Origin of the sequence: Labilibaculum sp. (assembly GCF_041595635.1) — a bacterium.
Classification (GTDB): Bacteria; Bacteroidota; Bacteroidia; order Bacteroidales; family Marinifilaceae; genus Labilibaculum.
In genome coordinates, this window is the sequence record NZ_JBFHJW010000005.1 from 1 (window position 1) to 115343 (window position 115343).

General features: G+C 36.3%; 96 protein-coding genes (1 of these 96 running past the window's edge). 35 read left to right on the forward strand and 61 right to left on the reverse strand.

The window, feature by feature from the left end; all coding sequences use genetic code 11:
- The 5 genes from ABYT26_RS02515 to ABYT26_RS02535 all read right to left on the reverse strand — a co-directional run.
- Positions 1-252: hypothetical protein (locus ABYT26_RS02515; protein WP_372751314.1), on the reverse strand; the 252-nt coding region annotated here is incomplete at its 3' end.
- A gap of 111 nt (positions 253-363) precedes the next feature.
- Positions 364-1188, reverse strand: a complete 825-nt coding sequence (gene lgt / locus ABYT26_RS02520) for a prolipoprotein diacylglyceryl transferase (RefSeq protein WP_372751315.1) — start codon at positions 1186-1188, stop codon at positions 364-366.
- A 98-nt stretch (positions 1189-1286) separates the two neighbouring features.
- The gene (gene secA / locus ABYT26_RS02525) at positions 1287-4583 is read right to left on the reverse strand and encodes a preprotein translocase subunit SecA (RefSeq protein WP_372751316.1); all 3297 of its coding nucleotides are present in this window, start codon (positions 4581-4583) and stop codon (positions 1287-1289) included.
- A gap of 103 nt (positions 4584-4686) precedes the next feature.
- The gene (locus ABYT26_RS02530) at positions 4687-5085 is read right to left on the reverse strand and encodes a hypothetical protein (RefSeq protein ID WP_372751317.1); all 399 of its coding nucleotides are present in this window, start codon (positions 5083-5085) and stop codon (positions 4687-4689) included.
- 89 nt (positions 5086-5174) lie between these two features.
- Positions 5175-5687, reverse strand: coding sequence for a ferritin (locus ABYT26_RS02535; RefSeq protein ID WP_372751318.1), 513 nt, complete (start codon positions 5685-5687; stop codon positions 5175-5177).
- Between the two features lie 429 nt (positions 5688-6116).
- Here ABYT26_RS02535 and ABYT26_RS02540 point away from each other — a divergent pair, with 429 nt between their 5' ends.
- Complete coding sequence (locus ABYT26_RS02540) at positions 6117-7712, forward strand: cation:proton antiporter (protein ID WP_372751319.1); 1596 nt, start codon at positions 6117-6119, stop codon at positions 7710-7712.
- 99 nt (positions 7713-7811) lie between these two features.
- Here ABYT26_RS02540 and ABYT26_RS02545 read toward each other — a convergent pair whose 3' ends face one another.
- From ABYT26_RS02545 to ABYT26_RS02555, 3 genes are all read right to left on the reverse strand, one after another.
- On the reverse strand, positions 7812-10037 hold the full coding sequence (locus ABYT26_RS02545) for an NADP-dependent isocitrate dehydrogenase (RefSeq protein ID WP_372751320.1): 2226 nt from the start codon (positions 10035-10037) through the stop codon (positions 7812-7814).
- Between the two features lie 234 nt (positions 10038-10271).
- The gene (locus ABYT26_RS02550) at positions 10272-12044 is read right to left on the reverse strand and encodes a DNA polymerase III subunit gamma/tau (RefSeq protein ID WP_372751321.1); all 1773 of its coding nucleotides are present in this window, start codon (positions 12042-12044) and stop codon (positions 10272-10274) included.
- A gap of 222 nt (positions 12045-12266) precedes the next feature.
- On the reverse strand, positions 12267-14456 hold the full coding sequence (locus ABYT26_RS02555; RefSeq protein WP_372751322.1) for a bifunctional (p)ppGpp synthetase/guanosine-3',5'-bis(diphosphate) 3'-pyrophosphohydrolase: 2190 nt from the start codon (positions 14454-14456) through the stop codon (positions 12267-12269).
- A gap of 310 nt (positions 14457-14766) precedes the next feature.
- Here ABYT26_RS02555 and ABYT26_RS02560 point away from each other — a divergent pair, with 310 nt between their 5' ends.
- From ABYT26_RS02560 to ABYT26_RS02575, 4 genes are all read left to right on the forward strand, one after another.
- Positions 14767-15471 carry a uroporphyrinogen-III synthase gene (locus tag ABYT26_RS02560; protein ID WP_372751323.1) on the forward strand — a complete coding sequence of 235 codons (705 nt, stop codon included), beginning with the start codon at positions 14767-14769 and terminating at the stop codon, positions 15469-15471.
- 12 nt (positions 15472-15483) lie between these two features.
- Positions 15484-16776: a glutamate-1-semialdehyde 2,1-aminomutase gene (gene hemL, locus ABYT26_RS02565; RefSeq protein WP_372751324.1), complete on the forward strand. Its 1293-nt coding sequence runs from the start codon at positions 15484-15486 to the stop codon at positions 16774-16776.
- Between the two features lie 87 nt (positions 16777-16863).
- Positions 16864-17373 (forward strand): hypothetical protein, encoded by a 510-nt coding sequence (locus ABYT26_RS02570; RefSeq protein WP_372751325.1) that lies wholly within the window; start codon positions 16864-16866, stop codon positions 17371-17373.
- A gap of 102 nt (positions 17374-17475) precedes the next feature.
- Complete coding sequence (locus ABYT26_RS02575) at positions 17476-18600, forward strand: hypothetical protein (protein WP_372751326.1); 1125 nt, start codon at positions 17476-17478, stop codon at positions 18598-18600.
- A 257-nt stretch (positions 18601-18857) separates the two neighbouring features.
- Here the strand turns inward: ABYT26_RS02575 and dapA are convergent, their stop codons facing one another.
- Positions 18858-19745 (reverse strand): 4-hydroxy-tetrahydrodipicolinate synthase, encoded by an 888-nt coding sequence (gene dapA / locus ABYT26_RS02580; RefSeq protein WP_372751327.1) that lies wholly within the window; start codon positions 19743-19745, stop codon positions 18858-18860.
- Positions 19746-19918: 173 nt separating this feature from the next.
- Here dapA and ABYT26_RS02585 point away from each other — a divergent pair, with 173 nt between their 5' ends.
- Positions 19919-20578: a hypothetical protein gene (locus ABYT26_RS02585; RefSeq protein WP_372751328.1), complete on the forward strand. Its 660-nt coding sequence runs from the start codon at positions 19919-19921 to the stop codon at positions 20576-20578.
- 34 nt (positions 20579-20612) lie between these two features.
- On the opposite strand, the gene ABYT26_RS02590 is transcribed toward ABYT26_RS02585, so the two are convergent.
- Genes ABYT26_RS02590 through ABYT26_RS02600 form a run of 3 tightly spaced genes read right to left on the reverse strand, consistent with a single transcriptional unit; the run spans position 20613 to position 23097 of the window.
- Positions 20613-21095 (reverse strand): YchJ family protein, encoded by a 483-nt coding sequence (locus tag ABYT26_RS02590; protein ID WP_372751329.1) that lies wholly within the window; start codon positions 21093-21095, stop codon positions 20613-20615.
- 6 nt (positions 21096-21101) lie between these two features.
- Entirely contained in the window at positions 21102-21953 is an 852-nt protein-coding gene (locus ABYT26_RS02595) for a hypothetical protein (RefSeq protein WP_372751330.1), read from the reverse strand.
- Complete coding sequence (locus tag ABYT26_RS02600) at positions 21943-23097, reverse strand: MFS transporter (RefSeq protein ID WP_372751331.1); 1155 nt, start codon at positions 23095-23097, stop codon at positions 21943-21945. Before ABYT26_RS02600 ends, ABYT26_RS02595 begins: the two co-directional genes overlap by 11 nt.
- 161 nt (positions 23098-23258) lie before the next feature.
- Here ABYT26_RS02600 and ABYT26_RS02605 point away from each other — a divergent pair, with 161 nt between their 5' ends.
- Together ABYT26_RS02605 and ABYT26_RS02610 are read left to right on the forward strand one after the other, a co-directional pair.
- The gene (locus tag ABYT26_RS02605; protein WP_372751332.1) at positions 23259-23774 is read left to right on the forward strand and encodes a nitroreductase family protein; all 516 of its coding nucleotides are present in this window, start codon (positions 23259-23261) and stop codon (positions 23772-23774) included.
- A gap of 13 nt (positions 23775-23787) precedes the next feature.
- Positions 23788-24753 carry a GTP-binding protein gene (locus ABYT26_RS02610; protein ID WP_372751333.1) on the forward strand — a complete coding sequence of 322 codons (966 nt, stop codon included), beginning with the start codon at positions 23788-23790 and terminating at the stop codon, positions 24751-24753.
- Positions 24754-24790: 37 nt separating this feature from the next.
- On the opposite strand, the gene ABYT26_RS02615 is transcribed toward ABYT26_RS02610, so the two are convergent.
- Entirely contained in the window at positions 24791-25495 is a 705-nt protein-coding gene (locus ABYT26_RS02615) for a Crp/Fnr family transcriptional regulator (RefSeq protein WP_372751334.1), read from the reverse strand.
- Between the two features lie 326 nt (positions 25496-25821).
- Here ABYT26_RS02615 and ABYT26_RS02620 point away from each other — a divergent pair, with 326 nt between their 5' ends.
- The 5 genes from ABYT26_RS02620 to ABYT26_RS02640 all read left to right on the forward strand — a co-directional run bounded on the left by ABYT26_RS02620 (position 25822) and on the right by ABYT26_RS02640 (position 29329).
- The gene (locus ABYT26_RS02620) at positions 25822-26193 is read left to right on the forward strand and encodes a hypothetical protein (RefSeq protein WP_372751335.1); all 372 of its coding nucleotides are present in this window, start codon (positions 25822-25824) and stop codon (positions 26191-26193) included.
- A gap of 11 nt (positions 26194-26204) precedes the next feature.
- On the forward strand, positions 26205-27119 hold the full coding sequence (locus tag ABYT26_RS02625) for a DUF5777 family beta-barrel protein (RefSeq protein WP_372751336.1): 915 nt from the start codon (positions 26205-26207) through the stop codon (positions 27117-27119).
- Positions 27120-27145: 26 nt separating this feature from the next.
- The gene (locus ABYT26_RS02630) at positions 27146-27550 is read left to right on the forward strand and encodes a cytochrome c (protein ID WP_372751337.1); all 405 of its coding nucleotides are present in this window, start codon (positions 27146-27148) and stop codon (positions 27548-27550) included.
- 200 nt (positions 27551-27750) lie between these two features.
- Positions 27751-28713, forward strand: a complete 963-nt coding sequence (locus ABYT26_RS02635) for a cytochrome c3 family protein (protein WP_372751338.1) — start codon at positions 27751-27753, stop codon at positions 28711-28713.
- 1 nt (position 28714) lies between these two features.
- Positions 28715-29329: a cytochrome b/b6 domain-containing protein gene (locus tag ABYT26_RS02640; RefSeq protein ID WP_372751339.1), complete on the forward strand. Its 615-nt coding sequence runs from the start codon at positions 28715-28717 to the stop codon at positions 29327-29329.
- A gap of 59 nt (positions 29330-29388) precedes the next feature.
- Here the strand turns inward: ABYT26_RS02640 and ABYT26_RS02645 are convergent, their stop codons facing one another.
- Positions 29389-29796 (reverse strand): DUF4332 domain-containing protein, encoded by a 408-nt coding sequence (locus ABYT26_RS02645; protein ID WP_372751340.1) that lies wholly within the window; start codon positions 29794-29796, stop codon positions 29389-29391.
- An 11-nt stretch (positions 29797-29807) separates the two neighbouring features.
- A complete protein-coding gene (locus ABYT26_RS02650) occupies positions 29808-30245 on the reverse strand; it encodes a hypothetical protein (protein ID WP_372751341.1) in 438 nt (145 codons plus the stop codon).
- A 516-nt stretch (positions 30246-30761) separates the two neighbouring features.
- Here ABYT26_RS02650 and ABYT26_RS02655 point away from each other — a divergent pair.
- The 4 genes from ABYT26_RS02655 to ABYT26_RS02670 all read left to right on the forward strand — a co-directional run bounded on the left by ABYT26_RS02655 (position 30762) and on the right by ABYT26_RS02670 (position 35641).
- Entirely contained in the window at positions 30762-32261 is a 1500-nt protein-coding gene (locus ABYT26_RS02655) for a helicase HerA-like domain-containing protein (RefSeq protein ID WP_372751342.1), read from the forward strand.
- Between the two features lie 207 nt (positions 32262-32468).
- Entirely contained in the window at positions 32469-32918 is a 450-nt protein-coding gene (locus ABYT26_RS02660; protein ID WP_372751343.1) for a hypothetical protein, read from the forward strand.
- A 128-nt stretch (positions 32919-33046) separates the two neighbouring features.
- Positions 33047-35263, forward strand: a complete 2217-nt coding sequence (locus ABYT26_RS02665; RefSeq protein ID WP_372751344.1) for a TonB-dependent receptor domain-containing protein — start codon at positions 33047-33049, stop codon at positions 35261-35263.
- 63 nt (positions 35264-35326) lie between these two features.
- A complete protein-coding gene (locus ABYT26_RS02670) occupies positions 35327-35641 on the forward strand; it encodes a cation transporter (RefSeq protein WP_372751345.1) in 315 nt (104 codons plus the stop codon).
- Positions 35642-35714: 73 nt separating this feature from the next.
- Here the strand turns inward: ABYT26_RS02670 and ABYT26_RS02675 are convergent, their stop codons facing one another.
- From ABYT26_RS02675 to ABYT26_RS02760, 18 genes are all read right to left on the reverse strand, one after another.
- Positions 35715-36773 carry a hypothetical protein gene (locus ABYT26_RS02675; protein WP_372751346.1) on the reverse strand — a complete coding sequence of 353 codons (1059 nt, stop codon included), beginning with the start codon at positions 36771-36773 and terminating at the stop codon, positions 35715-35717.
- 396 nt (positions 36774-37169) lie between these two features.
- On the reverse strand, positions 37170-37571 hold the full coding sequence (locus ABYT26_RS02680) for an ACT domain-containing protein (protein ID WP_372751347.1): 402 nt from the start codon (positions 37569-37571) through the stop codon (positions 37170-37172).
- Between the two features lie 19 nt (positions 37572-37590).
- Positions 37591-38667: a butyrate kinase gene (gene buk / locus ABYT26_RS02685; RefSeq protein ID WP_372751348.1), complete on the reverse strand. Its 1077-nt coding sequence runs from the start codon at positions 38665-38667 to the stop codon at positions 37591-37593.
- A 97-nt stretch (positions 38668-38764) separates the two neighbouring features.
- The gene (locus ABYT26_RS02690; RefSeq protein WP_372751349.1) at positions 38765-39910 is read right to left on the reverse strand and encodes an acyl-CoA dehydrogenase family protein; all 1146 of its coding nucleotides are present in this window, start codon (positions 39908-39910) and stop codon (positions 38765-38767) included.
- Between the two features lie 37 nt (positions 39911-39947).
- Positions 39948-41765 (reverse strand): acyclic terpene utilization AtuA family protein, encoded by a 1818-nt coding sequence (locus ABYT26_RS02695; protein ID WP_372751350.1) that lies wholly within the window; start codon positions 41763-41765, stop codon positions 39948-39950.
- Positions 41766-41949: 184 nt separating this feature from the next.
- On the reverse strand, positions 41950-43956 hold the full coding sequence (locus ABYT26_RS02700; RefSeq protein WP_372751351.1) for a biotin carboxylase N-terminal domain-containing protein: 2007 nt from the start codon (positions 43954-43956) through the stop codon (positions 41950-41952).
- 44 nt (positions 43957-44000) lie between these two features.
- Positions 44001-44795, reverse strand: coding sequence for an enoyl-CoA hydratase-related protein (locus ABYT26_RS02705; RefSeq protein ID WP_372751352.1), 795 nt, complete (start codon positions 44793-44795; stop codon positions 44001-44003).
- Between the two features lie 64 nt (positions 44796-44859).
- On the reverse strand, positions 44860-46467 hold the full coding sequence (locus ABYT26_RS02710) for a carboxyl transferase domain-containing protein (protein ID WP_372751353.1): 1608 nt from the start codon (positions 46465-46467) through the stop codon (positions 44860-44862).
- A 104-nt stretch (positions 46468-46571) separates the two neighbouring features.
- Positions 46572-49922, reverse strand: a complete 3351-nt coding sequence (locus tag ABYT26_RS02715; RefSeq protein WP_372751354.1) for a methylmalonyl-CoA mutase family protein — start codon at positions 49920-49922, stop codon at positions 46572-46574.
- A gap of 16 nt (positions 49923-49938) precedes the next feature.
- Complete coding sequence (locus ABYT26_RS02720; RefSeq protein WP_372751355.1) at positions 49939-50736, reverse strand: (Fe-S)-binding protein; 798 nt, start codon at positions 50734-50736, stop codon at positions 49939-49941.
- A 76-nt stretch (positions 50737-50812) separates the two neighbouring features.
- The gene (locus ABYT26_RS02725) at positions 50813-52072 is read right to left on the reverse strand and encodes a 4Fe-4S dicluster domain-containing protein (protein WP_372751356.1); all 1260 of its coding nucleotides are present in this window, start codon (positions 52070-52072) and stop codon (positions 50813-50815) included.
- Between the two features lie 58 nt (positions 52073-52130).
- Positions 52131-53099, reverse strand: a complete 969-nt coding sequence (locus ABYT26_RS02730; protein ID WP_372751357.1) for an electron transfer flavoprotein subunit alpha/FixB family protein — start codon at positions 53097-53099, stop codon at positions 52131-52133.
- Between the two features lie 87 nt (positions 53100-53186).
- Positions 53187-53936, reverse strand: a complete 750-nt coding sequence (locus tag ABYT26_RS02735) for an electron transfer flavoprotein beta subunit/FixA family protein (RefSeq protein WP_372751358.1) — start codon at positions 53934-53936, stop codon at positions 53187-53189.
- A gap of 48 nt (positions 53937-53984) precedes the next feature.
- Positions 53985-55124: an acyl-CoA dehydrogenase family protein gene (locus ABYT26_RS02740; protein ID WP_372751359.1), complete on the reverse strand. Its 1140-nt coding sequence runs from the start codon at positions 55122-55124 to the stop codon at positions 53985-53987.
- Between the two features lie 94 nt (positions 55125-55218).
- Positions 55219-56463: a beta-ketoacyl synthase N-terminal-like domain-containing protein gene (locus ABYT26_RS02745; protein ID WP_372751360.1), complete on the reverse strand. Its 1245-nt coding sequence runs from the start codon at positions 56461-56463 to the stop codon at positions 55219-55221.
- A gap of 119 nt (positions 56464-56582) precedes the next feature.
- A complete protein-coding gene (locus ABYT26_RS02750) occupies positions 56583-57911 on the reverse strand; it encodes a 3-hydroxyacyl-CoA dehydrogenase family protein (protein WP_372751361.1) in 1329 nt (442 codons plus the stop codon).
- A 72-nt stretch (positions 57912-57983) separates the two neighbouring features.
- Positions 57984-58757: an enoyl-CoA hydratase/isomerase family protein gene (locus ABYT26_RS02755; protein ID WP_372751362.1), complete on the reverse strand. Its 774-nt coding sequence runs from the start codon at positions 58755-58757 to the stop codon at positions 57984-57986.
- A 264-nt stretch (positions 58758-59021) separates the two neighbouring features.
- Entirely contained in the window at positions 59022-59729 is a 708-nt protein-coding gene (locus ABYT26_RS02760; RefSeq protein WP_372751363.1) for a YebC/PmpR family DNA-binding transcriptional regulator, read from the reverse strand.
- 269 nt (positions 59730-59998) lie between these two features.
- Here ABYT26_RS02760 and ABYT26_RS02765 point away from each other — a divergent pair, with 269 nt between their 5' ends.
- The 6 genes from ABYT26_RS02765 to ABYT26_RS02790 all read left to right on the forward strand — a co-directional run bounded on the left by ABYT26_RS02765 (position 59999) and on the right by ABYT26_RS02790 (position 68262).
- Positions 59999-62044, forward strand: a complete 2046-nt coding sequence (locus tag ABYT26_RS02765; RefSeq protein ID WP_372751364.1) for a hypothetical protein — start codon at positions 59999-60001, stop codon at positions 62042-62044.
- A gap of 223 nt (positions 62045-62267) precedes the next feature.
- The gene (locus ABYT26_RS02770) at positions 62268-63413 is read left to right on the forward strand and encodes an ATP-binding protein (protein ID WP_372751365.1); all 1146 of its coding nucleotides are present in this window, start codon (positions 62268-62270) and stop codon (positions 63411-63413) included.
- 243 nt (positions 63414-63656) lie between these two features.
- The gene (locus ABYT26_RS02775) at positions 63657-65453 is read left to right on the forward strand and encodes an ABC transporter ATP-binding protein (protein WP_372751366.1); all 1797 of its coding nucleotides are present in this window, start codon (positions 63657-63659) and stop codon (positions 65451-65453) included.
- Positions 65454-65514: 61 nt separating this feature from the next.
- Positions 65515-65760, forward strand: coding sequence for a DUF2007-related protein (locus ABYT26_RS02780; protein ID WP_372751367.1), 246 nt, complete (start codon positions 65515-65517; stop codon positions 65758-65760).
- Positions 65761-65962: 202 nt separating this feature from the next.
- Entirely contained in the window at positions 65963-67177 is a 1215-nt protein-coding gene (locus tag ABYT26_RS02785; RefSeq protein ID WP_372751368.1) for a DUF1566 domain-containing protein, read from the forward strand.
- A gap of 224 nt (positions 67178-67401) precedes the next feature.
- Positions 67402-68262, forward strand: a complete 861-nt coding sequence (locus tag ABYT26_RS02790; RefSeq protein ID WP_372751369.1) for a YkgJ family cysteine cluster protein — start codon at positions 67402-67404, stop codon at positions 68260-68262.
- A 227-nt stretch (positions 68263-68489) separates the two neighbouring features.
- Here the strand turns inward: ABYT26_RS02790 and ABYT26_RS02795 are convergent, their stop codons facing one another.
- Positions 68490-69335: a DUF2971 domain-containing protein gene (locus ABYT26_RS02795; protein WP_372751370.1), complete on the reverse strand. Its 846-nt coding sequence runs from the start codon at positions 69333-69335 to the stop codon at positions 68490-68492.
- A 157-nt stretch (positions 69336-69492) separates the two neighbouring features.
- A complete protein-coding gene (locus tag ABYT26_RS02800; protein ID WP_372751371.1) occupies positions 69493-70794 on the reverse strand; it encodes a M18 family aminopeptidase in 1302 nt (433 codons plus the stop codon).
- A gap of 349 nt (positions 70795-71143) precedes the next feature.
- On the opposite strand from ABYT26_RS02800, the gene ABYT26_RS02805 reads away from it, so the two are divergent.
- Complete coding sequence (locus tag ABYT26_RS02805) at positions 71144-72439, forward strand: exonuclease domain-containing protein (protein WP_372751372.1); 1296 nt, start codon at positions 71144-71146, stop codon at positions 72437-72439.
- 52 nt (positions 72440-72491) lie between these two features.
- Here the strand turns inward: ABYT26_RS02805 and ABYT26_RS02810 are convergent, their stop codons facing one another.
- The 9 genes from ABYT26_RS02810 to ABYT26_RS02850 form a co-directional block, all read right to left on the reverse strand.
- Positions 72492-74291, reverse strand: coding sequence for a prenyltransferase/squalene oxidase repeat-containing protein (locus tag ABYT26_RS02810; protein WP_372751373.1), 1800 nt, complete (start codon positions 74289-74291; stop codon positions 72492-72494).
- A gap of 22 nt (positions 74292-74313) precedes the next feature.
- Positions 74314-75219: a prenyltransferase/squalene oxidase repeat-containing protein gene (locus ABYT26_RS02815; protein ID WP_372751374.1), complete on the reverse strand. Its 906-nt coding sequence runs from the start codon at positions 75217-75219 to the stop codon at positions 74314-74316.
- A gap of 139 nt (positions 75220-75358) precedes the next feature.
- Positions 75359-76969 carry a polyprenyl synthetase family protein gene (locus ABYT26_RS02820; RefSeq protein ID WP_372751375.1) on the reverse strand — a complete coding sequence of 537 codons (1611 nt, stop codon included), beginning with the start codon at positions 76967-76969 and terminating at the stop codon, positions 75359-75361.
- Between the two features lie 65 nt (positions 76970-77034).
- Complete coding sequence (locus ABYT26_RS02825; protein WP_372751376.1) at positions 77035-78228, reverse strand: radical SAM/SPASM domain-containing protein; 1194 nt, start codon at positions 78226-78228, stop codon at positions 77035-77037.
- A gap of 251 nt (positions 78229-78479) precedes the next feature.
- Positions 78480-78890 carry a GNAT family N-acetyltransferase gene (locus ABYT26_RS02830; RefSeq protein WP_372751377.1) on the reverse strand — a complete coding sequence of 137 codons (411 nt, stop codon included), beginning with the start codon at positions 78888-78890 and terminating at the stop codon, positions 78480-78482.
- Between the two features lie 144 nt (positions 78891-79034).
- The gene (locus tag ABYT26_RS02835; protein WP_372751378.1) at positions 79035-79859 is read right to left on the reverse strand and encodes an ATP-binding protein; all 825 of its coding nucleotides are present in this window, start codon (positions 79857-79859) and stop codon (positions 79035-79037) included.
- A 388-nt stretch (positions 79860-80247) separates the two neighbouring features.
- Positions 80248-83538 (reverse strand): FtsX-like permease family protein, encoded by a 3291-nt coding sequence (locus tag ABYT26_RS02840; RefSeq protein ID WP_372751379.1) that lies wholly within the window; start codon positions 83536-83538, stop codon positions 80248-80250.
- Between the two features lie 10 nt (positions 83539-83548).
- Positions 83549-84241 (reverse strand): ABC transporter ATP-binding protein, encoded by a 693-nt coding sequence (locus ABYT26_RS02845; protein WP_372751380.1) that lies wholly within the window; start codon positions 84239-84241, stop codon positions 83549-83551.
- 118 nt (positions 84242-84359) lie between these two features.
- A complete protein-coding gene (locus tag ABYT26_RS02850) occupies positions 84360-85283 on the reverse strand; it encodes a PQQ-binding-like beta-propeller repeat protein (RefSeq protein WP_372751411.1) in 924 nt (307 codons plus the stop codon).
- Between ABYT26_RS02850 and ABYT26_RS02855 the strand changes: the two genes are divergently transcribed.
- A complete protein-coding gene (locus ABYT26_RS02855; protein ID WP_372751381.1) occupies positions 85273-85455 on the forward strand; it encodes a 4Fe-4S binding protein in 183 nt (60 codons plus the stop codon). The two genes, ABYT26_RS02850 and ABYT26_RS02855, sit on opposite strands and share 11 nt — an antisense overlap.
- Before the next feature lie 57 nt (positions 85456-85512).
- Positions 85513-87075, forward strand: coding sequence for a 2Fe-2S iron-sulfur cluster-binding protein (locus ABYT26_RS02860; RefSeq protein ID WP_372751382.1), 1563 nt, complete (start codon positions 85513-85515; stop codon positions 87073-87075).
- 82 nt (positions 87076-87157) lie between these two features.
- Here the strand turns inward: ABYT26_RS02860 and ABYT26_RS02865 are convergent, their stop codons facing one another.
- From ABYT26_RS02865 to ABYT26_RS02905, 9 genes are all read right to left on the reverse strand, one after another.
- A complete protein-coding gene (locus ABYT26_RS02865; RefSeq protein ID WP_372751383.1) occupies positions 87158-89458 on the reverse strand; it encodes an NAD(P)H-dependent oxidoreductase subunit E in 2301 nt (766 codons plus the stop codon).
- A gap of 2 nt (positions 89459-89460) precedes the next feature.
- Positions 89461-91347, reverse strand: coding sequence for a PQQ-binding-like beta-propeller repeat protein (locus ABYT26_RS02870; RefSeq protein ID WP_372751384.1), 1887 nt, complete (start codon positions 91345-91347; stop codon positions 89461-89463).
- A 196-nt stretch (positions 91348-91543) separates the two neighbouring features.
- Complete coding sequence (locus ABYT26_RS02875; RefSeq protein WP_372751385.1) at positions 91544-92806, reverse strand: 4Fe-4S binding protein; 1263 nt, start codon at positions 92804-92806, stop codon at positions 91544-91546.
- Between the two features lie 15 nt (positions 92807-92821).
- The gene (locus ABYT26_RS02880) at positions 92822-93388 is read right to left on the reverse strand and encodes a 4Fe-4S dicluster domain-containing protein (protein WP_372751386.1); all 567 of its coding nucleotides are present in this window, start codon (positions 93386-93388) and stop codon (positions 92822-92824) included.
- A gap of 9 nt (positions 93389-93397) precedes the next feature.
- Positions 93398-93595: a hypothetical protein gene (locus ABYT26_RS02885; RefSeq protein WP_372751387.1), complete on the reverse strand. Its 198-nt coding sequence runs from the start codon at positions 93593-93595 to the stop codon at positions 93398-93400.
- Position 93596: 1 nt separating this feature from the next.
- Positions 93597-94559, reverse strand: a complete 963-nt coding sequence (locus ABYT26_RS02890; RefSeq protein ID WP_372751388.1) for a hypothetical protein — start codon at positions 94557-94559, stop codon at positions 93597-93599.
- 12 nt (positions 94560-94571) lie between these two features.
- Complete coding sequence (locus ABYT26_RS02895; RefSeq protein WP_372751389.1) at positions 94572-95996, reverse strand: PQQ-binding-like beta-propeller repeat protein; 1425 nt, start codon at positions 95994-95996, stop codon at positions 94572-94574.
- Positions 95997-96047: 51 nt separating this feature from the next.
- A complete protein-coding gene (locus ABYT26_RS02900; RefSeq protein ID WP_372751390.1) occupies positions 96048-97295 on the reverse strand; it encodes a PQQ-binding-like beta-propeller repeat protein in 1248 nt (415 codons plus the stop codon).
- Positions 97296-97325: 30 nt separating this feature from the next.
- Entirely contained in the window at positions 97326-98534 is a 1209-nt protein-coding gene (locus tag ABYT26_RS02905) for a PQQ-binding-like beta-propeller repeat protein (RefSeq protein ID WP_372751391.1), read from the reverse strand.
- Positions 98535-98890: 356 nt separating this feature from the next.
- On the opposite strand from ABYT26_RS02905, the gene ABYT26_RS02910 reads away from it, so the two are divergent.
- Both ABYT26_RS02910 and ABYT26_RS02915 read left to right on the forward strand, forming a co-directional pair.
- Positions 98891-99583 (forward strand): hypothetical protein, encoded by a 693-nt coding sequence (locus ABYT26_RS02910; RefSeq protein ID WP_372751392.1) that lies wholly within the window; start codon positions 98891-98893, stop codon positions 99581-99583.
- 294 nt (positions 99584-99877) lie between these two features.
- On the forward strand, positions 99878-102097 hold the full coding sequence (locus ABYT26_RS02915) for a hypothetical protein (protein WP_372751393.1): 2220 nt from the start codon (positions 99878-99880) through the stop codon (positions 102095-102097).
- A 48-nt stretch (positions 102098-102145) separates the two neighbouring features.
- Here the strand turns inward: ABYT26_RS02915 and ovoA are convergent, their stop codons facing one another.
- The gene (gene ovoA, locus ABYT26_RS02920; RefSeq protein ID WP_372751394.1) at positions 102146-104281 is read right to left on the reverse strand and encodes a 5-histidylcysteine sulfoxide synthase; all 2136 of its coding nucleotides are present in this window, start codon (positions 104279-104281) and stop codon (positions 102146-102148) included.
- Between the two features lie 154 nt (positions 104282-104435).
- Between ovoA and ABYT26_RS02925 the strand changes: the two genes are divergently transcribed.
- Positions 104436-104687, forward strand: a complete 252-nt coding sequence (locus ABYT26_RS02925) for a GlsB/YeaQ/YmgE family stress response membrane protein (protein ID WP_372751395.1) — start codon at positions 104436-104438, stop codon at positions 104685-104687.
- Between the two features lie 44 nt (positions 104688-104731).
- Here the strand turns inward: ABYT26_RS02925 and ABYT26_RS02930 are convergent, their stop codons facing one another.
- A complete protein-coding gene (locus tag ABYT26_RS02930; RefSeq protein WP_372751396.1) occupies positions 104732-105049 on the reverse strand; it encodes an antibiotic biosynthesis monooxygenase in 318 nt (105 codons plus the stop codon).
- Positions 105046-105993, reverse strand: coding sequence for a LysR substrate-binding domain-containing protein (locus ABYT26_RS02935; RefSeq protein WP_372751397.1), 948 nt, complete (start codon positions 105991-105993; stop codon positions 105046-105048). The genes ABYT26_RS02930 and ABYT26_RS02935 overlap by 4 nt, the downstream gene beginning before the upstream one ends.
- Before the next feature lie 253 nt (positions 105994-106246).
- Between ABYT26_RS02935 and mtnN the strand changes: the two genes are divergently transcribed.
- From mtnN to ABYT26_RS02955, 4 genes are all read left to right on the forward strand, one after another.
- The gene (gene mtnN / locus ABYT26_RS02940; protein WP_372751398.1) at positions 106247-106951 is read left to right on the forward strand and encodes a 5'-methylthioadenosine/S-adenosylhomocysteine nucleosidase; all 705 of its coding nucleotides are present in this window, start codon (positions 106247-106249) and stop codon (positions 106949-106951) included.
- Positions 106952-106961: 10 nt separating this feature from the next.
- A complete protein-coding gene (locus ABYT26_RS02945) occupies positions 106962-107441 on the forward strand; it encodes an S-ribosylhomocysteine lyase (protein WP_372751399.1) in 480 nt (159 codons plus the stop codon).
- Positions 107442-107548: 107 nt separating this feature from the next.
- Positions 107549-107998 (forward strand): DUF3592 domain-containing protein, encoded by a 450-nt coding sequence (locus ABYT26_RS02950; RefSeq protein ID WP_372751400.1) that lies wholly within the window; start codon positions 107549-107551, stop codon positions 107996-107998.
- A 211-nt stretch (positions 107999-108209) separates the two neighbouring features.
- On the forward strand, positions 108210-110330 hold the full coding sequence (locus ABYT26_RS02955) for a M3 family metallopeptidase (RefSeq protein WP_372751401.1): 2121 nt from the start codon (positions 108210-108212) through the stop codon (positions 110328-110330).
- A gap of 124 nt (positions 110331-110454) precedes the next feature.
- Here the strand turns inward: ABYT26_RS02955 and ABYT26_RS02960 are convergent, their stop codons facing one another.
- The 4 genes from ABYT26_RS02960 to sfsA form a co-directional block, all read right to left on the reverse strand.
- Positions 110455-111042, reverse strand: coding sequence for a TetR/AcrR family transcriptional regulator (locus tag ABYT26_RS02960; protein ID WP_372751402.1), 588 nt, complete (start codon positions 111040-111042; stop codon positions 110455-110457).
- Between the two features lie 232 nt (positions 111043-111274).
- Positions 111275-111649 carry a hypothetical protein gene (locus tag ABYT26_RS02965; protein WP_372751403.1) on the reverse strand — a complete coding sequence of 125 codons (375 nt, stop codon included), beginning with the start codon at positions 111647-111649 and terminating at the stop codon, positions 111275-111277.
- Positions 111650-111775: 126 nt separating this feature from the next.
- On the reverse strand, positions 111776-112309 hold the full coding sequence (locus tag ABYT26_RS02970) for a YkgJ family cysteine cluster protein (protein WP_372751404.1): 534 nt from the start codon (positions 112307-112309) through the stop codon (positions 111776-111778).
- Positions 112310-112351: 42 nt separating this feature from the next.
- Positions 112352-113050: a DNA/RNA nuclease SfsA gene (gene sfsA / locus ABYT26_RS02975; protein WP_372751405.1), complete on the reverse strand. Its 699-nt coding sequence runs from the start codon at positions 113048-113050 to the stop codon at positions 112352-112354.
- Positions 113051-113124: 74 nt separating this feature from the next.
- Here sfsA and ABYT26_RS02980 point away from each other — a divergent pair, with 74 nt between their 5' ends.
- Positions 113125-114363, forward strand: a complete 1239-nt coding sequence (locus tag ABYT26_RS02980; protein ID WP_372751406.1) for a hypothetical protein — start codon at positions 113125-113127, stop codon at positions 114361-114363.
- A gap of 65 nt (positions 114364-114428) precedes the next feature.
- Here ABYT26_RS02980 and ABYT26_RS02985 read toward each other — a convergent pair whose 3' ends face one another.
- A complete protein-coding gene (locus ABYT26_RS02985) occupies positions 114429-114917 on the reverse strand; it encodes a superoxide dismutase [Ni] (protein ID WP_372751407.1) in 489 nt (162 codons plus the stop codon).
- A gap of 419 nt (positions 114918-115336) precedes the next feature.
- Between ABYT26_RS02985 and ABYT26_RS02990 the strand changes: the two genes are divergently transcribed.
- Positions 115337-115343, forward strand: partial view of a hypothetical protein gene (locus ABYT26_RS02990; RefSeq protein ID WP_372751408.1) — the beginning only. Its footprint extends 434 nt past the window's final position; 7 of the gene's 441 nt are visible here — the first part of the coding sequence; its start codon is at positions 115337-115339; its stop codon lies off the right edge, out of view.

Below are 115343 nucleotides of genomic sequence, written 5' to 3' on the forward strand. Positions count from 1 at the left end.
CACTTCTTTCAATGGATAGTCTCTTATTCCAAATACAATTGCAATATAGGTTTGTGCTATTAGATAAGAAACTATGAAAGGCAATATTTTTTGGCTATTCTTTACCTCCATAGATAATAAATACCAACCAGCAAACAGATAGATCAGAGCAAAAAGAAGAAGTAAAAAAACGAGAAAGGGTAATTTTGATACCAAAGTGATAAAAACAATCCCAAAAGAGATTAAAAATGATATTTTTTCTATTTTAACCATATCTATTTTTATTATTGACCATTAATTATTCGTTCAACAATAAATTTATAAAAAATTACAATAAAAAAGCCGAATCAATTAAGATTCGGCTTTTCTATTTTTTATCAATAACTATTTCTGAGGACTAATTCGATAGGATCGAATCAGAAAGAACAAGCCCATTAATATTAATGGAATACTTAACAGTTGGCCCATATTTAGTAACATTCCTTGCTCAAAAGCTTCCTGATTTTCTTTAACAAACTCAATAAAGAAACGAGCCGAAAAAATCAGCACGAAAAATGTACCAAAAAGTCTTCCTTGGTATTGTTTTGCATTGGTTTTCCAATACATAAACATCAAAATAGCAAAAGAAATAAGGTAACAAATCGATTCATACAACTGAGCTGGATGACGAGGTGCTGTTGGCTCATAAATAGATGCTCTGATAAATTCAAATCCCCAATTGGAATGAGTCTGAATACCAATAATTTCAGAATTCATTAAATTTCCCAAACGAATAAAACATCCTGCCAAAGCTACGGGAATTACCACATAATCCATTATCCAAAGCATTGGTTTCTTGCTTACTTTTTTAGAATATAGCCAAAGCGCAGTAATAATTCCAATGGCCGCACCGTGCGAAGCTAAACCGCCATGCCAAATTTTAATTATTTCAGATGGATGTTGTGAATAGAATTCCCATCCATAGAAAAAAACATGTCCCAAACGAGCTCCTACAACTGTTGCAATCATGGTATAAATAAATACCTTATCGAGCCATTCCAATTCAACACCATCTCGTTTAAACATTTTTTCTACGATATAATATCCTAGCAAAAAGCCTAATGCAAATAGTAATCCGTACCAACGAATAGAAATCGTTCCGAATATCCACCAATTGATAGGTAAACTAAATATTTCCGGGTCGATATCCCAAAGGATTGAAAGCAACATATTATTTATTTTAAAGTTTGGTAAGTAAAGCTAAATGGATTGTTTCGTAGCTCGAAACAATCCATGTGAATGTAGTATGATTTTTTTAATTATGGAAATTAAGCCGTAACTCCTTTTCCGTGGCATTGTTTGTATTTTTTACCACTACCACAAGGGCAAGGCTCATTTCTCCCCACTTTTTGAGCGGCGCGAACAGGCTCCATCTTTTTGGGTGCAGATTTTTCTTTGCCAGATCCTATCTCCTCTTTTGAAGTTTTCATTTTGCTTAAATCAGTTCTTTTCCTCTCTTTTGCCTGACGAACTTCTTCAGGATCCGACAGTGGAATATGACCTTTCATTAGGCTACTCACAACATTTTTGTTCACAGTTTCAATCATTGTTTTAAACAAATTGAAAGACTCAAATTTGTAAATCAATAATGGATCTTTTTGTTCGTAAGATGCATTTTGAACCGATTGTTTCAAATCATCCATTTCACGCAAGTGTTCTTTCCAAGAATCATCAATAGTTGCAAGAATGGAAGCTTTTTCGAAGGAGTGAACTAAATCTTCAGCATTAGTATCGTAAGCTTTTTTCAAATTGGTTACGACTTGAAACATTTTAGATCCGTCGGTAAATGGAACTACGATGTTCTCATACATTTCTGCTTTTGTTTCGTACACATTTTTAATTACCGGATAAGCTTGCTTGCTGATTGCTTCCACTTTACGCTTGTAGTTATTTACAACTACACCATAAATTTTTTCTACAAGTTCTTCTGGTTTTTTCTTCATGAATTCATCCTCACTAACTGGCGAGTCTGTTGAAAATGTACGGATCAAATCCATTTTAAAATCCTCAAAATCACCACCGTAATAATCATTCACAATTACTTCCGATAAATCGTACATCATATTGGCGATATCAACCTGAATACGCTCTCCAAATAATGCATGACGACGACGTTTATAAATTACCTCACGTTGAGAGTTCATGACGTCATCGTACTCCAATAGTCTTTTACGAATTCCGAAGTTATTTTCCTCTACTTTTTTCTGAGCTCTTTCAATGGATTTGGTAATCATACTGTGCTGAATTACTTCTCCCTCTTTCAAACCCATTCTATCCATCAACTTCACAATACGATCGGAGCTAAACAAACGCATCAAATCATCTTCCAGCGACACAAAGAATTGAGAAGATCCAACATCTCCCTGACGACCTGCACGACCACGTAACTGTCTGTCGACACGACGAGAATCGTGACGTTCTGTACCAATAATTGCCAAACCACCAGCAGCTTTCACTTCATCGGTAAGTTTAATATCAGTACCACGACCTGCCATATTGGTTGCAATAGTAACCGTTCCCGATTGTCCTGCTTCTGCAACAATATCTGCTTCGCGTTGATGTAATTTTGCATTCAATACATTGTGCTTAATTCCTTTAATTTTAAGCATACGACCAAGCAATTCTGAAATCTCAACCGAAGTTGTACCCACCAAAACCGGACGACCAGCTTCAACCAACGCAACTATCTCATCGATTACTGCACTGTATTTTTCACGTTTTGTTTTGTAAACCAAATCTTCTCTATCATCACGACAAATTGGACGATTGGTTGGAATTACTACAACTTCCAATTTGTAAATATCCCAAAGTTCACCTGCTTCTGTTTCTGCAGTACCGGTCATTCCCGATAGTTTGTGATACATTCTAAAGTAGTTCTGAAGCGTAATTGTAGCAAATGTTTGGGTGGCAGCTTCCACTTTTACACTTTCTTTGGCTTCAATTGCCTGATGCAGACCATCGGAGTAACGACGGCCTTCCATAATACGACCCGTTTGCTCATCAACAATCTTTACTTTTCCGTCCATCAACACATATTCAACATCTTTTTCGAAAAGCGTATAGGCTTTTAAAAGTTGATTAATAGTATGAACACGTTCTGATCGAACGGCATAACTTTGAATCATCTCATCTTTTTTGGCTAATTTTTCTTCGTCCGAAAGATCTGATTTTTCGATTGCAGCAACTTCAGATCCAATATCTGGCAATACAAAGAAACCGGCATCCTCAATATTAGAACTAATTAAATCGATACCCTTGTCGGTTAACTCGATAGAATTATGTTGCTCGTCGATAACAAAATACAACTCATCAGTAATGATATGCATATTTTTGTTATTCTCCTGCATATAGAAATTTTCGGTCTTTAAAAGACTTGCCTTATTACCCTGCTCACTTAAAAATTTAATGAGTGGTTTCATTTTTGGCAAACCTTTATAAGTCCTCAACAATAGTTTTGCACCTTCCTCTACCTCTTTTTTATCATCACTATTCAGTAATTTTTTTGATTCAGTAAAGATTTTCATCACTAATTCATTCTGAGCTTTCACCAAACCTTGTACTTTAGGTTTTAGTTCGTCGAATTGCTGATGTTCACCTCTTGGAATTGGACCCGAAATAATTAATGGTGTACGAGCATCATCAACTAAAACAGAGTCAACTTCATCGACAATTGAATAATTGTGACGACGTTGCACCAAATCCTTAGGATTGGTTGCCATATTATCACGTAAATAATCAAAACCAAATTCGTTATTGGTTCCAAACGTAATATCGGAAGCATATGCTTTTCTACGAGCGTCAGAATTTGGTGAATGTTTATCGATACAATCAACAGACAAGCCATGGAATTGATACAACGGTCCCATCCATTCTGAGTCACGTTTTGCAAGGTAATCATTAACAGTAATTACATGCACACCTCTACCTGTTAATGCATTCAAAAATACAGGCAAGGTTGCTACTAATGTTTTACCTTCACCTGTTGCCATTTCGGCAATTTTTCCTTGATGAAGAACAGTTCCACCAATTAGCTGAACATCATAGTGAATCATGTTCCAGGTAATCTCAGTTCCACCAGCGATCCATGAATTAAAGTAAACTGCTGTATCACCATCTATTTGTATGTTATCGTGGAAAGGAGCTAAATCACGATCAAACTGAGAGGCAGTTACTTCCAGCTCCTCATTTTCAGTAAATCTACGAGCTGTATCTTTAACAATTGCAAAAGCTGTAGGAAGAATTTCTTCCAAAACTTCTTCTATTTTATCATCGATCTTCTTTTCAATATCGTCAATCTGATCGTATATTTCTTCTCTTTCGTTAATTGTAACGTCCTTATTATCAATCTTCTTTTTAAGACTTGTTATTTCGTCTTTTTCTACTTTTATATAATCTTGAATACGTTGTTTTAGCAAAGTAGATTCTCCGCGAAGATCATCTATACTTAATTTGGTAACTCTATCGTATTCTTCTTTAATTTTGCCTAAATAAGGACTCAACTCTTTAAGGTCTCTATCTGATTTATTACCAAACAGTTTACCCAATGCACTATCTATAAAACCCATTTTGATTTGTTGATTTCGATGTGTAAAATATTTTTAGCAAAAAAGCTAAAAATCAATAATTTATAATAGATGACATGTCCTATTGGAATACAGGACAATAAACTTACCCCAAGGCAGGAGCTCGGATATGAAAATCGCCTTTGCATATGTTGCTAATAATAACTTCTGAGAAATTATAAAAGCACACAAAATCCTGCGATATAGGAATGTTTTGAATAGATGTAGCTTGATTTGCTACTGGAAATTCAGGTAAATTCTCAAGTAAAGAAATCTGATTTCCTTTTTGAAAGCATTTTTCAGCAAACTGATCCTGCTCAAACTGAGCAAGTATTGGCAACGAATAGCTTTCCTCGAACTGATAAGCATGATCTGCATACCACTCCGCAAACACTTGATTATCAACAGACAGATCCGAGCTATTTGCGAAAGGAACTGCTGCTGCACAACCTGTGAGCACACAAAATACAACTATGAGATATCTGTTCATGTCCATTGAAGCCAAAAGTAGATAATTTTATTGAATTAATGATTCAATATCATAAAAAAAGCCCCACAAAGTGAGGCTTTAAATACTATTTTATATTTTTTTAACTAGGCTTGAGTAGCATCTACAAAAACTCTAGCCTTAAATTCTTTGTCCATCATATAAAGACCTTGACCTTTTCCTTCAATCATTTTTAATTGATCCAGAATTTCATTCACAGTTGCTTCCTCTTCTACTTGTTCATCGACAAACCATTGTAGAAAATTCACTGTTGCATGATCTTTTTCTTCAATGGCAACATTCACACAATCATTAATTAAACTAGTCACCAATTCCTCATGCTTTAAAGTCTCTTCAAAAATTTCCAAGATTCCATTCCACTCAGCAGGAACTTCAGCAATTGGCTCTAGAATCACTCTACCGCTTCTTTCGTTAATATAATCCAACATTTTCATTGCATGAGATGTTTCCTCCTGAAACTGTACCTTCATCCAGTTAGCAAAACCAGGCATGCCATTCGCATTGCAATAGTTCGACATTGATAAATAAAAATAAGCAGACCAAAATTCTTCATTAATTTGCTTATTCAAAATTTTCTCTACATTCTTATTAATAGCCATAGTGTTTATCGTTTTTATGTGTTATCTTATTTTCGATAAAAATAAGAAGAATTAAACAAACACGGTAGGAATGCTAATGAAGATTAATTCTATTTTACACTTAACCCAAAATCATTGCTTCTTGGATTATCAAGTATACATATCTTTGATATGGTTTAGAACTAAGAATTTCAAATAAATTGTATTCTCACAAGAATTATTATCAATAATAATCAAAGAATGAAAAAGTTTGGATAGTCATGCTGTATTATCATTTTTTATCTGTCAAAATCTCCTTCTAATCCTAATTGTTGACTCTAGTATAGAAAAAATATCAATATCAAACATCTTTCCTCATTTTTTTTGTAAAACAAGCTCACACTATAGATTTTTATCTCTATTTTTAATTTCCGAAAGCAAAAAAACGGACTTACTTCAAAATTAACTACTATGGATCCACTTTGGCTAGCCATTGCTTTCGCTCTTGGTCTTCTTGTTAAATTAATTGGATTTCCACCAATGGTCGGATATCTTATTGCAGGTTTTACTCTCAAATATTTCGGTGCTGAACCTGATGATCTCATTCAGACTATCTCAGAGCTTGGTATCACCCTACTTTTATTTACCATTGGTCTTAAATTGCGGATTAAAGACCTATTGCACCGCGAAATTTGGGGAGGTGCATCAATACATATGTTACTGGTAACCTTACTCATGGGTTTAATTGTGTTTGTATTGAGTTTTAGCTCTTTGCACATATTTGCTAATTTTGATTGGAAACAAGCCTTAATCATCGGCTTTGCTCTTAGTTTTTCCAGCACAATTTATGCGGTAAAAATTTTAGAAGATAAAAGCGAATTAAAATCAGCTTATGGAGTTCTCTCAATTGGTATTTTAATTATACAAGATATATTTGCAGTTCTCTACATTGTAATAGTTGCAGGAAAGTTACCATCCATCTGGGCTATTGGCATACCTGTATTATTTGTAATTATTCGTCCATTACTATTGCTGATACTTGACAAAATTGGCCATGGAGAAATTTTAGTACTCTACGGTTTCTTTTTAGCATTAGTTGTTGGTGCCGAACTGTTTAAAATTGTTGGTTTAAAAGCTGATTTAGGAGCACTAATTGTTGGGATATTAATCTCTAATCATAAAAAGGCAAAAGAATTAGCCAACTCACTCATGAGTTTCAAGGACATCTTTCTCATTGGATTTTTCTTATCCATTGGACTCATGGGACTACCTACCCTTCAAATTTTTAAAGTGGCAATTGTTTTAGCCTTAGCAATAAATCTAAAAGTAATCTTGTATTTCTTTGTCCTAACACGATTTAAAGTACGTGCAAGAACCTCTTTATTTACCTCCTTAGCGCTTGCTAATTTTAGTGAATTTGGATTAATTGTAGCTTCCATTGCAGTAGCTAAGAATCTTATTCCTTCCGATTGGTTGGTTGCTATTGCCATTGCCGTGTCTATTACATTTATCATCTCTGCACCCCTTAATTCGAAGGCGCACAAGATATATTCAAATTTAAAAGACTACTTGCGTAGATTTGAGACTCAAAATCGTCTTATTTATGATAAAACTTTTGATATTGGAGATGCTGAGATTCTGGTTTTTGGAATGGGAAAATTAGGTTTGTCGGTTTACAATCAACTGAATAAAATACATGGTCGTAAAGTTCTTGGTTTGGATTACAATTACGATATCGTTCAAAAATTAAAAAAAGAAGGCATAATAATTCAACAAGATGATGCATCGGATAGTGAGTTCTGGGAAAGTACTTTTAAAACATCTAATCATCACGATGTAAAATTGATCATGCTTTGCATGAACGACCACAAATCAAATGTATTTGCTATAGAACAGCTTAAAATTACCGGTTTTAATGGAAACATAGCTGCGATTGCACGTTTTGAAGATGAACGTAAACAGTTGGAAAAAATGAATGTAGATGCGGTCTATGATATCTATTCTGAAGCTGGTTATGGTTTTGCAAATCATGTCTGCAGCTCCGTTGATATTGGTTCTAGCAGATAAAACATTTTAAATAAAGCGTGGAATTTACAGATCACATTAAAGGCCTCCCAAATTGGAAGGCCTTCAGTATTTATGATTCTTTTAAAGAATTGACATCAATTAGATCGCATCAATAATCGAATTAAAAGTTTTACTTGGACGCATTGCTTTGGTCAAAAGTTCAATGTTTGGCAAATAGTAACCTCCAATATTCATCGCTTTTCCTTGAGCTTCGTTTAATTCAGTAACAATCTTCTGCTCGTTTGCTTCTAATTGCTGAGCCACCTTTTTAAAACTAGCTTGTAATTCTACATCTTCAGTTTGACTAGCTAAAGCTTGTGCCCAATACATAGCCAAATAAAAATGAGAGCCTCTGTTATCCAATTCATTTACTTTACGTGATGGAGACTTTTTTTCTTCTAAAAACTTACTAACTCCTGCATCGAGTGTGTTAGCGAATAAAGCTGCTTTTTTATTGTTGTATTTTGCTGCAAGATGTTCTAAGGAAACGCCCAAAGCAAGATACTCTCCTAAAGAATCCCATCGTAAGTGTCCTTCCTGAAGAAATTGCTGCACATGCTTAGGTGCAGATCCTCCTGCGCCTGTTTCGAACAATCCACCACCATTCATTAATGGAACGATAGAAAGCATTTTTGCACTTGTTCCTAATTCGATAATTGGAAACAAATCGGTTAGATAATCACGGATCACATTACCCGAAACCGAAATTGTATCTAATCCTTTTCTGATTCTTTCCAAAGAAATTTTCATAGCATCATCAGGAGCAAGAATTTTAACATCTACTCCTTCTGAAATAAATTCAGGAAGATAAGCTTTTACTTTTTTGATGATTTCAGCATCGTGTCCTCTGTTTTCATCTAACCAGAAAATTGCGGGAGATCCTGTGGCTTTAGCTCTGTTTACAGCTAACTTCACCCAATCTTTAATTGGAGCATCTTTGGCTTGACACATTCTAAAGATATCTCCTTTTTCAACAATTTGTTCCAATAAGCTGGAGCCTTTTGCATCTACTACACGAATGATTCCTGCTGCTGGAGCAAAGAAAGTTTTATCGTGTGAACCATATTCTTCTGCCTTTTGAGCCATTAAACCAACATTCGCTACACTTCCCATCGTTCTAGGATCGAATGCACCATTTTTCTTACAGTCATCAATAACTACCTGATACATTGTTGCGTAGCATCTATCTGGAATCATGGCTTTTGTGTCTTGCAATTTGCCTTCCTTATTCCACATTTTTCCCGAATCGCGAATCACAACTGGCATTGAAGCATCAATAATTACATTATTAGGAACATGTAAATTAGTAATTCCCTTATCAGAATCAACCATAGCTAAATCAGGACTAGTCGTATAAACAGCCATAATATCAGCTTCAATTTCTGCTTTTTTATCAGCTGGCAAGCTTTCAATTTTAGCATAAAGGTCACCCAGTCCATTGTTTACATTTACACCTAATTTTTTGATGACCTCAGCATGCTTCTCAAAAACATCTTTATAAAAAACCTCAACTGCATGGCCAAACATTACAGGATCAGAAATTTTCATCATGGTTGCTTTCAAATGGAGAGAAAGCAATACTCCTTGTTTTTTAGCATCGGCAATTTGTTCTGCATAAAACTTGCGAAGCGCCTTCACATTCATAATAGAGGCATCAATCACTTCTCCTGCTAATAGTTCTGTTTTTTCTTTTAAAATTGTTGTTTTTCCTGATGGATCTACAAATTCAATTTTCACATCTGTTGCCTCTTTAACAGTTACTGATTTTTCAGAGCCATAAAAATCTCCCTCTGTCATATAAGCCACCTGAGCTTTTGAATCGGAAGACCATGCGCCCATTCTGTGAGGATTATTTTGTGCATATTTTTTTACTGAAGCGGCAGCCCTACGATCAGAGTTTCCTTCACGTAAAACAGGATTTACTGCACTTCCTAAAACTTTTGCAAATCTTACTTGAAGTACTTTTTCTTCATCAGTTTTAGCTTCTTCAGGATAATCAGGAATCTTATATCCTTTGGCTTGCAGTTCTGCAATGGCAGCACGCAATTGTGGTATTGAAGCACTAATATTGGGTAATTTAATAATGTTCGCTTCTGGTTTTAAAGTCAATGCTCCCAATTCAGCTAAATTATCAGCTACTTTTTGCTCCTCGGTTAAATTTTCAGGAAAATTGGCAATAATTCTTGCTGCTAAAGAAATATCCTTAGTTTCTATTTCAACCCCTGAAGTTTTTGTGAATGCTTTAATTATGGGTAATAATGAATAGGTGGCCAATGCCGGAGCTTCATCAATTTTAGTGTAAATAATTTTTGACTTTTGTGTCATATTGGTTGTATTTTGAATAATTTAATAATGAATAAAAAATAGGCTTTACGCCTTAATACAAGTTGAAACGAAGCACAACTTAAAATTTACTTAAACGTATGTATTTTTTTTATTTTCTGCCTCAAAATACCCTCCTTTTTTTGAATCATTATGCTTATTTATAAAAAAAGGCTTCTGTTTTGTACAGAAGCCTTATTGTTTATATATGCAAGCAAAATATCATATTTCTAATTGTTATTCAAAATCAAGTGAGAATTTTTGTTTTAGTAATCCTAAAGCCGGATTCTTTTCGCATAAGTAATTGAAACGATCGGAATCTGTATATATCTTTTTTTTTGTTTTGGTTTGGATGATTTCTGTTTTAATTTGAATTTTAGAATTGTTTAATTCTTTTCTCAAATAGTTTCGCACTTCATTTTTTACCGAAATAACGTCATCCACCTGCAAGGGATTACTAACACGCAAAATGACTTCGTGAGAATCTGATATTTTCGGTTTATTTACCGTTAATGCCAATCTTATACGATCACTCTTGCCTTTTATTATAATGTATTCCTTGAGCTTTGCTTCCAGATTTTCTTGCGTAATGGGTTCGTTTCCTAACACCTCCCGACCTGAACTCTCGGTCTTTTTCGTATCTGCAGGTTTCGAACTGTAATTAGGCCTTTGAATTCCCTTATTTAAAGCCTGCTTTATGGATACTGAACTTGCAAAATGCGATTTTATGGATTCAGTATTGCCTGTATGTTCTAACTTATTTTTATGGTAAGCTCCACCTTTATCAGTCAATAATTCGTTTTTTGGCTTAGTGGATTTTGTTTTTGCCTTTGTAACAGTGCTTAAAGCTTCACCATCAACAATAATTTTCTGAAGTTTTTTACTATTTAGATTTACTTCAAGTCCTTTTTTTTTTAATTCAACTATCTGTGATAATTGAATTAAGCTTAATTCGATAAGAAGCCTCTTGTTTTGACTTACTTTAAAACCAATGTCGCATTGATTTAGAATTTTGAGTGCATCATATAGAAAATCGAGCGGACATTTTTGAGCTTGATCAATGTATTTCTGTTTCACAGAATCACTTATTTCGAGTAATTGAACCGTTGCCGGATCTTTTCCTACCAATACATCACGAATATGAGCATTTAGTCCAGCTATAAAATGGTGTCCATCAAATCCCTTCTCAATAATTTCATTCAACAAAAGAAGCACCTCTGAAACCTTCCCTTCCAAAAATGCATCTACCATTTTAAAATAGTAGTCGTAATCCAAAACGTTCAAATTTTGAATCACATTTTCATAGGATATCTCTTTGCCCGAAAAGCTAACAATTTGATCGAAAATAGATAAGGCATCCCGCATGGCTCCATCGGCCTTTTGAGCAATCACATTTAATCCTTCTTCATCTATTTTTACCCCTTCTTTGATAGCAATTCCCTGAAGATGCTTTACCGAATCGTCTACTTTAATACGATTAAAATCAAAAATCTGACAACGGGATAAAATTGTCGGAAGTATTTTGTGTTTTTCGGTTGTTGCCAACACAAAAATAGCATGAGCGGGTGGTTCTTCCAATGTTTTCAAAAAGGCATTAAATGCCGAAGCCGAAAGCATATGAACCTCGTCGATAATATAAATGCTATAGCTACCAATTTGCGGGGGAATACGAACCTGATCAATAAGATTTCGAATGTCTTCAACTGAATTGTTCGAGGCCGCATCTAATTCATGAATATTATAGGAACGATTCTGATTGAAAGCAGCGCACGATTCACATTCATCGCAAGCTTCATAATCGGATCCAATATTTGAACAATTTATAGTTTTAGCAAATATTCGGGCACAAGAAGTTTTCCCTACACCACGAGGACCACAAAACAAGTAGGCATGAGCCAAATGATTGTTTTTAATGGCATTTTTAAGGGTGACAGTAATGGACGCCTGGCCGACAACTGAGGAAAAGATCGAGGGACGATACTTACGTGCTGAAACAATATAATTCTCCATAAAACTTAAAGAAAAAAACCTGAATTGGTGTGTATTTTTCGAATTCCAAATATACTCAATCAATACAAATAAATCACCAGAGAACTTACAGGAATTTCAATGTTTTTTTTAATCTTCTTACTCAAAGCTGGTTAAATGCAATACTGAAAAACTGCATTTAACCAGAAAAAAAGGATGAAACTTTTGAGATCCATCCTTCTTGTTTGTTTTTTAGGTTTTGACTTAGCTTACCGGATCATAACGAGTAACACGTTGCACTCCTTTTACACGTTTCAGTTTCACTATTAATGTATCCAGATGTTCTGTACTAGCTACCACTACGGTAAGGTTCCCCACAAACGACCCTGCATTAGTATCAACAGCAATCGCTCTCATTTGCACTCGTAAATCTTTAGAAATCACATCAGAAATATTACTTACAATACCCAATTCATCTTCTCCAGTAATGTGCAAAACAGCTTGATAGGAAGCAGATCCTTTATCAGTCCAGTTGGCTTTTACAACACGGTAAGGGTAACGACTCTGCATTTCGGCAGCATTCGGACAGCCAATTCGATGGATACGAATTCCTTTTCCAATGGTAATAAAGCCAAAAATTTCATCTCCAAAAATTGGGTTACAACAATTGGCCAAAGAATAATCTACATTCGATATATTTTCATCTACAATTAAAACATCTTCGCCTTCTTTGGTAATTTTCTTTGAAGAATATTCAGGCAATTCAGCCTCAACTTTTTCGGTCTCTTTTTTTTCCGTTAAAATATCCTTAATCTGCGACAAATCATGTTGTTCCAACGCAATTCCCTGATACAAATCAACAGCTAATTTGTACTTGTAAAAATTCAAAAGCTTTCTGATATTTTCATCGTCAAAATCAACTTTCCAATTTTTCATCCTTCGCTTAAGCATCTCCTTACCCAAATCAGCTTCCTTAAGTAATTCCTCTTTAATCGATTGACGGATTTTATTTTTCGCCTTGGTTGAAACAACAAAATTCAACCAATCTGCTTTTGGTTTTTGAGAATTAGAGGTGGTAATGGCAACCTGATCTCCATTGTTTAAAACCTGCTTAATGGAAACATTTTTTTGGTTTACAGTTCCTCCAATACATTTATCACCAACATCGGAGTGAATAGAATACGCGAAATCGAGTAAAGTAGCTCCTGCTGATAATTGTTTTAAATCTCCTTTAGGAGTGAATACATAAATTTCTTTGTGATACAAATCAGCTTTAAATTCATCTATTAAATCAATAGAATCAGTACCTTGACTTTCAATTACTTCACGCACATCCTGTAGCCAAGCATCAAGGCCTCCTTCTCCTTTTCCTCCTTTGTATTTCCAGTGAGCCGCAAAACCTTGTTCGGCAATTTTATTCATCCGTTTGGAACGAATCTGAACTTCTACCCAACGATTATTGGGACCCATTACTGTAGTATGCAAAGATTCATAACCATTGGATTTAGGGATGGTAATCCAATCTCTTAATCGCTTAGGATTAGGACGATACAAATCACTAACTGCTGAATAAACTTTCCAACATTCCGATTTTTCTTTCTTTGCATTTGCTTTTAGAATCACCCGAATGGCAAAAATATCATATACTTCTTCGAATTCAACCTGCTTGGTTTTCATTTTGTGAAGAATAGAGGCAATCGATTTTGTTCTTGCTTTAATCTTATAATTTAGACCTAACTGATCCAATTCCACTTGAATTGGCTTCACAAAATCATGAATGTATTTTTGACGCTCCTCCTCACTATCCTTTAATTTCTTTTCAATATCAAAATAAACATCAGGCTGAAGGTAGCGCAGAGCCAAATCTTCCATATCCGATTTCACATTGTACATTCCCAAGCGATGAGCAAAAGGAATGTAAAGAAACTCTATCTCTTTAGCTAAGGCTTTCTGTACCTTTTCAGTTTTATTTTCTAAATTTCTAAGGTTAAACAATCGATCAGCCATTATAATCAGTACCACACGAACATCGTCGGCAAAACTGAGCAATAGTTTCCGAAAATTTTCAGATTCTAAACTTGGGTTTTGATTGTAAATATCAGTAACCCTAACCAATCCACTAATAATTTGACTTACCTTATCACCGAAAAGGTCAGAAATCTCTTCTAATGTTATTTGTTTTTTCTGGACAATATCGTAAAGTAGAGAGCAGATTACAGAAGTTCTACCTAAGCCTAATTCTTCCACAACAATTTGAGCAATAGAAATGCTTTTATAAATAGCAGGTTCCCCATTAGTTCTTCTCTCGCCCTCATGATCTTTTAAGCTTAATTCAAAAGCCTTACGAACCAGTTTGATATCGGCTCTCGTTACAATATTTCTACAAGTCACTAGTAAATGTTTGTAACGATATAATATTTGCTTTCTCTCTTCCTCCTTATTGAATTTAGTCATATAGTAATCTTACCAATTTGCGTAGTGAACATTTATAAATATGGCTGATAAGCTGATTTTTATTATAATCCTATATCATTCATAAATCAGTTTTCTTTGCTTTATTAAGCACTCTAAAAGTATAAAAGCTATTACTGATTGACAAACCGATTTGTATTTTTTAACGATTAGAATTCGCAATACTTTATTGTTCGTGTGCTGATTCCTTAATATTCAAACAATTGATAAAATAATGCCTAGAAGAGCAAAAAAGATCTTCTGTTTTACTAAATTTGTTAACTCAAGATCAAAAATAAATGGGAACAATTCTATGTCAGTAACAGATACAAAAAACATACTTTTTACACGATCATTGAGTCCTGAGCATTTAAGATATGCGAGTCAATTAGATCTTTTGCTTACTGCCAAAGCATTTATTCAAATCGAAGAAATTCCTATTTCAACGGAAAAAATCGATTTGCTAAATTCAGAAGCGAAAGCAAGTTGGATTTTCACTAGCCAAAATGCAGTAAAAAGTTTATCCGATCACGTCGATTCTCTAGAAAATTTAAAGGACAAAAAAGTTTTTGCTGTAGGCGAAAGAACAGCCGAAGCACTCTGGAAAATAGGAGTAAAAGCCCAAATACCAAAACTCCATAACTCCCAATCTCTTCTTGATTTACTAGAAAAAGACAATGCAAATTCCTTCATTCATTTTACCGGTAATTTGCATCAGAATATCCTGTCGGATTTTATGTATGAAAAAAAGTTTGAATTCACAGAAATTCAGTGCTATCGAACCGAATTGATTCAACCGGAAGTTTCCATACACGAATTTGATGCTGTTTGCTTTTGTAGCCCTAGTGCGGTAATTAGTTTTTTCACGAAATACAAAATAGATGAATCGCTTCCTTGTGTTGCTATAGGAAGCACTACAGCAGTTAAACTTCTCGATTACACCGATCATATTGTGATGTCTGAAAGAACCAATGTGTATTCGATGCTGGAAATTTGTAACGATTATTTAAATTCATAAAACACACATAATATGTATCAATACAAAAGAAGTTCGGAACTATTTACCATTGCCAATCAATACATTCCTGGCGGTGTAAATTCTCCTGTCCGGGCTTTTAATTCTGTAGGCGGAACTCCTGTTTTTATCGAAAAAGCAAAAGGAAGTATTCTTACCGATGTTGATGGTAACGAATATATTGATTTTATTTCCTCTTGGGGACCTATGATTCTGGGGCACGCCTATCCAAAAGTAATAGAAGCTATTAAAGCGAAAGTAGAACATTCCACCTCATTTGGTGCTCCCACCGAATTAGAGGTGAAAATTGCCAAATTAATCGTTGATATGGTTCCTAATATCGACAAAGTGAGAATGGTAAATTCAGGTACAGAGGCTTGCATGAGTGCAATTCGTGTTGCCCGAGGTTATACAGGAAGAAACAAGTTTATCAAATTTGAGGGTTGTTATCACGGTCATGCCGATTCTTTCCTTATTAAAGCAGGAAGTGGAGCCAGCACCTTTGGCATGCCTAATTCTCCAGGAGTTACTCCTGGAACTGCCAACGACACGCTTACGGCAAAATACAACAATATTGAAGATGTTAAGCAAGTAATTGCTGACAACAAAGGTGAAATTGCTGCCATTATTGTTGAAGCAATTGCTGGTAATATGGGCTGTGTTCTTCCAAAAAAAGGATTTCTGGAAGACCTACGAAAAGTGTGTGACGAAGAAGGTATTTTGCTGATCTTTGATGAAGTAATGTCTGGTTTTCGATTGGCTAAAGGTGGAGCTCAGGAATATTTTGGTGTGAAAGCCGATTTACTAACTTTTGGGAAAGTAATTGGAGGTGGAATGCCTGTTGGCGCTTATGCCGGATCTAAGAAAATTATGGATGTAGTTTCTCCCGCCGGCCCAGTTTATCAGGCTGGAACTTTATCGGGTAATCCCATTGCTATGATTGCTGGATACACTCTTTTAAACGAGCTGAACAGTAATCCGAAAATCTACACCGAACTTGCAGATAAAACCGAATACCTTCATAAAGGCCTCGATAAGGTGTTTAAAGAATCAGGTTTCGATTATCGAATTAACCGTTGTGGTTCAATGATTAGTATTTTCTTTACGGATGTGGATGTGGTCGATTTCGAAAGTTCTTCGACTGCGAACAATGAATACTTCCCAAAATTCTTTCACGAGATGCTGAAAAGAGGAATTTATTTGCCTCCATCATCCTTCGAAAGTTATTTTCTATCGAATTCATTAACCTACGATTTACTCGACAAAACAATACAAGCTGCGAAAGAATCACTTGCAGCCATGAAATAATTCAAAAACAGGAAGTCTCAATACGTGGCTTCCTGTTTTTTTACTTTCGCCTTTTATCTACATCATTGGTTATAACGTTTAAACCGCATGGATTTAGAAAAACTAATAGATCCTTTTCCTGTTAAAAAAGAAGCAAAAATCATTGCCCAGACGATTGCTAACAATCCGGAAAATCTTGCCCAATTATGGAAGCTCTGTCTAAGCGATAAAAAACATTCATGGCGAGCTTCGTGGCTATTGGATAAAGTTTATGAAATTTCACCCCACTTAGTTCGTCCACTTATACCACAAATGGTATTGTTAATTCCTCAGCTTAACGATACAAGCAAAATGCGTCAATTTCTGAAACTAATCAGTTTAGAATCCTTGCCAAACAATATTTCTGGCGAATTTATTACTACGTGCTTCGAATTATTAATCTCTAAAAAATCAGCAATTGCTGTAAAGGTTTATGCCATGCAAATTCTCTTCAATTTTTCACGACAAGAACCAGATATAAAAAATGAATTGGCCATAATTATTGAGGAAGGCATAAAAAATGAAAGCGGAGGTTACTGCTCGCGGGCTTGTAAAATTCTTAAAGCTTTGCATAGGTAAAGATTTTATTTCCATTTTTTTTTTGCAAAATAGAATTATAATATACATCCTAATAGTACGTTAAACTATGCAGTGAGAACATTCAATAAATTCATCTGCAAAATGAAATCAGAAACTTCACAACTTAAATACATCCCTTTTTTTCTTATCCTAATTGGATCTTTTTTCTTTCAAAAATGCACTTCTAATCAGTCAGATAATGCAGATGAGAATCAGGACCTAATCGAAATTACCGATAATGATCCAGCAGCTGGAAATCCTAATGGTAGTGCTACTATACCAGCTGAAGCCCAACTTGAAGATGTTTCCCTACCCGATCAGATTATTGGTGATGGAAGTCCCGAAAGTTGCACCGCTCAGGCTTTTATCGATGCTGTAGCCCTGGGAGGCAAAATTGTATTCGATGGTGGTTCCGAACCTTTTACCATTCAACTGGATGAAGCAGCCAAAATTTTTAACGATGCCAGCAACGAAGTGGTAATTGATGGCGGCGGATTGGTTACTCTCAGTGGAAAAGGAAAAACCCGTATTTTATACATGAATACTTGTGACGAAGATCAGCATTGGACCACGTCCCACTGCCAAAACCAAGATCATCCAAAATTAACACTTCAAAACCTCACTTTTATCAATGGTAATTCTAAATCGGAAGATAAATACGATGGCGGTGGCGCTATTTGGGTGCGTGGTGGTCGCTTAAAGATTATCAATTGTCGCTTTTTTAACAACATGTGTGCTGATGAAGGACCTGATGTTGGTGGCGGAGCTCTTCGCGTTTTCAGTCAATACGAAAATATGCCCGTTTATTTGGTTAACTGTACTTTCGGTGGTGCCGAAGGATACGGAAATACTGGCTCAAATGGTGGAGCAATTAGCAGTATTGGCGTTTCCTGGACCATTATAAATTGTTTATTTTCTCACAATCAAGCAATCGGTAATGGTGGAAATCCCGCTCAAGCTGATACTCCTGGCGGAGGAAGTGGTGGAGCAATCTATAACGATGGGAATACCATGACTTTAGATATTAGAGGAAGCTTACTGGAACAAAATGAGGTAAACACTCACGGATCATCTATTTTCTTTGTTACCAACGATCTAAGTGGGAATATTATTATTGACGACTCGGTAATTCAAAATAATATAGGTGGAACTTGGTATCCTGTTTATCCAAGTATTTCTATGCACAGCGATACGGAAATAACAGTAACAAATTCACTCATAGAGTAAGAACTGCAACCTTTTTATCACTTCAATTAGAACCTCAAACAAATCATTCTTATCGACAGAATATCAATCCTTTAATTCAAAAAGAATGACTATTTAAAATAGATCCAAAAATGGACGAGAGTCTGTCTAAAAAAGTTTTGAGTTCTATCAAACTGTACTTCCCAAAAATCTTCGTTTTTAACAAACAAATATTTCTCGACCTACGAGTTTACTTTACAACCATGTCTTTTTTAGACAGCCTCTTTTATTTTTTTGTTTTAAACGATTCCCAACCGGGTCATTTCAGCAACCAATTGCTTCCGATTATCATCCATCATTTCACACATGGGGGATCGGAACTTTTCCTGAAGTTTACCCATTAAGGCCAAACCAGTTTTTACTGGAATAGGATTAGACTCGATAAAACACAATTGAATCAGTTTTAAATACTTGAAATAAATCTCCTTAGACTTTTCTAAATCACCTATTGAAGCCGCATGCATTAAATCATGAAACTCTTTAGGAACCAGGTTGGCTATAACTGAAATAACACCACTTGCTCCCATACATACTGCCTGAAAAGCCAATGCATCATCGCCAGAAAAAACCATAAAATCAGCTGGTTTATCTCGTAAAACACAAGCAACTTGTTCCAAATTACCCGACGCTTCTTTAATTCCAACTATGTTCTCAAACTCCTTGGCCAACTCAATCGTTAAATCAGCAGGAATATTCCCCGAAGTTCTGCCAGGAACATTATATAAAATAATTGGTACTGTAACTGCATTAGCAATTTGAGAAAAATAATCTTTCAAGCCTTTTCTTGTAGGTTTGTTGTAGTAAGGCGATACCACCAAAATAGCATCAACACCCAGTGATTCAGCCAAACAGGAATTTTTAATTGCTTCGGAAGTAGAATTTGTTCCCGATCCAGCAATTACTGGAACTCGTTTGTTCACCTTTTCAACAGTATGTTTAATTAGTGTTGTATACTCCTCCTTACTAAGAGTGGCCGCTTCTCCAGTAGTGCCACACACTACAATTCCGTCCGTTTCATTCTCCAAATGAAAGTCGATCAAATGATCAAAAGCAGTATAATCAATACTGCCATTCATTTTAAAAGGTGTTACAATAGCAACAATAGATCCTTGCCAAGCTTTTTTCATTTATTTATACTTCTTGATTATAAACTTGCAGACATCCGCAAGTTTTAGTTAACGGCTGCAAATATAGATTCTTCAATAAACTGAACGAAATTTTTAGAAAATTTATTCAATAATTCTACATTCTGTTAATTTTTGAACATCTTTGTATAGGTTTTCAACACAAATTTCAATTCATGATAACAATTCCACAAGTTGTAGAAAAAATAGTTAGTTCACAACCTTTTTTAGCTGAAGCTTTAGTCGATGGATTAATCAATATTTCTTCCCTCGCTCGTAAAATTCAAAGCCAGGTTGAATTGAGTGTAAAGAAGCCAGTTAAAATAGGAGCTATTATAATGGCATTAAATCGATTAGCCCCAAATCTGGAAGTGAAAATTAATCCCGAGTTGAAAGAGGTTATCACCAACGTAGGAGATATCATTGTTCGCTCACAATTGGTTGATTTTACTTATAAAAACTCAAATACATTGATTGAAAAACACACAGAATTGTTAAAATCTATTGGCCCAAATCAAGAATTTTTTTACACCATGGTTCAAGGTGTTTTTGAATCGAACCTAGTTGTTAGCAATACGTTAAAAGAAAAAGTAGAGCAAGTTTTTGGCAATGAAATGCTGGTAAGCAAAAGTGAAAATTTATCATCTGTAACTTTAAAACTACCTTCAACAAACAGCCAGCAGCTTGGTTTTTATTACTTTATTCTCAAAAATATTGCTTGGGCTGGCATTAACATTCGCGAAGTTATTTCTACCACCAATGAATTTACCCTCGTTGTGCATGATGAAGATATTGATAAAACCTTCTCAGTACTCAAAAACATGGGAAATAATTAAAAAAATGGCTGTATGTTTCAAATACAGCCATTTTTTATTTGTTCATGCAACACTTTTTAAATTTCCTTCCACTTCCACAAAAGCACAAGTCATTACGATTTATTTGTTTTTCAATTTTCCTTTCCGGATATTCTCCAGAAACATAAACCCAAGCCCCATTTTCTCGTTCGAATAAAGACTTTTCGTGTATGCATTTCTCTTCTCCATTCTCACAATAACTTGCCTGGAATTCAACCCACCCAATTAAATCGTTCTCCTCTCCTTTTTCCGCAGACAGAATTTTCAATCCTCTCCATTCAACGGTTAATGCCCACTCTAAAATCTCTTCTCTTTGTTGGATCGGACGAGTTTTTGAAGCATAAGTTTTTAAGATATAATCTACATCAGCCGTTACAAATGCAGAATACCTGCTTCGCATTAAATCCTGAGCAGTTTGAGCATTCCGTTTGCCAGAGTGTATTGCTCCACAGCAATCGATATACATACTACTATGTCCACAAAAGCAGTTCTGATTCATGGCTATTTAGCTATAAGTTTTCTTAAAAAACAGATCCAATTTATCTAGATCCTGCTCCCCAATTAATCCTAAAAATTCCGCAAAATGAGGACTGCTAGTTCCCAATTCTGCTTTAATTTTAAACATGGCATTGAACTCAGTAATAAATTCAGCACGCATATCGAAAGCACTTACTAAGGTTTCATAAAAAATTCGGAATAAACTTCCTTCGGCATTTAAGGTTTGGTCGTCAATCGAAATCACTTTCATTAAATTCATCAATAAATCGTAATTTTTTAACTCGATAGCTACTGCAATTCCTTTAGTAAAATGAGCAAAAAGAATTTGTAAAGATTCCTTATCGTTATATTCAGGAATGGGAACAGGTATAAATTTACAATCAGCATAAGACTGCAATGCTTCCTCTTTTTTTCCCGAATTTAAAAGCATAAATGCTTTAACATTGGTAAGGGTCAGATAGTAAAAATCGCGGTATTTATCAAAAGGCAAATCGGTTAAGGCTTGGTTTAAAACCTGAATTCCATTGTTCATGGCTTCCTCGATTTTTTCACTTCCTCGCTTGAATGAAAATTCAGCCATAAACTGCAATGCCCAATTCAATCCATAAACCCATTTTCCGCTTGTGGAACAGGATTCATATCCCTTACGATATTCTTCTCCTGCTTCATTTAATTCTCCAAAAAGAGAAAACGAGGCAGCTCGTAGTTGAAGTATTTCCAAGTAAAACCGCGGTTCATCTTTTAACAATTCTACAGATTTATTGTTTAAAAAATTACGGATTTGCTTAGGATCTTTCGATTGAATTCCTGTATTATACATATCGATCAGAGAACGATAGACCTGTTCTTTATTTTGCATAATTAACTTTTCTTTCTATTTTAATAAATTGTACGAATATGAGTGATACAATACTAATAAATGCTCCTGCAACAAATGGAATCTGAGGATTTATCATCCAAAGCATGCCCCCTATTACAGGAATAACAACTGCTGAGATATGATTAATGGTAAAACCTACTGCCATCGAAGGCGCAATGTCTTTGGTATCGCCCGTTTTATGGAAATAGGTATTGATTCCCATTGAAAAACCAAAAAAGATATGATCAATGATATATAATCCTGCTATTAGGTAAGCATTTTCGAAAAAAGCATAGCCTAAAAACACAAAAATAAGACTAAAATACTCCATAGAAAGCATCTTACGTTCGCCAAATTGATTGATTCCTTTTGCAATCAATGGAGAAATGAAATAAGCAATAATGTTATTGATCACAAACAAAGTAGCAATATTCTGAACAGAAAACTGATATTTTTGTACCAACATGAAAACCGCAAACACAACAAATATTTGACGCCGTGCACCACTTAAAAAATTTAGGACATAAAAAAGCCAATATTTTTTTCGAAGCACCATCCCTTTGTTTTGAACTGGAATATTTTTATCGGTAGGTTCCCAAAAAAAGGCCCATATACCTATACAAAACACCAGAACTCCAATGAGAATAAAGCTGAATTTTAGGTTGATAAAATGCGCAATTCCAAATACAAAAGCTCCCATGCTAATGTTGGCAATTGCCGACCAACTTCTTTGCTTTGCAAATACAACCGGCGCCTGTTCGATAGAAAAATACTGCAGTGTAAGTGACTTATTCGTGGTCTCGAAGTAGTGAAATCCTACCGACATGATTAAAGTAGTAATGATTAAACCTAGAAAAGAAGGGAATAATCCAGTTAGAGCCACTCCCATACCAACAAATAGGACCGATAATGCCGATAAACGATGTTCTTTAATGAAAAGTAACAAATAGACAACCAATAAGGCTAGGAAACCAGGAATTTCTCTCACCGACTGAATTACTCCAACTTGAAAACCATTAATTCCGACTTCATCAACAGCAAAATTATTAAATAGGGTTCTCCATCCCTGATGTCCAGCTGTAGCTGCAACAACCAACAACATCAGGTATTGAAACATGATGTTTTTTTTAAGCGCTTTACTCATTTTTACTCATCTCAAAAATTGAGAGCCAAAGGTACAAAATTGTTTGCAATGCATCGAAATAAAAGCTAAAAGCAAAACAAATTAGAAAAGTTTTAGTATCCTTTCTTAATTATTTTCCATTTTTGTACAATTACTCATTTTATCACTAAATAAAAGAGAAAATGAAATTTAAAGAACTTATTCAACAACGATATTCTGTTAGATCCTATAAAAATCAAGAGGTTGAAAAGGATAAACTAATTCAAATATTGGAGGCAGGGCAAATGGCTCCTTCGGCTGTTAATAGTCAGCCCTGGCATTTTATTGTGGTTCAAGAAACCAACAATCACCGTAAGTTTTCAGAAATTTATCACCGCGATTGGTTTAATGAAGCACCGGTGTATATTGTAATTTGCGGCGATCACTCGCAATCCTGGAAAAGAAATGAGGATCAGAAAGATCATTGTGATATTGATGCAGCTATTGCTATCGATCATATGACACTTCAGGCTACGGAACTTGGATTGGGAACTTGTTGGGTTTGTAATTTTCACGTACAAAATTGCATCGATTTCTTTCAATTACCCGATTCTATCGAACCCATAGCAATTTTATCCTTAGGCTACCCATCCGACAAAGGATCACTGCAAAAGAAAAGAAAACCGTTGAATGAAATTGTGCATTGGGAAAGCTTTTAATCGAATAAAAAATATGTCAAAAATTCCAGTTACTCTTATTACTGGCTTCTTAGGATCTGGAAAAACCAGTCTCCTGAATCAGCTAATTTCCAGTTACCCTGAAAAAAAAATCGCTATTATTGAAAATGAATTTGGAGCCATAAATATTGATTCAGAATTAGTAACGAATATAGAAAACAAAGAAGTGTTTGAGTTAAGCAATGGTTGTATTTGCTGTAATTTGAATGACGAACTTTATCTTGTTCTGCAAAAGCTTATTCAATCCGATCACCAATTCAACCATTTGCTCATCGAAACTACAGGAATTGCAGATCCTTCGAGTATCCTCGCTTCTTTTATTATGGACCCCTTTATAAAAAAGAAATTTGTATTGGATTCGGTAATCTGCCTGGTTGATACTGAAAATGGCCAACGTTTATTGGAGAACGAAAGTATTTTCATTAAACAGGTTGCCGTTGCCGATCAAATTATTCTTACCAAATCTGACCTTGCTGGTAAGGCTAAATCTGATATTTTAAAAGGAGAGCTAGAGAAAATCAATCGATTTGCAACACTTGGAGAAGCTTTATTTGGGAAAAGTGAGAATGAATATTTGTTGGATTCATTTTCTTACGATCCAGCCAAGGTGTATCAATTTGTATTGGGTGTGGAAGGAAAATCAGACACAAACAAAGATAAGCATGGTATTGAGAGCATGTGCTACACATCTTGCATTCCTATGGATCAAATGAAACTTGCCATGTGGCTAGATGCCTTTCTTACCTTTAATCAGGACAGCATTTATAGAGTGAAAGGTATTTTGTATCTAGGTGGACTTGAGAACCAAATTATTCTTCAATCTGTACACACACAATTTCAAGCAACGGTAGGAAAAGCTTGGGATAAAGAAGAACAAAGAGAAAGTAAAATTGTAATTATTGGAAAAAATCTTAACCGAAAAGTGATTGAACAAAACTTAAATGAACTTCTTTTAAACTGAAAAGGAGAAGATCACTCTTCCCATTTACTAGTACCTTTCAGCCCGTTTCACTAATTCGTTCCAAATGTGGAAAATTTAAAATTTTTAATTTCCTACCATCTAAATTTATAATGCCTTCGTTGTGAAATTCTTTTAAAATTCGAATAGCACTATCCTTCGACATTCCTGTAAGATCAGCAATATCCTGACGTGAAAGATGCAAATTAAAATTTAAATTCTCATATATTTTATTGGAAAGATAAATCAATCCATCGGCAATACGACCATGCATTTGCTTTTGCGACAGGCTAACCATTTTCTCAAAGGAAAAGATGCCCTTTTGTGTGCAATTTTTAATAAATTCTTCTGCAAAAAGAGAATTTGATTGAATGGCTCTTTTAAAAGCACCTATTTCAATAAAACATGCTGTTGTACTATCTAAAGCAGCAATGGAATAATGATGCCTATTATCGAAATACAAAGAAGCTTGCCCAATCACCTCCCAAGGCTTAACTATTCTTATTATCAGCTGCTTATCCTGAACACCCTCAACATATAATTTAGCCAACCCACTAGTTAATATTAACAAGTGAGTTGCAGAAGTTCCTTGCTTAAAAATAGTTTCCCCTGCTTTGAACTTAACCTCAAATCTACTTTCGTTGATTTCTTCTATCTCGGAGGAAGTAAGTGTACTTAACAGTGGGATACGCTCATTACATTCGATGCAATTTTTGCAATTATCGGATTTTGAAAATTTGGCCATAAGAATAAAAGATAATTAGTTCGAAATTTAAGTAACTCCCGATTTATAGTGACAAATCCATAAAAACCAATTCAAATAAGGGGATATTAAAAGCAAGAAATTACTTTTCAATTTTCATTATACAGTATTAAATATAATAAAAAGACTGAGATAAGCCTAGTAAAAGACTGATAAATATCGATTTGAATAAGACAAATTCCTTTTTTTCATAAAATAAATCTCGCCCTTACATTTCACTTGCAGTAAATGCAATTATTTATCTTTAATCAATAAGGTGAAAATCCTTACAATCACTAAGCAATACTTACATTTTAAATCTAAATACTATGCAAAAGAACAATTTAGTAAGTCTTTTACTGGTTTTCCTGATAACACTGTGTTTTGTTTCATGTGAATACGATATTGTTGAGGTTGATGAGATCGTGATTCCTATTGATCAGGAAATCTCTTTTAGTACCGATATCATTCCCATATTTACCTCCAATTGCATTTCTTGTCATAATGGAGGAACGAGTCCTGACCTTAGAGCAAACAATGCCTACAACTCATTAACAAACGGAGGATATCTAGATGTGGATGATCCTGAAAACAGTGAATTATACCAAGTACTGCAAGAAGGATCTCACAGTACTCGAGCTTCAGCAACCGAAAAAGAATTAATCCTTGAATGGATCACCCGAGGTGCTAACAACAACTAAAACTATACACTATGCAAAGATCTAAATATACAATTCAGAAATTCATACCAACAAGCTCTTTCAAGATATTTTACATATCTATATTTCTTCTAATGGGCTTAGGGGCAAGTCAAAATTGTTTGGCTCAGGAAGATGAATTTGCGAACGACCCAGTATCGGGAACCTTTGAAACCGGACTTTTAGGAGAAACACAAACAACAGTCACACCCTTTGCTGGTGAATTTGAACTTCATATTCAACACCGTTTTGGATTGATTGAAAATGGCTTGGAAGATGTTTTTGGAATTTATGCCAGCTCGAATATACGAATGGGACTAAATTATGGTGTTACCGAAAAAATCATGCTTGGATATGGATATACAAAAGATTATAAATTGCAGGAGTTTCACGGTAAATATCGTGTATTCACCCAAACCGAATCAAACTCCATTCCCGTGTCGGTAGCTGTATATGGTAACCTTTCCATTAATTCACAAGACAAAATTGTATTCGGAAATGATTATGCATTTTCCGATCGACTAGGTTATTTTTCACAATTAATTGTCGCACATAAATTTAATGAGAAAATATCCTTACAATTAGCTCCTAGTTTTACCCATTTCAATAAAACCGATTCTTTAGTGGAACATGATAAAATAGCTATCACTCTTTCAGGTAGAGCCAAAGTTACACCTTCAATGTCGGTGTTTTTCGAATACGATCAGCCTTTAAACCTTGACAATATGAGAGAATACACGAATTCAGATCAAACCGATCCGGAAGCAAATCTATCTTTTGGTATGGAAATTGGTACTAGTACTCATGTATTCCAGGTATTTATGTCGAACTATGAGGGAATTACACCACAAAGGAACATTTTGTACAATTCAAATAAGATTGGTGACGGTGACTTTCTGGTGGGATTTAATATCCTGGTTAGATTTTAATTGATTCTCTTACTAAAAAATAAATCATGAAAAAAATGAAATTTATTATTTTAATTGCAATAGCTGTTGTTGGTTTTGCTTTTACAATTCAACAGAAACAAGCCGAGCCTTGGGAGGTTCCTGCCGAATATAAAAGCATGAAAAATCCTTTAGCTAATGATCAGGCTAGTGTAAATAAGGGTAAAATGGTATATATGAAACATTGCCGTTCCTGTCATGGAAATGCAGGACTTGGAGATGGTCCTAAAGCAGCACGTCTAAAAACATTTCCTGGAGATTTTTCCAGTGCAGAATTTCAGGCACAAACAGATGGTGAAATAATGTATAAATCGATCTTTGGTAGAGATGAAATGCCAAACTACGAAACAAAAATTCCTAGTAAAAAAGATCGCTGGGCAGTGGTAAACTATATGCGAACATTTAAAAAGTAAGCCTAAGATAATAGAAGGTGCTTGTCCAAAAAGAACAGACAATAATCATTACTAGCAAAAGGTAGGAAATCCATTTTTTATGGATATAAGATTGCAGTAAACTCAATAAAATGATAAAGGATGATAATGTTTTTTTTGGACAGCCTCTTTTTCCCTACGACTAGTAACAACCTAAATCTGTAACCAATAACTCATTTAGAATGAAGATAAGCAGCTTACAATTTCTATTCCTGATTATTGGATTTCTTTGCTCTATTTCTTTATGTTTTGGAAGTGAAACTGAAGAAAATAAGCAATCTGAAAACCTGGAAAATAATAAATGTTTAGCCTGCCATGGCAAACACATCTACAAGTACATCAATGAGGACTTTGGCATCGAAATAAAAGAAGCCATGTGTGCAAATCGGTTTATTGATTCGGTAACCTATGCGCAATCTAATCATGGCATGTTCAAATGCACAGATTGTCATTCGCCTGAATACGAAATATTTCCGCATGCTGGCAACCTACGAATGGAAATGATGTATGCTTGCAACGATTGCCACGGAGGCGATCCAGAATACGCCAAATTTCATTTTGACGAAATTGAAGAAGCTTTTTATGAAAGCATGCATTACAATCGGGCTCCAGATGCTTTTAATTGCTGGAGTTGTCACAACCCACATTCCTATAAAACACAGGCAAGTAAAGGAGGAAAAATCTCTGAAACAGTTAGCTACGACAATAACATTTGTCTAAAATGCCATGCAGATATTAGTCAATTCGAGCTACTCACCGAAAGAGAGAATATTAATATTCTTAAAACCCACAAATGGTTACCCAACCAAGAACTTCACTTTAAAAATGTTCGGTGTATCGAATGTCACACTCAGCTTAACGACAGTCTTTTAGTTAGTCATGTAGTAATGCCAAAAGAAAATGCCATTCGAGAATGTACCACCTGTCATTCCGAAAACTCACACCTAATGGCAAGCCTTTACAAATATAAAAGCATGGAATCTCGCAAAAGCGGGGGCTTTATAAATGCAGTAATCATTAACGAATCGTATGTAATTGGTGCCAACCGAAATAAATATTTAAATATTTTAAGTGTAATTATTTTTGGAATCGTGCTTAGCGGCATTTTTATTCATACTCTTTTCAGAATCTTTAAACGTAAATAAGATGGCAAACGAAAAAATATATCTTTATCCGATCTGGATTCGAATCTGGCACTGGTTAAATGCTCTATTATTTATCACACTAATGATCACTGGAATTAGCATGCAGTATTCTAATCCTGAAAACCCATTTTTAGTTTCCTTTGAGTTATCGGTGCAACTGCACAATATTTGCGGTATTTTATTGAGCATCAACTACCTGATATTTTTCTTGGGTAACCTAATTACATCAAATGGTAAGCATTACAGGATGCAAAGCAAAGGATTATTCACTCGATTATACAATCAGAGTATTTTCTATCTATTCGGGATGTTCAAAAAACAAGATTCACCCTATCCTATTTCTACAGAAAATAAATTTAATCCGCTACAGCGATTTATCTACTCCACGGCTATGTATGTGGGCTTCCCTATTATTATAGTAAGCGGTTTGGCTTTGTTTTTTCCGGAAATAATCATTCGGCAGATATTTGGACTAAGCGGAATTTTAGTTACTGCTTTATTTCATGTAATTATAGGATTTATTTTATCCTTATTCTTGTTCATCCATTTGTATGTTTGCACAATTGGAAGTTCTATCATTAGTAATTTCAAGAGTATGATTACCGGATGGCATTAGTACACATCGCAACAAAAAAAACCACTCCAAAAAGAGTGGTTTTTTGCATTCGAAAAAGATTAATAAGTTACTACTGGAGGTAATTTTTTTGCCTGCTGAATAAAGTCTTCCACCTGAGTTGCTCCAGGGACAGCACGAGTTACCTTTTTTTCTGCCTGAACTTCAACTAGCTTTGCATGTAAGTTTTCAGCATTTCGGTTACGTAACTCCTTCACAGTATCAACTCCAGACACTTTTAACAATTCTGCAAACTGACTACCAATTCCTTTAATACGGAATAGATCAGCCATATTAACAAAATCAAGAATTCTTCCTTCATCAATACCACTTTCTTCGGCAATGGTTTTTCTACCTGATTTACTACAACCTTTTTCCAGTAAGGCATCTACAGTTGTTACACCTGCTTTTTCTAATTTTCCTGCGAAGGTTGGTCCTATACCTTCAATTTCTGAAATTTGTTTTGCCATTTTTTTGCTATTTAAAATTTAAACTTATCTTTTAATAATCCACCAATCTTGCCAGTAATCCCATCGGTAACTAAATCACCCAATAAACTTTTAACACCTTCGTCATTATTAGTAGGTGCATCATCTTTACTGTTTATAAATTTAAAAACCATTGGAATTACAGCTGAACTAATGGTAGAAGCCATTGTGCTGTTTACTCCCAACTTAGAAATAAGATTTGAACCATAGTTCGAAACAATAGACTGCACCAAAGAACTAGATGAGCCTCCAGAGAAAGCATTGGTTATATCTCCAATTTTACCAGCAGTTAGAGAATCGGTAAGTCCTGAAATAACGCTATCATTAGCCAATTCTAAAGCTTTTTTGTGTTGGTTCGAAGGTAATCCTAGTCCTTCTAAAAGCCCAGATCCCTGACTGCTTAATGCTTTACTTATTAAATCTTTAATCATGATGTCGATTACTTATCTTTATTAACAATTGTAATTTCTACATCTATCAATGTAGTGACTTGAACAAACAAACGTTTGCGCTTATTTTATGGAATACAGAATGAAATTCCATTTGAAGAGAATACAAACTTGTTTAGCTATAAAAACAAGGAGGTCGTTTTTTAATGAGATTTATACTTCCCAATCAAAAATAAATCTGATTGAATAATTTATGAGAACTTTTAACTTATGTTTTAAAAAACAATAAGAGAGGACAAGTAACATGACTTAAAACAACCAATTGATCTTCTAAAATGTAGATATTGAACAAATACAATGCGAAAACAATAGCGAATCAACATTTTTTTAATTTAAAAGTAAATGAGCTTGTCTTCATCATTTATATTTTGCCTGTAATTAGAGCATATTCAGATGTTTAGTCAATGTTTTGTTATCCTTAATTGGATTATTAAGTCTAATTTAATTAAATTTATTTAGTATATAAAATAAATTTTACGTCCCTTAAAAATAATTTACATGACAATGGAATCAAAGCTCTTATTAGGTGGTGTTATGGTAGATGCCACTCCTATTGATGGACAGCAAGTAAGCATTTCAGCACAATCGTTAAATCGCCATGGCTTAATTTCCGGCGCAACCGGAACAGGAAAAACAAAATCGCTACAAGTACTAATTGAGGAGCTCTCTGGAATTGGTGTTCCATCTATTGTTATGGATATAAAAGGCGATATTAGTGGATTAGGAGCAGAAGGCAGCACCAATAAAGTCATTGAGAAACGTTCCCATCACATTCAAATGGATTGGAAGGGAAAACGCTTCCCAATAGAATTCATGAGCATCTCCGATGAACCTGGCTTAGCTCTGAAAAGTACCATCTCCGAGTTTGGCCCTATTATTCTGAGCAAAATTCTATCGCTTAACGATACCCAAACTTCACTTTTATCCATTCTTTTTCTGTTTTGTGACGATAAAAAACTTCCACTTCTCGATTTAGATGATTTGAAAACCGTTTTGCGTTACGCTACGGGAGAAGGGAAACAAGAAATTCAAAAAATGTATGGTCTGGTTCCTATCAACTCAGCACATGCTGTCATGCGAAGATTAACTCAGTTAGAGCAACAAGGCGGAGATAAAATTTTTGGCGAGCCCTCTTTCGATGTACATGATTTGTGCAGAACTGATGGAAATGGTTTGGGAATGATTAATATCATCCGTTTAACGGATATACAATCGAAACCAACACTTTTTTCGGCTTTTATGTTAGCACTTTTAGCCGAAGTATTTGAAGTTTTCCCTGAAAAAGGAGATGTTGACAAACCAGAACTGATGATATTCATTGACGAAGCACATCTCATATTCAAAAATGCATCAAAAGAACTTCTCAACCAACTAGATACCATTATAAAACTAATTCGATCCAAAGGAATTGGAATTGTTTTTATAACTCAAACACCTAATGATATCCCAGAAAACATTCTAAGTCAGCTCGGATTTAAAATTCAGCATGCCTTAAGAGCCTTTACAGCTAAAGACCGGAAAGCCATTAAGCTTTTGTCTCAAAATTTTCCAGAGAGCGAAGTCTATAATGTAGAGTCACTAATTACCGAATTGGGAATTGGAGAAGCATTAATATCATCTCTAGACAGAAAAGGAAGACCAACTCCATTGGTTCACTCATTAATGCGTCCTCCTTATTCCCGAATGGATATTTTAACGGCTCCAGAAATCAATTCTATTTTAAAAAAATCGGAACTTTCGAGTAAATACAACAAAGAAATTGATCGAGAAAGTGCACATGAAATTCTAATGGAAAGAATTGAACAAATGCTTGAAAAGGAAGAAGAAAAAAAAGGAAATAATCAGAAACGTCAATCGAGATCAAGAGTAAAAGAAAAAAATCAATTCGAAAAAATAATGACTAGTTCAATAGGGACAACCATTGTTCGAGAATTGACCAGAGGAATTTTAGGGGTTTTTGGTATTTCAACAAGTACACGCAGAACAAGTAAAAAATAGTCACACATAGAGTGAAAACTAATCAACAATAATCTATTCAGTTCATTAACAACAAAAACTACGACTAAAAAAATAGAACTTAACTGTTAGTGATTTGTTAAAAAATTCTTACTTTATTAGAAAATTAAAAAAGACTTCCTATTTTTACAATCATAAACAATAAAATAAATTCGAGCAAAAAGTATTAAAACCAGTTTCTTTTTAAAGATGAAAAAACCCATTAAAAATATCATAGCCATTCTTCTGCTAGGATTCTACCTCGCTGGCTTTTGTGGTATTCATCTTTTAAGCTTCAACTGTAGTTCTTGCGGGTTTTCCGATATCCAACTCACTCAAAACAATTTCTCGCTTTCAGCGGAAAAACAGTCTGAGTGTTGCAATCTGGAACAAAGCCAGAAAGATTCCCTAAAGACTGCGAACTGTGAAAAAAATACTCATTGCTGCGATTCTGAACTTATTTATCTCAAAAACAATCCAAAAACCACATTAGCAAAAGAAAATAAAGCTCCTCTTGCTAATGAATCTATACTTTTCATTACTCAAACAATTAAACTGCTAAGGATACTTGCGAAAAGCATTAATCCGAAACCAATTGCAAACACTTTTTACCAGCAAACAGAGCCAAGTCTTCATATGCTCTGCACCTACCGCTGTTGATTTTATCCCTTTCTATTTTTCAAAGAGCTAGTATTTCTACTAGATTCTATTTATCAATTCAACAAACCTCTATTTCAACAGAATAAGATGAGCCTTGCTGTGCTTTTCTTATGCATTAATATGCACTTATGAAAATTAAAATACTAAGCATACTTCTCTCTTTGCTTCCGCTATTCTCCTTTGCGGATATGATAAAAGGAAGGGTGATCGAAAAATCATCAACTGAAAAAACTGATGCCCTGCCAGGTGCTTCTATTTTTTGGAAAAATACCAATCAGGGAACAATATCAGATAGTAATGGAAATTTTGAACTGACTTCAAACAATGAATCCAACATTCTAGTTGTGCAATTTGTGGGTTATACGTCTCAGCAAATCCAAATCAGTAAAAGCAATAAAAACAATCTGATTATTAAATTAGAACCCAATATTGAACTAAACGAAGTTCTAATTAGCTCTCGTAAATTAGGAACCACTATCGATAGGGATAATCCAATGCAATCGCAAAGCATTACTGGTGCAGAGCTTTGCAAAGCAGCATGTTGCAATTTGTCGGAGAGTTTCGAAACCAATGCTTCGGTGGATGTTTCCTATGCCGATGCCGCAACGGGAGCGAAATCTATCAAACTTCTTGGGTTGACAGGAAAATACATTGAAATGATGACGGAGAAAAATCCAAATTTTAAAGGATTGGCTTCGGTTTATGGCATGGCTTACGTTCCTGGTCCCTGGATGGAATCAATTCAGGTTTCGAAAGGAGTTGGATCGGTTGTTAATGGTTACGAATCAATAACTGGACAAATTAATATTGAATATCAAAAGCCTCAGACTGCAGCCAAATTTTATGTGAATAGCTACGCCAATAGCATGGGAATGGCTGAATCAAATGCAATGATAGCCCTAAAACTATCATCTACACTTTCAACATCTATCTTGGCTCATGTTCAGGATAACGATAAGGAGATAGATAAAAACCACGATGATTTTCTAGATGATCCAATGGTAACTCAATACAATTTTATGAATAGATGGAATTGGGACATTAGTTCGAATTTCAAAAGTCAGTTTGGCTTTAAATTCATTGATGAACAACGCATTGGAGGACAAACCGATTATAATCCCAATGAGCTAGACAACAATAGCAATGCCTACCAAATAAATATTGATACCAGAAGATATGAAGCATTCGCAAAGTTAGGTTACCTTTTTCCTAAGGATATAAACAAAAGCATTGCGCTCATCACTAATTTTGCATCGCACGAACAGAATTCTTTTTATGGGACAAGAGAATACAATGCCGATCAGAAATATTTCTATGCAAACTTGTTATTTCAATCCTATTTTGGAAATATAAAACACAAGTACACGGCAGGTTTATCTTATATCCACGATGATTTTAAGGATATTCTTACAGGAGGATTGGGAACCAATCGGATCGAGAATGTTGCAGGTGTTTATGCTGAATACACTTGGCTTCCTTCGAATGATCTAACCTTTCAGACCGGATTACGATACGATGATCACAATATTTATGGTGGCTTTTTGACTCCCCGCTTGCATATCAGATATCAGTTTACTCCAAAATCGACATTCCGAATTGCTGCAGGAAGTGGCCGACGGACAGCAAATCCAATTTCCGAAAATAGCTTCCTACTAGCATCAAACCGATCGTTTGAAATTGCCGATGATCTACAACAAGAAAAAGCCTGGAACTTTGGTTTCAGCCTGAGTCAATATTTTAGCCTGTTTGGCATCGAGTTTTCAGCCCTTGGCGACTTTTACAGAACAACGTTCGACAATCAAGTCATTGTGGATTTAGACAAAAGTGTGCATTCTGTTTCGTTCTACAATTTAGACGGTAAATCATGGGCTAATAACTATCAGATTGAATTGAAATTTGAGCCCATAAATCGTTTTAATGTGACAACAGCTATTCGTTTCTCTGATGTAAAAACGGATATCAACCAAGAATTCGTAACAACACCTTATGTGAATCGCTACAAAGGACTGATTAATTTATCCTATGCAAGCAAGTTTAATAAGTGGCAATTCGATATCACAAGTCAGTTGAATGGCGACATGCGGATCCCCTCAACAAAGGAAAATCCTTCACAATATCAGCGTAGAGAGAAATCGCCTGTTTATGCTCTATTAAATGCACAAGTGACCAAACGATTTCGCATTTGGGAGCTTTATGTCGGAGCTGAAAATATCAGCAACTATACTCAAAAGAACCCAATCATTCAAGCTGAAAATCCATTTGGGGAGTATTTTGATGCTTCTATGATTTGGGGACCAATTCAGGAGAGAAAATTTTATGCAGGCATTCGCCTAACTATTCAATAATATTTTAGTCGATAACACTCATTACTTATTCAAAATAATATCACACACAATAAAAAACAGAATATGAAAAATAAACTATTAATTGTAAAAAAGAGCATACTAGCAATTTGCATTCTGGTTCTTACTACAAATGCTTTCGCAGATAGCAAAGGCAATAAAAAGGTCGAAACAGTTATTTTCAAAGTAGAAATGGACTGTATGGATTGCGTAAATAGAATTGAACAAAACATCCCTTTTGAAAAAGGAGTGAAAGATTTGCAGGTTGATTTGGAAAATCAGAAGGTAGAAATTAGCTACAAAAGCAAACTAACCAATAAGGAGAGTCTACAAAAAGCACTTGAGAAATTAAAATTCAAAGTACTAGAACTAAAGAAATAAACGAATTAATTTCGCATAAAAAAAGCTTGCTCATCCTGGTTGAATGAGCAAGCTTTTCATTTTTATAAATCAATTACTCTGGAGTCTCAATTTCCTCAAGGGCTTCTATAGAATTTTGTAAAAGTGCTTGTATATATTTTGGATTGTGAACTCCCAAACTGCGATCTTCATCCAAACCTGCCCAATTAAAGAATGCACGTGCCTGTACCATTGGATACGTTCCAACTATTGGCTCATAAGCTTCGTCCTCTTCAACATATTCAACCACTCCAAGACGAATCAATTCATCTCTTAAAGTTTCTAACTGACCTTCAACCAAAGATTGAACTCCACCATAATTAAAATCTTCATCATTAGCGTCGTGACAAGTATTACATGCTAGTAATGATGGATTGTAGGTATGACCACCCTGATCGGAATCATCATCAAATTCAGACATGTGGCAACCAGTACATGATGCTTGAGTCAGGTGATCTGCTGAACCAGCTTCAGGGTAGGATACAGAACCCTCAATTTCGGCAAAGCCAACACCTGCAACAACATTTGCCTGTGCTCCATGATGAGGTCCGTAATGAGTACTTGTAATGGTAAAAGTTTCCTCTCCTGGATTGGTAACATTCGGCTCAGCCCTTCTGGATTGGTGACAATTAGCACATAAGTTAGAGTTTCCATTTAAATCCATGGTAGTTTCCGGATCAAAAAGCGGGTTAATCGGATCATCCAATCGTAATGCATAATCGCTATATTCCATAGTCTCGTGCAAACCATGACAAGTTGCACATTCCCAAGCTGTTGGATTGGTAATATTGCCAGCTACGCTTCCCGAAGTGGCATACTGCACAAAACCTTGGTGCGAGTGACATTGAGCACAAGATGCACGTCCACCAGCATAGTCAACAGCATTTAAACCACTACTATGCACCGACATGGCAAACTGAGCCTCTATGCTAGCTTTAGCTTCACTTGAATGACAAGCTAAACAAGTTGAATTTCCATCGGTTCCATCCACACCATCTGTTCCATCTGCACCTGCAGGCCCTGTTGCCCCTTCCTTGGTACAGCTAGCTATTAGTAAAGAAATTGCAAAAACTCCAATTCCTACCAGTTGAAAAAATAAGCGAGTTTTTTTCATAATTAAAATATATAAGATTAATATTTAGTAGATCTATTTTTACGTTGCTAAGAAGCCTCCTTCTTATTGTTATTAAATATAAAATAATGCTAAAGCCTTATCAATAAATGGATGGCGAGATTTATAAACTTGAAGAAAGAGGTTTGTTTTGTTTCAAAAACGGGGATTTTGATTTTTAAATCGACATTTATCCCATCGTCAGCGATCTTTATCGATATTGGCGACAACAACCTGAAAAATAGAAGATTAACAAACACTAAGATTTTCATTTAAACTGAAAATTTAGGGCATAAAAAAACCAGCCTAAGCTGGTTTTTTTATTGATAATAAGATTACTGCTACAAGTCATTAGAATTTAGGCCACTTCAATTCCAATTATAGCAGGAACAAAAGCTTTTATTCTTGATTTTGTGATAAGATTCTCAAAACTCTAATTGCCTTCTCTGAGTCTTTTTTATCAACGAAAATATGATCGTGATAATAACCAGCAATTACATTACAACTAATCTCATTTCTTGCTAATTCACTTGAAAAGACCGCTGTTAATCCAACAGCTTCGAGCGATGAATGAACTCTGAGAGTAATCCATGAAGCAATGTATTCATAAGTCAAATTTAGTTCGTCTGCTCTTTCTTTATTCATGACAACCGTTGTTCCTTCCTTCTCTTTGAATTCACAAATAGTATCTTTTCGATCAATTTTACTTAGATCTTTTACAGTCGAAAATACATATTCGCCATGATTCAGTTTGGGAGTCATCCCTTTAATTAATTTAGATAGATTCGTTTCGCCAGTCATAATTATTGCTTGTGAATTTTTAGTAGTTAAGAATTTCTGTTTCTTTTCTCAAAATCATTCGACCATAATAACTTAGGGCACTTATTACTTCAGCTCCGGGATATATAACAACAGTGGCTATTTTTTCAACTCTTGCTTTAATCTCTTTCACGAATAAATCGTCTTTAGCCATGCCTCCCGTAATAAGTATAGCATCAACCTTTTCTGCTCCAAACACAGGATACATAGAACCAATTGACTTAGCTACCTGATAGGCCATTGCCGATAATACCTCTTTGGCTTTTTGGTCGCCGGCATCTCTCATTTTGCAAACTTCAAATCCACTATGTGTTTTGAACCAGGCATACAAACCACCTTCACCAGTCTGCATTTTCAAGACTTCATCTTTTGTATATTTACCTGAAAAGCAAAGTTTAATGATTTCCCCCATGGGCAAACTACCACTTCTTATGGGCGAAAAAGGACCATCGCCATCGTAAGCCTGATTTGAATCAACTACTTTCCCTTTTTTATGGGCACTTATACTAATTCCGCCCCCCAAATGAGCAATAATCAAATTTAAATCTTCGTATTTTTTATAAATACTTTGAGCGTATTTGCGAGCAGTAGTTTTTTGATCCAAAGCATGAAAAATGGAACGCTTTTTAAATTCTGGTCGTCCGGTTATTCTGGCAATTTCTTCCAATTCATCCACCACAACCGGATCAGCAACTAAGGCCTCCGCTCCTTCTATTTTTTCTGCAATAACATGAGCCAATAAACCACTTAAATTCACTACATCATCGCCATATTTACAGGTAGATAAATCTTCAATCATTGCTTTATTAACTTTATACACTCCTGATTTTACAGGTTTTAGCAATCCTCCCCGACCAATCACTATTTTAATATTCTCAATGGGAATATCATTGGCCTTGAGTTCTTTCATTATGATTTTAGATCGAAAATCGGTCTGATCGCAAAAGTTTTTAAAATTGGCAAGATCTTCGGGCTTATGATTGATTTTCTTTAAAAAAACAGGAGAGTTTACCAAATAAACAGCAATTCGAGTAAATTGCATGCGTGGATTTAAGGCAAGTATCAGTTCTCTACTCATAGTATTTGGGTTTTATTAGTTGATTTGTTTGAAAGATAATTGGTATATGACCTCCTAATGTAGTTTTTCTTTCTCAGAAAATGAATTTTTCATCGAATCAACATCCAATATATCTTGAAATCACCAATCGTTGAATTTCTGATGTTCCCTCTCCAATTTGCAAAAGTCGCTGGTCGCGATAAAAACGTTCTACGGGATATTCTTTCATCAGGCCATAACCACCATGAATCTGAACTGCTTCATCGGCAACTTCTTTGGCTATTTCTGAACAATACAACTTGGCCATGGCTGCCTCTTTACCGAATACTCTTCCCGTGTCCTTCAACCAACAGGCTTTGTACAAAATATTCCTTGCTAATTCAATTTTTAAAGCCATATCGGCCAACTTAAACGAAATAGCTTGAAATTTGGAGAGCACTTTGCCAAATTGCTTTCGTTCTTTTGCATAAGCAAGTGCCAATTCGTAAGCGCCCTGAGCACAGCCAAGTCCCATGGCCGCAATTGATAATCGTCCTGAGTCTAATGTTTTCAGCATCACTTTAGATCCCATACCTCGCTTGCCCAACATATTTCTTTGAGAAACCATGCAATTGTCAAAGAACATTTCGGAAGTATCTGAAGCTCTCCACATCATTTTCCCATGCATACTTTTCGCTTTCCATCCCAAGGTTCCTTTTTCCACAATAAAAGTTGAAAACTCCTTTTTCCCTTTACTGATGTTTGTTACAGCCTGAACCGTAACTCCAGCACAGATTTCTGAGGAACCATTTGTGATAAAAATTTTAGATCCATTAATTTCCCACTGATCCCCTTTTTTTTGGGCAAAAGTTTTCGAAGCTCGCGAATCGGAACCTGCATTTGACTCCGTCAATCCGAATGCCCACAATTCTTTTCCAGAACACAAACCTGGCAGATACTTGGCCTTTTGTTCCTCACTGCCAAACTCATACAAGGGACCCACTCCCAAAGAATTATGAGCCGCTAATGTTGCCGCATGCGACCCATCTACCCGAGCCAATTCCTCAACCGCTATGATGTAAGACAAATAATCGGTATTTTGTCCGCCATACTTTTGGGGAAGAGTCATCCCAAACAAACCCATCTCTCCCATTTTGCCCGTTAATTCGATGGAAAATTCTTCCTTTTCGTCCAATTCCGCAGCCAATGGCTTGATTTCTCGTTCGGCAAAATCACGCACCGCTTTTCTTATTATATCATGTTCATCATTAAAATAGGGAAACATATATTTTTTACTTAATTATTATTAATTGAACAGTTCTTTATTTTTGCAATTCCTCTAAGAAAATAGTAGCCAGCACATCTTCTGGTACCACCACTTCCTGATTAAGAAGTGCCGTTGCAAAAGTTTTCCCTTGAGCATCAATCATTAAAGATTTCGTTCCTCCGCCATCAAGCGCATCTTCTAGTAAGAAATTTAAAGCCATAAGGTTATCTATTTCGAAGCGACTAACTTTTCCTTTATTGAGTCCAGAAAATAAATCAGCAATTCTATCGGCAGTCAATTCCAATTTAATATATTCATAAACCGCCTGAGAACGCGCCAATACACCAATGTTTACTGTATTTCCTTTATCGCCTGATCGAGCCAAACAGATCTCCCGAATGGTGACAGCACACATTTTGCGACCTTTTTCTCTTTTCCTGTTTATTGCATGAGATTGTGAGGATTTTGTAGCTACAAGTTCCTGTTCACTGCCTAAAGCCGAAGGAATTTCATGTGATTTTTTAATCTCACCCTCTTGATTTAACACATAAACTTTAGAAAAAATACTCGTTTTGGGAATTAAGCTTGGCCAGTAAGTAATAACCTGTTGTATTCGGGCTCTTCCACCTGTTACGGCAACGCCTGGAGGACCGCTCAGAATTAAGGGAGCAATACTCATGGAGAAATCTTTAATTTTTGAAACATCTGTGTCGTAAACCGATAAACGCAGCAATATTTCGTTGGGATCAATATCCTCAGCTAAATGCTGATGACAGGCATTGTACCCAACAAATTCGGTATTCGTTTTTAGGAATTCGGTGTTGAGTCGTCTCCAAAATATCTTTTTAAATTCCTGTGCCTTATTTAGCACTTTTCCGCCACTAATCACGATTGAACTTGTGGCCTTGTATCCATCTTCGAAAGCCATAGAAACTTTTAAATAAGGTGTAGAAGGATGGCCCTTGGCATTTTTCACCAATACCTCGTTTTCACCAATTTGTTCGAGCTTAATCTGACTAAAATCAGCTACTACATCTGGACTAATGTATTGAGCCGGATTACCCATTTCATAGACTAATTGCTCACGAATGGTATCAATACTAATCAAGCCACCAGTATTTTCATGCTTGTAAACGATGAATTCACCATTTTTGTGCATTTCAACAATCGGATATCCCATGTTATCCCATCGAGAAACCTTCTGCCAATCTGTAAAATTTCCTCCCGTAGATTGTGCCCCACATTCAATAATATGACCCGCAACCAAGCCCGCAGCTATCTTGTTCCAATCATCTAATTTCCATCCTAATTCGTGAATCATGGGCGCCATAGTAACGGATGTATCGGTAACACGCCCCGCTAGTATTAAATCGGCACCACTTTCCAATGCCTTAAGCAAAGGAGGTACACCTAAATATATATTTGCACTCTGTATTCGCTCTGCGATCTCCTTAAAGTCTTCCCCTGAATCCATGTTTCGAAAACTCGTCTTAGCAGGATAAAACTCATCAATCCGATCAATAATATTATCACCATCCACCACAGCAATCTTTATGGAAATTCCTTTCTTTTTCAGTTCGGAAAGAATTTTGCGTGCGCATCCAAGGGGATTGATACCACCAGCATTGGTAATCATACGTACTCCTTTTTCTTTCATCAAATCGGCCACATCCACCATCTGATCAACAAAATCAGTAACATAGCCCAAAGATTCATCCTTCAACTGTTGCTTCCGAAGAATACTCATGGTTACCTCAGCCAAAAAATCCGACGAAATGTAATCTACATCTCCGCCTTCCAATTGTCTTCTAAGTACTCCGAGGTCATCGCCCCAAAACCCACCTGCATTTGCAATTCTGATTTTGTCTTTCATAGTTGTAAAGTATCATGTTAGAATCCTGTTCATCATTAATAAAGTTCAACCATTTAAATCAGGAAAAAAATTTCTGAGCATTCTTTTCTTTCCAGCTTCTAAAGAAAATTTTCATCAAGCGTTACTCCCTGCTTCTTATTTCACATAGTTCGATTATGAGATCAACTTATTCCTACTTTTCTAATTAACTACTTGCATCCGCCAATTTGGAGCTAAAATGTTTTAGCTCGAGCAGGGTCATTCTGTTCTGCACCTGATCACCCTCACTCACAAAAATACTTTCCACAATTCCATCGAAAGGTGCTCGTATACTATTTTCCATTTTCATGGCTTCCACAATCAGGAGAACATCATTTTTTGCCACTTTCTGTCCCTTACGCACTTCAATTTTCACCACTCGACCAGGCATTGGCGACAAAATTTCAGCATCCCTTTTAATCTGTCCTTCCAAATCCGTTTTCCCCAGATTTGATTGAATTTCGCTCCAGCGTTCCAATTCATAAACAATGCCCTGACAACTTACAAAACTCTTTCCATCGGCACTTTTGGAACGATAAAATTGAAATCGTTTCCCCTTAAATTCAAACAATAGATGAGTATCGTCAACGCATACATTTTCAACATAGTAATCAATCTCATTAATTTGAATACAATATGGTTTTTCGCTTTTAATTTCAACATCAAAAACATCCTGATCTACCATTTTAATTCTTTTTCCTTCTTGTCTCCAATAACCAATTTGCTGCCAAACACTATCCGATTTCTCTTGGTTCAATTCAAATAATGCAAAACTAATATGAAATAAAAACGTAGGAATTTCACTTTTTTCTTTCTGCATTTTAAAAGCTAAAGCTTCCGCATGTTCCTTACAAAAATGAGTAGATATATTGTTCTGCTTAAAGTCTCTCGTATTCAGTAAAGTATGCAAGTACATGATGTTGTTTTTTATACCATGCAATTCGTATTCATGCAATGCATGGTGTAATCCCTCAATGGCCAAGTCACGGTTTTCATCCCACACAATTAGTTTTGCAATCATCGGATCGTAATCGGAATAAATGGTACACGGACCATTTATAGACGAATCTAATCGCAAACGACCTTCAAATAATTTGGGTGGCTTGTAATAGCAAATATCCCCTGGCGAAGGAATAAAATCCTTTTCAGGATCTTCGGCATAAATCCGTGCTTCTATAGCATGTCCTTTTATATGAATATCTTCCTGCCGAAGGTTCAATTTCCGTCCCGAAGCCACTCGTAACTGTTTTTCAACCAAATCAATTCCAGTAATCATCTCTGTAACAGGATGTTCTACCTGAATTCGGGTGTTCATTTCCAGAAAATAATAATTCAATTCCTCATCCACCAGAAACTCAACCGTTCCAGCATTGATATAATTCATTTCCTGAGCTAGAAAAACGGCCATATTGCCCATTTCTTTCCTAATTTCAGGACTTAATGTTGGTGAGGGAGCTTCCTCAATTACTTTCTGAAATCGCCTCTGAATGGAACATTCACGCTCGAACAAGTGCACTACATTGCCATGTTTATCAGCTAATACCTGCACCTCTATATGGCGTGGTCTTTGAATGTATTTCTCAATTAAAAGTGTTCCATCCCCAAAATAGGTCTCTGCTTCCCGCGAAGTTGCTTCCAAAGCACTTTTTAAGTCTTCCTTTTTGTGAACAATGCGCATGCCTTTACCACCGCCACCAGAGGCTGCCTTAATCAGAATTGGAAATTGCATCTCCAAAGCAGCAATTGTTAACTGCTGAGAATTACCAATTGCACCTTCTAATACAGGTACTCCGATGGATTTGGCAAATTCTCTTGCATTTACTTTATTTCCCATCAACTCAATGGCGTCGGCATCGGGCCCAACAAAATCGATTCCATGATCGGCACACAGTTGAGAAAAAACTGCATTTTCGGCTAAAAATCCATAGCCTGGATGAATAGCATCAGCATTGGCATTTTTCGCTATTTCGATAATTTGATTGGCATTTAAGTAGGTTTCCTGCAAACTTTTTCCATTCAAAAGGTAAGCCTCGTCAGCATTCATCACATGCTCTGCCTTACGGTCTAATTCTGCATACAAAGCAATGGTATGAATGCCCAAATTCTGCGCTGTACGCATAATTCGAAGAGCTATTTCACCTCGATTTGCTATCAATAGTCGTTTGTAGTACATTCTCTATTAATTTGTAATTAAAAATGAATAATTACTAATTTTATTTATCTGGCCCAACTGGGTTTTCTCTTTTCCAAAAAAGAACTCATTCCTTCCTGACCTTCTTCGGATTGACGGAGTTCTGCGATCATTTTGGCTGTATTTTCCATGGCATCCTCGTGATTCCACACATTTTCCACATCGTAAAGCAATTGCTTGCAAGTCGAAACGGCTTTGGGTCCACTCGATTTTAATTTCGAAATCAAATCTTCTAACTTGATTTGTAGTTTCTTTTTACCCAAAGACCAATTTGCCAAACCCGCTTTTTCCGCCTCTTTACCACCAAATCTCATTCCAGTAAGCATCAGCTCTTTCGATTTATATTCGCCAACACGTTTCACAACGTAAGGAGAAATGCAAGCTGGCACAATTCCGATTTTCACTTCGCTAAGGGAAAAAACTGTATTTTTATGTGCCAGAACAAAATCGCAAGCCGCCAATAGACCATTTGCACCCCCAATAGCAGCTCCGTGCACCAAAGCTATAGTTGGAAACTTGCAAGTATAAACGGCATTAAAGCACATGGAAAGATTGTAACTTTCTTGATAGTTTTGTTCATACGAGTAGTTGGCAACCCCTTTCATCCATTTTAAGTCAGCGCCAGCACAAAAAGATTTTCCTTTTCCTTTCAAAAGCAGCACACGAATGGTACTGTAATCCATTTTCTCTATCGCAGCAAAGCAATCGATAATCTCGCCAATCATCACTTCATTAAAAGCATTGTGAATTTCGGGACGATTCAATGCAATCGTACCGACTTTGTTCTCCATGCTAAATTCTATTGTTTTATATTGATTCATTTTATTAATTATTTTTCACCAAGGTTCTACCATTATATTCTGCCCATGATAATTTCTCTACTTGTTACATTCTAAAAACACCAAAATTAGGATCGCCAAATTCTTTATTTAAGGATGCTGCAATTCCCATGGCTAATATTTTTCGTGTATCAACGGGATCGATAATTCCATCATCCCACAAACGGGATGTGCTGTAATAAGCTGAACCTTCCTCTTCGTATTTCTCTAAAATACGATTCCGTAAGTTTTTTTGCTCCTCTGCTGGAAATTCTTTATCTCTCTTCAGCTGTTGTTGCTCTTTTACCTGTACCAAAACATCTGCGGCCTGCTCACCACCCATCACCGATATTTTGGCATTGGGCCACATGAACAATAAACGAGGTTCGTAAGCCCGTCCAGCCATGGCATAGTTACCAGCACCAAAGGAACCGCCAATAATTACCGTAAATTTTGGAACTTGCGCATTGGCTACTGCATGAACCATTTTGGCGCCATCTCGAGCAATTCCTTTGTGTTCATACTCTTTACCAACCATAAATCCGGTAATGTTTTGCAGAAATACCAATGGAATCTTACGAAAGCTGCACAATTCAATAAAATGAGCTGCTTTCAAGGATGTTTCGGAAAAGATAATTCCATTGTTGGCAACAATTCCCACCGGAAAGCCCATTATTTTTGCGAATCCCGTTACAATAGTAGGCGCATATCTCTCCTTGAACTCGTGAAAAGTACTTCCATCCACAATTCTAGCAATCAATTCTCTAGCATCAACAGGCTTTTTCAAATCCAATGGCGCTAACCCATACAATTCTTCTGCTGGATAAACAGGTTCAGTATACTTTTCTCTTTCTAAATTGTATTTCTGAATTTTAGGCATACTCTCGAAAATATCCCGACAAATTCGAACTGCATGACGATCATCTTCAGCCAAATGATCCGCAACACCAGAAACAGAAGTATGCATTTCAGCACCTCCCAATTCCTCTGCGCTAACATCCTCGCCAGTAGCAGCTTTCACCAATGGAGGTCCACCAATGAAAATAGTCCCCTGTCCGCGCACAATAATTGTTTCATCGCTCATAGCGGGAACATAAGCACCTCCAGCGGTACACGATCCCATTACAATAGCTATTTGGGGAATACCCTTTGCCGACATTTTGGACTGGTTGAAGAAAAATCGACCAAAATCATACTTATCGGGAAATACCTTTGCTTGTTCAGGCAAAAAAACCCCTCCAGAATCGACCATATATATACATGGCAAATGATTTTCTATGGCAATTTCCTGAGCACGAATGTGCTTTTTGATGGTTTCCTTAATATAAGTTCCACCTTTCACTGTTGCATCATTGGCAATAACAATGCATTCCCTATCGTGAATAACTCCAATACCCGTTATAATTCCTGCAGAAGGAAACTTATTTTCATACTGATCGCAAGCAGCCATGGCAGACAATTCCAAAAAAGGTGTATTTTTATCCAATAACAGCTCAATTCTATCGCGAACCAGCAATTTTCCTCGTTTCAGATGACGTTCTCTGGCTTTTTCATCCACTCCTTGAAGCACCACTTTTAGGCGATGACGATAATTTTGCATTAACTTACTGTACGATTCTTTGTTTTCCAAAAAATCGTCAGATCGTACATTAATCTTTGATTCTATCTGATTCAATTTGTTTTGTTTTATTAATTCGTTTATTTCGGATCTTTTATTCTTCTTTTATTCAAAAGTATGTATTTTTTGATTTTTCGAATCGATATTCCTTCATAAATTCTTTACATATTTCTTCGATACTGTCCGCCTACCTCATATAACGCATTGGTAATCTGACCTAATGTGCAATATTTACAAGCCTCCATAAGGCAAGCAAATACATTCTCATTTTGTAACGCTCTTTCTTTTAGTTCAAGTAAAACTTTAACCGCATTTTCTTTCTGGTTTTCCTGTACTAAAACTTTAAACTTCACCTGGTTAAGTTTTTCTTCTTCATCAGAACGAATCACCTCTCTTGTTTGAACCGTTGGAGATCCTTTCTTGCTCAAAAAAGTATTCACACCAATAATTGGCAATTTTCCATTGTGTTTTAAACTTTCGTACTGCAATGATTCCGACTGAATCTTACTTCGTTGGTACATGCTTTCCATGGCTCCCAAAACTCCACCCCGTTCAGTCAGGCGATCAAATTCGATCAATACTGCTTCTTCCACCAAATCGGTTAATTCTTCAATAATAAAAGATCCCTGCAAAGGATTCTGATTTTCGGCCAATCCTAATTCTTTCCCAATGATCAGTTGAATAGCGATGGCTCTGCGTACCGATTCTTCAGTTGGAGTTGTAATTGCCTCATCGTAAGCATTCGTATGAAGAGAATTACAATTATCATAAATTCCCGTTAAGGCTTGCAAAGTAGTTCGAATGTCGTTGAACTCTATTTCTTGTGCATGTAAAGATCTGCCCGAAGTTTGAATGTGATATTTTAGTTTTTGAGAGCGACTGTTGGCTTTGTAGATGTATTTCATAGCCTTCGCCCAAATAATTCTAGCCACACGACCAATTACGGTATATTCCGCATCCATTCCATTGGAGAAAAAGAAAGACAAATTGGGTGCAAAATCGTCGATCTTCATGCCCCTGGAAATATAATATTCTACCAAAGTAAAACCGTTAGATAAGGTAAAAGCCAATTGGGTAATTGGGTTCGCTCCTGCCTCAGCAATATGGTATCCAGATATAGAAACAGAATAAAAATTCCGAACCTTATTTTCGATGAAATATTCCTGAATATCACCCATCATCTTCAATGCAAAATCGATGGAAAAAATACAAGTATTCTGCGCTTGATCTTCTTTTAGCATATCTGCCTGAACCGTTCCTCTAATTTTAGAGATCGTATCAGATTTAATTTTTTGATAAATCTCATCGGGTAAAACCTGATCTCCTGTCACTCCAAGTAAAAGCAAACCAAGCCCATTATTTCCTTTTGGCAAATCTCCTACATAAGCAGATCTGTCTTCGCCAGCGTAAATTTCTTCAAGCTTTACTTCAAGCTCTTTTTCTAGTCCGTTTTCACGGATATAAATTTCGCACTGCTGATCAATCGCCGCATTTAAGAAATAGCCAACCAACATTGGTGCAGGACCATTAATGGTCATTGATACAGATGTTTTCGGATCACAAAGATCAAAACCACTGTAGAGTTTCTTTGCATCATCTAAAGAGGCAACAGAAACACCAGCATTGCCAATTTTGCCATAAATATCGGGTCGAATATCAGGATCGGCGCCATAAAGGGTTACCGAATCGAAAGCCGTAGACAAACGAACGGCAGCTTGCCCTGTAGCCAAATAATGAAATCGTTTGTTGGTTCTTTCCGGAGCTCCTTCTCCAGCAAACATACGAATAGGATCTTCACCCTCACGTTTAAAAGGAAACACACCAGCTGCATAAGGAAATTCACCCGGTACATTTTCTTTCAAACTCCACTTCACAAGATCTCCCCAATTTCTATATGAAGGCAATCCAATCTTCGGAATTCTGCTATTCGAAAGAGTTTGGAAATGTGTTTCCACCGAAATATCCTTCTCTCGAACCTTATAATGAAACTTATCATCTGTGTATCGTTTTTTCTTTTCCGCCCAGGAATCGATCATATTTTGATAGCGAAAATATCTTGAAAAGAAACTAATTTTTTTATCAAGCAAAACCTTAACACTTTCTTCTTTAAACAAATAAGATACCTTATTTAAAGCATATAATTGATCTGCTATGTCAGCTTGTTCCTTTGCCTTTCGATTGTACTTACGTACGCTTTCTGCAATCTCAGACAAATATCTAAACCTAGCAGGTGGAATAATTTCGATCTTTTTACTGGCTTCCAGAGGTGTATTTTCATGATGTGTAAAAATATGGACTTTGTTAGCTAATAAAATCTCAATTAAAGCATGATAGAGCTCGTTTACGCCATGATCGTTAAATTGAGAGGCAACAGTTCCATAAACGGGCATATCGTCCGTATTTTTCTCCCAAAGAAGATTGTTACGTTGATATTGTTTCTTTACATCACGCAAAGCATCCTGTGCTCCCTGTTTGTCAAACTTGTTGATGGCAATCAAATCAGCAAAATCGAGCATATCGATCTTCTCCAATTGAGTCGCCGCACCAAAATCCGGCGTCATCACATATAATTTTACGTCGCTGTACTCTACAATCTCAGTATCCGATTGACCAATTCCTGAACTTTCCAGAAAAATACAATCAAATCCAGCCGATTTCATTAAAATCAATGCATCTCCAACATGTTTCGAAAGTGCCAAATTAGCTCTTCGGGTAGCTAAAGAGCGCACATAAATGTTTTGAGCGTTAATTGCATTCATTCGAATTCGATCGCCTAGTAATGCACCTCCACTCTTTTTTCTTGAAGGGTCAACCGAAAGAACAGCAATGGCCAAATTTGGATAATCAATTTGAATCCTTCGAATTAGTTCATCGCATAAGGAGGATTTGCCAGCACCACCCGTTCCTGTGATTCCAATTACTGGTGTGTGATTAATTTTAGCATTGTTTTTCAGTTCAATATACAAATCAGAATCTTGCAATTCATCTTGCTCGGCCAAACTAATTAACCTCGATAATAACTTTACATTAGAACAGGTAATATCCTTTGCTTTAACATCTTTAATTCCATCTAGTCTGTAATCTGATTTTTCAAGAACCTCATTAATCATCCCTTGCAAACCTAAATTTCTACCATCATCAGGAGAATAGATACCGGCAATACCATAAGCTTCAAGCTCTGCAATTTCAGATGGTAGAATTACACCACCGCCGCCCCCAAATATCTTAATGTGTGCAGCGTTTTTTTCTTGCAACAAATCGTACATGTACTTAAAAAATTCAATATGTCCACCCTGATAGGAACTGACAGCTATGGCCTGGGCATCCTCTTGCATGGCACAATCAACAATCTCTTTAGCCGAACGATTGTGTCCCAAATGAATCACTTCGGCACCCGATGCCTGAAGAATTCTCCGCATGATATTTATGGAAGCATCATGTCCATCGAAAAGTGAGGTTGCTGTCACAATTCGAACCTTATTTTTAAGCTGATATGTGCTGTTTGCATTCATTCCTTTGTTCTAGTTTCTATAAACCCAATGCTTTTTCTATAATTTCTGCCACATCTAAATTTTGCACTTCATTTTCGATATTTTTCAATTTAATTCCATCTGTGAGCATGGTCATGCAAAAGGGACAAGCAGAAGCAACTTTATCTACTTTTGTATCGATAAGTTCTTCGGTACGTTCAATATTTACTTCCTTATCTCCTTTTTCGGCTTCTTTAAACATTTGTGCTCCTCCAGCTCCACAGCAAAAAGCAAAACTTCTGGCTCTTTTCATCTCCTTCACTTCTCCAAATACTGCTTTTACAACATTTCTTGGAGCATCATAGATTCCATTTCCTCTTCCTAAATAGCAAGGATCGTGATAAGTAATACTTTCCCCCTTGAACGGATTATTTCCTAATTGCAACTTACCGGTACGAATCATCTCATCCAAAAACACGGTGTAATTAATCACTTCATAATTTCCTCCTAAATCGGGATACTCATTTTTCAATGTATTGTAACAGTGCGGACAGGTACAAATTATTTTTTTCACCTTATAGCCGTTTAGAATTTCGATGTTTTGCATTGCTAGCATCTGAAAGAGCATTTCGTTTCCAGCTCGTTTGGCTGCATCGCCAGTGCAACTTTCCTCAGTTCCCAAAACTGCATAACTGACTTTAAGATGATTTAGTATTTTCGCAAATGCTCGTGCAACTTTTTGATACCTATCGTCGAATGCTCCTGCACAACCTACCCAATACAAATATTCAGGCTGCTCACCTTTAGCAAAAACATCTGCCATAACAGGTACATTTATTTTTGTTTCTATTGTCATCTGATCCGTCTATTACTTAAATATTTAATTTAACTAAATCCACTAATGCACTATATAACAATTGCCTTATGTGTTTTTACTCTGTCCACTTTAGGCGGTCTTCGGGAGAAAATTGCCAGGGAGCTCCATTGTTTTCAATATTGGAGAACATCATATTCAAACCAGCCGGAGCGGCAGCTTCCTCCATCACCAGATACCTTCTCATGTCCATAATGAGATTTGGATGACTGATGTCAATAGGACATTCTTGAACACAAGCATTGCAAGTTGTACAAGCCCAAATTTCTTCTTCGCTAATGTAATCTCGCAAGAGCGATTTACTATCTTCTTTACCCGTAACCACAAAAGGACCTTTCTCATTCATTCGCTCGCGTACATCAACAAAAATCTTTCGTGGAGAAAGTAACTTTCCAGTAATATTGGCTGGACAAACATCTGTACAACGACCACATTGCGTGCAAGACAAGGAATCCATATAGTTTTTCCAACTAACATCGTCAACATCCTTTACTCCAAAACGAGATACTTCTGCAGTTTCATCATAAGCTGCCTCCGGATTGAGCATTAGCTTCACCTCACGAGTAATACTCTCTAAATTTGGGTATTTGGTAATTGGTTCCAAATTTGCCAGAAAGACATTCGGAATGGACAGAAAAACATGAAAATGCTTAGAGTAAGGCAAGTAGTTCGCGAAAATAAAAATCAGTAAAATGTGCACCCACCAACCAGGCTCTTGCAGCCAGGAAAAATCCCAACCAAATAAATTCACCAAAGCTGCGGAAACAGGATAAACTCCTTCATATCCATTTGGATGATGACTGATGTATCCCATGTTGTAACAAATCAGGGAAACCATTAAAAATCCAATGAAATAAAGAGACAACAAAGCATCCCAATTGGCTTTGGGAGTCATCTCGACACCAGAAAAACGTTTTATCTTCATAAATATTCTTCGAATACCAAAAAATTTGATAAAAATGATAATTAGCAAAGCAAATACATCACCTGAAGCAATTACAACATCATAAAACCAACCGGTAAAAGCAAAAACTCTATCGCGGCCAAAAACGCCGTCTAAAACCATTTCAATACTCCCAAGAGTAATCACTAAAAAGCCCCAAAACACAATGGCATGCATGAAACCAATAACTGGTTTACGGAAAATTTTGGATTGTCCGAAAGCCACATTCAGCGTATGAGAAATTCGTGTAGAAATGTTTCGAATTGGATAAGCCGGCTTTGTCAACTTAAAAAAGGACCACAAACGCTTTACCGAATACGCAAAGACACCGAGAGTAGTTAGCAATACGATAGTAAAAATGATTTGCTTTGTCATAATTGCAGATTTAAATAAATACTTGTAAACACTTGTGCCTTGCGACTTAGTAGCGAATTTACGCCTTTGATTTTCTAACTGCTTCGGTCAGTTTTGGCAATACATCCATTGCATCTCCCAGAATCCCAAAATCGGCAATGCCAAAAATAGGCGCTTCTGGATCGGTATTAATTGCTACGATACACTTACTCCGACTTATGCCTGCAACGTGCTGTATGGCTCCTGAAATGCCTGCTGCGATGTATAAATTAGGAGCTATCACCTTTCCTGTTTGTCCTACATGCTCTTCATGACCACGCCAACCTTCATCCGAAACAGGACGAGAACAAGCTGTTGCTGCACCCAGAACCTCAGCCAATTCTTCAACTGGCCTCCAATTATTGGGACTTTTCATCCCTCTTCCCGCAGAAACAACCAAATCAGCATCCGCGAGAATGATCTTATTGGTCTGCTGATCTTCCGAAAGTACCTGAATCTTATACAAATCGCTTTTAACTTCAGGAACGAATTTCTCAATTGCACAATCAACTTGATTTTCGACCAATCCCAAACAATTTTTGGCAATGGTGATCACTTTCACTTGCGAATCGATTTGAACATGTCCGAATGCCTTTCCTGAAAAAACAGATTTCTTTACGATGAAAGGATCGAGAGAAATTGGTAATTCCTGCACTGCGGCCACCATCCCCGCTTTCACGCGAACGGATACGCGTGGAGCAATAGCTTTACCACTGTTGTTATCGCTTAAAACAATTAAGCTTGCACTCTCTTTTTCTGCTAGCTCAGAAATTACTCGAGCATAAACACCGCTAATTAAGGTATTCATCTGAGGATCGTTCACAGAAACAATTCGCTCTGCTCCATATTTCCCCAGGCTTTTTAATTCCTCTTCCTCTACCTCTCCAATAGAAACCACAATCAATTTTGATTTTAACTGGTCTGCTATATTTTTAGCATAGGATATCAATTCGTAGGTGGAATTTTTAAATTTTCCATTCCAATTTTTGGCAAATGCAATTACTGACATAGGTTTAATTTTAAGATTATTAGTAAGATATGAGATCTATTATCTCACCCAGACCTATTTCATTTTATAATAGATTCTTCCTTTAAATTAAAGAACTTTTGCTTCACTTTTAAGAAGTTCAACCAATTGATCCATATTCTCTGGATCAATCATTTTGCAAGCTCCCTTCGGTTCAGGCAATTCAAATTTTACCGATTTTGTAAGTATTTCAAGTTCTACAGCGGCTTTCACTTCCAATGGTTTCTTCCGCGCCATCATAATTCCCCGCATGGAAGGAATTCGAGCTTCTTTTGCAATTCCTTTTTGCACCACTGCCACAAAAGGAGATTCGGTCTTGAGTGTCTGCATTCCACCAGGAATTGCCCGATGAACATGAATCTCATCACTATCGAAATTCAAATCCGTTACCGATGAAATTCCCGGATAATCCATCAACTCGGCAAGCATCGCACCTACCGAAGAGCCATTGTAATCGCTAGATTCTATTCCACTCAGAATAATATCAAATGGATTCTCTTTAAGATAAGCAGCAATTTGTCCAGCAACATAGTGAGCATCTGCAGCACAGGCATCAATACGAATGGCCTTATCGGCTCCAATCGCAAGGGCTTTTCGCAATGTTGCATCTGTTTGAACTGCACCAACATGAATTACAGCAACCTTATTAATGGAATTGCTAGCATCCTCTTTCAATTCCAAAGCACGAGTCAAAGCCAATTCATCCCATGGATTAATGATCCACTGCACCCCTGAATCATCAAAAAGCGTGTTGTTCTCCTTAAATTTGACTTTCGTTGTCGTATCTGGAACATTACTTATACAAACTAATATTTTCATATTACATTTATTTTAAAGTTTTTACAATTCACTAGAAGTATTTTTACTTTAAGTTAGAAGACCTCTTGAAATCACAATTTTCTGAATTTCAGAAGTTCCTTCATAAATTTGTGTCAATTTTGCATCGCGCATTAAACGCTCCACATGATATTCCTTAACATAGCCATAACCACCATGAATTTGAACTGCCTCGGTTGTAACCTTCATTGCAGTTTCTGCAGCATACAGTTTTGCCATTGCACTGGCCTGTCCGTATGCTTTTCCCTGATCTTTTAACCAAGCGGCTTTCAAACAAAAATAACGAGCAGCCTCAATCTCAACCGCCATATCGGCTAACTTAAAAGCAATGGCCTGATGGTAGATGATTTCTTTGCCAAAAGCCTTTCTTTCCTGAGCATATTTAAGCGCTAGTTCGTAGGCTCCAGAAGCAATTCCCAATGCCTGTGAAGCAATCCCTATTCTTCCACCTTCCAACGATTTCATGGCCAATTTAAAACCGAAGCCTTCTTCCCCCAAACGATTTTCTTTTGGCACTTTCACATCATTAAACATGATGGAATGAGTGTCTGATGCACGCATTCCCATTTTATTTTCATGTGGACCTATGCTTACTCCTTCGGTATTTGCATCCACAAGCAGCGCATTAATCCCTTTGTGCTTTAATTCCGGATGAGTTTGAGCCATTAAGATATAAGTAGAAGCCGTTTTTCCATTGGTAATCCAGTTTTTTGTTCCATTTACCAGATAATAATCCCCCATATCAACAGCCGAAGTTCTCTGCATGGTTGCATCCGATCCTGCTTCGGGTTCCGATAAGAGGAAAGCTCCAATTTTTTCGCCCCGAGCCATGGGTTTTAAAAATTTCTGTTTTTGCTCTTCCGTTCCATACTTTTCCACTCCCCAACAAACCAAAGAATTATTTACCGACATGATTACCGAAACAGAGGAATCCACTTTTGATATTTCCTCCATGGCCAAAACATAAGAAATCGTATCCATTCCACCTCCATCATATTCCAAGCCCACTAACATCCCCAAAAACCCAAGTTCCGCCAAACGTTTCACTTGTTCGGTAGGATACATTGCTTTCTCGTCACGCTCTATAACGCCAGGCAATAACTCCCGCTGTGCAAAGTCGCGAGCGGCATCTCGAATCATCAATTGCTCTTCGGTAAATTCAAAATCCATGGTTTTAATTTTTAAATGTACTATTTTAAAACTCTAAACGTTATATCAAACTAACAAACAACTACATAGAATATGCTATATGTACTATTACTTCTTACTCTCCACTTTTGTAAACGATTGCGACCAAAGACCTATCATCGCCGCCCATATTCACTGATAATGCATATGGTTTTTCCTTGCTGATTTTTATCTGAGCCTTACCAGCCCTACCTGTTAGTTGCTCCCAAATAGTAACCGCCTGATGAATACCAGTAGCCCCCGTAGGATGTCCCCAACCAATTAAACCTCCTGTTGTGTTCACAGGAATACTTCCATTTCTTGCTGTGTGGCCTGCCAAAACAAATTCAGCTCCTTTTCCCTCGTCAGCAAAACCAATGGCTTCAAGTGCCAAAATTCCGGCTATTGAAAAACAATCATGTACTTCTATGGTTCCCAATTGATCGATTGTGATTTCTGCCATTGCCATTGCTTTTTTCACTGCCGTTTTCAATGTTGTCAAGCTCGTCATGTTCTCGGGTTTTTGAGTAATATCTGCCACAGCATGGGCAAAACCAATAACCTCCACCGCATCTTTGGCTTCACTCCCAATTTTTCGAAGCCCTTCTTCAGATACAATGACAATAGATGAAGCACCATCGGAAACTTTTGAACAGTCAAAGACATTTAAGTGATCCACAAATTTTTTTGGATTAAGCGGCGTATTGGCCGTTCCTTCCAAATCGTTGTTCTGATTGTGATATTCCTGTGCTGTTTCGCACAAACGAGCATTTTCGATGGCATTACAATACCATCTTGCCATGGCTTTTCGAGTTCTTTCCCTACCAAACTTTTCGTAGTAAACTCCAGCCCTGTCGCTAAATACTCCTGGAAAATAGTAAGCATGACCCTTTTTTCGTGTTTGTTGCCAACCAGCACCAGCCAACACATCGGCTCCGTACATTGCTTTCATGGTATTTTGCACCTCAAAACCAATTGCAAGAACCACATCGGCAGAACCTGCCAAAATAGATTTGATCCCTGTGGTTAAAGCTAAACCTCCTGAAGCACAGGCACCTTCAACACGAACTGCAGGAATATATTTCAATCCCTCATCAATCATCGGAAAAAAGGCTGGAAGGTTTGCTTGCTTAATAAATCGAGCCGCCATAAAATTCCCGACTACACCTTCATCAACATTCGTAGCTCCACCAATCATATTCAAACTAGCCTGTCCCGCCTCTTTCAAATAATGCTCCATACCAGGACGTTCTTTCTTCGGATGAAACTCCTTTCTTCCCGTTCCCATTGAAATGGTGTTGTAACCAGCCAACATGTATATTTTCTTGTGTAAAGCTTTCATAATTTAAAAGATATAATATGATTAAGCTGAGAACTTAACTACTTGTTTTAAAAAACTCCTAAACTCAAAATCATCATTTTCCTGTTCTTACAAGTTCAATGTCTATCATCAGATTCAATTTAAAAATAATCGTTAATGGGTCCATAGGCATGAAAAAAACCTGTTTCCAAGACCATATTCACATCCGCTTCCGATGCTGCTACATTTGTATCAACAAGCATTTTACCTATTGCTTTGGCATTTTTACCATATGCAATGGCCAAATTGGCTCCAAGACTATCGAGTTGATGCAACTCATTAAAAAATTTCTGTAACAAATCTGATTTGGTGGCATCTCGAACAACAGACTTCCAATAAAGCTTGAAAGTTGGTAAAGCTCCCAAAACAACTGCACAATCCATTTCGATGCTTGAAATCGGAATGTATTTGTCCTTTTTCAAATTGTAAACTTCTGCAATTCTTCCTTTTTGATATTTAAAAATCCCGTTCTTTTGCGATCCATCGGCAAACTGACCTCCTTTCACATCCTTATCGAACAATTGATTCAAAACAAAATGCGATAATTTCTCCTTAGGAAATGAAGGCTGCATACTTTCCAGAATAAAATGAGTAACATCAATACCAACATAATCGAGCAATTGAAAAATTCCCATAGGGCGAATTAGCAAATCACGACTTATCGTATCTATCATGAAGAAAGCTTTCGCCCAACCCTCAGTTTTCGCTAACTTTTCAGCTTGATTGAGGGCATACAAAGCATCGCGCATAAAATGTCCATTTCCAATAAATCCGGCCACATCGCGAGATTGAACGAGTGTTTTGCGCATAGACTTAGCTAATTCAAGGGCAAAAGCAGACAAATCCTTACTTGTATGTTCCGTTACAACCAATTCTAATAATTTCTGAACAACCGGAGGATTGTAAAAATGATAACCAATTATATTACCCGATAAACCCGCTTCTTTTTCAATTTCCCCAATGGGAATAGATGAAGTATTAGTTAAAAACCACGCATCAGGATTGTTTTGTTTAATTTTTGAGAGTAGATTTACTTTTAGCTTTTTATCCTCCTTGATAGCTTCAAATATCAACTGCGAATCGTAAGCAGTTTCAATCCGTGTTGATGTCTTAACCATTGCCATCACATCCTCTTTAAACTGATTAATGATTTCTTCATTATCGATCAGATCAGCTCTCTCCTGATACCAAGTTCGCAGTTCAACGATATTTTTTTCGGCATGCTTCAGTAATTGTGTTTTTAAATAACTCAGCAAATCACCTAAAGCAGACTGTGAAATATCAATTGCATGCAGGACAAACTCCTTATTTTCTTTTCGACCAATTTTTAGTTTGGCCATTTCAAAAGACAACAAGACAAGTATTCCGCTTCCCATTTTTCCTGCGGCACCTAAAACACTTACATTTTCCATTTTTCGGATCAGGTCCATATTCAATTTTTTAATTTTATTTCATACAGCAGTGTACATTTTTTTTAATGAGCAATACAAATTCTGATTACTTTACCAATTTGGTTTTCGCTTCTCTAAAAAAGCACGAACGCCTTCTTTACGCTCTTGCTGATCGGCCTTAAAAAGACGGCCAAATTCTTTGGATTCCATTTTGCCAGCCTCTGTGCTAATTACCTCCATACCTTCACGTACCAATTCTTTAATTAGGCGCAAAGCATTCGGACTTTTTTCAGCCATTTTTTCAGCCAAGTGCACACTAAAATCAAGTACTGTTCCTGCAGGAACCAGTTTTTGCACAATTCCCAATTGAAAGGCTTCCTCAGCTGTTATTCCTTCACCTAGCATCATGAGATATTTTGCATTCCCTGCACCAACTAATCGTGGCAATATTTGTGTTCCATTAAAACCAGGAATCAAACCCAGATTCACTTCGGGCAAACCCAATCTAGCCTTCTCACTGGCTACACGAATATCACATGCCAAAGCCAATTCCAAACCACCACCTAAGGCAAATCCATTGATAGCAGCAATAACTGGAACATCCAGATGACCAATTTGATTGAATACTTTTTTTCCTACTTCAGAAAAATCATAAGCATCTTGAGGAGAAAAGTTTTGCATGGCTTTAATATCAGCCCCAGCAATAAAAGCTTTTCCCTCTCCGGTGATCACAAGGGCTCTTATGGATTGAATGATTTCCTGATTGTCGAAAAAAAAGGCAAGTTCCTTAAATACATCCTCGTTCAAGGCGTTTAAGGCTTCAGGACGATCAAGAGTCAGAATTCCGATTCTTCCTCTTTTACTAAATTTGAGATATTTAAACATCAGCAGGTGTGAGTAAGACAATTTTGAATGTACATATCTAAATATAATAAAAACTATTTAGACACGAAAGCTAAAATGTCATTGTTCCAGACAATTACACCAACTGCGCTAGATTAAAGGGATTGAAGGAATAGTGGAAGAACAAACTAAATATTTCAAGGTATTCCTTTCTTTTTCAGATGTTCACAACCAAAAAAAGCCCGATTCGAAGTCGAATCGGGCTCTCTATCCTTTAAAAATAAAGGTATAATATCAGCTTATTGTTTAGGCCATATTGTGATATACATTCTGCACATCATCATTGTCTTCTAATTTATCCAACAACTTTTCAACATCTGCAATCTGTTCCTCGCTCAGCTCTTTTGTATCCATTGGAATTCTTTCGAAACCAGATGAGATAACTGTCATATTGTTTTCCTCTAAATAAGATTGAATTTTTCCAAAATCAGGGAAATTTCCGTACAGCATAATTCCATCTTCATCTTCAAAAACTTCTTCTACTCCTATGTCAATCAATTCGAATTCCAATTCTTCAATATCTTGACCTATATTCTCAATTTTAAAGTGACATTTGTGTTCGAACATGAACTCAACGCTACCTGTTGTACCTAAACTTCCGTTACACTTGTTAAAATATGAACGGACATCAGCAACAGTTCTGGTATGATTATCGGTAGCTGTTTCTACTAGAATTGCAATTCCATGAGGAGCATATCCTTCATAAACAATTTCCTTATAATCTTTCTGATCCTTTGAAGTTGCTTTTTTTATGGCTCGCTCAACATTCTCCTTAGGCATATTGACTGCTTTCGCATTTTGAATAACAGCACGCAAATGAGAATTCGATGCCGGATCGGGGCCTCCTGCTTTAATTGCTATTACGATATCTTTACCAATACGCGTAAAAGCTTTAGCCATCTTATCCCAACGCTTAAACTTTCGCGCTTTCCTAAATTCAAATGCTCTTCCCATAGTTTATGTATATAATTTTGCCGCAAAAATAGCACATGTTATCCAATCTTTAAAATGAAAGAGCATTTTTTTCATTTCTGATGGATAAACAGATCAAAAAACAGATTAATAAGTGGTTAATATGTTGACTATTACATTTGATTTATTAATGAGAAATAATTATGCAAATAGTAATGCCAAGTAATTATGTAGCATGATAAAGCCCATTGTTTAGCTGTCTGTAAATTCTTATTTTTGGTGATTGAAATTTAAACCTACAAGCTATCTTAATGAAAAAATTTATTCTGTTATTTTCTACCGTGCTAATGCTAACCTCCTGCGGAAACGAAAATCAAACGAAAAACAAGACCGATAGATCCAATATATCGGCAAGTACAATCAATCAAACTATTAGCGATTTAGGCGAGCAAGCTCTCAATAAAAACCTGATTGAAAAAGGCGTGAAACATGCAGCCAGCTTATGGAGGGCAAGCGATGGCTCCGAAAAAGATTTCAAAGCTTTTTGTAGCCAAAACTACATCAGTAAACAGGATGAAAAGCAATTGGTCTTTGAAAAGATATCACGAAACATCGAAATTATTACAGGTCATTTTAATAAGATAACTCTTGATTTATTGGAACCTGTGCATTTAAATACCTTTGAACAACATTCTATCGACAATGCATTTGGTGCCTACAGTGTAGATTCGCATTGGATGAATGATTTTTATCAAAACAAAATTGCCTTTATCATTGCCTTGAACTTCCCTTCTTTTAGCTTAGAAGAAAAAGAGGCAAATGCACAAAACTGGACTCGTCAACAATGGGCTTACGCTCGCCTGGGTGACTATTTTACCTCCAGAGTTCCTGCCGAATTGCTTCAGGCAGCGGGAAAAGCAGCTGCTGGTTCTGATGTTTACATTGCTGATTACAATATTTATGTTGGTCATTTATGCGATGCCGATGGAAAGCGTTTCTTTCCGGAAGATAAGGTTTTGTTATCGCACTGGAACTTGCGTGATGAAATTAAGGCCAACTATGCCAAGCAAGATAATGGTTTGGAGAAGCAAAAACTACTATACAAGGTAATGCAGCGCATTATTTCACAGGAAATACCTAAAAAGGTGATTAATACTGGTGATTTTGAATGGGATCCATATACAAATGCGGTGTACAAAGATGGAAAAACTGTTGAGGCCACTCCTGAACCAAACGAGAGATACCAGCAGATTCTGAACAACTTTCACGCAAACAAAGCCATTGACTCTTACAATCCTGATCAGAATACTTTCATAAAACGGCAGTACGACGGTGCGAAAGAAATATCAGCGGAAGCGACTGAAAAGATTTTTACCGATTTCTTACGCTCTGAGGAAACCCAAAAAGTAGGAAAACTAATTAGCAAAAGATTAGGTCGAGACCTAGAACCTTTCGACATTTGGTACGATGGATTTAAGGCGCGCAGCGGAATGGATGAATCGAAACTAGATGCAAAAACACGCAAATTATATCCCAATGCAGCAGCTTTAGAAGCTAATCTTCCAAACTTATTAAAGAAATTAGGTTTCGACCATGAAAAAGCTCTGTTTCTAGCTGATCATATTTCGGTTGATCCAGCTCGTGGTTCGGGACATGCCTGGGGAGGTGCAGCAAAAGGACAGAAAGCTCACCTTCGCACTCGCATTGGCGACAAGGGAATGGATTACAAGGGATACAACATAGCTATTCACGAATTTGGCCACAATGTGGAACAAACCATTTCTTTATATGATGTTGATTATTTTGTGATGAATGGTGTTCCCAATACTGCTTTTACGGAAGCTTTAGCATTCATCTTTCAAAAAAGAGACCTCTTGTTACTAGATATTAAAGATGATTCGCCACAAAAAGATGCCTTGAAGAAATTAGACCTTTTCTGGAGTGCATACGAAATTATGGGTGTATCGATAATGGACATTCGCATGTGGAGATGGCTATATGCAAATCCGGAAGCCACAGCTTCCGAGCTTCGCGATGCGGCTATGGATATTGCCAAAAATGTTTGGAATGAATTCTACACTCCTGTTTATGGCGTAAAAGACCAAACCATTTTGGCTGTGTACTCGCACATGCTAAACAGTCCTTTGTATTTATCGAATTATGCTTTTGGAAATATTATTGAATTTCAGCTTGAACAGCAATTAAAAGGCAAAAATTTCCCTAAAGAAATAAATCGAATTTTTAGGCAAGGACGATTAACTCCTAACCAATGGATGCTAGAGGCAACAGGAAATAACTTGTCGGCAAAACCATTACTAAATGCAGCCAAGGAAGCATTAGAAGAATTGAAAAAGTAAAAAATCCCTTACTTACATTAAAAGTAAAAAAGACTGTCTCAAAAAAGACAGTCTTTTTTTATGTTTTATAATCTTAAAGAAGATCAATTTGCAGAATAGGAATAACAAAAAAAAATCTATATTTTCAAAAAAAATATAAAAAAGGCAGAAAATGAATAGCACTATGAATGCATAGTAACAATTCTCATAAGAAATTTACCACTACTACTTTTTAACGCCTGAAATGGACAAAAACAAACCCACATATAAAGATCTTGAAGATGAAGTTGCTAGACTTAAACGTGAATTAAAATTTCAGGATAAGATAATGGACAACATCCCCAATCCACTCTTTATTAAGGATGAAAATTTTAATTACGCCTACTGCAACAAGGCTTTTTCAGAATACTTAGGAATCGCAAAAGATAAAATTATCAATTCTAGCGTATACGAAATTTCCCCCAAGGAATTAGCCGATATATTTTACGCAGCAGATTGCGAACTACGTGACAAATCTGAAAATCAACTCTACGAAACCAAAGTTAAATATGCAGATGGGAACATTCATGACATCCTTTTCAATAAGGCTGCAATAAAGGATGAAAAAAATAATTTCCAAGGCATTGTAGGCATTATGCTTGACATAACTAAGCGAAAGAAAGCCGAACAAGAACTTAAAAAAAGCAAAAATGAACTAATAGAAATCAACAAAACAAAAGACAAACTATTATCCATTATTGCTCACGACTTAAGAGCTCCTTTTAACAGTATCTTAGGCTTTTCAGAACTTTTAATCGAAGATATTGAAGTTTTTGAACATTCAGAATCAAAAGAAAATTTACATTTGATCAATTCAACTGCAAAAAACACACTTGTGTTGCTAGATAATTTACTATCCTGGGCAAAATCACAAACCGGACAACTGTTCTTCGAAGCTAAAAGGATAGTTCTTTCCACAATCATTGAAGAAAGCATAAAAAATTCTGAGTTCATAGCAAAAACTAAAAACATCAATTTACATTATTTCCAAACCGATAAAATTGAAATTTTAGGGAATGAAAATATGATGGGAAGTGTTTTCAGAAATCTAATTTCTAACGCCATTAAATTTACTCATTCTGGAGGCAGAATTAATATTTATGCACTTAAAAGGGAAAGTTATGTGGAAATTTGCATCTCAGATAATGGAGTTGGTATGAATTCTGAAACCTTAGAAAAACTATTCGATAGCTCCCTAAACATCAGCTTAAAAGGAACAGAAGAAGAAAAAGGTTCTGGCTTGGGCTTACTTTTATGCAAAGAATTTGTAGAACAGCATGGAGGCAAAATTTGGGTAGAAAGCAAAGAAGGAAAAGGAAGTAATTTTAAATTTACTTTGCCTTTTAAGTAGCTCAATACAGTAAGCAAAGAACAAATATTGATATCAAAAAACTAATTAATCTGATGTTCTTCCTTCCAAACCCACTTACCTGCCTGTATATTTTGATGTAAGCTATCTGATTAATTTATATCCTATTACTAAACCATTCCGGTTTAGTTCGACATAAAATACACATAAATCAAAACTCAGAAAATCATTATCTCGCCTTTTTTGTGTATTATTAAGACCCATACCAAATAGTAAAAATCAAGAATGGCACACTCACATACTGCAGACACATCAAACATTCCCAAAGGAAAACTAAACAAAACAGGCCTACGAAGTGCCTTACGACTCTACCAATACATTAAACCTTACCGAGGACAATACTTTTTGGGTATTTTCTTCCTTTTGGGATCGAGTTTAGCGAGTTTGGCTTTTCCGAAACTCCTTGGCGATTTGGTAAACACTGGTAACCAAACAACACTCGGCCAAAGTTTAAATCAAACGGCCATTTTAATAGTCGGTGTATTGATTCTTCAAGCTACCTTTTCCTATTTCCGTATCATTTTATTTGTTAATGTTACCGAAAAATCGCTTGCAGCACTTCGCCAAGCCAGTTATGCACATTTAATAAAGTTGCCACTTCAATTCTTTGAAAAAAGACGCGTTGGAGAGCTCAACAGCAGAATTTCTTCAGATGTAATTCAGCTTCAAGAGACCATGACTAGTACTCTGGCTGATTTTATTCGACAGATTATTGTTATTACAGGTGGTATTGTTCTTTTGGCAATTTTATCGCTCAAGCTAACGGCTTTTATGCTGATTACACTGCCACCTACCATGATTGCCGCACGGTTTTTCGGACGCTTTATTCGAAAATTCTCAAAAGAGGTACAAACTAAATTGGCAGAATCAAACACCATTATTGAAGAAAGCTTGCAAGGCATTCAGAGTGTGAAAGCATTCACCAACGAACAATTAGAAATTGCCCGCTACAAAAAGAAAACCCTGGAAATTGCTGATCTGGGCATGACGCGTGGCAAATATCGAGGTGCCTTCAGTTCTTTTATTATTCTCGGTCTGTTTGGGGCCATTGCGGCCATGGTTTGGCAAGGTTCCCATTTGCTACAAGCAGGTGAAATGGCTGCTGGCGATCTGTTTTCCTTTGTTATTTACTCGGTTTTTGTTGGAGGAACCATCAGTGGATTGGCTAATGTGTATACAAACATTCAAAAGTTTATTGGCGCAACCGAAGATCTGTTTAAAATCTATGATGAAGAACCAGAAAACATTCAAAGTACCGATCATATTGATCCCAAATACAAAATGAAAGGCAATATCAGTCTTAAAAACCTGACTTTTGCTTACCCATCAAGAAAAGAGCAAACCGTTCTAAATCATATCAACCTTGAGATTGATAGCAACAAGATGATCGCATTGGTAGGTCACAGTGGCGCTGGAAAAAGCACAATGGCTTCTCTCCTTTTGATGTTGCATCGTCCGCCCAAGAACAGTCTATTTTTCGATCAGCTCGACAGTTATGATTATCCTTTATCCGCCTTACGAAATCAGATTTCGTTGGTGCCACAGGACATTTTCCTTTTCGGAGGAAGCATAGGTGAGAACATTGCCTATGGCAAACCAGAAGCCAGTCAGCAGGAAATATACGAAGCAGCACAAAATGCAAATGCCCTGGAATTCATCGATCGTTTTCCGGAAAAATTTGAAACCATTGTTGGAGAACGCGGCACGCAACTTTCAGGTGGCCAGCGACAAAGAATTGCCATTGCTCGTGCCATTTTGAAAAATCCCAAAATCCTGATTTTAGATGAAGCAACCTCGTCGCTAGATTCTGAATCAGAAAAGCTCGTTCAGGAAGCTCTGGAGAAATTGATGAAAGGTAGAACCTCTATTGTGATTGCACACCGCCTATCGACCGTTCGCCAAGCCGATGAAATTGTGGTAATGGAACAGGGTGAGATTGTGGAACAAGGAACACACGATGCACTCATGGAAATTCCTGATGGGAAGTACAACAACCTGATTCAGTTGCAGTATTCAAATTAAAATGAGACTCAGATTATTCTTATCTTTATTATGCTCTAACAAGAAATAAAATTTAAAAAGCATGAAGAAAGACAAAAATAATGACTTGATTGAAATATTTGCAGGCTCGTGGTTAGATGCTGAAATAGTAAGCAGTTTATTGAATAATTCGGAAATAGAAACTTATTTAAAAGACGATCTTATTGGCACAATAGCTCCATGGCAAGCATCAGCAGGTGGTGTTGGTGCTGTTAAAATTATTATTAATAGTAAGGACTATGAAACTGCGAAACGAATTGTTGCAGATTACGAAAAAAATAAAGACTAATTATAAGCTAACTGATGGGCTTCTACTGAATGAGGCTCCTTGAGTAAAAGTAGAAGTGAATTTGCATACATTATTTGTTTAGAGAACTTACCCTACCCCATTTTTCACATCTATACTTTTCAACTTTCCATAATTAAAGCAAGTCGTACTTAAACCATTCTCAATTAATTCAGTCAAAATGGTTCAAATTAATTGAGAAAAAATGATAAAATTTAAAGCATCATTAGCTCTAAGCTTGACTGTTCTTATGGCTAGTACATTAACCTTAGGTCAAAAAAAGGAAAGTAAATTCAGTAAAAAATTAACTTATCCCCTTGTTGATACCAAACAAAACGAGGCTTATAATAATTCCAACATCATTGCTTTGCCCTCAAAAGGAGAAGAATTTTATGGTCAAGATGCCTGCTATCAGGGCAATCAGCCTTCCTACACCGACAATGGCGATGGCACCATCACCGACAAGGTAACGGGTCTAATGTGGGAGAAAGACATGGGAAGCAAAGTGAGTCCAGAGGAAGCCTTACAAAAATCCGAAAACTCATCTTTAGCAGGCTATACCGATTGGAGAATTCCGAGCATTAAAGAACTTTATTCACTCATTATTTTTACAGGACAGGTGAAAGGAGCAAAAGCAATCGATCTTTTTATCGATACCGATTATTTTAATCAACCATTGGGAGATCCTTCGCTCGGAGAACGTGAGATTGATGCTCAGACTGCATCATCAACTGAATATATAGGCAAAACCATGAATGGCGACGAAACCATTTTTGGTGTCAATTTTATAGATGGACGCATAAAAGGCTACCCAAAATACAGAAAGAGAACGGGTGCTATTATCAAAAGATACTTTCGTTTGGTGAGAGGAAACAATGATTATGGCAAAAATAATATCGTGGACAATGGAGACGGTACAGTAAGCGACTATTCTACAGGCTTAATGTGGCAAAAATCTGACGATGGAATTGGGAGAAATTGGGAGGAATCTTTGGCTTATGCTGAAAACCTAAAGCTTTCAAAATATACCGATTGGCGTTTACCCAATGCAAAAGAATTACAAAGCATTGTTGATTATTCCAGATCACCCCAAACGTCTAGTTCTCCTGCAATAAATCCGTTGTTTGCCACAACCGAAATCACCGATCCCAATGGAAAAAAAGGACAATATCCTTTCTTTTGGACGAGTACAACACATTTAGATGGAAGAAACCCTTATTCTAGTGCTGTCTATATTGCCTTTGGCGAAGGGCAAGGTAAAATGCGTGAAAGGCTAATGGATGTTCATGGTGCAGGCTGTCAAAGAAGTGATCCTAAAAGTGGAGATAAAAATAACTACCCTCAATTTTTCGGCCCTCAAGGTGATGTTAGATATGTGTATAACTACACTAGGGCAGTTCGGAATATAGATAGCAAATAAACAGCTTGCGAATTGTAAGCACAAAAATATTTTTAAAACTACTTATTAGATCGCCATTGCTTGAATATTTTTTATTGCATAAATATTCAAGTAATGGCGATCTTCATTTTATGAAATTTAATAGCTTTGTGCCTTCAAAGCTTGTTATTCCATTTTAAATCGGTAAGGAGTAATTTTACTGGCGCAGGATAATGATAATCAACTCATAAAATTAAGCATAAACAATGCAAACCAACATATTAAATCTTCAAAATAAGTTACCCCTAACCTGCTCGCGAACCGGAAATTGCTGCTTCGGAAAAATCATTTACCTAAATCCATGGGAAGTGTTTCATTTGGCCAAGGAAAAGAAACTCACCTCAAGAGAATTTCGTGATTCCTACAGCGATTTTGGAGGCATTCGTTTAAAATTCGATGGCAAAAAAGGCTATAAAGATCAGCAAGCTTGTTCGCAGTATACAGCTAATTTTGGATGTTCTGTCCATTTAGGACGTCCACTGGCCTGTCGCTTGTATCCATTGGGTCGTCAGCTGCAAAGCGAACAAGTGCACTACATGTATCAGGGAGATGAATTCCCTTGCTTAGAACCCTGTCCAGATGTGGTGAATTTAGAACATTTGAATATTGGCGATTATCTCAGCGGACAAATGACCGAGGCTTTTGAAAAGGCTCAGGATGCCTATTTAGATCTCATGCAAAACATTGCCGATTTGGCTTTTGAATTACTGTTAGATACTGGATTAGCAGAATCGGGAGATAAGCAAACTTTAGCATTGTGGCGAAAAATGGGAGCTGAACTTCCTGAAGTATTAGCGGAAAGAATTGGTCAAGAATGGCTAGATTGTTTGATGATTCCAGATATTTCGGAAAAGGATCCCATTGCCTTTGTAAGCAAACACAACAATTTAATACTATCCAAAGCACAGGAAATATTTGGAACCTTGCAAAGCCATCAGGAATTGCATGAAGCTTCGGTACTAATTATGAGCATTGCCTTGCACCTAGCTCGAGGTTTAGGAGCGAATCCAAAAGAATTATCGGAATTTTGGGTTGATATTGCCAAAAATAACGGAGCGCAGGAATAGGATTTATTTCTTATAAATATCAACTTGCAATCTGTTGAAATTGTAATCACTGCACCCCGCTAGTTCGAGCGTTTCGCTCTGACTCTGCGAATGCAGTCTTTACAGAATCACTACAGCAAGTTGTCCTTTTTCACCTGAATTATTTTTTTGTGCAAATGAGATATAGTAATGTTCTATTATCTTCTTCGAAAATAGATACGAGCGCGACGCTCGCACCAACGATGGGATTATAAAATAATTTCTTTCGGCTTCAATTTTTGCTCTGAATTAAGTTTCATTTTTTCAAATTTAATCTTTTTCAAATCATACTTCTTGTCTGATAATATTTTAAAAATACACTCCATATTAGCTTTAGAACAATTACAACCAAAAATAATTTTGCTGACAAATGCTTTTTTTATAGAGGGGTGATATTTACCATAACAATCAGGTTGTAAATTGTAATTAATCAAACGCACCTCATCTTCATAAGCCCATATTTTTTTTAATTTTTGAACGGACCAAGGTAATAAATCGTTTGATCCTTTTTTGAAATCAATTTCATAAGAATCTAATTGATTTTTATAGTTTACAAGTATTGGTATAAACCTATTTTCTTGTAAAAATTTAGAATCAAAATCATATTCTATACAAATTCCTTTATGGCCTTTTGTATAATGTGACCAAAGTAAATAATCTGTATCTTTTGTATAATGCTTACTAAATGAACAAATACCAATTTCTCTTATGCTATTGGATAATATCTTACTAAAATCCTTCTTTACATTATATAGCTTCATATATTTAGGAAAATTTTCAATCAAACCTATCTTTTTTAGCGGGTTCATTTCTCGTTTGGATAAATTCCTATAAGTATCTTCCTTAAATTTTTCAGGATCCTTTATTTTCAATAATTCAGTACAACATTCCAAAGGATCGTTTAATGTATCAGGTGTAGAAAATCTAATATTATTCAATGATAAGCTTATTTTTGCCGATTCAAAATCAATAAATTTATAAAAAGGCCCTTCATAAAGTTTAATTTCTTCAGACAAAATTTGTTGAAGTTCTTTTGATATTATCGCTTCTGACATAGAACTATATTGATGTTAAAAAAATGATTATCATTTACCAGTTAATTTATAAATCTATTTTTACAATGCCTTTCTCTACCACACAATTTAAAAACCAAAGGTAACGAAAAAGGCAGCACCTAAAGTGCTGCCTTTCCAATATCATATTAATTCAATTCTACAATCCAAAAAAGTAAGTAAACACTTTACGGATGTATGCATTGTCTTTAACACCACCTGTTTCGCGAACCGAGTGCATGGCAAACATTGGGTTTCCCATATCTACAGTACGCATATCTAGCTGACTTGTTGAAACATTACCAAGTGTGCTTCCTCCCACCAGGTCGGAACGATTCACAAATTTTTGATAGGGAACTTCTGCATTTTTGCAAAGTGTTTCGAATACGGTTGACGAATCGCCATCGGTAGTGTATTTTTGGTTCGCATGGAACTTAATCACCGGTCCTTTGTTAATAAACGGACGGTTTGTTGGATCGTGTTTCTCGGGTACGTTTGGATGTACAGCATGAGCCATATCTGCCGATATCATGAAAGAATTATAAATTGTACGATGAAAAGCCTCCACATTTTTACCCAATTTGAAAACAATACGCTGCAATAGATGGCGCAATACTGGCGATCCTGCTCCCTGCTTGGTTACCGATCCCACTTCCTCGTTATCGAAGACACCCAATAATTGCGTTTTCTTGCTTCCTTTATTCGCTAGCAATGCTTTAAGTCCTGCATGAGCCATTGCTGTATCATCTAATTTTGGCGATGAGATAAACTCTTGGTTCAGACCAAAAATACATCCTTTGTCTACTTCAAATAAGTTCACATCAAAATCGATAATTGCTTCCGCATCAATCTTTAATTCCTTAGCCATCAAATTCACCAAACAATTATCCTTTTCCATCTCATCGGTAATCATGGCAAGTAAAGGCAACATATCTACCTGTCTGTTAAGCGCAACACCATCGTTCACCGCACGATTCATGTGAATGGCCAAATTTGGAATCACCATCAAAGGGCGATCTATCTTCACATACAGATGCTCTGGATTCAAAGGATCATTTGATTTTACAGCTACTCTACCCGCAATAGAAAGCGGGCGATCCATCCAGGTATTCAATATTGGTCCACCATAAACCTCTGTATTTAATTTCATGTAATTTTCCTCTACCGAAATCTCTGCATTGGGCTTGATCTTAAATCCAGGAGCATCACAATGGGCACAAATCAACTGAAATCCTTCTTCTTCAATTTCTCCGCTACCAATCTGAAAAGCAAAAAGAGCCGATCCATTCTTTGTAGTAAAGTACTTCCCTCCTTTTTCAATCTTCCATTCTTCACGCAAATCCAATTCCTGAAAACCAGCTTCGTTTAATTCTTTACGGATATTATTTACTGCATGATAAGTACTCGGACTTTGATGAATAAAATCGATCAATTCCTGTGCTTGTTCTTGTTCCAAACTCATAGTATATATTGTTATTGTATTTTTAATTCGTGAACTTCAAAACTACATTTTTTTTAAGAATTAGAAATACATAATGGGACTAAAAAGAATAAAAATTCATTTTATAAACACCCCAAATCTCCTAAAATGAACTTTTCATTCACATAAGGAAACAAGGGCATTTGTATTGTTGTATTGGTCTCTTTGGTATTTGAGGACTTAAACATGGAATCACTAATTTCATTACATCCTTTAGGCAAAAAACTATTTACGACCCATTTACCCATCCACAACTCTTAATTGGCTGCATAAATCCATCATTAATATTATATTTGTTACCCATCTAAAAACCCATAAGCGAAACCAAATTATGACAAGCGATCCCATCCTGGAACTATACAATCATCAATTTGCAATTATTTCATTGGAAACCACAGGCATATCGCCAAAGCATGGCGATCATTTGGTGGAACTAGCCATACAAACTGTAAATTGGAATGGGGAATTGCTCGACAGCTACGAGACATTAGTTCATCTAGGCAAAGACATGGAAGGATTCCATATTCATGGCATTACCAACGAAATGGTAAAAAATGCTCCTTCTATTTCTGAGATCATACCCGATATTTTATTCAGATTGAATGGCAAAACCCTTGTTGCTCACGATTTAAATTTTGTGCTTCGTTTTTTAGAGCCTGCATTAAAAGGCCAGGTAGAAAATCTGCAAGGGATTTGCACCCTACAACTATACAATTTAGTTGCTCCAGATTCTGGTCTGCGCCGATTAGAGCAACTTTGCAATTACTATGACATTGATATTTCAGAGCATAATACCGCCAAATCCAATTCCCTGGCAACAGCCAAATTGTTCTCTATTTTAAAGAATTTGTATGCCCAACAATTCGAGCTTGAAACTTTCATTGAAAATTTTCTTAAAGTAACTCAAATTGAAGATTGTCCGCACGAGCGAAACATCTTTATGAAGCGAAAAGAGGCCCGAAACATTGCTAACATTCATAAAACAAAACTGTACGATCTACTGAACCGCTTGACTTCCAATGCTGGAGATTCAATTCCTGTTCGTCAATACTTAAATGTATTGGATCGAGCACTGGCTGATCGAATTCTAAATGAAAAGGAAATTAGCTCCCTTATTGATTTAGCTTCAGACTTCAAGCTTTCTAAGCAACAGGTAATGGAAATTCATGAGGAATATCTGCGCAAGTTAATTCGCATTTACCTTTTGGATGAAATTCTTACTAAATTAGAAATGGAAGATCTGAATTTAGTTGCTGATTTACTATGTATTCTGCCTAAAGAATTGAATTTGCTCATTGAATATGAACGTACAAAAATTCCCATTACCACTCCTGCCATTCAGAAACAATTAAAATCGTTGCTTGGCAAAAATGTCTGTTTTTCTGGTCATCTCGACTGTAAAATCAATGGAAAGCGTATCGATTGTGAGTTAGCGCAACAACTGGTAAAAGAACGTGGCTTAAACGTTAAACGAGTAGTCTCAAAAAATGTAGATTATCTGGTTACAGCTCATGCAGAGCAATTCTCAGGAAAAGGACGCAAAAATCGCAAAGCCATGGAATATCATGTAAATGTAATGGATGAAAGAATATTTTGGGAGATGATTGGAGTACAAGTAGATAATTAGGAATTATAAACTCAATTAGCCCAAATTAAAGATATAGGACAGTATTGCTAAATTAAGTAGTCATTACTAATTCAGAATTCTTAATTGTTTTCAAAACTTCTTTTAAAGCCGAACTGGCAAATACCAAGGGATACATATCCTCGAAATACCAAAGTGATGCGAAATACAATCCTATTGGACTTGCTTTAATTTCCGTTAAATCGATGGGTAAATTTTGATGCAACCAATTAATTGCCAAACTTATTTGTGTCCAATTATCTGTACCACTCAAGGCTCGAATTGCAAGCGCTGTTTCTTCAATTGTAGAAATTATAGAATCATTTCCGCCCCATCCACCATCTTGATTCTGAGTAGAAAGAAGGAAATTCATCGCTTTAATTTTTGCTTTACCTGATCCAAACATACACATTGACTCAATGCAAATTAAGGAATACAAAACAATAGATGTTCCATATACCGGATTGTGATGTTTTGCATCATCTTCGTTCCCAAACCATAGTGGCAACCACGAACCATCTGCTTGCTGTGTTGATTTAATATATTGCCAGGACTTTCTGAAAAAGGTATGAATTTTTGCTCTTACTTCTGGGTTTATCTCCTTACCCCACAAACTAATTGCTTTCATGGCATGAGCAGTAATATCAGGACAAGAGCAATCAAAAGGCAATTTTCCCCAGCCTTTACAGAATGTTGGCATTCCGCCATCGGAATTTTGCATTTTCAGCAACCAATTAATTCCATCTTCGACCACTTTTGTTGGTATCTCCTGAAATTGCTTAAGGCGATGCAATGCAATTAATGCTCCCGAAGTATCATCAGCATCTGGCACACCTCCTTGAAGGTGAGTCCAAGCCCAACCCCCAGGCTGTGCTTTGGTAAAAGGATGTATTTCTTGCAATTGCTGATCCACTAAACCATTCACCGTCTTCTCTATTCTTGGCAAACTTGCTAAATTCTCATCAGCCAATGCATTTAAAGACAAAGATGTTACCCAAGTAGCCAAATGTGTATCGATAGGCCAGCTTCCATCCTCACGAATCGATTCACAAAGAAAACTAGACGCTTTAGAGCAAACCTCAAGTTCTTTCTCTCCTGCCCCTATCAAACTCATGAGAACAAATCCAGTAAGCGGTGTAGCCTCTAAAAAGCCACCATTATCAGGTTGTTTTTCTGCCAGCACCTTCAGTACTTTTGCTTTTACCGATTTATTGAGCTGAGCTATTGGCTTACTGTTTTTAGTATTTACCGATTTTACCAGACCAATAGCAATTAAAGCAGGAATAGCATAACTTACCACTGAAAGATTTAAAAATTTAAAGAGACGATCTGGGAAAATAGCCATTTGAAAAGGCAACTGTGGAACCAAATCCCAACCTTTCTCTCCCAGTCTGCCCGACAAGGCACACATGGCCAAAATAGGAACTGAAAAGGTCTGATCTTTCTGGTAATGATTTAAAACAGCAGTACTAATTGATTTGGGATCGAGTTCTTTTAATTGATCAGTCAACCAATTTTCAGCATTCTGAAGGCATTCTGTATATTTGGGGTCATTCTTAACTATCGACAGACATGCCCATGTTAATAGTGTTGTACTCAAATTACTTTTACTGCGGATGGTATCGCCCCATCCTCCATCCAAATTGGAATTATTCATCAACCATTTTAATCCGCTCGCAATCTGAAAATTGTACTTTTTCGAATCGTATTGCCACAGTGCAAAAACAGCTATTGCTGTAGACAAAGCACTACTCGAAAGCTTGCCATCCCAATACCCATCTTCATTTTGAAGAGAGATGATGTGCTCATCTAGTTTTTGCTTAAGAGATTGTATTTTATCGAATTTTGCTTGCATTCAAATGAATCAAATGTGAGTATCAAGATAAAACACCTATGCCTAAAAGAGCGTAATAGGTGTACTCCACATCACAGGTCATGTCGGCTATGCTACCAAAGAATCCTCCGGACTCATCCCAGTGAAGGTTTATGAAATTTACGGAATTTTCTGCATAGTCTTGCATATTTTCTCCAGATAGCTTTAAGGCAAGTAATGTTACTGATGTGGATAATAGATCTGCTATAGGAACTTCTTTGGCAGCCATAAAGCCACCTCTTTTAGATAACATTTGATTCAGCCATTCTTTGCTTTTTCCGGAGTCTAAATCCATAATTAATCCTGCAGCAGTGGATGAAGTCACACCATCAGAACTATTTTCTTCATTGGCGAAGGAACCATTCAAAGATCGCAAAGCTTTATTAGCAACAATTATCTTTTCTAGCAATTCTTTTTCTGCATTCAAATCCTGAAAAAGTGTCCACATCAAATAATTGGCGTAAATAGTAGATCTACTGGCCTCTTTTTTAATGTGATTATAGCCTCCATCGGATGCATTATGTTCTTCCAACTCCCTCAATATATTGGAATAGTCGTTCTTTATGGATTTTACAATTCGATTGACAATTATATTTTTTGCAAAGCTATTAGCTAATAATTTGGAAGCCTTCAAACCTGATTTTTGTCTTACATCAATCAAATGAAGCAGAAAATCACAGCGAACAAGACAAACAGAATGTACAAAATCCAAATTACCTTCTTGTTTTATTCTCTTTAAATACTTTCGTTCCTCGCTTACATTCAGTTTTACATCTAAAATTAAAGCTAACGTATAACCAAATACGGTATAATACAAATCTGCCATTCCTGCACGATCTATAAATCCACCACTTTCTAATTTTTGGGTTCTTACAAAGGATTTAATCTGATTTTGTGCTTCTTCACTCAAAACTTCCTGAGATTTTAGAAGTGCTTTGAGAATGAATTGATTGCAATTGGTTACCTTGTTCAAAATGATATGAATTGTAGGTTACTATTTTTCTTTTTCCTTATTAGACATTCTATAAATTGCCCAATAATTTTCAACATTAATTCATTTCTGGAACGATACGGTTCAACAAACGAGTTAGTAATATTTTTAGTGTTGTATTTTTTAGAGGTTTTAAAGCTTTTAAAGCATTTCGTTTGTAAATAATTAACATCTCTTCTGCTTCTTTCATTGCCTTTTGAGTTTCTTCCCATTGCAAAAACTCCACCTCTAAACTACTATCCTTCTTTTGATTTCTAAGGTACCACTCCTGCATTTTTTCAGGATGACTTTTATTCAAAAGTGTTGAAACCAAGGATGGTTGAATGGTGTTGAAACCACTTGCTATACTTTCTTGTTTGAAATCATCCAAATCATCTTTAATTTGATAGGCAATTCCTAGTGCATTACTATATTCTGAAATGATTTTTTGAACTTGTTCATCTGCAACTGCCAATATTGCTCCAAATTGCAAAGCAACCTCAAATGCAGGAGATGTTTTATTACTGAAAATACGAATTATTTCCTCTTCCGTAAGCAATTTTTCATTTCTTCTCCATAACAACTCCTCTCCTTGTCCTAAAGACAAATCTCTGTGAGCATTTGAAGCTACCGACAGCAACTTTCGAATGTTTTTTGCTCCCGATTCAGCTACCATTTGATAACCAAACCCCACTAGTAAATCTCCTACATTTAGCGCAACAGGTATATCGTATTCTTTATGAAGTGTAGGCTTTCTGTAACGTTCATCATCTTCATCTGCAATATCATCATGAACCAAAGATGCTTTATGAAAGCACTCTATGGAAACTGCTAATTTCTGTATTGTTTCGTCATACACTCCACCATTTCCAGTTAAGGCATCATAAACAGCAACCATAATCATTGGTCTCCAACGCTTCCCATCCTTTTCCATCCAATTTATAGCAATATTAATGGTAGGATCATCTTTTCCGAAAAGAACGCTTAGTTTATCTATAGTAAACCAATCTTTTACTACTTGTTTTAAAGATTCAAGATTGATCCAGCCTTTCCAATTGCTTTCATTTCGAATGGCTAGAACTTCGTCTAACCAAATTCTATCTACCTTAGAATCCTTACAATCGTTGTTATACAGTGGAATTGCAATGGATGGAACTGCTTCTTTTACTGCCAAAGGAAAAGTACGTTCAAATGAATGCAAACAACCTACACCAATAACACATTCGACCTGTCCCGACGAAAGTAAAATACTTGCTGAAGTAGTTCCCTCACTAACAATGGTATGATAGCCAAATTCGTCTGCTTGTGCAATAATCTCCGCCAAATCACAACGTCCACATTGTTCGCAAAGCAATCCCAGCTCATCATATTTAGCTGGACATTGGGAGGAATGGCTAATGCATTTTGGCAATAGTAAAATTCGTCGGTTAAAAGGAATTCCAGCCACAATAGTACTCCAAGCATAATTGTTAATCATTACGGCCAATAATTTCTGATACAAAAACAATTCAGGATGCTTTTGAATCAATTCTCCAGAATGAAAAATCACGTCCTCTTCTTGCAAAGGCGGCACCAATTCACACTCAGCAGCATAATCACGAATCAGATCACGAATCTGTTTCAACTTTTTAGGATGCTGTGGCAAACTATTTCCGAAACTTGTATTTACTTGTTTATTTCTTACAACCATTTGGTACATATATCAATTAAATCAATTGAGTACGGGCACAATGAATTACCTCTCTGTAAAACTTATTATCCGTAGGCTCCAAATCCAAAAAAAGAATACTTTTTTGCAAATCGGTACAACCAACTTTTTTCAGGAATTTCTTTTCCTGGAATGTGATGACCAGCGCATACCTTCATCTTCTTCAATTCTTTAAATGAAGCATTCCTTTTCGATGAATCATAAGCATTTACATTCTTTAGCATCGTATGCAATTGCTGCGGATTATCCAATAATATGCAGCCTTGCGTGCATTCATTAATACCTTTTCTCAGGCCTCCGATATATTTCGAATTCTCAATTAGCTCTACAATATTTGAATCCTTTTCAATTTTTTCTCCTGCAAACTGAATTGGTGGGCAAAATTCGATATCACCATAAGGATTGATGTGATGTGACAAGCCCAAAGCTCCAGGACACAAGGCTTGTCCATTTTCATCCCAATAGGTATCTATGATCATCAAGGGTGCTTTTACACGAATATCTACCATAAACTGACGTAATTTTAATATTTCTTCTTCGGATAAAGCCAATTCGGTGTTTGGACGTGCTCCTACAGGTCGATAAATATAAAACCATAAGTAATGAATCCCCTTTTTAATGCACGAATTCACAAATTCTTTGTTCACCAAATCTTTAAAGTTCGATTTGCAAACACTCGTTGCCACTCCTGTAAACAATTTATTCTTTGTAGAAGCTTCGATCCCTGTCATAGTTCGGGCATACACATTATTCGCTCCTCTTCGAATATCACTAACATCTTGCAGACCTTCCACACTAATTAAAGGTGAAACGTTCCCTAATTTTCTTAGTCGCTGAGCAAGTTCATCAGTTAGTAAAGTTCCATTGGTGAACATCTGAAAATAGCAATCAGAATGTCTTTCAATCACATCCATTAAATGAGGATACATCAGCGGTTCACCACCCAACAAGCCAAAGAAATATGAACCTTTCTTTTTACTCGAAACAATTATGTTCTCTAATGTTTCCACATCCATTCCCTTGGAAGTATTGTTGATGGTAACCCAACATCCCTGGCAATTCAAATTACAATTGTCAGTAACTGAAATCATCATGAAAGCCGGATACAATTCACCCTTCTTCAGGCGTTTCTTGTGTTTAGCAACTGCCTTCATCCCCTTCCAACCCAAATTATAGCCAAGTTTCCATAGCAATCTGGCATCCACCTGTCTCAGTATTCTTGTTCCTAATGAAAAAATCATTCTTTTCTATTTCTTAATTTTATCTCTTCTTCAGAGCTAAATTTTATACTCAAATGTCTTTATAATATTCAAGCAACAACTACTAAATTGTGCTCTTGGCAAATTTCGCAATCCTACTTCTAATGGGAGATGGCGACAGCCATAGGTGTACTTCTAAAATAGAATACAAAAATACACCCTTTTGCCCATCAGCATTTTCCCGAAAAGAGTAAAATTCATATAGGAAATAAGTAGACTTGATTAGTTTTTACTTAATCATGATCATGTCCTTTATAAATCCACATTGGCAAACAACTTCCAGCTTTTTCAAATCCACACTTTTCATAAAAATCAATCGCTTCTCCATCTGCCACTAAAATCTGTTGGTGAAAATCTAAATATTTCTCTTGAAATTTATTCATTATCATTTTTCCAATACCACATCCTTGATATTCAGGAAGAATTAATAAATGTGGATAATAAACAACTAAATATCCATCTGAAATCGAATTAGCCAATCCAACTAACTTATCACCATCCCAAGCAGAAATCAATGAATGAGAGTTCTCCAATGCTTTTATCAACTCATCTGGTTTATCGGCTGATGACCATTTATTTTGTCTATACAAATCAAAAATTTTGTCTTTATCTATTTGACTTTTCTCTGAAATCTCTATTTTCATTCAATAATCTTTAATGTATATTTAAACGCTTGTCTTGCTCGGCTAACTAAAAAATAAGCAGACCGGTTTGGTCTTTTCGTAATTAGCAACCTATTACTTTATAAAGCGTGACTTGAAATCAAGCTTAACCATTATTCAATCCTTTTAGCAACAAGGCGAATTCAAATCTTCATCATTACAATCGCAATCATATTTCTCGACTTTCTTTTCATCCTCTTTTTTCTCTGCTCCACTGCAACAAGCCCGACGCTCATCCTCAGCCATTTTAAACTGATCATTCTTCAGTAAGGTCATTTGGAAATTTTTTCTGCGAGCACTTAGTACAGAATAAACATCATCATTTTGAATTTGTTCCAAAATATCCGTTTTCTCATTCTCAGAACCATCACTTTCACCTCCATCTATGGGACTTTCGGCATGTTTAGGGAAAATAATTGCATTTTGAGGACATACTCTGGCACAAGCTGGACACATGTCCTTACAATTTGCCGAAGCAGAAACCACAACCGTACCATCATCCTCAACAGAGTAAACACTAAACAAGCAAAAGTTTAAGCATTTGCGACAAGCATTGCAACGGTCGTAATCAATAACCGGATACCAAGGTTTCCAAGCATCGGAATATTTAATTTTCAGTGGCTCTAGGGTATTAGATTCCAATTGAGAAATTACTTCCTCCTGATTCTCATTATCCACATGATGATATTTTGTAGTATGAGCCTCATCCTTTCTTCCTGAATTATTGACTAAGTTTTGTATTGCCCGAGCCTGACAACCAAAAACAATAGCATCCTCTGCATTGTACAGACTTTCCAAATCATTAGGATTTTTAAGAATTGTACCACACATGTCCTCGATATAAGTATAGCCTATATTTCTTTCCTCTAGAGCACTTTTCAATTTCTGAACCGATTTCTTTTCGATTTTTCCATCCTTCTCGCACCCGCAAATGAATATATGTTTGCCCATAATTTACAAATTAGTACTTAGTATTAAATAATCAGAATAAAGACTTTTATAGTCTTTCATATCCTCATTACCATATTACTCATTCACACATTAATTCTTCTTTTTGATATCATATGCCAATAGAGCATCTCCAAGGCGAATGTATTATATTGTTGATAATTGGTTAAGCAAAATGCTCTTTTGTTCCTTTTTTCATTTGAACATAGCCGTAATTCCATCACTTCAAAAGTTGTAATTACTATTTCAACCTGAGCTTTTACTTGTACAACATTTTATTAGCAGAAATTGTTTTTTGTTACCAAATTTTAAACTAGAATGCTTATTAACTGCTAGCAGAAAGATAAGCAAGACTATCAATTTTACCAATTATATGGTAATGAGTTATTTATTATTCATTTTTTAGTGATTCCGCAATTTTCAATTTCTTAATCATTCGTGCAGGAATCCAAATCCAAATTAATCCACTTATTGTTATTCCTAATAGCAAACTTAGTATATAGCCTAAAGGCATTCCGAATGATGGAGAAAGTAGGGATGGCAAAACACCAATGAATGCAGCACTCACACCACAAGCTAATCCGGCTATGAGCAGAAACACATTTTCGAAAAACAAGAGTTTGAACAAACTGTTTTGCTGATAACCAATTGCGCTGAGTAATGCCAACTCCTTTTTACGTTCTAAAATATTTCTCATTAATACAATTCCCAATCCAATTGTACCAATTATAACACCTAATCCGCCTAAAAACATAAACATACTTAAATAGGTATTTTCAACCGAATAGAATGCAGCCAATCGATCGGAAGTTTTCATTCCAGTTACTCCTAAATCTTGCAGATTAACCTCCAAGTCTTGCATCAATTGGCTATCACTAACTATTGGATTATCAACCAATAATATCTTAGATCCACTAACAGATGGCCAATACTTTTGAAAGTAAGAATCAGCAATTAGGATGTTCCCTTGAAAAATGGAATTATTCAAGCCTCCCACGAGTAAAAGCTTCACATTATTTCCAAATTCATCTTGATAAATTAAAGTATCGCCCACTGCTTTTTTCAAGCCCCAAACAATTACGGTTTGATCGGCATAAGCAGGAATAATTTTTTCCCCATAATCCCGATTAAGAGCCAACCAAGGATGATCCTGATCAACATCATCGTGAAGTTTAGCAAAAGTGAATGCTCCTCTAGCATCAAATTGATTTGGATTAAAACCTAAAACTCTTGGTTTTTGCACCTGATTCAGGTTTAAGCAGCTTGCGTCATCGCCTTCCAAGGCTCTAAATTGAGTAAATTGAACTTCTTTATCCAAATCTCCTTCCCAAAAGCCAATCTTCTCTTGTCCTTCGGTGGTATTTAAATCAAACAACACAGGCATTGTTGTTTCTAAGAAGTACTCATAAGCACCAGTGCCTGAATTTGCAACGTTATCTTTATTGTAAAAGGTTTTTCGATTGGCACCTGTAATTAAAACCGAAAAGGTTCCCAGAGCCAATAACGCGACCGTTGCCAAGCTGCGTTTTCGATTCCTTGCACTGTTCTTAACTGCCAATTGATACAAACTTGGTGTTGTGTGGCTTTTTTTAACACTTAAGCGCTGCAAATACCAATGAAATAAGGCACAAGATCCAATCATGAACAAACCTCCTGCAGAAAGTAATAGCTCAGCATTTAGATCAGGAGATGTTAATGCGTAAGCAATAATCACAAATGTTCCGATAACAGATAAGCCTGCTAGTAAGATCGACAGATTGCTGTTTTTTAATGAAACATCCTCATCCATCATATTATTAATAAGCACATGAGCAGATTTCTTCAAGTTTTTTCTAGTTACCCACCAAATACAAAGCAGTGCTATTATCAAACCAACTAAAAATCCACTAAGCAGCGTACTTCCCTTTACGTGAACATTCAACATATTGGTACGCACCACATCTGTCCAAACAGAATTCAATGCATTCAAAAGCAATTTATTATAGAGAATTCCACCCAACACACCAATTATACCTCCTAAAATGATGGTAATTAAGGATTCATAAACTCTTAATCGCAGAATTTTCGATTTACTAAAGCCTAAACCTAAAAGAATACCAGTTTCTTGTGTTCTACTATCCAAGTTTAAAGAGTAAATCAATATGGTTAGCAAAATACCTGCAAATATGATGAAGAAACTCAAACTCAAGAACAACTCACCAAAATCTACCATATTATCAGCTGCATTTTTGCCATCAAGCCTAACCGAGTTAAAAGTCAGATTAAGCATCTCAGGACTCATTGCAGCGAGTAATTTTGTTTTCAGTTGCTCTTGATCTATTTCTTGTTTATTAAATCGAACAGCTGTGTATTTTCCATATTTATTACTCCACAATTCAATTGCTTTCTCTTGCGAAATAAATGCTTTTGGAGTTCCCTTGTATTCTTTCCAGTAATCCTCATCCTTCGGTCTGATTTTGGAGAAATCTACCGGTATGCCTGCCTCCCATTCGTTACAGCTTCCAGCATCCGATAAGCCAGGAAAAGATGGCATCATAGCTTGATCGATTAAAGTATTACTTGAAGCCAATATTTCTTTTACAAGGAACGTTTGTTTTCGTTCTTCTAGCTTACGCATTGAACCTATCGCAAAGTAATCAAGTGAGATTTCATCGCCAATTTGCGCGTGTAAATCATCAGCCAACCATTGGTTAATGATTATTTCATTTGTTGATAATTTCGCCAGTGGAGAATCTCCATTAATGGCCGAAACAAATGAATATGGTGTTGATTTATCCTTGCAAGTGAAATTATTTACAAAATAGGTTAAAAGAAAGCTTTTCTTCTCGGTCATTTCATTGATTACATTAGATATTGGTAAATCAATAAGTACACGATCGGAGATAATTTCAATTTGATCATTTTTTTCCAACTCACGAATTTGCAATCCAGCATCAGAAAGATTCCAATTAACTTTCATACTAGCACTTAAGTCAGACTGAAAACTATTTTCATTCTCTCGATTGGCTACTAAAAGTAAATTAGCTCTTCCCGCCAATTCCATTTCATCTGCTAAATATTCTCTGGAAAGAAATACATTATACGGAGCTACCTGATTGTTTTTCAAACTAAATCGTCCCAAGTCTTTATCTGTGGCAATTGCCTTTATATTTACTCGTAAAGCCAGGGTCTGATCTTCGTCAGATACAAAAGGAGCATTGGCAGGTATTAAACTTTCCTTTTCAACTCGAAGCAGGAATTCATCGCCAAGGCTAAGTTTCATTTTCTCAGCTAAATTCTGACTAATGGCCGCTTCTCCGTCCATCAATTCCAAATTCTCCCCATCCGAGAAATTCCAAAAATTCTTATCTAAGCCTAAAACCTGAACATTATTCATTCGACTTTGCGTTTCAGGCTGAACTGCTATTCCATGTGTTTGAAATACTGCAGCTATTGGTATTTTCAAATCCTCTTGAATATCCCTAGCCAAATCGGCACGCACATATCGATCGCCTGTTGGCATTGCATATTCCACCGCTCCCAAACGCAAATCAACCAATTCGTGTAAGCTATATTTTACCGAATCACCAATAATCAAAGCTCCCGTAAGCACCGCAGTACTAACAATTGTTCCTAGTAAAACTGCAAAATGCTGCTTTCTAAAGAACCAAAGACTTTTGAAGATGTATGTAAATAAATTCATATTGTTTTAATTAAGCATTGTTAATTAAAACTAGCTTACCATCTTCCAATTGATAGATCTTCTTCATTTTCTTGGCTAGATCCATTGAATGTGTCACTACCACTAAAGAAACTGCTTGTTTTTTGTTAATATTCACTAATAAATCGCCTAATTGCTCTGCTGATTTCTTATCCAAAGAACCCGTAGGCTCATCGGCAAGAATCAAATTTGGTTGATGAATTAAAGCACGTACAACGGCTGCACGCTGGCACTCACCACCAGACATTTGTCCGGGGCGTTGATGTATTTGATTTGAAAGTCCCACATAACTAAGCAATTCCAAGGCTCTTTTTTCAGCTTCTTTCTTCAATCGCCTATCCTTTACAGGAATAAAAGGAAGCAAGACATTTTCAATTAGGCTTAACTGAGGCAATAAATGATGCGATTGAAATACAAAACCCAAATTCTGATTGCGGAAAATCGCCAATTCCTTTCCATTCAGTTCCGATAAATTTTGACCATTGAAAGTTATAGAACCCGAATTACATGTATCCAAAGAACTAAGCACATTCAACAAGGTGCTTTTGCCCGAACCTGATGGTCCAACAACAGCTATACTCTCCCCATTTTCAATGCTTAAGCTAAGATCATCTAAAATGATTCTCTTCTCACTTCCTTCTGAATTTTTATAGTATTTCGTAATCTTCTTTAGTTCTACAATCATCTTGTATTCTATAATTTTTCTAAATTAAATTATCACTAATTACGCTTATCTCAGCACTATTTATCGAACTACATTCTATTAAAGGTTAAAATGCTATGCATTTAGTTTTTTACATTTATTACTTAGATCCAATTGCATAAACACTACCATCCATGGCTGTAACTATAATCATTTCTTCCACAACTGCAGGGGTTCCAACAATAGCTCTTCCAATTTCGTAAGACCAAATTTGTTTGCCCGTTTTTCGATCCAGCACGTAAATTCTACCATCTCCTGAGCCAATCACCACTGAATTGCCAGCAATAACAGGCGATGCTTCTATTTTATTTCTTGTTTTAAATTGCCATTGAATTTTCCCACTAGCTTTATCAAAGCAGTATACCTGTCTGTTTTCAGCTCCAATTATCACCTGATTCTCTGATATGGCAGGAGAAGCTAAATATGAAATTGCACCTTCTTTTTTCCATTTAATTGCACTCTTCTGGTAATCAACACAAAAGAATTCTCCATCGTGATTTCCAAAATATGCCTGATTTCCATCTAAGGCAACGGATGAGGCTATATAAGTTTGAATATCGAATTTACTCTTCGCTTTTCCTGTTTTCACATCCACTTGATGAAGAAAACCATCGCAACCACCAAAAACGGCTATTTCGCCATTGCATGCGGCTGCACCATTAACGTAATTATCCGATGCATATTTCCATAATACTTTGCCTGATTTTGCATCAATACAATGCAGATTAAAGTCATAACTGCCGAATAGTATGCACTTTTTCTTTGCTGAGGAATCGTAAAACCAGCTTGCAGAACCAGAAATCTGACCATCTGTGGCATACTTCCATTTTTGTTCACCCGTTGTTGCATTTAAGCAGTAAAACATTCCCTCTAAGGATCCGAAATAAACGTTACCATCTAAATACAATGGCGCTGCTTCTACCGATGTTATTGCATCAAATTTCCATTTTAGCTCACCAGTTTTTGATATTGCGTACAAATTTCCATCATTCGATCCAACAAATATATTTCCATTGCTTACAATTCGTTACGAAATCAATGAAAATTGTACTGGATGTACCAAATGTGCACAGCGCTGCCCAGTAGATGCCATTGAAGCAAAACCATACGAATTGCACAAAGTGGATCATGATTTGTGTATTAAATGCGATATCTGTAAACAGATTTGCCCAGTAGATGCTATTGAAATAAAATAAATTCATTAAAAATGAATAGCTACGTGGTTTTAACCCATGGATTTGAAATTTAATAAAATGCTAAAACTAAGAATAGACAATATAGCCATTACTGTTCCCGAAGGAACTACTGTTCTGAATGCAGCACGTACTGTAGGAATTGAAATTCCGAGCATGTGCTATCTGGAAGGATGCAGTAATCATCCAACTTGCATGGTTTGTATGGTAAGAAACAATGCAAATCAGCAGATGCTTCCTTCTTGTGCGACTAAGGTGACTGAAGGGATGGATTTGGCGAGCAATGATCCAGAAGTATTTGAGGCACGAAAAGAGGCTATTGAACTGTTGTTGAGCGATCATGTTGGTGATTGTGAAGCTCCTTGTCGCGTGGCTTGCCCAGCTTATATGGACATTCCCAAAATGAATCGTTTTATTGCTAATGGCAAGTTCATTGAGGCATTGAAGATTGTAAAAGAGGAAATTGCTCTTCCTGGGATCTTGGGATATATTTGTTCAGCTCCATGCGAAAAGGTGTGTAGACGAAAAGATGTTGATCAGGCTGTTTCGATTTGTTTGTTGAAACGATTTTCTGCGGATGAGGAAATAAATTTTTATCTTCCCAAAAAGAAAGCATCAAGTGGAAAAAAAGTTGCTGTAATTGGATCGGGGCCTGCGGGATTATCGGTAGCTTATCATCTTTTTTTAGATGGTCATTCTTGCGATATTTTTGAGAAAGAAAATAGCCTTGGTGGAAGTTTGAATACTTGCGTAAATAATGGAGAATTACCTAACAATATATTAGAGCGGGAAATTGAAATATTAAAGCAATTTGGTCTAGTTTTTCATACCAATCAGAAGATCGGAAAAGAGGAGTTGGCAAAAATCAATTCCGATTTTGATGCTGTAATTCTGGCATCGGGAAATAGTCTTGATTCAGAGACTGATTTTGGAATTAAATCAGCGAATGGCAGTGTGTGGATTGATCAAGACACATTCGCCACAAATAGCAAGGGAATATTTGCCACAGGCAGTATCATTCGTTTTCAAAAAATGGCAGTAAAAGCTGTTGCTATGGGCAAAGAATGTGCTTGGTCGGTGGATGAATATCTGAAAAAAGGTGAAGGAAAAGCAACGAAAAGAACATTTAATTCTCGATTCGGAACCTTGCGAAAAGAGGAGTTGGAAGAGTACTTAAAAGAATCGGTTGAAGGAGATCGTATAGAGGCAAAATCAGTAAATGGATTTACGAAAAAAGAAGCCATTGAAGAAGCCAAAAGATGTCTTCATTGTGACTGTAGAAAAGTAGATAATTGCAAGCTTCGAACTTGTGCTGATGCTTATCAAGCCGACCGCAGAAAGTTTCTATTTGGAGAGCGAAACAATGTGGTGAAATACTTCAATCACCAAAGTATTATTTATGAACCAGAGAAATGCATAAAATGTGGTTTGTGTATAGAAATTGCAGAAAAATATAAGGAGCAAACCGGTTTAACCAATATTGGAAGAGGTTTTACTGTTAAAGTTGCAGTGCCATTCAATCAGGAAATTGATAAGGCATTGAGGGTGGCAGCAAAAGATTGTGCCGAAGCTTGTCCAACTGGAGCTATATCTTTAAAAAAGTTGAAGTCCTTTTCAGCTTAATGGAAGTACAAAAGAGCAGACAAATGAAAAAACATTTTATACTATTTACTTTATCAATTGTATTAGCCTTTTCAACAATGGCTCAAAACAAAAACAATTGGTTGTCGTTTCGTGGCAATTCCAGCCTAACTGGAACAACCGAAGCTAGTGTTCCAAAGGCGCCAAAACTACTATGGTCTTTTAAAACGGGTGATGCTATTAAATCTTCTCCAATTAGTTTCTCACATTTCCCCGATGGACATTCGCCTCTGATATGAGCTTCATATTCGTGACGAAAATACTTTAAAGTGGATAAAACTGGGTTGGGAGCTGTTTTTCCCAAACCGCAAATACTTCCCTTTTGCGTGTTAATAGCTAATTGTTCTAAAAGATCTAGATCACTCAATTTACCTTTGCCAATCTTAATTTTTTCAAGAATTTCGAGCATTCTTTGCGTACCAATTCGGCAGAAAGTACATCTTCCACAAGATTCTTCTTGTGTAAAGGATAGGAAATAATGAGCGATATCGACCATACAATCCGATTCATCTAAAACGATCAATCCTCCTGAACCCATCATGGCTCCTACTTCCTTTAAAGAGTCGAAGTCAATGAACACATCAGACATGGAAGCAGGAATACATCCGCCAGAAGGCCCACCAATTTGAACGGCTTTAAATTTCTTTCCATCAGCAATTCCACCACCAATTTCTTCCACTATTTGCTTGATGCTAATCCCCATTGGCACCTCAATTAATCCACCTCTTTTGATTTTTCCGGCTAAGGCAAAGACCTTTGTCCCCTTGCTTCTTTCCGTTCCTATTGTATTAAAAGCCTCAGCTCCATTTCGAATGATATAAGGAACCAAAGAAAGAGTTTCAGTATTGTTGATCAAAGTAGGCTTACCCCAAAGTCCCTTCTCAGCTGGATATGGTGGTCGCAATTGAGGAATTCCTCTTTTGCCTTCGATTGATGCAATCAGAGCAGTCTCTTCTCCACAAACAAAGGCTCCAGCTCCCTCAAACACCTTTAATTTAAAAGAGAAATCAGATCCCAAAATGTTCTTTCCGAGCAATCCATTTTCTTTACAAGTCTCCAATCCTTCCTTGATTCGTTTTACTGCCAAAGGATATTCGGCACGAATGTACAAACGTCCTTCACTGGCACCAACTGCATAGGCTGCAATCAGCATGCCTTCAATAATTCGGAAAGGGTAAGATTCCAATAACATTCGATCCATAAAGGCACCTGGATCTCCCTCGTCGCCATTGCAAATAATATATTTTTGGTCGGATTTGGCATTTTTCACCATTTTCCACTTGATGGCAGAAGGAAAACCAGCTCCTCCACGGCCTTTCAAGCCACTCTCCTCTATCTGAGAAATAATTTCATCAGGCGAAAGCTCTCTCAAACATTTTTCAAGTGCTTGAAATCCATTTTTATCTTTGTATTCATTAAAATCCGATGGCTTTATTTCGCCACGATATTCAGTAGCTATGTTTATTTGTCCTTTTAGAAAATCTGCAATTGGCGTATTAGCCTCTTTTGCATTGTAACCATTCGAACTTTTGGGAATATCCGAAAAAGTAAGATTCTCGGCGTAATTGTAAAATCGATTTTTAAAACGATTCATCCAATTTTTAGAATGGAAATGTTTTTCTATGATCTCCCCAACCTCGTTTGAATTAATTTTCGTGTAGATGGTAGCTTTTTCTCCCGTCTTCTGTATTTCCATCATGGGAACCTGATTACAAACTCCCACGCATCCCACTTGTTTTACATCTACTTTGATCTTATTCTCAGCAAGCGTTTTTTCCAACTCTTTCTTTACATCAGAACTACCACTTGCAATACAACAAGATCCTAATCCAATCCGAATTTCTCCTTGCGAGATACCTTCATCAGTCACTTTCCTCACAATTTTGTCCTCACTTGGTACTAAGTTCTTAAAATCTTCTAGAATTTCAGCAACTTTCCCTGTTTCTACATGCCCATAGGTCACATCATCAATTTGAACAACTGGTGACAAGGTACAGCAACCTAAACAGGCTACTTCCTCGACTGTAAACTGTTTATTAGTATCCGTATTGCTACCTTCTTCGAGGTTCAGCTCACGACGAAAGCCCTCATAAACCTGTTTTGCTCCTTTTACATGGCATGCAGTTCCCACACAAACACGAATAATATGTTTTCCTACCGGTTCATGTCTAAACTGAGAATAAAATGTTGAAATCCCTGTTATTTGTGCTTCTGTTATGGTAGTTATTTCACAAACACGCTTCAAAGCACCTTCAGGCAAATAATTATATTCTCCTTGAATTGCCTGCAAAATTGGTATTACCTTATCTGGTTCATTCCCAATTTTACTAACAATATCATCTACAAAATTGATTATCTTCTCCATAACTATTTCCCTATGCAATAAAGGTTTTTCTCTCCTCTGATATATACTTTACCATCAGCAAAAGCAGGTGATGCATCTGATTTCTCGCCCAAAGCTGATGTTGCAAGTGACACATATTCTTTCTCAGCCTTAAAAATGTGCATTACACCTTCGCGATCCATTAAATATATTTTGCCATCGACCAAAATTGGCGATGCATAAAATCCAGCGTCAAATTCTTGTTCCCAAAAAATTTCTCCAGATATTGCATTGTAACAAGCCACAGCACCGTAACTGGTCACAATAAAAAGAAGATCCTCATAGGCAATCGGACTTGGTACATCCGAAAGATAATCGTAAGCTTCCCAAAGAATTTCTGGATTCTCTCCTGGTTTTATCGCTACAAGGCTTGCATACTCGTTTAGAGCAAAAACAATTCCATTTTGATAAGCAACCGAGGGGCCAACCTCACCAGTAATACAATCTAACTTCCATAATTCTTCTCCTGTTTGAGCATCATAGGAAGCAACAGATGGATCTGCGGCCAATAAAACCTCCACTCTTCCATCGTTTTGGACAATTACTGGTGATGCCCAGGATACTCTTACATTACGGGGAGTACTCCAAATTTCATCACCACTTTTAGTAGAAAGAGCCATTACTTTTCCACTCTTTTTTTGATCGTACTGAACAATTAACTTGTCCTCAAACACAAGCAAAGAAGAGGAATGACCGTAATGATTATCTGGAACACCAAGATTTTTTGCCCATTGTTTTTCCCCATTCATATCCACAGAAATAACATCCCCGTTTGCAAATATTGCAAAAACAGATTTTCCATCAGTTGTTAAGGTTGATGCCGCATAACCAGTATCTGGCGTTACTTCTGGAGATTCAGCTGGCGATCCTGATATTTTTTCAACTTTAACAGTCCAAAGTAATTTTCCTTTGTTTCTTTCGTAACAATAAATCTCCCGACTTGTTGCATTCGCTCCTGATAGAAACAACTTATTTCCCCAAATTACTGGAGAGTTATAAGCTTGAATAGGTACCGGTTGTTTCCATAGGATATTTTTTCCACTTGCCCCATCCCATTCGTTTGGAATGTTTTTTTGGTAAGCAATTCCATTTCCCCCTGCTCCACGGAAAGATGGAAAGTTCGCCATCATTTCTTTGCTAGGATAGGTCCCTGTATATTTAGTAGATGTTTCTATAGGTTTAGCATCCTTAACTTCTTCCTTAGCAGGAAGTGTTTGTTTTTCAGGAGCTTTCTCAACAATTACTTCAGCTTCTATCTCTTTAACTTCTTCATTTTTTTTTTCTGGAACTACTTCAGCTATTACTTCAACGACTTCGGCTACCTGTTGGGTTCGCACTTGCTCAGCAGTCACTTTTGCCGTACTTGCAGCTACAGTAAATTGATTTCCCAATTCTTTATGCGTAAGAAATGCAAAAAACAGAGTAATCCCCACGATTCCAAAACCACCAATTACAATCCATTTTCTTGCTTTTTCACGAAACAGAATAATATTCTCTTCATCTTTTTCAAAAACTTGTGGCAACTCTTTCTTTCCAGAATAAAATAAATGAAGTGCAATAGCTAATACAATCACACCAAAAAGCAATAAATACCCACCAGCTTTTATTTGCCATTGGTTGGTAAAATATGCTTTCCGTACCAAAAGATCCATTTCACGAATTTGTTCTCTTAATTGTTCATCGTTAGGGTTTTCATTCAATCGATCAACCAAACTATTGATAACCCCTGTATTTACTGGATCAACTCGATTGATTTGAACGTAATTGACCAAAACCAACATACAAATGATAAAAGAGAAAGTTCCTGCTATGATGGCAATTCCTCTCCAAAGAGGCAGATTGGTACGATTTAGTTTAAATTTTTTATTCATATGTTTTACCACAAAGGATACTCGAAGCACATCACAATGTCTCACAAAGGACATTGATAATCGCAACTTCAAGTACGATTATTAAAAATTATAATATCACTCTCTTCCTTCCGTTTCTTAAATGCTTAGAGTTCACAACAAAATATATTTACAAGACGCAGACAAGTTTAAAAAACACTGTCAGATTATTCTTTTTTTATTTTTCCACAGGACAATATTTAAAACAGCGAGCACAACTTATGCACTCTCCTTTATCAGGTGTATAATCTTCTCGATATCGATAGGTAGATAATCCTGACAATGCCAAACCAATTACCAAACCAATAAAAGCACCCAATATCCAACCTCCGTAATAGAATTGCTCTACGATTTCTGCTGCTTCCAAATAAAATTCTCCTACTGGCTGGCCCGAAGTTCTAAATCCTTCTATCTCCAAACTTTCTTGCATTGTTTTTGAATCGAAATGAAGCAATTCATCGGCTAAGCGAACTTTTGCATTCACTTTAGCCAGATTCTCATGAAAGTTTGCAACCGTCCAGCCTCCAACAATGATTAATGCTGGAATAATCATGCTAAATAGTATAAATCTTCTGGTTGCAGATCTTTTGTCTTCCATCTGTTTTACCTCAACAGGTTTATTAATGGCATCTATTGGACAAGAATTTTCGCAAAGCTTACACTGAATACAATTTGATGGTGTTATTGTCAAATGATTTTTCGAAACTCTACTTAATAGATTCAAAATCACTCCATAAGGACATAAAAATCGGCAATATGGTCGAGCAATAAAAACACTGATTAATAGGAAAGAAGCACCAATGGCAAACATGAAAAATGTTGCATTGAATCTAAAAATCCCTACAAAAGGATCGTATCGACAAATGATAAAATCTGTTGCTGTTGCTGCGTATAGAACTGATAAACCCAAATAGATATATGGAATAAGTCCTAAGACCTTTTGCAACCACTTTTTCAAGCTAACTGGCCTCATTAAAAACACATCTTGCACAGCTCCCAATGGACAAACACCTGCACAAAAAGTTCTACCAAAGAACAATGTGTAAATCAAAGGAATCACAAAAAAGGCTAGTGCCGATAAGGGAATGTGATAGCCAGAATTAAAAAGGGCCAGCACAACATTTTGAACAGAACCAACAGAGCAAACGCATCCTTCTCTAAAAAAACCAAAATACAAAATGGAGAAAATGGATACAGCAATTACACCTAGCCTTGATCTTTTCTTTAAAATAAACCAAGTAATTAGGCTAAGTGCTGCAATCAAAACCAAAACATCTATCAAAGCAAATATACCATTTTGAGGTGCTGGCATTGATGTTACCGGTTGGGTATAACCTGATTCAAATTCAGGTTTGGGAAATCTTTGTTGCTGGGCAAAAACAGCAAATTCCATTCCTACAAATAATATCAGTAAAGAGATAAAGGCTATGCTTTTCTTCATTGTGATTGATTATATTTATTTATTCGTTTTAAAACCGGCGAATTTATAAGCCTTATCAACCGGCACCCTTGAAAACGCATCTGAAGGACAATCTCTTGCAATAGCGCAATGATTGCAATTCACACATAAATCATGACTTACTTGTAGTTGCAACGAGCCATTACCAAAAGCACCACATCCTTTCACACATTTTCCACAGCCAATGCACAATTCATCAATAATTTCGTATTTAAAAAATGGATCTTCTACGTAAGATCGCTTGATAGCACTTGTTGGACATAACTGATTTTCTGCTCCTGTAGATAGGTTCTTTACATTGGGTCTAAAATATCCTCCACACAAATCGCAGTACCCACACATGTCGTAAACATGAATGCATTTAACTGCTGATGGTGTAACAACACAACTTGTTGCACACCGTCCACACTGTGTACATTTAGTAGGATCAAGCTGCCAAAGAAAATCTCCCTTTTGACTATTGGTTGCCAAAAACGCACCAACTCCAACAATACTAGCTCCGGCAGCAAAACGAAAACAGGTATTGATAAAGTCCCTTCGATTCTTCTTATTCTCTTTCATCATCTAAATAAATTATCTTGAAACTTTATTTTTATAATTTACACCTTCGGGAAGCTTGCAAGATTTTAGGCTGGAACAGTCTTTACACATATTATCTTCGCATGTTGATTCTGTAGTGTACTTTCTATAAACAAGTACACCACTCATAATACCTAATCCGGCTACGATTAAAGTTCTTGCACCATTTCGTAAAAACTCTCTTCTATCCATTCTATTTAGCTTCAAATATTCTTATCATTTTCTTTACTGGATCCAAAACCAGAATCCGATCATTGGAATCCACTGCCAAATCAATACCAATGGTTCCTTCTTCGAACAATTCGGGAGCTGCAACTATAGACTTCATATCACCAGAAGGCAAATGTATTTTTACCCGCTCCAAGCCTTTCTCAACAGTCACAAAAGATCCATCGGAAAGCATGGCAATGTTTGCAGGATTACAACACCCACTAAATCCTTCAATACTCATGGATGTGCGTTGCCAAGAAGAGATTTGCTCTCCCTTAACATTATAGGCTTCGAATGCATGTCTTCCGGGGTTTACAACCCACAATTCGCCTTGACGTCCCATCAGTAAATCAAAAAAAGGACTTGGTATAACAAAACCTTTTATTCCCTCTTTGATATCTTTAGCACCAATCTCTTTGATTTTTTCTCCATCAATATTGTAATGATGGACTATTTTTTGTCCCGCATCAGCAATAAAAATATTATCGTCAGCTATGGCAAGTGATGTAATAAAAGCCTTATTTCCTGGCAGTAAGAAACTATTTCGCAAACTACCATCTGGTTTTCGTATGTCAACTCGATTGCCCAAACCAATTAGAATATTTCCATTCTCAGCAACGGTAATACATCTTGCTACTCCTCTTACTTTTAAATAATTAACCTTTTCTCCATTTGAATTTAATACCAAAACACTTTCGTTGGTAGTCACGTAAATTTGATCATTGAGGTCAACCGCTATACCATGAATCTCATCCGCTTGAATTTTAATTTGTTTTACCTCTTTGTGACTAATTTTTAAAGAGTCTACTTTACGCAATTCTTTCAAATCATACTCATAAACATTTTCCACATGTGCATTCTTGCTTAAAAATAAATCTTTCGCCATAAAAGCAAGAACCAAAAGTAGTAGAACCACTAAAATCCATAATGTCATTTTATTCTTCATCTGCGAATTATTTTAATTTGCACGAATATCAATACAAAGAAGGTGTTTTGCGTCGCGCATTAACAATCTTCCATCAGCAACCACTAAAGGTCCCCATGCATCATGCCCATCCAGGATTTTCGTTTTATCTAACAATTCAAATTTTTCAGTACTTGCTCTGGCAATACTCAGAGTTCCATCATCTTTCAATATGAAAAACTTACCGTCAGCAATCAGGTAAGGCCCTAATCCAAAACGATCATTGGTTCCACTTGTCCATAATATTTTGGTACAATCATTAGGATCTACGCATACAAATCGATTTCTCATTCCCCCAGCATCCTTTGGCAGGATGGCAAACATGCGATCTTTATATACTAAAGGAGTTTGTTGCTCGGAAGCAAGTCCGTCTTTCGGTTTGAATTTTTGAAGAGTACTTATAGAATAAGTGGCTCCATCTCTTTTCACTTGCAACAAAATAGAACCTGCCCCATATCCTGAAGTCATAAAAATTTTGCCATTCTCGAATACAACGGGAGAAGGAGCAACTACCGAGGGGGAAAATTCTTTCGTTTTCCATAGAATGGTTCCAACATCATCTCCTTCGGCTGAAACTCCTACAATACCTCCAATTGCTGCATAAACCCACATTTTTTTGCCATTCAAATTCATTGGCATAACTGATGAATGTGACATTTGCCAATGATCTGGATTTGGTGTTTCCCACAAAACTTTACCTGTGACACAATCTACCCCAATCAGTAATGATTTACCTCCTGGAGCAAGAATTGCAACATTATTTTCGATAATCGGACACTGACCCGTGTACCAAAAAGGAATTTCTGACATATATTCTTTTACCAAGTCCAATCCCCAAAGAAAATCTCCAGTATTGGAATCGGTACACATTACATGACAGCGTGGGCCAATCGTTACCAAATACTTATCGTTAATTGCCGGAACAGTTCTCGACATTCCATGATTTCGCTTGATATGAACCCTGTACCATCTTCTCCACAACTCCTCTCCTGTTTCCAAGGAAAAACAACGCAGAGCATCTGCTTTTTTCACTTCATCGTAATCGAGCACATACACTTTACCATTATAAACTACCGGAGCAGCATGTCCTTCTCCCATTTCAATCTGCCAATTTATTTTAGGTCCAGTTCCCCAAGAATTTATTAAACTGATATTATCGGTAGAGATATTATCTGATTTGGCACCTCTAAATTGTGTCCATTTACCTGTTAATTTAGAAGTTTGTTCCGCATAAAAGTCAAAACCTTCCCCGATCAATACTCTTTCCGTAGATGCGGATTGTTCTGGTCGATTATCCATACCAGGGATACTAGCATGCATATCCTTTACTGGATTGTACGCCAACCAATAGATAAAAAGTGTAACAGCTAGAAATGCTGCTAAAATTATAATTACTCTTTCTTTTCCTTTCAAAACCATAAATCGAAATAAGAATCTCTAAACTCATTGGTTTATAGAATCATTAACACTTCAAGCTTTTATTGAATAAGCCATTACAGCCTTAGCATGACGTACATAAAGCACACCATCATATATTACCATATGCGCCCAATAAGGCCCCTTACCATAAGGAATCTTAAAGGAACTAATCACTTTAAATTGATTTGGATCTGCTTTTACCAAAGCAATATTACCATCCTTTTCATCGCAACAATAAAGCATTCCTTCAGCAGCTATTATTGATCCTTTATTTTTCCACTCTGTTTCGTACATCGCCTTACCCGTTTCCCACTCCAGACAAACCCAACGTCCCATTCTATTGTGCTCCCAATTGGAACCATAAATATATCCATCAACCAAAACAGCACCACCGTGATGAATATCTAAAAGAGAATCGACATAAGACAATTCAACCGAAGAAGCATCTTCGCTTACATCCAGCATAACTGAATGATGATCGTATCCATTGGTAATAAATATTTTTCCATCTTTATACAATGGAGTGTTGGTATTAATATTGGCTTTCCATTGACCAGCTGCATAAGAGCCATAATCAAACTGCCAATCAATATTTCCATTTGAAGGATTAACTCCAATAGCATTCTTTTCGGTTACGGTTACAATCTGTTGTTTCCCGTTTCGTTCGATCAAAAGTGGTGACACATAAGCTGGCTTATCATGAATACTTTTCGACTTCCAAACCGTTTCACCTGTCATCTTATTTAACCCAACCATAGTCGTTTTCTCGCCACAAGGTGTATAGAACACCAAATCATCCCACAACAGAAGTGACTCTGAAATTCCCCAACGACCATATTCACCTTTAAACTTTTCATTCGCTTTAACCTGCCAAAATATTTCTCCAGACAAAGCATTTACGCATGCCAGATCTCCTCTTCCACTTGATAGGTAGATTCTATCGCCTTCAACTGTTGGAGTACACCGCGAATCGGTAAAAGACTGATCCCATCCTCGTCCATAGGGAACCTGCCATTTGATTTTTCCTTGCATATCCAAAGCCAGAACATAATCCATAGAATCCCTTAAGCCAGTTAAGTAAATCGAGTTATTAGCAATAACAACGGAAGAATATCCAGTAGGAATACTGTCCAGATGCCAAAGTAATTTTGGTCCACCAGCAGGCCATTCTTTCTGTAATCCTGTTTCAGCATACACACCAGTTCGGTTAGGTCCACGCCATTCACTTTTTGTTTGTTTATTGGTGCACTGTGTCATAGTGCAAATTAAAACAATGCTGACAAGCAATAGTTGATTCATATATTCGGCAGGTTAGAAATTACATTTACTTTATTTTAAAGAATAAACCATTAAAGAACTTCCATGACGAACATACATACATTGGTTGTGAATTACCAAGTGTGCCCAGTGTTGTTTTTCGCCTAGAGTTATTCTAAAAGAACTTAATTTATTAAAAGAACCACTGCTTACATCAACTAGAGCTATTTCACCTGTATCTGCATAACAATACAATTTACCATCAGCGCAAACAACATTTCCTCTACCTAGCATATTAGAAGAATATAAAGTTTCTCCGGTTTTCCAATCCAAACAAAACCATTGTCTATTGTTATGCCCTGCACCATAAATTTTCCCATCGAGCAAAACTACTCCTCCCATTTGATTGTCCAAAGATTCATTTCGCCACACTTCTTTTACAGAACTTCCATCATCAGACAAATCAAGCATTACTCCTCCTTTACCATATCCACTTACACAATACAAGAATCCATCGTGATACAGAGGTGTATTGGGATGAATTGAATATTTATTTGGATGATCAATACTCCAAAGTAATTTTCCTGTTGCAACATCTATTCCTAAAATAGAGCTGTTTGTGTGAGTAACCAATAAATTGCGTTTTGCTAATTTGATAATTGTAGGAGAGCAATAGGCCGATTTTTCCCCTTTACCCTTCGACTTCCAGATCAATTCACCAGTTTTCTTATTCATTGCAACTACATTTGCATATGATCCACCTGGTGTACAAAACAACTTTTCTCCATCCACAACCAAATTTTCAGTTACTCCCCAACGAATATTCTCGCCTCCAAATTCCTCTAGTATATTCTTTGTCCACTTAATATCTCCATTCACAGCATTCATGGCAACCACTTTTCCAAAACCACTCATAATATACAGAATCCCATCATTAATCATTGGACTTGTTCTTACTCCATTGTAAGAATCCATCCACTCTTTTCCATAAAACTGTTTCCAACGTTCTTTTCCAGAATGATCCAAGGCAACAACAAATCCATTTTCACCTTCAGTTCCGGCAGTATAAACAAAATCTTTTGTCACTGCGGCTGATGCATGTCCTTCACCCAGATTATCGAAATGCCATAATAATTTGGGTCCATTCACAGGCCATTCATTTAGCAATCCGGTCTCATTATAGATGCCATCACGGTTCTCACCCCTCCACTGGGCATTTTCCTGAGCAAAAATTGTATTTACAATAAAAAGCAAAACAAACAATAAAAAATATTTTTTCATCTTAAAATGGCTTAAGTCTATGTATTTATTAATCTGACCTAATAAAGATACATGGTATTCACTGATTTTTAAAATGAACTCCACCAGAAAACTGTATCTATTTTGGGTCTAAATAAATACAAATAGTTATGTAACTTATTAAATCATACAATAGCAATCAAATTTTCTATTGTGAAAATATCCTATATCGACAATTATTTAGAATCAAAAAACTTCACAAATGCAGAACAAAATTGTACAGTCAATCTGCCTTTTGTAACTTTTAATCGCCATTTATTGCAGCTATTTTTCGCAGTTATCTCTTTTCTTTTGTTGTAATTCTATTATCTTTAAGCATACACAAATATTTCAAATACATGAAAAAATCTATATCACTTGTACTTCTGACCTTGGCATTTGTAACTTTCTCCTGCCAGTCAAAAAAAACAGAAAACAAAGAAGCTGCCCTTCCTGTTGGCGTAAGCAAAATTGTTGTGAAGCAAACTTTTGATGCTGGTGGCTATTCTTATATAAACGGTACTAACGATGTTTGGGTGGCTGTAGGCAAAAATTCGATTGAGGTAGGAAAAACCTACTACTATAAAAATGCCCTGGAAATGAGAAATTTTCACAGTAAAGAATTGAATCGTGATTTTCCACTCATCTATTTTATCAATACCATTTCGGAGACTTTTATCGACAATGATCAACAAATACCGAACGCTCAAATGAAAAAGCAAACCGCAAAAAAAATAGAGGTTACCATGGAAAAAGAAGAAGGCATTAGCAGTATTGCTGATATTTTCTCGAATAAAAACGAATTTTCCGGGAAAGAAGTGACCATTAAAGGAAAAGTAGCCAAATTCAACCCCAACATAATGGGTAAAAATTGGATTCATATTCAGGACGGAACCGAATTTGAAGGCAATTACGATCTTACTGTAACAAGTTCGGAATTTGTGTCAATAGGACAAATTGTTGAATTTAGGGGAATTATCTCTCTAAACAAAGACTTTGGTGCTGGTTATGTGTACGATGTAATTATGGAAAATGCAGCAAGCCAAAAATAGGAAAACAAATTTTATTTATATGCTACTTTTATTTCAAGAATCATTTGATCGATTACATATCTCTACTTTAAAAAAGGCGACAACAGTCGCTTTTTTTGTGTAAAATTGATAGCGAAACAATTTCAAACACAATCATCCTTATAACCTTTTGATCAGTACAAAAGCAGCATAAATACACGTGATTTTAGATTCAAAATAATTAGCTCTATATCTCTAAATGGAAAATCATTCGCTGCTTATCTTTAAAAATTTAATGAAATTGTTACTTTTAAAAAACAAACTAATACTACCCAAATGAAAAAATGGTTTTTCAATTCTCTACTCATTTTCATTACAATTTCCATTTCGGTCCTGCTTTTCAATCAATGCAATCCCGATGATTATATTTTGTATGAATCTTCAGCCTTTACCCTTTATCCAAATCGTGTTGAACAAGGAGAATACAAAGCTATTGCAAAATCAAAATCGCATATCACCTCCAATTATCCCGGCAACAACAAAGCGGAATGGAAACTCAGCACCGACTTAAGTCAATACCCTCAATACGAATCTAATCAAGTTCTACTTTCTGCTATTTACCAACTTTCGTTAGAAGAACTTGAAAAAAATATTGCCCTTGACAGCACCTTTAATACTGGAGAAAAATGGAAAGGAGTTTGGACTCGCGACATCAGCTATAGTGTAATTTTAGCCTTAGCCATCACAAACCCAGAGATTGCCATGAAAAGTTTGCTTAGAAAGGTAAAACACGGGAAAATCATTCAAGATACAGGTACTGGAGGATCTTGGCCCATAAGTTCGGACCGAATGATCTGGTCGGCAGCTGCATGGGAGTTGTACAAAACAACAGGAGATCTCGATTGGCTTCGGAAAGTCTATTTTATCATTAAAAATTCGACTGAAGATGATCTCAACGTAGTTTGGAATTTTCAAAAACGATTATTTAAAGGGGAATCATCTTTTTTAGATTGGCGAGAACAATCCTATCCACTATGGATGGAACCTGTAGATATTTATAATTCCTATAGCCTGGGAACTCAGGCTGTTCACTACCAAAGTTTGCAGTCTCTCATAAAAATGGGCAAGCTTTTGGATAAGGATGTTCAGAAATATCAGGACATTTCAGAGGCCTTAAAAAAATCCATTAACGAAAAGTTTTGGCTGCCCGAACAAAAGTTCTTCGGTCAATATCTGTACGGAAGAAAAAATGACATTCTTTCGAGTAAATCAGAAAGCCTAGGCGAAGCTTTACTTGTAATTTGGGACATTGCAGAAGATCAAAAACAAGTGATTGCAAATACACCTATCACTCAATTTGGTGTCCCTTGTTTTTATCCTCAAATTCCACATGTTCCAGCTTATCACAATCAAGCCATTTGGCCTTTTGTGCAAGCCTATTGGAATTGGGCTTCGAGTAAGGTACATAATAGTAAAAGTGTGGAATGGGGCATTGCCAATATGTTACGCTCAACGGCTCTTTTTCTAACCAATAAGGAAAACTTACTCATTAAAAATGGTGATTTTAATGGCACCGAAATCAACTCAGATCGACAACTATGGAGTGTTGCAGGACAATTGTCGAACATCTACAGAATACTTTTTGGAATGACTTTCACCTCCGATGAATTGCAATTTCAGCCATTAATCCCTCGCGAATACAAGGGCAAACAAAGTTTGCAAGGTCTTCGGTATTGTAATGCTATTTTAGACATCGATATTTATGGTTTTGGTGATCAGATTCGCTCCTACTCTTTAGATGGAAAATTTTATCGATATGCAATCGTACCCAAAGACATGGAAGGAAGACATAAAATTGAAATTAGAATGAACAATCATCTTCCCTACGATTCAGAAATCAATTTAGTGGAAAATTTAGTTTCTCCCGAAACAACAAACCTTCACTTTTCTGAAAATAGATTATACTGGGACAAAAAAGAAACAGCAAAATATTATAACATTTACCGAAATGGGGAACTCCTTTTAAAGACGGAAGACAATTACATGTCGGAGGTAAATATTGTAAAACCTACAGAATTTCAAGTTCAGACAGAAGATGCTACTGGAAATTTATCCTTTTTTAGCGAACCTTTATATGTTTACGATTCGAATAATGAAAGAATTTTGGAAGCCGAAACTTTCGATGTGAATGCAAAATCAACTTATGTTCAATTAAGCAGGACACAAAATCGAGAATTCTATTTTAAAATTCGTATTCCTAAGGAAGGAAAATATTACATCGATTTTTTATATGCCAATGGTAATGGACCTATCAACACCGACAATAAGTGTGCAACCCGCAGTTTCTGGGTGAATAATACTTATCGCGGACCCCTTGTATTTCCACAACGAGGAAAAGATAACTGGACCGACTATGGCTACTCAAATCCTATTTATATGGATTTAACTAAAACAACCAACCTTTTCAAAATTAGTTTCGAAGAATTCAACAAAAACATGAATGATGAAATCAATTCCTTCCGGATTGATAAAATTCGTATCATTCGCATTGAATAATGTAGTAAAAAAGCCCATTGAAATCATTCAATGGGCTTTTTTACTCTTTTATTTCTTTCGCCAAATTGTCAATTGTGAAATGCTATGCTGATATTTTCGCGCCGTTTCCCGAATCACAAAAGGAACATCCACAGGCTCATCCATCAACTCAAAATCTTCCTTCAAAATTTCCTTAAGTCCTTCTAAACTGGTAAGAGGCTCTCCATCTTTTCTATATCCTCCCAACCATTTATCTGTCTCTGTAAATTCCTCCATCCAGGTGTAAGGCGAGGTTATAACCAAAATTCCCTGCTTGTTCATTCGTTTTGGAATTTCCTTCAGAAACTTTAGAGGATCGTACAAGCGATCGATTAAATTTCCCGCAAAAACCAAGTCGTAACCCGAATAAATTGCTTTTAAATTGCATGCATCAACCTGAAAAAATTCCACCTTATCTCTCACGGCATCCAATTCGTGATTTGCCAAGCGAATTTCCTGATAACTAGTCAACTTACCTTCCTCGGTTCGCAAATAATTCAGTTTACCAGTTTCCTTCAACTGAGTTCCAATTCGAATGAAACGAGCTGAAAAATCCAGACCTGTTACCCGATCAAAATATCTGGCCAATTCAAATGTATTTCTTCCTGTTGCACAACCCAAATCCAAAGCTTTTCCTTTTGCTACATCTTTCAGGTATTTTTCAACAATGGACAAACACGTTTTGGAATAGTTTTTCACTGCAAAGTACTCTTCACCATACTGAAATTCACAATACTGAGAAATCAAATCATCGGTTTCATAGTAATCGGTTTCAATTTCTACTTGCTGATCCGATTCTATATATCGAAAACCAGCATGCTGAAAAAAGTGACGACGAAATGCGTATCGAGCATCCCGAATAGCTAAATTTCCCGTTGATATCCACGATCCTCCTTTTATCAAATTGTGTTTGGCATCAAAAGTTGGAGTTGAAAAATCGTCGTAAAATGGGTGAATCTCAAAACCTTCCAATCCAGAGATCGGCATTTCGTTCCACTGCCACACATTTCCAATTACATCGTAAAAACCATTGGTTTCGAAACGATCTACCGGACAAGAAGAAGCATAATGCTCTAAATTTATATTCCCAGGAGCCACTTCCCATTCAGGCTGATCGGCTATATTCAACGAATCGCGCAAGCAATAATATTCTGCCTCCGTTGGCATTCGTAAGTTTTTACCTGTCTTCGCAGATTTCCAGTTACAGAAAGCTTTCGCCTCTAAATAATTCACCTCTACAGGCCAATTCCAGGGCATATCAATCATTTCGAGCATGCAACGAAACTTCCATTGCTCCCCTTCTTTTTTCCAGAACAAAGGATGCTCACATTTTTTATAACTCACCCAGCTCCAACCTTCTTTGGTCCACCACTTTTCAATTTCATAGCCATTATCCTCTACAAAATCTTTAAACTCTTCGTTCGAAACCAAAAATTTCGATGCTTTAAAAGACTTCACCTTGCTGCTAAAACTTCCAAATTCGTTATCCCAACCATACAAAGCATTATCTTTTTCTTTTCCGATATGAACCTGAGCTGATTCCACAGGTAAAAGTTCATTTTTGGGTGCACTCCCGCTCTCCTTGCAAATGGGTAATAAAAAATTAGGTTTTACCAAATGTAGAGGCAACTGACGAATTAAAACTGATGACGTTTCAATATGAATTCTTTGGTGTTCAATTCCCATCATGATAACCCAAAACTGACTATCCCAGTTGATAGGAATACTTATGGGAAGCTCTAAAATAAGATTTTCAATCAGCTGTTTTGCACGATCTCGATATTCTTTTGTTTCCTGAACTGTTGGCCAATCGTAATGTTTATCATCCAAATCGTCCCAAGACATTTCGTCTACCCCAACAGCAAACATTGATTCATATTCGGAATGAATTCTTTCGGTTATAATTCCAGCCAAAATCAGTTTGTTAATAAAAAAAGTGGCAGTATGTCCAAAATAAAAAGCCAAAGGATGTCGCAAAGGATCAGCCCGATGCAGAAAAGCTTCCTGTCCATTCAAGGAATCATACAAAGCTTCATCGAGTTCCCAGGTCGCTCTAAAATAACTAAGAATTTCTTTTCTCTTATCCTCAGGATTTCCTTCATTTAAAAGAGGTGTCTTCGTTACTAATATATCTTGCTTATTTTTTGTTTCAATGCTTTCTTTCATTTGTCATTCTTGTTTATTTCATTGGTTAATGAAAGTAATGATTTTTCGAATCAAGGCAAATTAACAAGCCCATTTCATTGAGCTTTTCATCAAACTTAACAAACTATACTTCACAAAAAATTACTATCTTCTAGAGAATTAAAAAGTAAAAACCATGATTTATCTGATTTTCTTACTTATTGGACTCATAGCTGGCTGGATGGCCAGCATCCTGTTAAAGGGCAAAGGAAATGGTTTGTTAATTAACCTGCTATTAGGTGTTCTTGGAGCCTTTGTTGGCGGAAGTATATTTAGCACTTTAGGTATTCATCTAAATGGATTCTTTGGTGTGCTACTTTCGGCAACTCTTGGATCCATTTTCATCATCTGGCTGGTTAGTCTATTTCAAAAAAACAAAGGCAATTAAGTCCAATCAAAGAATAGAAATGATCCTCTTCAAGCTTAAGATTCTTATTTTTCGAAAAAAGAATCCGATTCTACCTTACAAATTCGGATGGCATATTTTTCATACCAATTCTTTTTGCCTCTTTCCTGTGCGATAAGATGAGCCGGATGTGACCTCCATTTTTCAATAGCCGCTATACTCTCCCAATACGAAACAGTAATACCAAAACCATTTCGTACCGATTCTGCACCCAAAAAGCCAGGCTGAATTTCCGCCAATTCCATCATAGAATCGGCCATTTCTGAATAGGAATTCTCATCTTCTACTCGTAAGGAAGTAAATACCACTGCGTAGTATGGAATTTTGAAAGTTTTAGCAATCATTTTTCAATAAAATTAGTTTTTACAAGTTCTTTATCCTTTTTACTCAACATTTGAGAGGGAACATTATCACAAATTACCTCTCGAATCGCATTCAATAAATTTTGTCTCACCTCTGTTTTTAAGGAAATCATACTGACTTCTCTCACCCTTTTCTTTCCTTTTATGTCTTTTATCATTTCCTCTTGCTCCGAAGGGATCGTTAAAGTAGACAATTCAGGAAGAAAAGTAATTCCTCCCTTGTACTCCACAATTCTTCGCAAAGCATCAATATTATTGGTTTCATAAACAAAATTACCATTCTGATTTACAGATGTTTTACAGATGTTTGTCACCTGATCCACAAAGCAGTTTCCTTCCTTCAAAAGCCAAACATTTTTATCCTCTAAATCGCTTATGGCTATTTCTTCTTTAGCAAACAGTTTGTGTTTCTCCGATACATATAAATAAAATCGTTCATAAAATAATGGTGTTAGTTTCAAATTACTTTTCAATTGAATAGGTGTAGAAATAATTCCTGCATGAAAAGTACCATTTTTAATTCCCCGTAAGACCTCTTCTGTAATTGCTTCCTGAACAGTAAGATTAATTTTAGGATATTTCTGATTCAACTCCTCCACGAACAAAGGCACTAAAAAAGGCGACAAAGTAGGAATGATTCCCAAGCAAATGTCTCCTTGTACCTCTTCGGACAATTGCAAAGCAAAATCCTCTAAATGTTTCGATTCAGTGACTAAAACTTGAGCCTTCTCTAAAAAAACAAGTCCATTTACAGTTGTTTGAACCTTTTTGCCCGATCGATCAAACAGCATTATTCCCAATTCATCCTCCAAAGCCTGTATTTGCAAGCTAACTGCTGGCTGCGAAACACCCATCGATTTGGCTACCCTACCATAACTTCCTAATCGGTTTAAAGCCAAAGCATAATTCAATTGTTTTAAAGTCATTCAATAAGTTTTATTTATTCAATACATAAAGTTAATTAAATTTTTATTACAATATCTCAGAATCGAAATCTTAGGCAAATACAACAAAGAATAAACGAATGATAAAGTAAAGCCATCTTTTGCCAATCAAAATTTTTGTTTTCGTACCTTTGGCTTTTCACAATAAAAATGACAAACGAGAGAAACTATTCAGGATATTTTATTGTACCGAATATCAGCACATAGCAGTTCTCATTTTAAATCTTAGTTCAGCATGAAAATTGGAATTATTGGTGCCATGGAAGTCGAAGTAACAAAGCTTCGCGATCAATTGACCAAAAAAAACGTACAAAAAATAGGCTCCTTTGTTTTTTATAGCGGTAGTTTACATGGAGTAGACATTGTTCTGCTACAATCGGGTATTGGAAAAGTGAATGCAGCCATTGGAGCCTCGCTACTCATTAATAATTTCAAACCAGATTATGTAATTAACACCGGTGCTGCTGGCGGATTTCCTGGTGATTTGAAGGTTGGAGATATTGTGATATCCGAAGAAGTAATTCATCACGACATGGATTGTACAGTTTTTGGCTATAAAATGGGACAAGTTCCTGGCATGCCAGAAAGTTTCACTGCCGACAAGAGACTTATTTCGTTGGCCGACAAAACAGTTCATCAATTAGGCAATTTAAAAAGCAAAAAAGCAAGCATTCTCACTGGCGATCAGTTTATGAATAATGCCGAAGCAACTCAAAAAATAAAAACATTGTTTCCATCGGCCGAAGCCGTTGAAATGGAAGGTGCTGCCATTGCACAAACCTGTTTTCAATTTCAAATTCCATTTGTTGTTATCCGATCTATTTCGGATATTGCAGGACAAGAAAATGCAATGGAATATCAGGAATTTGTTGAAATAGCTGCCGTTAATTCAGCAAAAATGGTGAGTGTTATGGTGCATGAATTAGGAAATCAGAACTAAAAAAAAGAACATGGAAAAAATAGCAAGCTTTACAGTAGACCACAATAAATTAAAAAGAGGAATTTATGTTTCTCGAAAAGACAAAGTTGGTGCCGAAACTCTAACCAGTTTCGATATTCGTACCAAATTACCCAATATGGAACCAGCCATGGACATACCTGCCATGCATACCATGGAACATTTAGGAGCTACTTTTTTAAGAAATCACAAAAAATGGGCCGACCGAACCATATATTTTGGTCCTATGGGCTGCAGAACTGGATTTTACCTCATTTTTCAAGGTGATTTGAATTCCAAAGACATTGTAGATGTAACCCGCGAAATGTTTGATTTCATGTCTGATTTTGAGGATGAAATTCCTGGAACCAACAAAATTGAATGCGGAAATTACATGAGTCATGATTTGCCAATGGCAAAATGGGAAGCCAAAAAATACAAGGAAGAAGTATTAGCACATCTTACCGAAGAAAATTTAAACTACCCAGAATAAACAAATTTATAAAAGGAATACAAGAGGCTGTCATTTTCAAAGAAAATGAACAGCCTTTTTTTTGCTTAAATTTTATTACATTTAGTCATGAAAAACAATGGCAAAACATGAAAATTTCTGGATACAAATTCCTTTTTATTACCTTTTTAATTGTACTCATTCCCATTTATGGCAATTGGAGACTCATATTTTATGGAAAAAAAACAGAAGGAGTTGTGGTTAGAATCATTGAAGAAAATGCGAGCATGCTATTGTCTTTCTACTCCATTATTTCCTATGAAGCAGATCAAAAACAATATGTTTTAAAAGGTCCTGAAAATGTTGAATATACAATTGGTCGAAAATTCAAAATCCTTTATTTGCCTGAAAAACCCAAAAATGCAATTATCTATTCAATTAAAGGAATCTACTTCAATCGTTTCACACCCATTTCAGTGGCTTTATTCATTCTATGGATTGCCTTCTATTTGAGTTTTTCACCCAAAAGTACTCATCGCAAATCGGGAAAACAAAATAACAATTGGAACAAAACACTAGGTAGAAAAAAATTACTTTAAAAAGCAATCGCGTTCCAATTGTTTCTGCAATTCAACAATCATCAACAATTCAATTTTTATTTATTTTGTTTACTAAGTGATCTTTTTACAAGCTTTGAATAAAATATACACCAAAAATACCATGAAAACCGCAAAACCATAGGGGTAATATTATGAGATTTTACTAATTTGCAACATTCTTTTAGAAATTACTAATTCAAAAATTAATAACGTGAAAAAAACTTTCATTTACGTGCTTCTTGCTGGCATTGGTTTAACAGCCTGCAACAGCAATAAAAATAAGCAAAATACTGACAATCCGTTTTTTGCTGAGTATAACACACCTTACCAAACACCACCTTTCGATTTAATTAAATTCGAGCACTACGAACCTGCTTTTCTAGAAGGCATTAAGCAAGGATTACAGGAAATTGATGTCATTGCGAACAGTAAAGATGCACCAACATTCGAAAATACCATTTTGGCTTACGAAAAGGCTGGTAAATTACTAAATAAAGTCAGCGATGTTTTCTACAACCTTAAAGGTTCAGAAAACAATGACTCTATTGCTGCATTGGCTAAAAGAATGTCACCACTTATGACAAAATATGGTGCAGACATTAGTTTAAATGAAAACTTATTCAAAAGAATTAAATCGGTTTACGATCAAAAAGATGATTTAGACTTATCTGTAGAAGAACAATCGATGTTGGATAAAGCTTACAGTAGTTTTGTTCGTAGCGGTGCCAATTTATCGGCTGATAAAAAAGAAGAATTGCGAGCTATCGATTCAGAACTTTCAGCATTAACACTACAATTTGGAGACAATGTTTTGCAAGAAACAAATAACTTCGAATTGGTTCTCGATAATGAAGAAGATCTTGCTGGCTTACCAGAAGCGGTTGCTGCCACTGCTGCAGAAACTGCAAAAGCAGAAGGTAAAGAAGGTAAATGGGTATTCACAACTCAAAAACCAAGCATGTTGCCTTTCCTACAGTACGCCGAAAATCGCGACCTAAGAAAGCAATTGTACATGGGATATGTAAATCGTGGAAACAACAACAATGAGTTTGACAACAAAGAAATTGCTAAACAAATTGTCAACCTTCGTATTAAACGAGCTCAGCTTTTCGGATTTAAAAACCATGCAGAATATATTCTGGACAAAAACATGGCTAAAAACCCTGAAAATGCCTTTAAATTATTGAACCAACTTTGGGCAGCAGCCATACCAAATGCTAAAAAAGAAGTTGTCGAGATGCAAAAAATAATCGATCAAGAAGGTGGCAAATTCAAGCTAGCTTCATGGGATTGGTGGTACTATTCCGATAAAGTAAAAAAAGCAAAATACAATTTAGATGAGGAAGAATTAAAGCCTTATTTCGAAATTAACAATGTTCGCGAAGGTGCTTTTACTTTAGCCAATAAATTGTATGGAATCAAATTTGTTCCTCGCAACGACATCGCTAAATTCAATCCTGAAAATCAGGTATTCGAATTGCAAGAAGCTGATGGTTCTCACATCGGAATTTTCTATTTAGATTATTACCCTCGAGCTTCGAAACGTGGTGGTGCCTGGATGAGTTCTTTCCGTAAGCAATCGGGTTTTGGAACCGACAAGCCAGTTACTCCTGTAATCATGAACATTTGTAACTTTACCAAGCCTGTTGGCGATACTCCATCTCTCTTAACTCCTGAAGAAGTAGAAACCTTATTCCACGAATTTGGTCACGCTTTGCACGGATTTTTATCCAAATGCAAGTACAACATGTTATCGGGAACTTCTGTTTCTCGTGATTTTGTTGAACTTCCTTCTCAGGTAATGGAGAACTGGTGTTTCGAACCCGAAATGTTAGCCCTTTATGCTAAACATTATCAAACTGGCGAATTGATTCCTGCTGAATTGGTTCAGAAAATTCAAAATGCTTCCAAGTTCAACCAAGGATTTGAAACCATTGAATACCTAGCAGCTTCATTGTTAGACATGAAATATCATACCCTAAGCGAAGAGTTGACCGAAAATGTAATGACTTTCGAGAAAAAATATTTGGATGAACTTGGATTGATTCCAGAAATTTATTCAAGATACCGTTCTACTTACTTCAATCATATTTTTTCTAGTCCGGTAGGATATTCAGCAGGTTACTACGCATACATTTGGGCTGGTGTTTTAGATTCAGATGCATTTCAAGCATTCAAAGAAACTGATTTATTCAACAAAGAAACTGCCAAAGCTTTCCGCGATAATGTTTTAGCAAAAGGGGGAACTGAAGATCCAATGGTATTGTACAAACAATTCAGAGGTGCAGAACCTAGCATCGATCCTTTACTAATTAAGCGAGGATTGAAATAATATAAAATCATAGCTTTTGGCAAATGCCATACGTGATTTTCAACTAAAATAAAAAATCCAGTTCATATTTTAATGAACTGGATTTTTTTTATTTCTAAAACAATCCACAATCCGAAAATCAAAACTAATCTTCTATTTCGGCTTCTTTAATATACATTCTAAGCACTTTTTGCTGCATAGCATCCAAAGGATAACCTTCAGGTTCCAACACAAAATTCATGGCAATACCATCTAACATAGAAGCTAAAAATCGCGCTTCCATTTTCGGATTCTCAATTCCCTCTTTCTTAAAATACTTTTTAATGATATCCAGTAAAGGATTTACAATTTCATTAAGTTCTTGTTTGTATTGATCCACAACACCTGGCTGTAGACGCAAAGAATAGAATAGTCTAAAAAAATCAAGATTCTTTTCTATTGAATCAAAGTAATCATTAATAAAAAACAAAAGTTCCACTTCCTGCAACTCACCATCCTGATTAGGATCAATTCCATCAAACATCAAATGTACTGCTTCAGCCACAATGGTGTGCAGCAAATCTTCTTTGGATGAAAATAGAGAGAATAGCTTTTGTTCGGTAATTCCAGCTTCATGTGCCAACAATGCACCTGTAGTAGCAAAGTATCCATCCCTCACAAAAATCTCCAATCCTATATTTATAACATCCTTCTTTACCAACTCATTAGTAGATTTATTTTTTGTTGCGCCCATAGTGTTTAATTTTGAAAGTTCAGCCTTTTCAACCTAAGTTACAACAGAAAATAGCTTCCATCCAAAATAAATCAACTCAACATCCAATCAAAATTTGAATTTTTTTTAGATAAAAGAGCATTTTCAATCCATAATAATGAATTTATTCTGCTTACAAAATCAGTTCTATTTAGGATAAATAGTACTAGCTCTCAAACCTTATCGCAACAGAAATTAGGAATTATGCTATCAGCTAATCTTCATTCATCCAGTTGATAGACGCTTGCATAGTAGCAAAGGGTTTCACATGTAGGTCTTTTAATCGAGCATGGGCAAGCATGGGCAAAATTGTTTTTTCAGGCGTATTGACAATTACAGCCAACTTTAGCTGAAACAGTTTATTATTCTGACGAATAAATTCCAAAACTTTGGGAAACTCGCTTATATTAATTAGCATATTGGCTTGAGTAAAATCGGTAATAATACCCACAATTTCTTGCTCCACATATTCCTTAAAAATGTGTATGAACGATTCTCTTATGTCTGTCACTTCAACATCTCCAAAAAATTCACGCAAAACAATTGTGTTCTTTTCAGTCTGTATTATTTTATAACTAACCTCTGCCATAAATTGGTATTTGGGAAAATATCTTTATAAAAAATAATTTGAAGTCCATAAAAAATGAATTAAGCGCCTTAACTATACTCGAACCATCCGACAAGGGCAACAGATTTCTATTTTAATGAGAAGAATTTATTTCTTCAGATCCATTGCCAATCGATTCATCGAAATCATGTCGAAATCACCAAATTTCTCTACCTCGTAATTTTTAACAAATTTCTGATTAATCAGAAATAATTTACTGTTGTAAGTATCCTGAGAATAGGTGTTTTCGCTATGAAAATCATCAAAATTGGTAAAATTTAACGGACAAGTGGATAGTTCCCAATTATCATCTTCGGAACTCATGAATAGCAAAGGCAAACCATGTGTGCGACAAATAAAGGGTCTAGACTCATAGATCTGACACAAATCATTCACCAAGAAATTACAATCGTCGGCTTCCTCGTTTAACTCCTGATATTCTTTGGGAGGATTTGCTTTCAGTTCCTCCAAAATACTGAAATACTCTACCGGCAAAACCGAGAAATGCATACAACACTCCGAACAACCCTTTTTGCAAGCCATCTCTTTCTGATGCAATTTGGTTAATTTATTGCTTATCTCGCTTGCTTCATTTCTCAGTTCACGATAGTTTTCGACTTCAACTTGTACTTTATCCTTCATCACGTTCCATTTTTACTATTGCAAAAATACGTATTTACACCACTATTCCAACTCAAAAGGCAATAGATCCCCCAATTCATTGCGCTCTGGAGTCACTAAAGCACGAATCGGAAACACTTCCACCCCACATTCGTGTACCTCTTTCAATCGTTTGGCGTAATCAGGATCAATATCATAGGCAGGTGCAAAAACCTCCACATCGGCACGTTGAATCACATAAACCATTACCGCTCTTTTTCCTTCCTTCTTCACTTGAAGTAAGGTGTCCAAATGCTTTTTGCCTCTGCTTGTTACTGCATCTGGGAATCGTGCGTACTCTCCCACTTTCATACTCACGTTTTTCACCTCTACAAAACATTCCCCCTGATCGTTGCTGGCAAATACATCTAATCGACTGTCCTCAAATTTCACTTCCCTCTGCACGTTTGAGTATCCTTCCAAACCTTCAAGCTTTTGATCTTTGATAGCTTGGTACACCAGTAAATTGGGCACTAGGGTATTAATCCCCACCCAAGAATCCCCGATCTTAATCATCTCCCAAGTGTACTTTGTTTTCCGTTTGGGATCATCAACGTAAGTTAAATAAACCTCAGCACCTTCAACAACACAAGTTTTCATACTTCCGGTATTCGATGTGTGCGCCACCACTACTTCGCCTGTGTCCAATTCTACATCCACTAAAAATCTTTTGTAGCGACGAATTAAACGTGCATGTACAAGCTTATTAGGAAAAATCATCATGATAATTTGTTTTTGAAACTCAAAGGTAAGCAGATTTCGCCTATTTTTGCCAAGTCGAATAGAGATGAACTACTATGATACCTTCAAAAATTGCACCTAAACTATTTATTTACAACCCCACCTGCGAAATGGCTATTGCCAATGGAACAGTTAGCTATATGCCTAATAAAACACTTACCAAGTTCGAGCACGATTTGGATTCCTTACCGCTGTTTTTTGCTCAAAAGCATGACTATGTTCTGGTTCATAATTTACCCGATAAGAAATTTTTACATTTACTGGAAGAGGCAGACATTTCCATTCCAAATTTCGAGCTACTTAACAGCGCACTTAACCAGGCAGATTTTATTCGCATGCCAAAACACAGTCTTCATCCCTGGGGATGGAGTCCGAGAATTCATCATATATTTAAGCCTTTTAAAGAATCGTGCAGTGCTGAATTTTTGAACCAACCAAACGCTTTTTGGAAAGAAGAACATAGACAGTTATACACAAGAAAAAAAGCCATGGAAGTACTACAATCGGCAATTACTAGCAGCGAAGACAACCTGTTTATTCAAATGAGTCAGGCTGCGCAACAATGCTACTCTGTTGCAGAAGTGGAACAACTCCTAAAAAGCTGGAAACAAATTGTGATTAAAACGCCCTTGAGCTCGGCTGGCAGAGGCATACAAATACTTCGCTATTCCACACTAAACCAATCAATTATTCAATCGATAAATGGTATTATTGCCTCCCAAGGCTATGTGATGGTAGAGGCATTTTTGAATAAAAAGTGTGACTTTTCTTTGCAATATTATTGCGACGGAAAGGGAAAACTCGACTATTTAGGCTTAGGCTTCTTCCATACAGATTCGAAAGGACAATATTTGAGCAATTACCTGGGAGGAATGCCTACGGAAGTAGAAAAAATATTGCCCAATGACAGAATTGAAAAGCTGCAATATTGTATGACAAAGATCATCGCCGAATCGGATATTTCGACTAAATATACTGGCTATTTTGGTGTGGATTGTATGTTGATTCTCGATGCAGAGAATCAATTAAAAATACAACCCTGTGTAGAAATCAACCTTCGCTACAACATGAGTACCTTGGCGATTTTTCTAAATGAACACATTCATCCAAACACGAAAGGAGAATTTAAAATTTTCCACAAAGCCAAATGTAGCTTCCATCAGTTTCATGAAGAAATGAACCAAAAACATCCACTCGAAATGGAAGATGGAAAATGGAGCAAAGGATACCTCCCCTTAGTGAGTCCTTTTCAAAACAAAACGTTTGGAGCCTATATTCTTCTAAAGAAAAACTAGCGTCGACTTTTAAGCATAAAAAATCCCCTTCCAGTACAGGAAGGGGAATGCAAAAAAGCTGATTTTTAATGATGATGATGCTCTTCTGCAGCAAAATACAAGTGAGAGAGCTCATGAACGGCGCTCTTTAGCTTCTCAACATACTGTAGGTCTGTAGTTTGTTTTGATTTCATGGCATACACACAAATCTCGTGCAACACTGCCAAAAGTTGTGCATTTTTCTCCTTTACTTTGGCATCATCCGAAACTTTTATTCTTTGAAACATGAAATATTGTGTAGTAATGGTCTGAATCTTGTTCGCATGATCTTCCTTATTGGTGATCCATCGAACAAGTTGATTGTAGTCTACTTGTTCGGCCGATGATAATTCATTGACCTTGTTCATACTTTTCTCAATGGTTTCAATGTCTTCCAATAGCATGGTTATCCGAAGAGAATCGGCATAAATACCACAAGGAATCTCGCAGTGTGCATAACTTGATTTTGAATTTCCCAACACAAATACTAACAACACAATGCTAGCAATTCCTATTTTCGAGATTACATTTTTCATTTTTATCAATCTATTTAGTGAATAATTTAATTTTCTTATTTAAAATTAATCTAAACATTGATAATACAAAAATATATAACTTTTTATTTCGACTTCAATTACAGCCAGCCTACCTAAGAATCTGCATGACTGTGCTATTCCTCTACGTAATTTTTTTACTGCCCCGAAATGGGGAAGCCCTCTTTACTAGCAAACCATATTCTGAAAATTAGTACTAGTTTAAGATAGATTACGTAATTTGAGACATATTATACTGAAATTTTCAAGAAAAATAAAGTTTCGAAACTTACTATTATTTCGCATTCAATAAATACGCCATTGTAATTCTGTTTGATCCAGCAAAAAAGAAGAACTAAAGACCTCTATAGAATCAATTACTAAAAACAAGAAATGTTTTCACATTATAATAAAGATAAATCATGGAGA

Bases quoted from the DNA above. Each gene is read 5' to 3' on its own strand.
- ABYT26_RS02570 (WP_372751325.1), top strand. From the start codon at position 16,864: ATGGATTTAGAAAAACTAATAGATCCTTTTCCTGTTAAAAAAGAAGCA.
- ABYT26_RS02675 (WP_372751346.1), bottom strand. From the start codon at position 36,773: ATGAAAAAAACTCGCTTATTTTTTCAACTGGTAGGAATTGGAGTTTTT.
- ABYT26_RS02845 (WP_372751380.1), bottom strand. From the start codon at position 84,241: ATGATTGTAGAACTAAAGAAGATTACGAAATACTATAAAAATTCAGAA.
- ABYT26_RS02670 (WP_372751345.1), top strand. From the start codon at position 35,327: ATGAAAAATAAACTATTAATTGTAAAAAAGAGCATACTAGCAATTTGC.
- ABYT26_RS02905 (WP_372751391.1), bottom strand. From the start codon at position 98,534: ATGAAAAAATATTTTTTATTGTTTGTTTTGCTTTTTATTGTAAATACA.
- ABYT26_RS02800 (WP_372751371.1), bottom strand. From the start codon at position 70,794: ATGAGTTTGGAACAAGAACAAGCACAGGAATTGATCGATTTTATTCAT.
- ABYT26_RS02925 (WP_372751395.1), top strand. From the start codon at position 104,436: ATGATTTATCTGATTTTCTTACTTATTGGACTCATAGCTGGCTGGATG.
- ABYT26_RS02870 (WP_372751384.1), bottom strand. From the start codon at position 91,347: ATGAATAAAAAATTTAAACTAAATCGTACCAATCTGCCTCTTTGGAGA.
- ABYT26_RS02720 (WP_372751355.1), bottom strand. From the start codon at position 50,736: ATGACAATAGAAACAAAAATAAATGTACCTGTTATGGCAGATGTTTTT.
- dapA (WP_372751327.1), bottom strand. From the start codon at position 19,745: ATGAAAAAAGCTTGGCAAGGATCTATTGTTGCTATTGTAACACCTTTT.
- ABYT26_RS02535 (WP_372751318.1), bottom strand. From the start codon at position 5,687: ATGGCTATTAATAAGAATGTAGAGAAAATTTTGAATAAGCAAATTAAT.
- ABYT26_RS02760 (WP_372751363.1), bottom strand. From the start codon at position 59,729: ATGGGAAGAGCATTTGAATTTAGGAAAGCGCGAAAGTTTAAGCGTTGG.
- ABYT26_RS02980 (WP_372751406.1), top strand. From the start codon at position 113,125: ATGATACCTTCAAAAATTGCACCTAAACTATTTATTTACAACCCCACC.
- ABYT26_RS02560 (WP_372751323.1), top strand. From the start codon at position 14,767: ATGTCAGTAACAGATACAAAAAACATACTTTTTACACGATCATTGAGT.
- ABYT26_RS02775 (WP_372751366.1), top strand. From the start codon at position 63,657: ATGGCACACTCACATACTGCAGACACATCAAACATTCCCAAAGGAAAA.
- ABYT26_RS02730 (WP_372751357.1), bottom strand. From the start codon at position 53,099: ATGTCAGTAATTGCATTTGCCAAAAATTGGAATGGAAAATTTAAAAAT.
- ABYT26_RS02965 (WP_372751403.1), bottom strand. From the start codon at position 111,649: ATGGCAGAGGTTAGTTATAAAATAATACAGACTGAAAAGAACACAATT.
- ABYT26_RS02750 (WP_372751361.1), bottom strand. From the start codon at position 57,911: ATGGACCTGATCCGAAAAATGGAAAATGTAAGTGTTTTAGGTGCCGCA.
- ABYT26_RS02705 (WP_372751352.1), bottom strand. From the start codon at position 44,795: ATGAATCAATATAAAACAATAGAATTTAGCATGGAGAACAAAGTCGGT.
- ABYT26_RS02725 (WP_372751356.1), bottom strand. From the start codon at position 52,072: ATGACAAAGCAAATCATTTTTACTATCGTATTGCTAACTACTCTCGGT.
- ABYT26_RS02620 (WP_372751335.1), top strand. From the start codon at position 25,822: ATGCAAAAGAACAATTTAGTAAGTCTTTTACTGGTTTTCCTGATAACA.
- ABYT26_RS02715 (WP_372751354.1), bottom strand. From the start codon at position 49,922: ATGAATGCAAACAGCACATATCAGCTTAAAAATAAGGTTCGAATTGTG.
- ABYT26_RS02770 (WP_372751365.1), top strand. From the start codon at position 62,268: ATGGACAAAAACAAACCCACATATAAAGATCTTGAAGATGAAGTTGCT.
- ABYT26_RS02555 (WP_372751322.1), bottom strand. From the start codon at position 14,456: ATGACTAAATTCAATAAGGAGGAAGAGAGAAAGCAAATATTATATCGT.
- ABYT26_RS02780 (WP_372751367.1), top strand. From the start codon at position 65,515: ATGAAGAAAGACAAAAATAATGACTTGATTGAAATATTTGCAGGCTCG.
- ABYT26_RS02735 (WP_372751358.1), bottom strand. From the start codon at position 53,936: ATGAAAATATTAGTTTGTATAAGTAATGTTCCAGATACGACAACGAAA.
- ABYT26_RS02835 (WP_372751378.1), bottom strand. From the start codon at position 79,859: ATGGGCAAACATATATTCATTTGCGGGTGCGAGAAGGATGGAAAAATC.
- ABYT26_RS02645 (WP_372751340.1), bottom strand. From the start codon at position 29,796: ATGGCAAAACAAATTTCAGAAATTGAAGGTATAGGACCAACCTTCGCA.
- ABYT26_RS02785 (WP_372751368.1), top strand. From the start codon at position 65,963: ATGATAAAATTTAAAGCATCATTAGCTCTAAGCTTGACTGTTCTTATG.
- hemL (WP_372751324.1), top strand. From the start codon at position 15,484: ATGTATCAATACAAAAGAAGTTCGGAACTATTTACCATTGCCAATCAA.
- ABYT26_RS02915 (WP_372751393.1), top strand. From the start codon at position 99,878: ATGAAAAAATGGTTTTTCAATTCTCTACTCATTTTCATTACAATTTCC.
- mtnN (WP_372751398.1), top strand. From the start codon at position 106,247: ATGAAAATTGGAATTATTGGTGCCATGGAAGTCGAAGTAACAAAGCTT.
- ABYT26_RS02695 (WP_372751350.1), bottom strand. From the start codon at position 41,765: ATGAAAGACAAAATCAGAATTGCAAATGCAGGTGGGTTTTGGGGCGAT.
- ABYT26_RS02900 (WP_372751390.1), bottom strand. From the start codon at position 97,295: ATGAATCAACTATTGCTTGTCAGCATTGTTTTAATTTGCACTATGACA.
- ABYT26_RS02890 (WP_372751388.1), bottom strand. From the start codon at position 94,559: ATGAAGAATAAAATGACATTATGGATTTTAGTGGTTCTACTACTTTTG.
- secA (WP_372751316.1), bottom strand. From the start codon at position 4,583: ATGGGTTTTATAGATAGTGCATTGGGTAAACTGTTTGGTAATAAATCA.
- ABYT26_RS02660 (WP_372751343.1), top strand. From the start codon at position 32,469: ATGAAAAAACCCATTAAAAATATCATAGCCATTCTTCTGCTAGGATTC.
- ABYT26_RS02590 (WP_372751329.1), bottom strand. From the start codon at position 21,095: ATGAATCAGAACTGCTTTTGTGGACATAGTAGTATGTATATCGATTGC.
- ABYT26_RS02545 (WP_372751320.1), bottom strand. From the start codon at position 10,037: ATGACACAAAAGTCAAAAATTATTTACACTAAAATTGATGAAGCTCCG.
- ABYT26_RS02540 (WP_372751319.1), top strand. From the start codon at position 6,117: ATGGATCCACTTTGGCTAGCCATTGCTTTCGCTCTTGGTCTTCTTGTT.
- ABYT26_RS02820 (WP_372751375.1), bottom strand. From the start codon at position 76,969: ATGGTTGTAAGAAATAAACAAGTAAATACAAGTTTCGGAAATAGTTTG.
- ABYT26_RS02865 (WP_372751383.1), bottom strand. From the start codon at position 89,458: ATGGAGAAGATAATCAATTTTGTAGATGATATTGTTAGTAAAATTGGG.
- ABYT26_RS02755 (WP_372751362.1), bottom strand. From the start codon at position 58,757: ATGTTTAAATATCTCAAATTTAGTAAAAGAGGAAGAATCGGAATTCTG.
- ABYT26_RS02615 (WP_372751334.1), bottom strand. From the start codon at position 25,495: ATGGCCAAATTTTCAAAATCCGATAATTGCAAAAATTGCATCGAATGT.
- ovoA (WP_372751394.1), bottom strand. From the start codon at position 104,281: ATGAAAGAAAGCATTGAAACAAAAAATAAGCAAGATATATTAGTAACG.
- ABYT26_RS02795 (WP_372751370.1), bottom strand. From the start codon at position 69,335: ATGTCAGAAGCGATAATATCAAAAGAACTTCAACAAATTTTGTCTGAA.
- ABYT26_RS02745 (WP_372751360.1), bottom strand. From the start codon at position 56,463: ATGAAAGCTTTACACAAGAAAATATACATGTTGGCTGGTTACAACACC.
- ABYT26_RS02640 (WP_372751339.1), top strand. From the start codon at position 28,715: ATGGCAAACGAAAAAATATATCTTTATCCGATCTGGATTCGAATCTGG.
- buk (WP_372751348.1), bottom strand. From the start codon at position 38,667: ATGAGTAGAGAACTGATACTTGCCTTAAATCCACGCATGCAATTTACT.
- ABYT26_RS02840 (WP_372751379.1), bottom strand. From the start codon at position 83,538: ATGAATTTATTTACATACATCTTCAAAAGTCTTTGGTTCTTTAGAAAG.
- ABYT26_RS02630 (WP_372751337.1), top strand. From the start codon at position 27,146: ATGAAAAAAATGAAATTTATTATTTTAATTGCAATAGCTGTTGTTGGT.
- ABYT26_RS02895 (WP_372751389.1), bottom strand. From the start codon at position 95,996: ATGGTTTTGAAAGGAAAAGAAAGAGTAATTATAATTTTAGCAGCATTT.
- ABYT26_RS02910 (WP_372751392.1), top strand. From the start codon at position 98,891: ATGAAAAAATCTATATCACTTGTACTTCTGACCTTGGCATTTGTAACT.
- ABYT26_RS02950 (WP_372751400.1), top strand. From the start codon at position 107,549: ATGAAAATTTCTGGATACAAATTCCTTTTTATTACCTTTTTAATTGTA.
- ABYT26_RS02880 (WP_372751386.1), bottom strand. From the start codon at position 93,388: ATGATGAAAGAGAATAAGAAGAATCGAAGGGACTTTATCAATACCTGT.
- ABYT26_RS02970 (WP_372751404.1), bottom strand. From the start codon at position 112,309: ATGAAGGATAAAGTACAAGTTGAAGTCGAAAACTATCGTGAACTGAGA.
- ABYT26_RS02765 (WP_372751364.1), top strand. From the start codon at position 59,999: ATGAAAAAATTTATTCTGTTATTTTCTACCGTGCTAATGCTAACCTCC.
- ABYT26_RS02625 (WP_372751336.1), top strand. From the start codon at position 26,205: ATGCAAAGATCTAAATATACAATTCAGAAATTCATACCAACAAGCTCT.
- ABYT26_RS02860 (WP_372751382.1), top strand. From the start codon at position 85,513: ATGCTAAAACTAAGAATAGACAATATAGCCATTACTGTTCCCGAAGGA.
- ABYT26_RS02810 (WP_372751373.1), bottom strand. From the start codon at position 74,291: ATGCAAGCAAAATTCGATAAAATACAATCTCTTAAGCAAAAACTAGAT.
- ABYT26_RS02960 (WP_372751402.1), bottom strand. From the start codon at position 111,042: ATGGGCGCAACAAAAAATAAATCTACTAATGAGTTGGTAAAGAAGGAT.
- ABYT26_RS02635 (WP_372751338.1), top strand. From the start codon at position 27,751: ATGAAGATAAGCAGCTTACAATTTCTATTCCTGATTATTGGATTTCTT.
- ABYT26_RS02875 (WP_372751385.1), bottom strand. From the start codon at position 92,806: ATGAAGAAAAGCATAGCCTTTATCTCTTTACTGATATTATTTGTAGGA.
- ABYT26_RS02605 (WP_372751332.1), top strand. From the start codon at position 23,259: ATGAAATTTAAAGAACTTATTCAACAACGATATTCTGTTAGATCCTAT.
- ABYT26_RS02650 (WP_372751341.1), bottom strand. From the start codon at position 30,245: ATGATTAAAGATTTAATAAGTAAAGCATTAAGCAGTCAGGGATCTGGG.
- ABYT26_RS02885 (WP_372751387.1), bottom strand. From the start codon at position 93,595: ATGGATAGAAGAGAGTTTTTACGAAATGGTGCAAGAACTTTAATCGTA.
- ABYT26_RS02700 (WP_372751351.1), bottom strand. From the start codon at position 43,956: ATGTACTACAAACGACTATTGATAGCAAATCGAGGTGAAATAGCTCTT.
- ABYT26_RS02690 (WP_372751349.1), bottom strand. From the start codon at position 39,910: ATGTTTCCCTATTTTAATGATGAACATGATATAATAAGAAAAGCGGTG.
- ABYT26_RS02825 (WP_372751376.1), bottom strand. From the start codon at position 78,228: ATGATTTTTTCATTAGGAACAAGAATACTGAGACAGGTGGATGCCAGA.
- ABYT26_RS02610 (WP_372751333.1), top strand. From the start codon at position 23,788: ATGTCAAAAATTCCAGTTACTCTTATTACTGGCTTCTTAGGATCTGGA.
- ABYT26_RS02985 (WP_372751407.1), bottom strand. From the start codon at position 114,917: ATGAAAAATGTAATCTCGAAAATAGGAATTGCTAGCATTGTGTTGTTA.
- sfsA (WP_372751405.1), bottom strand. From the start codon at position 113,050: ATGATGATTTTTCCTAATAAGCTTGTACATGCACGTTTAATTCGTCGC.
- ABYT26_RS02830 (WP_372751377.1), bottom strand. From the start codon at position 78,890: ATGAAAATAGAGATTTCAGAGAAAAGTCAAATAGATAAAGACAAAATT.
- ABYT26_RS02585 (WP_372751328.1), top strand. From the start codon at position 19,919: ATGATAACAATTCCACAAGTTGTAGAAAAAATAGTTAGTTCACAACCT.
- ABYT26_RS02575 (WP_372751326.1), top strand. From the start codon at position 17,476: ATGAAATCAGAAACTTCACAACTTAAATACATCCCTTTTTTTCTTATC.
- ABYT26_RS02550 (WP_372751321.1), bottom strand. From the start codon at position 12,044: ATGGAGAATTATATTGTTTCAGCACGTAAGTATCGTCCCTCGATCTTT.
- ABYT26_RS02680 (WP_372751347.1), bottom strand. From the start codon at position 37,571: ATGACTGGCGAAACGAATCTATCTAAATTAATTAAAGGGATGACTCCC.
- lgt (WP_372751315.1), bottom strand. From the start codon at position 1,188: ATGTTGCTTTCAATCCTTTGGGATATCGACCCGGAAATATTTAGTTTA.
- ABYT26_RS02805 (WP_372751372.1), top strand. From the start codon at position 71,144: ATGACAAGCGATCCCATCCTGGAACTATACAATCATCAATTTGCAATT.
- ABYT26_RS02930 (WP_372751396.1), bottom strand. From the start codon at position 105,049: ATGATTGCTAAAACTTTCAAAATTCCATACTACGCAGTGGTATTTACT.
- ABYT26_RS02600 (WP_372751331.1), bottom strand. From the start codon at position 23,097: ATGAGTAAAGCGCTTAAAAAAAACATCATGTTTCAATACCTGATGTTG.
- ABYT26_RS02935 (WP_372751397.1), bottom strand. From the start codon at position 105,993: ATGACTTTAAAACAATTGAATTATGCTTTGGCTTTAAACCGATTAGGA.
- ABYT26_RS02740 (WP_372751359.1), bottom strand. From the start codon at position 55,124: ATGGATTTTGAATTTACCGAAGAGCAATTGATGATTCGAGATGCCGCT.
- ABYT26_RS02665 (WP_372751344.1), top strand. From the start codon at position 33,047: ATGAAAATTAAAATACTAAGCATACTTCTCTCTTTGCTTCCGCTATTC.
- ABYT26_RS02790 (WP_372751369.1), top strand. From the start codon at position 67,402: ATGCAAACCAACATATTAAATCTTCAAAATAAGTTACCCCTAACCTGC.
- ABYT26_RS02945 (WP_372751399.1), top strand. From the start codon at position 106,962: ATGGAAAAAATAGCAAGCTTTACAGTAGACCACAATAAATTAAAAAGA.
- ABYT26_RS02595 (WP_372751330.1), bottom strand. From the start codon at position 21,953: ATGCAAAATAAAGAACAGGTCTATCGTTCTCTGATCGATATGTATAAT.
- ABYT26_RS02655 (WP_372751342.1), top strand. From the start codon at position 30,762: ATGACAATGGAATCAAAGCTCTTATTAGGTGGTGTTATGGTAGATGCC.